The sequence below is a fragment of the Flavobacterium sp. genome (genome assembly GCF_965277525.1).
Taxonomy (GTDB): Bacteria; Bacteroidota; Bacteroidia; order Flavobacteriales; family Flavobacteriaceae; genus Flavobacterium.
Map to the genome: position 1 here is coordinate 288,357 of NZ_CBDIDC010000011.1, position 115,343 is coordinate 403,699.

Genomic DNA, 115,343 nt, shown 5'->3' on the forward strand with positions numbered 1-115,343 from the left:
ATCTGTGGCTAAAGAGTAAAAAGATTCGTTCTCATTCGTGGCAAAAAAAAAATACAATATGAACATAAGAAAAAAAATTGCGGTAATCTATTTGGGAATTTTTTCGTTTGCTGCTACTGCGCAAAACAACAGCGATTTGAAATTATGGTACGATAAACCGGCCGCAATCTGGAACGAAGCTTTGCCTTTGGGAAATGGCCGTTTGGGTGCAATGGTTTTTGGTGATCCTGCGGTCGAACGTTTGCAATTGAACGAAGAAACCATTTGGGCAGGTTCGCCAAACAGCAATGCCCATTCGAAATCATTAAAAGCCTTGCCCATCGTCCGGCAATTGATTTTTGACGGAAAATTTGATGAAGCACAGGAAATGGCTACGCAGGATATTATGTCGCAAACCAATGACGGAATGCCGTATCAGACTTTTGGAAGCGTTTATATTTCGTTTCCCGGACATCAGAAATACTCGAATTATTACAGGGATTTAGATATTGCAAATGCTACAGCCAAAGTAAAATATACTGTTGCCGGAGTAGAATTTACCAGAGAAATACTAACTTCTTTTTCAGATCAGGTCATTGTAGTAAAACTCTCTGCAAGTCAGCCGGGCCAGATTACAGCAAATGTTTTTATGAACAGTCCGCTTGATAAAACGGTTTCGGGAACAGAAGGCAATCAGATTTTACTTTCGGGAATAGGAAGTAATTTTGAAGGTGTAAAAGGGAAAGTCAAATTTCAGGGACGATTAACAGCCAAAAATAAAGGCGGAGAAGTTTCAGCCAGCAACGGAATTATCAGCATCACTAATGCAGATGAAGTAACACTTTATATTTCGATCGCCACTAATTTTAAAAACTATCAGGATATCAGCGGGGATGAAATTGCGACAAGCAAGGATTATTTGGCTAAAGCCGAAACAAAAGATTTCGCAACAATCAAAAAAGATCATGTTGCCTATTATCAAAAATTCTTCAACAGGGTTTCTTTTGATTTAGGAACAAATGAAGCGGCAAAGCAACCAACGAACGAAAGAATCAGGGATTTCCCGAAACAATTTGATCCGCAACTGGCGAGTTTGTATTTTCAGTTTGGTCGTTATCTTTTAATTTCAAGTTCGCAGCCCGGAGGACAGCCTGCCAATTTACAAGGGATTTGGAATGATATGGTAACACCGCCATGGGACAGTAAGTACACCACAAACATCAATGCCGAAATGAATTACTGGCCGGCAGAAGTAACAAATCTTTCTGAGATGCATGAGCCGTTTATTCAAATGGCAAAAGAACTAAGCGTTACGGGTGCAGAAACAGCCAGAATGATGTACAATGCCAGCGGTTGGGTTTTACATCATAATACCGATATCTGGCGTGTAACCGCTCCGGTAGACTCTGCAGCTTCGGGAATGTGGCCAACGGGCGGTGCATGGGTTTGTCAGGATTTATGGGAAAGATATTTGTATACAGGTGATAAAAAATATCTGGAAGAAATTTACCCGATAATGAAAGGTGCAGCAGATTTTTTCCTTGATTTTATGGTTATCGATCCTAATACCAAATATTTGGTGGTTGTACCATCAAGTTCACCTGAAAACACACACGCAGGCGGAACCGGACAAGCGACAATTGCATCCGGAACTACGATGGACAATCAATTGGTTTTTGATTTGTTTACCCATGTCATCGAAGCTTCAAAATTGGTTGCTCAGGATTTGGCGTATACCAATAAAATAAGTGATGCTTTGGCAAAAATGCCTCCAATGAAAGTTGGAAAACACAGTCAGCTACAAGAATGGCAGGACGATTGGGACAATCCTAAAGACAATCACCGACATGTTTCGCACTTGTACGGATTGTATCCGGGTAATCAGATTTCAGCCATTAAAACACCTGAATTATTTGAAGCGGCAAAACAATCTTTGATTTACAGAACAGACGAATCTACAGGGTGGTCAATGGGCTGGAAAGTGAATTTGTGGGCCAGATTATTAGATGGAAATCACGCTTATAAATTAATTCAGGATCAAATGCATTTGGTAACGGCTGACCAAAAAAAAGGCGGCGGAACCTATCCGAATATGCTAGATGCACACCAGCCTTTCCAGATTGATGGTAACTTTGGATGTACAGCCGGAATTGCCGAAATGCTGATGCAGAGCCAGGAAGATGCGATTCAGTTATTGCCGGCTTTACCAAGTGTATGGAAAGACGGAAGTATAAAAGGTTTAGTCGCCAGAGGCGGATTTGTAATCGATATGACCTGGAAAAACAATAAAGTGTCGGAATTAAAAATTTATTCTAAAATTGGCGGAAACTGCAGACTTAAAGTAGAAAATATTTTAAAAGGAAACTCGATTAAAAAGGCAAAAGGGAAAAATCCGAATCAATTGTTTTATGATGTTGAAATAAAGAAACCTATTATATCAAATCAGGCAAATTTGAGGAAAGTGGTTTTGCCAAAGTATAATCAGTATGATGTTCAGACGAAAGCTGGGCAGATGTATACTTTTTATGGGAATTAGGTATAAGATATAAGTGCAGTTTGTCATTTCGAGCAACGAGAAATCTTCGTTGTAAGACCGACAAAGACGGGATATTTTAATTGCGAAAGACGGATAAAAATCCAATATTGTAAGAGTAACCGTTCCTATGGAACTTTACTCTCTTTGTAGAAATTCCGGAGGAATGAATTATATTGTAGCAACGGATTTTAATCCGTTGAACATACGTGATTATCAAAATAGCTACAAGGTTCTATAAACCGTGGAGGTGATGGAGAAACGGATTGTTCTCTTGCGTGAGGGATGGAAGTGGAGCTCTCCCGATTTTTCATCGGGAAGCGGGAACGGACAGCCCGACCCGGAGGGACACGCCTAAATAATAAATTTTATAATTATATTTTAAATATGTTACATCATTTTAAATACAAAATAATCGCTTTCATAATCCTGATATTGGCCTTAAATACAGGTTGTAAATCAGGAGCAAACCATTCTCAAAAAGGAACTTCGGTGGTTTTGAATCCGGCAGATTTCAAACATTATGTGGATTATTTCAACACGATGGAAGATGAGAATTTGAAATTTGCAATTCCGAATGACAGTGCCTGGACCTGGATGGAAAAGAATATTCCGTTGTTTGAATGTCCGCAGCAAAATTTTGAGGAGATTTATTATTTCAGATGGTGGAGTGCAAGAAAACACATCAAGAAAACACCTCAGGGATATGCGATTACAGAATTTTTGGCAGACCGTTCGTACGCCGATAAATACAATATGATTAGCTGTGCTTTAGGACATCACATTAATGAATTCAGATGGCTGCACAATCCGGAGTATATCGAGCAGGATGTACATTTGTGGTTTAGGGGAAATGACGGTAAACCCATGAAAAAGCTCAGAACTTTTAGCAGCTGGACGGCGGATGCATTGTACAATCGCTATTTAGTGAATAAAGACGATCAGTTTTTGCTGGATATGTATCCGGATCTTGTTGCTGAGTACGCAGCCTGGGAAGGCGACAGAAAACGCAAAGACGGTTTGTTCTGGCAGTTTGATGTAAAAGACGGAATGGAAGAATCTTTAAGCGGAGCCAGAAAATTGAGAAATGCGCGCCCAACGATTAACAGTTATATGTTTGGAAATGCAAAAGCCTTGGCTAATATTGCGAAGCTCAAAGGCGATACCAAACAAGAAAATTATTTTGAAGCGAAAGCGGATACACTGCAAAAATTAGTAGAAACTAAACTGTGGAATCCTAAAAGTGAATTCTTTGAAACGTTTACAGAAAAAGATACTTTAGCACAGGTCAGGGAAGCGATTGGATTTATTCCGTGGTATTTTAATTTACCACAAAAAGACAAAGGGTTTGAAAAAGCTTGGGAACAAATTAAGGATGAAAAAGGATTTTCGGCACCGTTTGGATTAACAACGGCGGAACGCAGAAGTCCTCGTTTTAGATCTCACGGAACGGGAACTTGTGAATGGGATGGTGCGATTTGGCCTTTTGCAAGTTCTCAGACGTTAACAGCTTTGGCAAATGTCTTGAATAATTACGATCAGAGTTTTGTGGCTAAGCCGGATTATTTCAAACAAATGAACCTGTATGTAGAATCGCAATATTATCGCGGAAGACCGTATTTGGGAGAATATCTGGATGAAACGACCGGATATTGGTTAATGGGGGACAGAGAAAGAAGCCGTTATTACAATCACTCGACTTTTAACGATTTAATGATTACAGGATTAGTAGGTTTACGACCAGGAACAGATGAAAAAATCGAGGTAAATCCCTTGATTCCGCAGGATAAATGGGATTGGTTTTGTCTGGATAATGTTTTATATCATGGCAATATCATTACGATTCTTTGGGATAAAACAGGAGAGAAATACCATAAAGGAAAAGGTTTCAGGATTTTTAAAAATGGGAAAGAAATTGCGGTTTCGGAGAAATTGGAGCGACTGGTTGCTAATTAATGTAAATTGTAGCAAAATTTAAATCACTAAAATGGCATTAGAAAGTATCATTGGCTATGTAAAATATTCAGATCTTGACTTTGAAGCATCAGAAAAGGTAGAATTACAAACAGAAAAACTATGCAGAGATAATATTGACGAATTAAAACGCTTTTGCGTTGATAAACTGTTCTTAGAAACAGATAAAATTAGTCTTATTTATTATTCTTTGTCTGAATGCGAAAACTATAGCTTTTGGAATGATTTTTTAACTAAAGAGTTTGCAAGGGTTTTTGAAATTGCCATAAATCAAAATAAAATGGCGCAGCTTTACCCGCTTCTGGAGAATATTACAGTTGATGAAACCGATTCTTTAGATGCGGAAAAAGTGAGAGAACTGCTGGTTAAAGAGCTTGACAATCAGATATTGGAAATTCGTTTTAATTCTTTGTCATTATTAGAATACTGGCTGGATTTTGATGGTATAGGAATCAAACAGTCCGTTATTTCAAAACTGAGGGAGAAGACAAAAGATACCAACTGGAAAATTCGCTGGAATGCACACAAGATGCTTAAGGGTAGGAATATTCAAGTTCAGGATTTAAGTTTAATTGATAAAATAAGAGGCAGATATGGCAATATCTATTCTCTGTAAAAATAAAAAGAAGCCTAATGTAATTGATTTCTGAATCAATCATGGGACTCAGCGGGTTTTTAAAACCGGTCGGGTCTAAAGCGCATAAAAAATAATACCATGAAAAAGTTTTTTTTACATCTTACAATAATCATCTCACTTTTCACAGTTACGGCTAAAGCCCAAACTAAAATCAGTGTTACGAATTTGCAATGCGAAATGCTCCACAATCCGGAAGGAATTGATGTGGTTCAGCCACGATTGAGCTGGCAAATAAATGCTGGTGTAAATGCTGTAAAACAAACAGAATATCAAATTATTGTAGCTTCTACTTTAGAGAACCTGAATGCTAATAAAGCAGATTTATGGGATAGCGGAAAAGTAAAAAGCGATGAATCTGTTAATATTATTTACAACGGAAAACGACTGGAAAACCGTCAAAATGCATTTTGGAAAGTAATCGTCTGGACGAATAAAGGGGAAATTCAATCGGTAGAAAAAGCTCATTTTAGTATGGGAATTATGAATTATGCCGATTGGAAATCGACGCGCTGGATTGGTTATGAAAAAGCTGCAGCAGGAGATAGTATTTCTCAATATTCGAAATTATCAGCACGTTATTTAAGAAAAGAAATTAACTTAAAGAAACAAGTAAAAAATGCCAGGGTTTATATCATGGGTATGGGTTTGTATGAATTGTACATTAACGGAAATAAAATTGGCGATCAGGTTTTAGCTCCGGTTCCAACGGATTATACCAAAAATGTAAAATACAATGTTTTTGATGTGACTTCTCAACTAAAAGAAGGTAAAAACATGCTGGGAACGGTTTTAGGAAACGGACGTTTTTTTACAATGCGTCAGGATTTTAAACCTTATAAAATCAAAACTTTCGGTTATCCTAAAATGGCACTTCAATTGTTTATCGAATATACAGATGGAACAAAAGAAGTGATCAGAACAGATGATACCTGGAAAGTAACCACAAACGGACCTATTTTATCCAACAATGAATATGACGGAGAAGAATACGATGCCCGCAAGGAAATGAAAAATTGGAATACGACGAATTTCGATGATAAAAAGTGGTTATTGGCAGAATATGTTCAGGAACCAGGTGGTTTTTATGAAGCACAAATGACGCCGAATATGAAAATAATGGGCGAGGTAAAACCTATTTCTATCAAACAAACGGCTAAAGGAACTTATATCTTAGATATGGGACAGAATATGGTAGGCTGGCTACAATTGAAAGTAAAAGGAAAAAGTGGCGATAAAATTACGTTGAAATTTGCCGAATCATTACAAACAGATGGTTCTTTATATATCGAAAATTTACGTGACGCCAGAACAACTGATGTTTATACCCTGAAAGGTGAAGGTGAAGAAATTTGGGAACCTATTTTCGTTTTTCACGGTTTTAGATTTGTCGAAGTTTCAGGATATACAACCAAGCCAACATTAGATAATTTTACTGGAAAAGTAGTTTATGACGACATTAAAACAACTGGAACTTTTGAATCATCAAATCCTGTGATGAACCAGATTTTCAAAAATGCCTATTGGGGAATCAGAGGGAATTATAAAGGAATGCCAATCGATTGTCCGCAGCGAAACGAGCGCCAGCCTTGGCTGGGAGACAGAACGACAGGAGCGTATGGTGAAAGTTTTTTATTTGATAATCAGACTTTGTATGCCAAATGGCTCGATGATATAAAAAATGCACAAACGGCTGATGGCGGGATTCCGGATGTAGCGCCGGCTTTCTGGCGTTATTATGGCGATAATGTAACCTGGCCCGGAACTTATATTACGGTTGCAGATATGTTGTATCAGCAGTTTGGCGATAAAAAAGTGATCGAAAAACATTATTCCTCCATGAAAAAATGGGTGGTGTATATGGAACAGAATTATTTGGTTAAGGATTTAATGACCAAAGACAAATACGGAGACTGGTGCGTTCCGCCGGAATCCTTAGAATTAATTCACTCGAAAGACTCCGCAAGAACCACCAATGGGGAGTTAATTGCAAGTGCTTTTTATTATCATTTACTGCAAAAAATGAAAAAGTTCGCAGTGATTGACGGAACAAACTCTAATGATATTCAATATTACAATTCACTTTCAGAAAGAGTAAAAACAGCCTTTAATGCGAAATTTTTCAATGCCGGAAAAAACAATTATGCAAACAATACGGTAACGGCAAATTTACTTCCGTTGGCCTTTGGGATGGTTCCTGAAAATCTACAGTCAAAAGTATTTGAAAACATTGTTCATGAAGTAGAAGTAACCTATAAAGGCCATATTAGTACCGGAGTTATTGGAACGCAGTTTTTAATGCGAACCTTATCTGAGTACGGAAGACCGGATTTGAGTTATAAATTAGCTTCAAATGATACCTACCCAAGTTGGGGCTATATGGCTAAAAACGGGGCAACAACCATTTGGGAATTGTGGAATGGAAATACCGCAGATCCTAAAATGAATTCGCAAAACCATGTGATGTTACTAGGTGATTTACTAATTTGGTATTATGAGAATATTGCCGGAATAAAAAGCAATCCCGAAACTCCCGGATTCAGACAAATTATCATGAAACCGGATTTTGAAAGCGGTTTAACGTTTGTAAATGCTTTATATGAATCAATTTACGGAACGATAAAAAGCAACTGGAAAAAAAGTAAAAATACTTTACAATGGAATATTACCATTCCTGCCAATACTTCTGCAATGGTTTATTTACCTGCAACGAATGCTTCAGCTATAATGTTAGATAATAAAAAGTTAGATAAAACTTCGACATCTTATAAAGCCGAAAACAATAAACTTGTTTTGACATTGCCTTCTGGTTCGTATGTTTTGAATGTCAAACAATAGTATTTGAGTTTTAAAAGTAGTGTATTATTATACTATCGTAATTATGTAATTAGATCTTTGTCAAAGTTTAAAACTTTGACAAAGATTTTATGATTTTGCTATTACCGGATTTACTATTGTTAAAAATCACAAAAGACAATACATTTTTATAAAATTCGGGACAGTACAGGATAGATCTTTGTTTTTTTAGTGTCATTTTTACACTTAATAAATAATTTTGTGCGAAAAATTATTAGGAATGCATTAAAAATCAAAAAATTGTAAGTCAAAATAAAAATTAGTGATGAAGATAATAAAAGTAGCATTTGCGTTATTGGGCATTTTACTTTTGGGAAGTTGTAAAGCAACTTTACAAAATAAGACCTGGAAAGAAGGAATTTTAGTAGATGAATTTATATACGATAAAGCACCTTATCCGTCTTGTCACGCTGTTACAATTGTCGAAGCTACAAATGGGGATTTAGTTTCATCCTGGTTTGGAGGAACGCACGAAAGGCATCCGGATGTTTGTATTTATGTAAGCATAAAACCAAAAGGAAGTGATAAATGGGGCGAAGGAGTTAAAGTAGCCGATGGCGTGATGAAAGAGGGCCCGAGACTGCCAACATGGAATCCGGTTTTATATCAAATTCCGGGTGGAGATTTAATGCTTTTCTACAAAATTGGTCCCAAACCATCGGAATGGTGGGGTGTCATCAGAACCTCATCTGATAACGGAAAAACATGGTCTGAAGCTCAAAAAATGCCCGATGGTTTCTTAGGGCCAATCAAAAATAAACCTGTTTTATTAAGTAACGGAACTTTATTATGTCCGTCAAGTATCGAAGGCGATGGCTGGCGACTTCGCATGGAAAGTACACCGGATTTTGGAAAAACATGGATCATGGGAGATACTTTACCACGAGGTAAACAAAAAATCAATGCCATTCAGCCAAGTATTTTATTCCACAATGACGGAAGTATTCAGGCCATTGGAAGAACAAGAAACAGAGCCATTTTCAGTACATTTTCTAAAGACAACGGAAAAACATGGTCAGATGTAGCATTAATTGATCTTCCCAATAATAATTCCGGAACAGATGCCGTAACGCTTAAAGACGGAAGACATTTATTAGTGTACAATCATGTTTTGCCTCCGGGAACAGAAGCAAAAGGTCCAAGAACGCCATTAAATGTTTCGGTTTCTAAAGACGGAATTCACTGGAATGCAGCATTAGTTTTAGAAGATTCCAAAATCAGTCAATATTCGTATCCGTCAATTATCCAGAGTTCAGACGGAATGGTACATATCGTTTATACGTGGAGAAGGGAAAAACTGAAATATGTAAAAATTGATCCGGCTAAATTAAAAACGATTCCAATCAAAAACGGAATCTGGCCTGGAGATGAAAACAAAATTGTAACAGCTGTAAAGGCTGAAGAAGAATAAGAATTTAAATTTAATCATTAAAATATTAAGTTTCATTAAGCTTTATTTTCTTATATCCTGAATTAAGTTGATTAAAGCAGCAGACTTAACTTTCTTAATATCTTAATGGTAAAAAACAAAAATATGAAGTCAATTTATTCTAAAAGAAATGCCACTGTTTTATTTTTTGCTGTTTTGTGCACTAGTTTCAATAGTTGTGCAACGGCTCAGCCATCAAAAAGTAAACAGCGATACAAAGTTGCGGTGTGCGACTGGATGATTTTAAAAAGACAAAAACTAGGATCCTTTGGTTTGGCAGCAGAAATAAAAGCAGACGGAATCGAACTCGATATGGGAGGTTTAGGAAACCGACCAACTTTTGACAGTAAATTAGGCGACCCGATCGAAAGGCAAAAATTTCTGGATAAATCCAAGGAATTGAATGTGGGAATCAGCTCTATTGCCATGTCCGGATTTTATGCGCAGTCTTTTGCCAAAAGAGAAACCATAGTGCCCATGATCGAAGACTGTGTAAAAGCAATGAAAGACATGAACGTAAAAGTCGCTTATCTTCCTCTGGGTACAGAAAGTGATTTAGTTAAAAATCCAGAATTGCGTCCAATAATTATCGAAAGATTAAAATGGGCAGGAAAACAGGTAGGCAAAATAGGAGGCGTAATTGCTATTGAAACCTCATTAGATGCCACCGAAGAAAAAAAATTACTGGAAGAAGTCGATTCAAAATATATTAAAAGTTCTTTCAATTTTGCGAATGCTGTAGATAATGGAAGAGATCTTGTAACCGAATTAAAGATTTTAGGCAAAAAACACCTGGCGCAGATTCATGCCTCAAATACAGACAAAGTGTGGCTGGAAAATGATACTGCGATTGATATGCCAAAAATAAAACAAGCGTTGGACGAAATGAAATGGAGCGGCTGGCTAATCGTAGAACGTTCGAGAGATGTTACACAGGTTCATAATGTAAAAGCGAATTACGGAGCAAACGTTGCGTACTTAAAACGTATTTTCCAGAATTAGAATACAAAGGAATCTGCCAGATCTGTAAAATCTGCGAGAATTAATTTTTTCGCGCATATTTTACAGATCAAGCAGATTTATTCTCGTTTTTTGTCATTTCGACGAAGGAGACATCACACTAGATATTCCGGTATTGTGGTTACGTGTGAGATTTACTGCGTCTATTCGTTGTCGCTCGGGTTTCCTCCGTCGAAATGACAAAACGGTCAAATAAAAATTACAATACAATGAAATATTTTACGTTACTTTTTTTAGGTTTTTACGTCACTTTCGCAACAGCGCAAAATGTCACAATTATTAGTGACGCCAATTCACCCAGAGTAAAGTTTGGTGCCGAAAAACTATCAGAAACGCTTACTGCTAAAGGTTTCAAAATTACTTCTTCAAATAAAATCACTAAATCAAAAGACCAGTTGATTGTTCTTGGTGAAAAAGGAACCGATTTCTGGAAACAAAACGCAAAAAGCGCTAAAATCGACGATAGTAAACTCATCAAAAAAGAAGGCTTTCAGATTCGTACGCAAAAAAATAGCATTTATATCGAAGGAACTGATGCTTCCGGAGCTTTATATGGCGCAATGGAATTGGCAGACCGAATTAAAACTTCGGGTAAAATTCCAACCGAAATGAACATTGAAGACAGTCCCGAAATGGTTTTAAGAGGTGCTTGCATTGGCATGCAAAAAACAACTTATCTTCCGGGCAGAGACGTTTACGAATATCCTTATACGCCGGAAACTTTTCCGTGGTTTTACGACAAAAAATTATGGACCAAGTATCTGGATATGATGGTCGATAACAGAATGAATTCCTTGTATTTATGGAACGGACATCCGTTTGCTTCATTAGTAAAACTCAAAGACTATCCGTTTGCGATGGAAGTAAGTGAAGAAGATTTTAAAAAGAACGAAGAAATCTATAAATTCCTGACCGAAGAAGCCAATAAAAGAGGCATCTGGGTGATTCAGATGTTTTATAATATCATTGTTTCAAAACCTTTTGCAGAACATTATAATATTAAAACACAGGATCGTTCCCGTCCAATTACGCCTTTACTTTCAGATTATACCAGAAAATCAATTGCGGCTTTTATCGAGAAATATCCAAATGTTGGACTATTGGTTTGTTTGGGCGAAGCCATAAACACCATCGATGATGATGTCGAATGGTTTACCAAAACGATTATTCCGGGAGTTCAGGACGGTTTAAAAGCTTTGGGAAGAACAGACGAGCCGCCAATTATCTTGCGTTCGCATGATACAGACGGCCCTTTGGTGATGGAAAAATCACTTCCGTTGTATAAAAACCTGTACACAGAAAGCAAATATACCGGAGAATCCTTAACAACGTATACCCCTGGCGGACCTTGGGGAGAAACCCATAAGCAGCTAAGTGCTTTAAAATCAATTCATATTGAGAATGTACATATCCTGGCCAATTTAGAACCTTTTAGATATGGTTCTCCTGATTTTATCCAGAAAACGGTTAAGGCTATGCACAGTGTTCACGGAGCTAATGCGTTGCATTTATATCCTCAGGCTTCCTACTGGGATTGGCCTTATTCAGCCGATAAAACCAAATCAGGCGAACGAATTCTCGAAATGGACCGCGACTGGATTTGGTACAAAGCATGGGCAAGATATGCGTGGGACAGTAAAAGAGACAGAAAGGAAGAAATTAAATATTGGGATAATGATTTAGCCGCTAAATACGGAACTGATTTAGAAGCCGCGAATAACATCCAAAAAGCCTACGATGAAACCGGAGAAATTGCGCCAAAAACCTTAAGACGTTTCGGAATTACAGAAGGAAACCGTCAGACTTTATTGTTAGGAATGTTCGAAAGTCAATTGGTAAATCCGGCAAAATGGCGGGTGTATCCTGGTTTTCATGAATCGTGCGGACCAGCAGGAGAATTGCTTTTAGAATATGCTAAAAAAGAATGGAACAAAGAACCGCATTCAGGCGAACTTCCAACTCAAATTATTGCCGAAATTACAGAACACGGTAGATTAGCTGTTGAAGCCATCGATAAAGCGGAACCAAAAGTAACGAAAGACAAAGAGGAATTTTTACGTCTTAAAAATGATATGCATGCTTATAAAGCTTTCGCGGATTTCTTTTCAGAGAAAGTAAAAGCAGCGTTATTGGTATTAAGATACAGTTACTCAAATGATATTTCAGATCTTGACAAAGCGCTGCCGCATTTAGAAAAAAGTATCGAATATTATGAATTATTGGTTGAACTTACAAAAGATGCGTATTGGTATGCCAACAGTATGCAAACCGCACAACGCCGTATTCCGATTGGTGGAGATGATGGAAATAATAAAACATGGAAAGAATTATTGCCACATTACGAACGTGAACTGGTTAATTTTAAAAGAAATTTAGGATTATTAAAATCATCAAAAGATGGTAAGATAGCAACCAAAGAAGGTAAACCGTGGCAAACTGCCGAAGTAATTTTATTGAGTGAAAACAAAGGAACTTATGCAATAAAAAACGGAACAAAAGTATACGGAACGCCAATTTCCGAGCTTACAAAAGTAGCGCCGGAATTGCAAAACCTGAAAGGAATTGCATTCGATGAAACGTCTCAGAATGAGAACGGGACACAATTGAAATTCAAAAACACCAAAGCTGTAAAACTCGTTGTAGGTTATTTCAATTCAGACCAGAAGAGATTTTTATTTCCGCCAAGTTTAGAAACGGATGCGGCAGGAAATGCACACGGTCAGGCCGAAGTGATTTTAGCAAGTGCCATGAATCTTAAAGAATTGCCACGTGTAAATATTCATACGTATACTTTTCAGCCCGGAGAAAACAAGCTTGATTTGGGCAAAGGCAGAGTATTGATTTTAGGATTTATAGACGCCAGTCAAACCGTAACACCGCGTGATGTAGGTTATATCGATGCAGGAGAAAAAGGTGCAATAGACTGGTTGTTTTATTAATACTATTTAAAATAAAATGTATAATTTGGGCGTGACCCTTCGGGTCGGGCTGTACGTTCCCGCTTTTTTTGAGGTGATAAAAAATCACCTCAAAAAAGAGCTCCACTGCCATCCCTCACGCAAACCAAACGTTATCCAGACCTGACAGGTTTCAAAAACCTTTCAGGTCTAATTGAAAACAGCAACACAAACTTAAATTGCTTTATATCACTTATATGGTTTAATAAAAATATGAAGAAAATAGTTTTTTTTATTTTTTGTTTTTGCTCAGGTAGTTGCCTTGTTTGGAGTCAGGGCAATAGTTCAGCAAAATTTCGTCAGGAAATTTCGCTGAACTCCGCTTGGGCTACTATTGTTTTAGACCAGCTTCCAAAACAAGAAGAAGCCTTTGTCAGCGATCCAAAAGTCGATGCACAATGGCAACAGGTAAATGTACCGCACAATTGGGATCAATATTACGGATTCAGAAGAACAAAACACGGCAATTTACACGGAACTGCCTGGTACCAAAAATCATTAAAACTGGATAAATCAGCTAAAGGGAAAAGACTTTTTCTGTATTTTGAAGGGGTAAGTTCCTATGCAACCGTTTGGGTAAATGGTAAAAAAGCCGGAGAACACAAAGGCGGCAGAACTACTTTTACAATAGACATAACCCAATTAGTAGTTTTAGGAAAGCAAAATAAGATTTTGGTAAAAGCAGCTCATCCCTCTTTTATTGCTGATTTACCGTGGGTTTGCGGAGGATGTTCCGGCGAATGGGGATTCTCTGAAGGATCTCAGCCTATGGGGATTTTCAGACCGGTTTCTTTGGTCATTACCAATGAAGTCAGAATAGAACCTTTTGGTATTCATATCTGGAATGATGCTTCAACTTCTAAAAAAAGCGCCATTCTTCATACCACAACTGAAATCAAAAATTACGGCAGTTCGAACCGAAATTTAACGATAAAAAATATCCTTTTTGATAAAGACGGAAAAAAAGTAGTTTCGGTAAAAAGTGATATTGCCATTAGTTCTGATGAAACAAAAGAAATAAAACAAACACTTCCTGAAATACCTCAGCCTAAATTATGGTCACCAAATAATCCGTATTTGTATGATTTGATAACGTCTGTTTATGAAAACGGAAAAAAAATAGATGAACTAAAAACACCTTATGGAATTCGCTGGGTAAGCTGGCCGGTAAGCAGAGACGGAAAAGACAATCGGTTTTTTATTAATGATGAACCGTTATTCATCAACGGAACCTGCGAATACGAACATTTAATAGGGAACAGCCATTCATTTTCAGACGAACAGATTCATTCCAGAATCGAACAGATAAAAGCAGCAGGATTTAATGCTTTTAGAGAGGCACATCAACCCCATAATTTATTGTACCAGAAAGAACTGGACGAAAACGGAATCCTGTTTTGGAGTCAGTTTTCAGCACACATTTGGTATGATACTCCTGAATTTAAAGAGAACTTCAAAACCTTATTACGAGAATGGATCAAGGAACGCAGAAACAGTCCTTCAGTAGTCATGTGGGGATTGCAAAACGAAAGCACAATTCCAAAAGAATTTGCTGAGGAATGCACTAAAATCATCCGCGAAATGGATCCTATGTCGGCTTCACAGCGTATTGTCACAACTTGTAACGGAGGAGAAGGAACAGATTGGAATGTTGTACAGAACTGGTCCGGAACCTACGGAGGAGATCCCTTAAAATATCATCTTGAAATGACCACCCAATTATTAAACGGTGAATATGGCGCATGGCGTACAGCAGACTTACATACAGAAGGTGAATTTGACCAAAAAGGAATTCTTAGCGAAAACAGATTCTCCCAATTAATGGAAATTAAAGTTCGCGAAGCAGAGTCAGTAAAAGATAAAATTGCGGGACAATTCAATTGGCTTTTTGCTTCACACGAAAATCCGGGACGCGTTCAGAATGGAGAAGGTTTCAGGGATATAGACAAAGTGGGACCAATAAATTACAAAGGACTTTTTACGATCTGGGGAGAACCTCAGGATGCGTATTATATGTACCGTGCCAATTACGTTTCGAACAAAACCAACCCAATGGTGTATATCGTTTCACACACCTGGCCAAGTCGTTGGGATTCGGTGGGAATTAAAAACGGAATCGATGTTTATTCGAATTGTGATGAAGTCGAATTGTTCAACGACGTGAATAAAGTATCATTAGGCAGATTGAAAAATCCGGGCTTAGGCCAGCATTTTCAATGGAACAATGTCAAGATTCAGTACAACGTTTTATATGCGGTTGGTTATGTAAATGGTGTAGCTGTAGCCAAAGATTATATTGTTTTGAATACACTGCCGAAGGCACCCAATTTAAGTGCATTATATATGGATCAAACTACCATTTTAGAAGCAAAAAAAGGATACAATTATATATACAGGATAAATTGCGGGGGGACAGAAATGACAGACAGTTCCGGAAATACTTGGTTAGCTGATACACACAAAAGTGGCCAAAATACCTGGGGTTCTTTATCCTGGACAGATAAATTCGAGAAGCTTCCGGATTTTTATGCCAGTCAACGCAGTACTTTTGATCCCATAAGCGGTACAAAAGATCAGGCTCTTTTTCAAAGTTTCAGATATGGGGTTGATAAACTGAGTTACGAATTTCCTGCACCGGACGGAGAATATTTAGTCGAGTTGTATTTTACAGAACCTTGGTACGGAACGGGCGGAGGCTTAGATTGCAAAGGCTGGCGTTTGTTTGATGTTGCGATCAATGACAATGTGGTTTTAAAAGATTTTGACATCTGGTCAGAAGCAGGACACGACAAAGCATTGAAGAAAACTTTTGTGATAAAGTGCAAAAACGGAAAAATCACTATTTCATTTCCAAATGTAAAAGCGGGACAAGCGATTCTCTCTGCCATCGCGATTGCAACAAAAGATAAAAACGTAAAGCCGGCAAAGGAATCAGCAAAGAATATTCAAAATCTTGTTTTAGACGTAAAATTAGATTTTAAAATCAGTTCGTGGCTGGATATTAATTCAAAACAATATAGCAATACCGATGCAGTTTTTACAAAAATTCCATCGGAACTTTCCGGGGCAGATTATGTACGATTTTCAGAAGCAAAAAGAAGTAGGGGAAGTTTTAATTTACTTAAGGATTCAAATGTTTATGTATTCCTGCTAAATACGGAAAAAGTACCCGCCTGGATGGAAGGTTATAGTAAAGGAGAAGAAAGTGCCAAAAACAGTTTAGGTTTTACATTCAATGTATATAAGAAGCAATTCAAAGCAAATGAAAAAGTAAATTTTGGAGCATTGAGTTCAGATTTTATAATAGCGGCGGTTCCAGTTTACGATATGGGTGAAAAAGACGATTCAAGACCTGTAGTAGTGATTGAAGCAGAAAAGGCAAAAATAACCGGAAACGGAATAGAAAAAGGAAATTTCAAAAAAGCGGATTATATTGAGTTCACAAAAAAGACTACTAACAACATTGAGTTTGAAGTAAAACCCGGAGTTGCCGGAATTTATTTGATGCGTTTCCGTTTCATAAACCGAAATGAAACGCCACTAAAAGTAAAATTCAAAATGGAAGATGCTTACGGAATTTTGATGCGAAATGATACCATTGAGTTTTTCCCTTCACCGGAAAAATGGAAGGTGTTGAATACAACTTCGGGAGGATATATTAATGCAGGAACGTATAAAATCACTTTAGAAGGAGAGGATTTGAAAGGATTGATGCTGGATAATTTCGAGTTTCAATAGGTTTTGTTGAGGTTCAAAGAGGCAAAGGTGCAAAGGAACAAAGGTTCAAAGAGGCAAAGGTTCAAAGAGGTAAAGGTTCAAAGGTTCAAAGGTGCAAAGGAACAAAGGTTCAAAGGAATAAAGTTGGAGGCTTTGCAATTAAGATTTAGCTTGTCAGGCTGAGCGGAGTCGAAGCCCCGAGGTTCGCGTCATTTTTTGTCATTCCGGGGAACGAAGGATCTTCGTAAGAAACTCGACAAAGATTGCCAAATAAATAATTAGTACATTATCAAGGGTATATTATGATTAAACATAAAAACATTTTGCAAAAAACAGCAATTGCACTACTAATATTGTTCTCAACAATTGGTATCTCACAGACTAAACATGCCAGAATTATCGAAGATTTCAATAAAAACTGGGCCTTCAAATTAGGGGATTATCCAACAGCTCCACAAGCCAATTTTAGTACTACAGATTGGAGAATGCTCCAGTTACCGCACGATTGGAGTATTGAAGGAGCTTTTGATAAAGATAATAAAACAAAACAGGCACAAGGATTTTTACCAGCCGGAAAAGGCTGGTATCGTAAAGTATTTACTGTTCCTGCCAATTGGAAAAATAAATCGGTTACCATAGAATTCGACGGTGTCTTTAAAAATAGTGAAGTATTTATTAACGGGCATTCATTGGGAATGCGTCCTAACGGATATATTTCTTTTGGGTACGATTTATCGAAGTATTTGAATTTTAACAAAAAGCAAAATGTAATTGCTGTAAAAGTCGATAACGATGCACAACCCAATTCAAGATGGTATACCGGTTCCGGAATTTACAGGAATGTACGTTTAGTGACTACCGAAAAACTACACGTAGGGAAATGGGGAACTTTTGTAACAACGCCCGAAGTTGCTGCCGAAAAATCAAAAATACATTTAGAAGTTACGATCGATAATGACAATGCTGCTTCAAAAGAGTTTAAGCTGGTTACTTCAATTTTAAATGCAGACAATAAAGAAGTAGCCAGTTTTACTTCAACAGAAAAAATAACAGCAAAAACATCAGAAAAAAAGATTCATGATTTGGTTTTGAATCAGCTAAAATTGTGGAGTACAGACAGTCCGTATTTGTATAAAGTGGTGACGAAAATTTATGAGAAATCGAAATTAGTTGATAATTACGAAACACCTTTAGGGGTTCGTTACTTTAATTTTGATGCTGAGAAAGGCTTCTCTTTAAACGGAAAACCAACGAAAATATTAGGGGTTTGCCTGCATCATGATAATGGTGCATTGGGCGCTGTAGAAAATATTCATGCGGTTCGCAGAAAATTAACTTTGCTGAAAGAAATGGGAGCGAATGCGATCAGAATGTCACACAATCCGCATTCCCTTGAAATGATGCAATTGTGTGACGAAATGGGATTTATCGTTCAGGATGAAGCTTTTGATGTGTGGAAGAAGAAAAAAGTTACCAACGATTACCATAAAGACTGGGATGCGTGGCACAAACAGGATCTGGAAGATTTTATTAAAAGAGACCGCAACCATCCATCGGTTATGATGTGGAGTATTGGTAATGAAATCAGGGAACAATTTGACAGTACGGGAATTGCGATTACGAGAGAATTAGCTCAGATTGTAAAATCTTTAGATACAACTCGTCCCGTAACCGCAGCTTTGACGGAGAATATAATCGAGAAGAATTTTATTTATCAATCAGGTGCTTTGGATCTTCTGGGTTTCAATTACAAACACGAAGATTACAAAGATTTCCCGCAACGTTTTAAAGGACAGAAAATCTTAGCTTCTGAAAGTGTTTCGGCCTTAGAAACACGTGGACATTATGATCTTCCGGATGGAATTAAAGCGTGGCCAACAAAACATGGTGCTCCGTTTGATGGCAATGCAGATTGGACGGTTTCGGCTTACGATCAGGTAAAATCCTATTGGGGAGCGACACACGAAGAGAACTGGAAAACCATCAGGAAACAGGATTTTATGGCGGGAACTTTTATCTGGACAGGATTCGATTATATTGGAGAACCGGATCCGTACCCGTATCCGGCAAGAAGTTCTTATTTTGGAATCATTGATTTAGCGGGACTTCCAAAAGATGTGTATTATATGTACCAAAGCGAATGGGCAACAAAACCTGTACTGCATATTTTTCCGCACTGGAACTGGAAAATAGGGCAGGAAGTGGAGGTTTGGGCGTATTATAACAATGCTGATGAAGTTGAATTATTCCTTAACGGAAAATCACTTGGAAAGAAAGCCAAACAAAATGATGATTTACATATTTCATGGCGTGTAAAATTCGAACCGGGAACGATAAAAGCAGTTTCCAGAAAGGCTGGAAAAGTAGTTTTAGAAAAGGAAATTCATACAGCCGGAGAAGCTTTCAAAATTGATTTAAAAGCAGATAAAAGGACCATTAGAAATGATACTTACGATTTGGTTTATGTAACGGTTTCTCTTGTAGACAAGGACGGAAATCTGCTTCCAAACGCTAATGATTTAATTGATTTTGAAGTTTTGGGCGGAGGGAAATTAGTTGGAGTTGATAATGGATATCAGGCCAATTTGGATTCTTTTAAAGCCAATTCCTGTAAATTGTTTAACGGTAAATGTATTGTGATCATTCAGTCGAATGAGAAGAAAGAAAATATTCAGTTGAAAGCGAAGTCGGGGAGCTTACAAGCTTCTGTGATTGAAGTTAAAGTGCAGTAAATTTATTGCCGGTAAAGCCGGTAATTTTTTTGAACCATATAAGTATATAAGTGATTTAAGTTTTTTCTTAATGGAGCTTATATATAATTGATATGGTTTGTTTTTTTAATGTTAACTTATCCAGGTTTTGCCAGTTTTGAATTATTTTCCAATTACCATTTATCTTTTTCAAATATATGGCTCTCCCACTTCCGCAAAGACCGGTGCAATGATAATCCAATTGAACGTAGGCGTTTTGTTGATCAAGAGAAAAAACAGGAATTGTCATTTCATAAAATCTAAACATTTCAGATTTTTTTCGTTTTATTAACGCTTTTTCAACTGTTATTGTATTGAGCTTATTAATGAGTTCTTTTTCAATTTTAAGTTTTTCAGGATTTGAATTTTGCTTTAATAGATATAAAGAATCCTTGGATGAAAAGAATGTTTCTCCTTTTATTTTAGTCGTTAGTATTTCCGAAATATATATGTCTCTGGGTGGAAGAGGAGGAATTAATCCGTCACTTCTTTTTTCAGGAATGTATATATTAAGTCTTCTTAGTTCACTGCAAAACATCTTAGAATTTTTATCTTCCGAAAATACATCCAGACTGTCCTGAATTATAATTGTCCTGACAATCTCGTTGATATCCTTAATTTCTTGATTAGCAATAGTAGTCTCTGCTTTTTTGTTTTGACAACTACAAAAAGCAATAATTAGAACTAAAAACAGCGTGATTTTTTTCATGTACTTTATTAAGATTACTCTATTTTACATCAAAGTAAAAGTAGAGATTTAATTTAAAAACGATACAAAGTATTTTCATGATGTCACGATTTTGCTAAGACATTTTATAGAAAAAAACTTATATTAGCAGCTATAAATATTATAAAAGCCGTAAAATGATCTGCACTATTTATTCGCACCAAAGTGGTTTTGAAAACATTAAAGAGACAATCTTATTGAACTTTCCAAAAGGGAATATTTCACTCCGTAAAGAAGATGAATCTGATATCATCGAATTAGAAATTAAAGAAAGTACTTCGAGTCCTTCAAAAAAGGTCAAGATTTTGTATCGTGAAAGAGCTGAACCTTCCTATCAAATCCCTGAAATTAATGATTCTGCCTTAACCGCAAATCTAAAAGGACTTTATGGTTTTGTATATTCACTCCCAACTGTAAATGAAAAAGTAAAAGATTTATTTTTACATAAAATAAAGACTTTAAATTCTGAATTTACTATTATTCAGGAAGAAGGCGAAGTAGATGAATTACAAACGGTAATTGCCAATATTGCAAACGAACTTGATGCTGTTTTATTTGTTCAGCCTGACACGGTTATCAGCAAATCCGCCGGTCAGCATTTTTTAGATAAAAATTTAGAGTTAATCATTGACACGGAAGGAAATTGTGAAATAGAGGATCTCAATGTTACAATCAATTCGGTTTATTTTGATAGAGATCAGAGCGAATTAGAAGAAGATCAAAAGCACAGAAAAGAAAATAGCGAAAAAATTCTCGAGGATCATAATATCAAAATCAACAGACATTTACCATGCATAGAATCTGAAAACGAAACCGTATTAAGAACTCCCAAAGAAATTGCGCAACGCGTTAGTGCTTTGGCGGTAGTAAACCTGGTGGCTTTTAATAGTATTTCTCCGGAGGAAGCAGCAGAATATTTGCAAAACTATAAGCTTTGGGAATTTGTAACTGAAAATGAAAAAGAATTTTTAGCAAACCCAACAGACGATAAAAAAGCAAATGAAAGCTGGAAATGCGAAGGAATCTGGGTTTTAATGTGGGCTTTGAACAAAATTGATACACTTGATTTTCCGGATGAGTTCTGCGATCTGGAAAACATCAATCCGGATGATTATCCGGTGGGTCAGGATAAAGATCCAAACATTTTTATTGATTCCATCGATTCAATACGCTCTAAAAGTGAAATTTTAGATGCTAATGATTTGTATTACAGATTTAATTGGGCTTGTGTTGACGAAAGAATTAATGGCAGGCAGATGGAAGCAATTAATCCCGGAATTGTTTACGAAAGACAATATGCCTTAAACTGGCTTATCAATTACATGGAGCAGGATTGGGATAGTGTTACTTGTGATACCTAAAATTTACTAATTAAGTTTATTGCAATCCCGATAGCGATTTGAAACAGCGAATTGTATCGCAAAGTGCGCAAAGTATATATTAATGCGGTTTTCTAAGAAAATTAAAGTTCGCAAAGCTTGGTATTGAAACAGCTTTGCAAATTTTATTTTTTATTCAATTTACCGAAAAGCGCACAAAGTTATATTAATGTGTTTTCTAAAAAAAATAAAGTTCGCAAACCTTGGTATTGAAACAGCTTTGCGAACTTTTTATTTATCAACTTATATTAGGCAAAAAAAACTTTGCGTTCTTTGCGGTTAATTTTTTATTACGCTATTAAAAACAAACATTCCGCCCCAAAGAATTGAAGCGGAATGTTCTAATTAAAAAAAAAATTCAAGTTATTATTTTTACAGAGTGCATTTCTGCGTTTGTATCTTTTTTAGAATACACCAATATAATGGTTTCCAGGATTGTTGATCAATTTGGCCCCTTTGGTAACCGCTCCGGTAGGAATATCAATAATATAAAGGTTTCCATCTTTTCCAACAGGAGTAACCGCGATGTATAAATCGTTTCCATCAACTACAAAACCTTGGTACTGGCTAAAATCTAATGCAGGGTCATAAGCAATGGCTTCTACTTTTTTAGCAGTTTTTGCATTCAGGTCAATTCTTGCCACAAATCCTTGTTCTCCTGCATCTGCATACGTATAAAGCGCATAAGCAATTCCGTTTCCGGCATATCTCCAGGCATCAATATAAGATCCTTTTATACCAAGAGCAGTATCTAAACTAAAGTTATAAGAGTTGTCATATTGATTGTTTTGGTTGATTCTTAAGATATAAGAACCATTTTTTGTGTCTCTTTGAGTCGCCTGATAAATATTTCCGTCAGTTGCTAAGAAGCTGTTAAAACTACGGAAACCACTTGTATCTCCAAACGCTACCGTAGAAGTAATCACCTGTGGATTCTCTAATGAAGGGTAATCAACCACTACAGATTTAGAACCTAAACGATCAAATGTAGCTTCATTTTGTCCGGTTGTTGGATTTGTTTTGCGCATCCAGGTACCAATGATCAGTTTGTTTCCGGCTTTGTTAAGTGTTGGGGCATCTAAGCGGAAGATGTGATGTCCTTGTGCTTCTTCCTGAGCAGTTAAGGCAATTTCGTATTGTTTAAATGCTGAAATTAAAGTTTGTTGCATATTCAATGACAACACAGTAGCGGTACCTCTTGTGTATTTGTAACTTTTGTCTGTGTTGGTTACGATTACAGGTGCCGTTACATTTACTGCAACACCCGTTTTATCTCCATCAAAAAGTTTGTTCCATCTTGGTGATGTTCCCGCATATTGAGAAATATTAACGGTAGTTCCGGATTGAGCGAAGTTAGCAGCTCCGTTTACTTTATAGGTCATAAATTCGCCACCGTTAGCACCTGTATAAGTAATATTAAAAAGTGTGCTACCATCTACAGACGATTGCAAACGAGCGGTTCTGCTTGACTGAACAGGAGATCCTTTGCCGTAAACATCAATAGAAAAATTAGGGTTTCTCGCATCTTCTTTACTTACCGAAAATACTTTTGTACCTCCGTTTCCGTCTCCGGGTTCTGTTTGCATTAATGCACCCGCAAGAGTAATCCAACGTCCTGGAGTTTCAGGTAATGTAGGTGCGGGATTGTCGTTATTGTCGTTACTGCTGCAACTTGTTGTTAAGGCAAATGTCGTAAAAACCAGACCACATGCAAGTAATTTAAATGTACTTTTTTTCATATTCATGGATTTAAAAAAATTAATTATAGAGAGTATTAGAATTTATTAAGTGTATAGTTTAATTTTAAATAAAAGGCTCTTCCGGGTTTTTGAACAGCAAAATTGTCGTATACCTGCTCGTTTAGAATATTTCGGGCATCAAAACTTACTATTATTTTTTTGTTAGGAAAAGCATAACTCAATCCTAAGTCTTGCGGAAATTGAGTAGTAGTTTTATCTATTTCGAGCCATGAGGTATAAAATTCTCCCACATAACCAAAATTGTAATACAAGTTCAGTTCAGAATTTTTTTGTATCATATCTTTAAAATTGTACTGAACACTTCCGTTTATGGTGAAATAGGGTTCGTTAGGTAATTGTTGATTGTAATACAGTAGTATATTTCCGTTTTTGTCGTATTTACTTTTATATAATGAATTGAATTTTGACATGTTCATGGATACGAACAGTCTCTTATTGTAGACATAATCAAAAGAGGCTTCAAAACCCATGGCCTGTGCTTTTCCTAGATTCGCAAAAGGTGTCGACTGTACCGCTTCATTTACACGAATACTGATGGCACGAACAATTTTATCTGTAGAATTTCTCCAGAACCCTGATCCGGAAAAAGAGATTTTGTGTCGGTCAAAATCATAAGGACCAAATTTTACTCCTGCGTTTACATTTTTACTTTGTTCGGGTTTTAATTCAGAATTGCCAATTATATTTTCTCCCGGTCTCCCGAATACCTCATCTTCAGAAGGTAATCGTATCGCCTTTTCTGCAGATAATGAAACCATTGTTTTAGGTGTAATAAAATAAGAAGTGGCTAAACCATACCCGAAAAATGAATTTGTATTTTGAGTGATTTTTTCAACAATGGTATTCTGACCGTTTTGAGAGAGGATTTCAGGTTTTATTTCATCTAATTTTTGCTCATAGTATTTACCAAAAACATTGGTTCTTAAACGAGAATCAAAAGCTTCCATTTCGTACGCTAATGAAGAAACTGTTTTTTGCAAATCACGTGTTGCTTCAAAATGGTTCTGAAATTCGGGTTTCATCAAGTCATTGTCATTTCTGTCGATCCTATAAAACATATTGCTAAACACAATTCTGTTCTTTTCATTGATAGTATAGTTTAATCCCATTCGTGAGGTAAGAATATTACTTGCAATGGTATTAACGGTTGGACCGGCTTGTTGCGCTCCGTAAGTAGATAGAATGGGTTTGCCATATAATCCCAATGCCTTTTCACCAGACCAATTATAAGTCCATTTTACGGTATCATTTAAGGTCTCATTTCTTTGGCTATAAACTGCGTTTAGGGTAAAGTCTAGTCCTTTTACAAGGAAATCTTTTTTGGCATAATTCAAACTGATTGCGGTTGCATCAGCCTCTGTAAAACGGCCTTTGTAGGGTCTTGTCATATATTGACCATGCTGAATCTGATTGTGGTCTTCAGAAACATTTACGCCTATTAAAAAGTTATCGGCCCACTTAACGTCTGTAAAACCAGCTTCAAATCTTCCTCCATATGATCTGTACCTATTTTCGAAACGTTTGGCCCTAACATAATCGTAACGCCCGTCAGGTAAGATATTGTAAACAAATTTTCCCCAAACCTCATAATCATTATCAGAGTAATTATAGAATCCGGATCCTTTTACCGTAAAACCGGATTTGCCGCGGTATGTAGTATTAAAATTAGACTGAATGGTATTGAAAGAACCATAAGATACAGACGCATTCAAGGTGTTTTTAGCGCCTTTTTTCAGTACTACGTTTATAGCTCCACCCAAGGCATCATCTGCCAAATGAGCAGGAGTAACACCTTTGTAAACTTCTATACGCTCAATTAATGCCGGTGGAATGCTGTTTAGATTGAATGAAGAACCATAAGTAGAAATGGGAATGCCATCAATAAATACTCGTATAGAATTTCCAGTCATTCCGTTTACGTTATAATCAACACTAGATCCTAAACCACCATTTTGCCTGATTCTGACTCCTGCAGAGCGGTCCAGTAAATCATTTGTTTGTAGGTTTCTGTTCGCTGCTTCTTTAGTATCGATGACATTGACAGAGAAACCTTTATCTGTAATCTCTTTTTTTATGGATTTTTTCTGAACGACAACTTCTTTAAGGCTTTTAGGGTCATTTTTTTCTATAGCAATATCAATATGAAATGAAGGACGATTGAGATGAATGTTGACCGTTTTAGTTTTGGCCTCTAAAGAAGAAATTTCTAAAGTATAATGGCCATAAGCCAGTGCTTCGATTTCAAAATGACCTTCATTATCGGCAATAACAAATTTTTGTGTTCCTAAAACCAGTACTGAAGCCCCGGAAGTTCCTTGATGATGAGGAAAGCTTACTTTTCCGGTAATGTTTCCATTTTGGGACCAGGCAGAAAAATTCGCAAGTAAAAGAACAAATAATATAAATTTCATAATTAATTTACGTATCAATAGGAGTGCAAACTTATGAGATTGTTTATATTTAATCTAAATAAATAGATTAGAAGATTGTTAGAATTATATTAGAAATTCTAATGTTGAGATTTTGGGATTAGAGATTATTCTTAGACAATTATTATTATTATTATTATTATTATTATTCAAAAGGTTGCACTTAATTAAAAGAAAAAAAAATAGTGTTTTGCGTTTTTTTGAGAATAGTTATCGTAGTAATTTAACCGCGAAGCACGCTAAGTTTTCGCCAAGTTCGCAAGGGATCAGGAATTGTATGCAAAGTTGCAAGGACGCAGGTTTAGCACATTTTTGAGAATGCTGACAACGGAAGAATCTTCAACGAAACCCCGTAAAGAAAGGTCGTAATTTGGAATGACCAGACTATAGGATTACCTTATACCCGGGCAAACCCGACAGGTTTTTTAAACCTGTCGGGTTTTACGTTTTTTGATTAATTAATCAATGATATGCAATGTTTCTTTTTACAGCTTTGCTTTAAAATTTTTGATGGAGAAGTTTTTTGATTTCACGAGTTTTCCGTTATCCGTAATCATGACGCAGCTGTAATTTGGATATTTTTGAAGTAAAAGGAGTCCTTCTTTTTGCCCTAAAACCATAAGTGAAGTACTCAGGCCATTTGCAGTTTCGGCATTTGGACCAAAAACAGACACGCTGCACAATCCGGTTGCAGGATAACCAGTTGCAGGATTAATGATATGTGAATAACGTTTTCCGTTGAAAACAACAAACTTTTCGTAGCTTCCGGAGGTCGTTACAGCACCGTTGTTTAAAGGAATTACCGCAAATAGTGTGTCAGGATGAAACGGATTTGTCATGCCAATGTTCCAGTCTTTCCCATTGGGTTGTTTGCCCCAGGCTGTCATATCTCCCGATCCGTTTACGATTCCGGCTTTAATGCCTTTTGCCAGCATCATACTCCTGCATTTATCCGTCGCATAGCCTTCGCCTAATGCCCCAAAACCAATTTTCATTCCTTTTAATTTTAGGAATATAGTCGATTGAACAGAGTCTAAAATGATGTTTTTATAGCCCACTTTTGCTACTGATTTTTTTATGGCTTCCGCCGAAGGCATCTCGGTCATCGATCCGTCAAATTTCCAAATACGGTCCATTGCTGCAAAACTCACATCAAAACCACCGTTTGTAGCTTCAGAAAATTGTATGGCTCTTTGGGTTAGTTCAAAGACCTCACGATCTACTTTTACAGGTTTTATTCCTGCATTTTGATTGACTTGTGATACTTGTGAGTCCGGTTTCCAATCTGAAATCAGGTTTTCTATTCTTGTAATTTCAGCAATGACTTCATCAATATTCTGCTCTGCTGAAAGGGAATCTTTGGCAACGATGGTAATATCAAAACGGCCGCCCATAAGCAATGTGGTTCTTTTTCTTAAGACTTGTGCATTGATAGATAAGCTGCATAGGATTATAGAAAAAAACAGAAAGGTATATAAGGTTGATTTATGCATGAAAATCGTTTTAATAATTCATTTTTTTTAATTTAGCACATAGAAATGCAGATCTTGTATACTCAAAAAAAGATGTTTCATTTGTTGCACTAGTGGCAGTGATTTGTTTTTCAGTTCGGTACAAGAAATCACATACCATTACTCATATTATCTAAATATATTTCACCCCGCCGGGGTTCTTTCGATTGAATTTATAATTTTCTATAAACATTTCGTCCCGCTGGGACTTGTACTTTTCAAATTAATAGTACTATTAAAAGCTCCATCGGGGCGATATATTAATTCTAATCGCAAAAATCTTTTGCCCCGCTGAGGGTTGTCGATTTAATATATAATTTTCTATCAATATTTAGTACCTAATGGCACTCTGGTTATGAAATTAACTGTACGTCCGAATTTGTGCAAATTAGTGAAATTCGTGTTTAGTAACAATCACTCAGCAATTGTCCATTTTCTTTATAATGAGCTATATTGTTCGTTCTTCTTTCTGTGCATAATTTGTCCAGAATAGTTTCTACATCTTCTTGCATGGCAAGCGAACCGCAAATCATGATTACACCGCCTTCTTTTAACAAATTGATAAAAAAGTCAGCATCACGTTTAATCAGATTCATGACATAAAAATGTTCTGCTTCGCGTGATAATGCCAGATGAAAACTTTGAAGTTTTTGCTTTTGGATCATTTCGGCCGTAAACTTTTTATATCCTTTTACAGTTTCTGTTTCCATTCGGAATCCGGCATATAAATGCGTTTCTGTTTGGGCTTTATTTTGCTCAATCATTCCAAGGAAAGGGGCGATTCCGGTTCCATTAGAAATTAGTGCTACTTTAGATATTTTTTTAGGAAAATGAAATGCTTTATTATTGATAATTCTCGCTTTGATAACGTTTCCCGGCACCAGACTATTTAAGAATTCAGAACCTAAACCGTGTGGATGTAATTTTACAACCAATTGAATATTTCCGGTATGTTTTCCGATAGAGTAGAGACGTTCTCTGGTATCGTTTGCGGGATAAATAGCCAGTAAATCACCTGAACTGAATTTAGCCCTGAGATTGGCTCTAAGGGTAAGTATAAAAGTTTGTTCCTGTTCAGATACAAGGGTTTTATCTAATATCATTAGCTTTTGCAAACCTTTTGGAACATGGTTGTATAAGGATGGTGTCGTTGATAATGAATTTTCGGTTTTTGCATTCCATAATTTGATCCATTCCACGAATTCCTGAGCAGATTTGTCGTTTACGGTTTGTACATCTACTAAGCGTTCGGCCCAATGTTGATTTTTTAATTGTTGGTCAATTTCAAAAGCAAAAGCACAAAAATCCGGATAGGCTTTCGAACCAAAACCTACTACAGAAAAGTTAATCTTTTGTTGTTGCGGATATTTCTTTAAAAGAGATAAAAATTTATTTCCGTTAGAAGGTGCGTCTCCTAATCCGTGTGTAGAAGAAAAAACAATAATATGTACTGCTTTTGGAAAAGTAGTATAGCTATTCAATTCACAGACAAAAGCCTTTTTTCCATGTGCTGTTAATTGTTTGAGAATGGCGTTGGCAAATCGCAATGAGCTTCCGTTTTCAGAACCAACCAATAAAATAAATTCACTTTCACTGGCTTTGAATTTGTTTTTAATACGACTGGATCTTCTTTTTAAGGTAATAGCAAAACCGGAATAAATGAAGAAAAGGATATTAATACTTGCGACGGCCAATATAAAAGCCCAGATAGCATTGGTTTTTCCGGTATGAAGATTAAGGCTCAAATCAGATAACTGAACGCTCATTGGAGAACGCTTTTCAGTTACAAGAGCACCTGTCACTTGGTTGACCTCAATTTCACGGTCTTTTAATTGAATGATAAAGTATTCTTCAGGATCGTCTGTAAATGGGAATTCGATTTTTTTAATGTCAGCTAAAAGGGTAGTGGTAAATACAGAAACTGTTCTACCTTTTGGAGTTGGAACAATTACAGCTTTCTCCTTTTGATTATTTTCTTTTCCCATGAAAAAGTTAAACCTTTCCAACGATAAATAAGTTCCGGAAAGGGCAATAATTAGAATTGGAATGAGAGCCAATCGACCTAAAACAACATGATAATATTGGGCAAAATATTCTTTGACTACTTTTGAAAAGAAATTGCGAATACCTCTTTGTCTGTTCAAAACAAGAGCGAAACCTGAAATCGAGATTAATACCAATAAAAAGGAAATTACCCCAACAAAAAATCGTCCCGTTTCATGAAGAAACAAAGAACGATGAAAACCGGTGATCCATTGTATAAATTCACTTTTCTTAATTGGCTTGCCTAATTGTTTACCTGTTTTAGGATTAATATAAGCATTAACATCATTACCATCCGGATCGATAGCCTGTAACGTTACAAATTGATTATGATCTACACTTAGTTCTGTAATTTCCGGATAGGACTTTTTTAGTATTGGCAAGGTTTCTCCTAAGGTAATTTTGTCAAAATTTTCTATCCGGTACGGAAGTGTTTTTTCCTGCATGGCATCAACTGCCAGAATGATACCGGTTACTGAAGCTAAAACTAAAAAAAAAGAAGAAAACAAAGCCAGGGCCAAGTGTGTGTAACGCCAAAAAGAAAGAGTCATTGAGTGTAATCTATAGTGTAATCAAATGTAATTGAGAATTGGTTTGCCACAGATTAAAGGGATTTTTTAAGATTTTCTTTTAGGATGGAAAGAAATCAGTATGAATCTTTTTAATTTGTGGCAACTTTATTTTTAAACAATGAAATTAAATTTTGTTTAATCTCACGTACCTAATATAACCTTTTCCTTCTGTTTTGTCAGCTAAACCTTCAGTGGTTAAAGGGATTTCAAGATCACTTACATAGTATTTCTGATCTTCAACAGCTGATTCAAATCTTAATTTATATCCTTTGTTAATTTTAGCATCATCGATTTCTATGGTTGTAATGCTACGATCTCCGCCAGTAACTGATGCTCCGGTTTTTGCACTGATATCGGCAGGTTTTTGAGTTTGAAATTTGTTCCACTCTTTCAACGATTTATACCATTTTTTATCGTCACCCATTACATAAAGTGTTTTTTCATAACCTCCGGCAGGATTAATAAGAGAAACTACGATGTAAGCTCCTTCTCCCATATAATTTGCCATTTGAAGCATGCATTTGTATTTACTAGCTTGTGCATTTGCCTGAAAAGAGATAAGAAAGATTAATGTGCTTGTCAAAGCTATTTTAAGTATTGATTTCATATGTAAATTTGTGAGTTGTGAATTGTGAATTGTGAGCCATGAATTATGAGTTTGATTTTAACTTATAACTCATAATTCATAACTTTTATATTATTTTAGGAATTCAACCGAAACGTTGTTTTTAGTCAATGACTCATTTTCTTTAGCCAGTGCATAAGCGCTTTCGTCAAATTCGGTAGTGATATCTTTTTTAGCACCAAGTGATACCAGGTATTTCAAAATTGTATCGTCTTTGGCTACCATTGCAGCTTTGTGTAAAGCCGTCATTCCATCTTTATTTTTAGTATTGACATCAATGTTTAAAGGCGCTATTTTTTTTAGCAAAGCCAAATCGTTTTTAGCTATGGCAAAATGGTACAAGGTACTCCCGTCTTTTTGTGCAGCAGCAAGATTTAAACCTTTATCCTGAAGTAATTTAATTTTAGCATCAAAAGGATCTTTAGCATTGGCTTCTCCGCGACCCATTGGTCGGTAAGATTGTACCAGATAAACACCTAAATTGTTTCCGTCTTTATCTTTTACATTCACGTCAGCACCTTTATTCAAAAGAAGGCTAACAGCTTCAGGAGTTCCTGATTTTACTGCCATGGTTAAAGCTGATTCTCCTTTTAGATTTTGTAAATTAATATCTTTGGCTACCGGTAATAATTTCTCTAGCCCAGCAGTTTCTCTGGCTCCGGCGGCAATCATCACCGGAGTATTTCCTTCTTTATTTGCTTTGTTGGCATCAACACCTTTTGCTAAAAAATAAGTAATTATTTCCCCTTGGTTTGGTTTATTTGCCAAAATATGAAGTACATTTTCTCCGGATTTGCTGGTAGCGGTTGGTTTTATTTTTACTTCTTCAACCAAATACTTATAAGTTTCAAGCGTATTGGTTTCTCTGCGTGAGCCTTGTGCAGCAATAAGCAGTGCATTATCAGTATATTTTACTTTTTTGTCTAATAACTTTTTTAAAAGCGTGATGTTTCCTGTTCGGGCAGCATAGTCAAAAGCAGTGCTTCCGTTATTATCGACATCTTTAAGAGACAATCCTTTAGTGGTTAAATAGTCTGTTAGGGTAAGATCTTTATCAGCCGGAACAGCGATTAGAAGCAGGTTGGCACCATCGGCATATTTTTTCTTTGGATCTATTCCCGCTTTAAAAAAAGCTTCATATAATTTAGGATCTGCCTGACCATTAGCAGCTGCAAAAGCAAGTGGAGTAGTGCCATGACTGTCTTCGAAATTAATATCAGATCCTTTTCCAATAAGATATTCTACCAATTCAGTATTTCCTCTGTAAGCCGCCCAGTGCAAATAAATACGATTGTCGTGAGTAGGTTTATTTAACGGATTTCCGGGTTGGTCTAACAAGAATTTTATACTTGCCAAAGGAGCATCATTGTTGATAGCGATAACAGTAACATCAAAAGCATTTGGATTGGCCTCTGCCGGATTGTTTCCTTTTGCAATTTCTGCTTTAACAACGCTAACATCTGGTGCTGTTTTCCAAAAAGACTGTTCTAATAAGATGTTCTTTTGTTGAGCACTCACAAATAAAGTAGCGACTAATGCCAAAGAGATAAAAATATTCTTTTTCATGTTTAGGTATTTATTGTTTTGAACTTGTTTAGGTCAATTTTTATTTTACTAAAATTTAATTGTAGCATCAAAGCTATTTAGAACAAATAAAAATAACGCAAATGTAAAAATTAATATTAGTAAATCAATTTATTTAGGAAAGAAACTCCAATTTTAATCGATTCTTAGGTTTTTAGAAAGTCCGGAATTTTTGTTTTTGATAATGATAACGGAGAAAAAAATAAGTGAACAATCAGGTGTTCTGTTTTGCTGTAAGTTATAAGGTATGTCATTACTTAGCCTATTCTAATTTCGATGGCAAAACCGTAACGTATGCTAATGCCATTCATGAAATAAGATTGGGCTATAAAATCTTTGAATAGTTATTTTGAATTGCAATTTATTAGTATTGCAGCCCCTGCTTTTTAATAGGGTTTCTTTTTTATATTTTAAGAAAATGTTCTTTACTTATTTAGGGTTCCAATGATCTTTTCACGATGGTTTAATCCCCAGTTGACTAAGGTTTCGGTTACAGGAAGTACTGATTTTCCGTATTCTGTAATAGCGTAAATAACCGTGACAGGTTTCGTTTGCTGTGCTGTTCTTGAAACCAGTAAATTAGTTTCTAATTCTTTCAGTTCTTTACTTAACATCTTAGCAGAAATGCCTTCGATTTCGCGCTGCATTTTTTTGAAATGAATCACCTGATGCGTTCTGTTGGTCAGGAACCGAAGAATCATTAATTTCCATTTCCCTCCTAATATATCCAGACTGTCACGCATCGCCATTAGTTCTTCTGAACAATTGGCTTCGCGAAGCGTTCCGTTATCATTAATTTTTGCCATAGTAGTTTCTCATTGGTAACCGGTTACCTCGGGTTAACCCATAGCAAAAATAAAGTATTTGTACTTTAATTTTGTATGATAAAACAATAAAAATGAAAGCAATCGTTTTACATCAAAATGGAGAATTTCACCTGGAGGAAATAGAAACACCGCAGCCGGGAGAGCATCAGGTTCAGGTAAAAATAGCAGCATCAGGCTTTAATCCAATCGATTATCAAATGATCGAAAATGCGATGGAACGTAAGTTATTGCATTCACCAATATTAGGTCGGGAGTTTTCAGGGACTGTTTCGGCTGTTGGAGAAAAAGTCAGTGATTTTGAAATTGGTGATTTTGTTTTCTGTGGTTCCGGAAGTATGGGGTCTAATGGAACGTATGCCGAATATATTTGCGTCCCTGCTGAAATCCTGATGCATTTGCCTACGAATATTTCTTTAGAACAAGGCGCTGCAATTCCTTCTGTCGGACTTACAGCTTTACAATCGATTCAGAGAATGAAAGCAAATCTAACTGATACTATTTTGATAACCGGTGCAGCGGGCGGAGTAGGGAATATGCTCCTAAAATTACTTTTGGCAAAAGGATTTCACAATCTTGTTGTAACGGCCGGGAATGAAAAAAGTATTGCCGCATTGCTCAATCTGGGGTTGCAACCAGGTCAGATTATCAATTACAGAAAAGAGGATATTTCTGAAACGGCCTTGATTTTGAACAATAATAACCGTTTTGATTTTGTGGTGGATCTGGTTGGTAATGAAATTGCAGTTACAGCAGCCAAACTTCTAAAAACGAACGGTACTTATGTCGATGTTACCAATTTTTCTACCCCGGATTTCCGTGAAGTTCTTTTTAGTAAGGGGGCAACAATTCTCAATATCTCGAATTATGCCTATGGAATCGAAAAAAGATACGATTATTATAAAGAAGGGTTAAGACAATTGTCTATACAGCTACAAGAAAAGTGGATTACGCCACCAATTATTGAAATACTAGGTGATTTAGAAGTGTCGACAATTTTGAAAGCACATGCAATACTTCGCGAAAATAAAACCAACGGAAAGAAATTAATTATGAAAATAAACCAACTATGAGAACAATTCCACGAAGAATCGTTACAGGCTTACGAAATGGAAAATCAATAATCGAAAAGGATGCAATTGTATCGAATGTTTCAGAACATTTTCCGGGTTTGATTATATCTGATATCTGGTCGACAGATAGTATGCCGGTTAAATTACAGGAAGAAAAAGTTATCGAAAATACTGCTTTTCCCAATACGCCTAAAAACGGAAGTTATTTCAGATACGTCCAGATTCCACCTGACAAAGATCTTGGAATTGTAACACCCGAAGGCCAGCCGCATCCTTTGATGCATCAAACAGATACACTTGATTATATTGTGATTTTGGCTGGAGAAATTTGGCTGATTGTAGATGAAAGCGAAACCCTATTGCAAGCCGGAGATATCGTGGTACAAAGAGGAACGAATCATGCCTGGAGCAATCGATCTGATGTGCCTTGTATTCAATTGGCGATATTATTAGATGCTCGAAATGAGTAATTGTAAGTTTATGGCACACGGATGAAACGGATTCACCATCGTGAAAAAGCAGATTTGCACAGATTTTAATCCGTTGTAACGCAAAAAAAGAAATCCGCGCAACCTTGTTTAAATCCGTGTCATCCCTGTGCCATAAAAAACAAATCCCTCAAAAAAGTCTATTAGATCGATAGGATAAAAAAAGTTTCGCATTTTTGCATTAAAATTCAAATTATCTCTTTAAATTTGCCGCAGCAATGAAAAACGATAACCAGAATACCAATCATTATAGCTGCAACATGTGTTGTGCTGCGATGCAATGGTATGAACTGGCTGATATATAAAAATAAAAAGATTTATTTCTAAAGCCTTTCATAATCAATTGAAAGGCTTTTTGATTTTAAATTTTGCAATTTCAGAAGCACTAAGTATTTATGTCTGTGCATGTAGCAGATTTAACCTGAATTATAAAAATGATTGAATTAAAAAATGTCACCAAGAATTTTCATCAGAAAAACCGAATTGTTTCGGCTTTATCAGATGTTTCGCTTAAGGTTCCTCCAGGAAAAATCTTTGGTGTAATTGGAACTTCGGGAGCTGGAAAAAGTACCCTGATTCGATGTGTGAACTTACTGGAAAGACCCACTTCGGGAGAAATTATAGTTGATGGAAAATCGCTGATACAATTATCGAATGCGCAACTGGCGATTGAAAGAAGACAAATCGGAATGATTTTTCAGCATTTTAATTTACTATCCTCAAGAACGGTTTTTGAAAATGTAGCTTTTCCGCTGGAATTGGTTGGAGCATCAAAAGGAGATATCCAAACCCGTGTTTTAGAATTGTTGGAATTAGTAGGTTTGGCCGAAAAAGCAAACGATTATCCTGCAAGTCTTTCAGGGGGACAGAAACAAAGGGTTGCCATTGCGAGAACACTGGCGAATAACCCAAAAGTGCTTTTATGTGATGAGGCTACAAGTGCGCTTGATCCGGCAACGACAAGATCGATTTTAAATTTACTGAAGGATATTAATCGTCGTCTGAACATCACAATTCTATTGATTACACACCAGATGGAAGTCGTGAAATCGATTTGCGATGAGGTGGCAGTAATCAGCCATGGAAAACTGATTGAGCAGGGAAGTGTTGGTGAAATTTTTGCAGATCCTAAACATGAATTAACCAAAGAATTTATCGCTTCGTCTTTGCATCTTGATATTCCGAGAGTGTATCAGGAAAGATTGCAAAAGGAAGACGGCGAAGGTTTAAGTCCGTTATTGCGACTTGAAATGACTGGTAAATCAGTAAATGAGCCTGTTATTTCTGAAGTTTCAAGATTGTTTGATACTAATTTTAAGATTGTCAGCGCACAAATGGATCAGGCAGGGGATGTGAATTTTGGTGTGATGCTGATTGAATTGTCAGGCAAACGCGAAAATTACGAAGCTGCAATTGAATATTTTATTTCTAAACATATTAAAACAGAAATCATAGGTTATGTCTGATTCTATTATTGACTTATTACTAAAAGGTACCTGGGAAACTATAGTGATGACATTTGTGTCGGGCTTTTTTGGTTTTGTATTAGGACTTCCAACAGGTGTTTTACTTTTTCTTACCCGAAAAAATCAAATCCTGGAGCAACCGGTTTTAAACCGAGTTTTATCGGTTGTGGTGAATATTTTTCGTTCAATTCCGTTCATTATATTGATTGTCTGGATGATTCCGTTTACACGTGCTCTGGTAGGAACTTCTATTGGCGTGAGCGCCGCATTGGTTCCGTTAAGTATTGGTGCAGCTCCATTTATTGCACGACTTGTTGAGAACAGCCTTTTGGGCTTGCCTTCAGGCTTAATTGAAGCTGCCAGAGCCTTAGGAGCAACACCTCTTCAAATCGTATATAAAGTATTACTTCCGGAAGCTTTACCATCCTTAATAAATGCCGCATCGATTACCTTAATCACGCTTGTAGGCTATTCTGCAATGGGTGGTGCTGTTGGTGCCGGAGGTTTAGGACAAGTAGGATATCAGTATGGATATATTGGTTATGATGCCGTAACGATGAATTCGGTTTTGGCATTATTGGTGCTTTTGGTATTCGTGATTCAGTTTGCGGGTGACTTTTTATCAAAACGATTTGATCATAGATAATACTTTGAGATTTTACCGCAAAGCACGCGAAGTTTTTTTTAGAATATCGTGATTTTTGTGAGAAGGTAAAGGCCGCAAAGCTTTGAGATTTTACCACAGAGAATACAAAGTTTTTTTAATATACTAAGTTTAGTAAAACACAAAGTTCGCAAAGTTTTGCGAACTTAAATTGTGGTAACACAGTTTAAAACTTTGCGCACTTTGCGGTTAAAAAACACACAACGAATAAATAATAATTAAAAACTAAAATATGATTAGTAAAAATAATTTTTTAAAAGCAATCGGAATTTTAACCCTGACACTTTCATTGGTTAATTGTGGCAAAGCAAAAAACAACGATCCGCATCACATTAAAGTTGGTGTTGCAACCGGACCGGAATATAAAGTGGCTGAGGCCGCTAAAAAAGTAGCCAAAGAAAAATACGGACTTGAGGTTGAATTGATTTCTTTTAATGATTATGTGATCCCTAACGAAGCTTTGAGTCAGGGCGATATTGATGCGAATGCTTTTCAGCACAAACCGTATCTTGACGAACAATCGAAACAACGCGGATACAAGTTGGCAATCATCGGGAAAACATTTATTTATCCGATTGCTGCTTATTCTAAAAAAATCAAAAACCTTTCGGAATTAAAAGACGAAAGCACGATTATTATTCCAAACGATCCAACAAACGGAGGACGTTCGTTATTGCTTTTAGAGAAAAACGGTTTATTAAAATTGCGGCCAAATGTTGGACTATTGCCTAAAGTAACAGATATAGTAAGTAATCCTAAAAAACTGAAAATATTAGAGTTAGAAGCACCTCAGCTGCCAAGAGCGCTTGACGATGAGAATGTCACTATTGCGATTATCAATAATACTTTTGCTTCTCAGGCAGGATTAGTTCCTTCTCGTGATGCTTTGTTTGTTGAGGATAAAGATTCTCCTTATGTGAATTTAGTGGTAAGTCGTGAAGACAATAAAAACGAAGAAAAAGTAAAACAGTTTTTACAAGCTTTTCAATCTCCGGAAGTTGAAGCAGCAGCTCTTAAAGAATTTAAAGGAGGAGCTGTAAAAGGCTGGTAATAAAAATATCCAGACATTTTAATGCCAATATAAAAAAGTGCTAAGTCAATAGATTTCAGCGCTTTTTTGTTTTTGGGAATATGAAACAAATCATAAGAATTATTTTTATTTGAAAAAAAGCAAAATTAAAGCATTATATTTATTGTACTTATATAAAATTTTTAAAGTCAAATCCGTCAACAAATATGCTGATCAATTGATTTTTCAATCAGAATGTTGACTCCTAAAATTATTTCCATGAAATTTCAAATAAAAAAAATTACAGCTTCAATCCTGCTTTGTTTTGGATTGAGTATTGCACAAGCACAACAAAGTAATGATGCTTCAAAATGCCGTTATGTTAAAACGGCTACAGGATATTTAATGGTTTTAAGAGAAGGTGATAACGTGATTGAATCGATAGAAAAACTGGTTAAAGAAGAAAAAATTCCTTCAGGAAACTTTACAGGAATCGGTTTTGCACAAGAAGTAATTTTTGGTTTTTACGATTTTAATTTAAAGAAATTTAATCCTAAAACTTTTAATAAAGTCGAAATGGGAAGTATCACAGGTTCAATAGCCTGGAATGGAGAAAAACCTTCCTTACACATTCATGGAGTGGCAACCGATGAAAAATTTAATGCATACGGAGGACATATTCTTTCACTGAAAGTAGGTACGGGATCTATGGAAGTTTACATTACACTAAATAATGGAAAACTGGAACGAAAAGTAGAACAACCCTTAAATGCCAACGTATTGCAATTGCCCTGCATAAAATAAGTTTTAAAAAGATTGTTTTTGCAAGAATTAAAAAAGTGAAAGCAGTTTTAATTCTTGCAAAACCATTTATGATTTAATCAATCCGGATACTTTCAATCGCTTTTTCAAAAGCGGTTTCTTTCACTCCCGGTACTTTTAAACCTTCAGCACGAAATGCCGTTAGATCTGTCATGCCCAGAAAACCAAGAAAAGCCTTCAAATAAGGAACAACAAAATCATTTGCTTTTCCCGGTCCTTCAGAATATATACCACCGGAACTCATTGCTACATATACTTTTTTTCCTGTTACCAATCCAATTGGGCCATTTTCTCCATATCCAAAAGTTATTCCGGCCCTGGTAATATGATCAATCCAGGCCTTTAAAGATGAATGTATGGTAAAGTTGTAAAGTGGCGCACCCATAACAATAATATCTGCAGCTAATAGTTGTTTTACAAATAGGTCAGAAAAACGAATAGATTCCTTGTCTTTGTCAGTCAGTTGATCTTCCGGAATAAAAAAGGTGCGAAGAACTTCAGGATGCAGATGCGGAATTTCGATATCAACCAGATTTAATTCTTCAACGGTACTATTGGGATATTTATCCTGAATTTTCTTGACGATAGTTTTACCCAATTTAATGCTGTACGATTCTTTGCCTTGTATGCTTGAGATTAAATGGAGAATGTGTTTCATAACGAAAAATGATTAATGTGATTAATTTTAAGTTTTTATATGAAGCAAAGCTACCATTACCAACTATGCAAAAGTGAGTACTTACCCAAAGGAAAGCGGTTACTTTTAGGAAAGTCTGTATCTTTGCAACATGAAAACAATTGAAGATGAAACACTTCCAACCAGGGAAGAATGTGCAGGATCACTTAAAAATATACTTGATGCGCTTTATGTTTTAAACGGTAAATGGAAAATAGCCTTAATTCTTAGTCTTATACAATCGCCCAAACGCTTTAACGAGATCCAGAAAGAGGTTATGGGAATTTCACCTAAAGTTCTGGCGAATGAACTTAAAGATTTGGAACAGAATGAGTTTATCAAAAGAAATGTTTATCCAACAACTCCGGTTAGTATTATTTACGAAGCGACGGAATATAGCCAAAGTTTAAAAAGCGTAATCCGTGAACTCAGTATTTGGGGCGAACAGCATCGTGAAAGAATTAAGGAAAGCATGCGAAAATAAACGTGATTTATAAAGAAACTTTACCCAATAATAGTTGTTTTATAGCAACCAAATGCGAAAAAACAACAATAGGCACTAAAACTGCCGGAAGCAAAGTAAACGGAAATTCTAAAAGCGCAACATTAGGCTGATCAAAAGCAAATTGCTGAAATTTTGTAGGCAAGGATAACACTGCATTAATAGCAATATTGATTACTAAAGAGAGGCAAATGAAATTCCATAGTAATAAAATTTTGGTACTAAGTTTCCTTTTCACGAAAGTGAAATAATAAATAATGGGCGCTGAAATTCCTGAGAGTATATCAAAATTTCTGCCTTCAAATGTCATCAATTCCGGAATAGCTTTATTCATAAAAAGGCCTAATAAAACCAGTTCTACGGGAATTCTGATGATATGAATAATTGTCAGGGTTTTAATATCTAATCCATTAATAAAGAATCTGCCTTTTTTTGTGATAAAGAGTAAAATAATAGTTAGTAAAGGCGGCATTAATAATAAGGAAAATCGGGGAGGCAATGTGTTTTCAGATTTATAAAAACCGGTAAAGGAGATAATACATTGTGCAATTATCCATAAAAGAAGTATTGCCAAAACCGTTTTAGAGTAATGTGTTGCTTTATAAAAAAGAACAATTGCGGTTAAGAGTGTAAGCCCGAAAACCAAAGTGATGTAAAGTGGTAAAGTTTCCATTTTGTTTATTTTTTAGTTAAACAAAGGAATATATTTTACGCTGGAAAAAACTTAGCAAATGGCAAGAAACAAGATCATTAATGTTTTTTTGAAAGCTCTTTTCTAATTCTGCTTAAAGAAGTATCTGTAATGCCCAGAAAAGATGCAATGTTTTTTAAAGAAGCTTGCTGAAAAATTTCGGGATTGGTTTTTAATAAAGAGATATAACGCTCTTCGGCCGTTTCGGTAATCATAGAAAGCATTCTGGTTTTTAGTCCGGAAAATCCCTTGACGAGTATAGATCTTCCAAATTCCCTGAATTCAGGCAAAGCGTGAAATAAATTGTTTAATTGCTCATAAGTAATGTACCAGGTTACACAATCTGTTAGCGCCTGAATATTTTCTTTTGACTTGGTCCGATTAAAAAAGGAAGCAACTTCAAAAATCACATCTCCGGGAGAATAGAAATTTGTAGTTACTTCATTTCCATCAGTATCATGAGCAAATGAGCGCATAAATCCTTTTTCGAGAAACAGATATTCATCAGAAACAGTTCCTTCTTCCAGTATTTTTTGATTTCTTAAAACAAGTTTGCTTTCAAAATGATTCGCAATTTCTGCTGCCACTTCTAAAGAAATCAAATTGGTACTTTTAAGATATAGAATTATAACTTCTTTGCTCATGTGCATTCTTCTTTAATTAAATTCCGTAAAGTTTAGGCGCCGCATTCAGCATAGGAAACTGACGTCGATGCCAATACAGATAAGTTGGTAGTACTTCGCTTGGCTGATCAGGCAGTAATTCCCGTTCGAAATCACGGTCAAGCAAATAATAATAGGCCTGATGTGCCATAAACTTAGACCAGCCATAATGTTCTGATGTAGAAAGAGATTTCATTAAATGCCAGCCTGAGTAATTAGAACAGGTGATGTAACCTATTTTTCCGGATTGTATCAAATTATCAAAAGCTTTAAGAGTTTGTCATAAGTCATATTTATGATTTAAAGGTACTAAAAAGTAAATTGTCCATGAAAAATATACTCCATCATATTCTAATTATATTAGGTTTTGCAGTTGTATTGAATATGGCGGCAGTTGTTAACTATAGAAAAAAATATAGTTTTGGTTCTTTAATTTAAAAAATAGTACATCCGATTTTAATACAAACAAAAAGCGCTGAATCCATAAATTCAGCGCTTTTTTATATAATAATTCGAATTAGTAAAAAACAATTTAATCTTTTTGTAGGCAATTATTTTTGCGATTTTTTACTTCCTTCAATATTCGGAAGCAAGCTTGTTAAGATCCCTATCAAAGGCAAAAATGCACAAACTTTAAAAACATATTCAATACTGGTCGCATCCGCTAGTTTTCCTAAAATAGCAGAACCCAATCCACCCATACCAAAAGCCAACCCGAAGAAAAGACCTGCGATCAAGCCTACTTTTCCGGGAACAAGTTCAGTTGCATAAACCAAAATAGCCGAGAAAGCAGATGAGATAATTAAACCAATAATTACCGATAAGATTCCTGTCCAGAAAAGAGAAACATAAGGCAATAGTAAAGTAAATGGCGCAACACCTAATATCGAGATCCAGATGATATATTTTCTGCCAAAACGATCCCCTAACGGTCCGCCAAATAAAGTTCCGGCGGCTACTGCTCCCATAAATGCAAAAAGGTAGATTTGAGATTCCTGTACAGACAAATGAAATTTATCAATTAGATAAAAAGTGTAATAACTGGTCATACTGGCCATGTAGAAGTATTTTGAAAAAATCAGTACCAATAAAATGCCCAATGAAAAAATCACTTTTTTCTTTGAAAGGGAATGATGAACCTCTTCTTTTACGACAGACTTGTTTAGCGCTTTTAGATTTAAATGTTCCTGATACCATTTGGCAATACCGGAAAGAATGATGATTCCTAAAACAGCAGCAATACAAAACCAGATAATATTAGATTGTCCGTAAGGAACGACAATTATTGCAGCAAGTAATGGTCCGATAGCACTTCCTGCATTACCTCCTAATTGAAAAATAGACTGTGCCAAACCTCTTTTTCCTCCGGATGCCATGTGGGCAACCCTTGAAGCTTCAGGATGAAATATAGAAGACCCGATACCAATTAAACTAACGGCAAGCAAAATATTAACGAAACTCGAAGCCAAAGCCACGGCTGCCAGACCAACCATGGTAAAAACCATTGAAATGGCTAACGAATAAGGACGTGGTTTTCTGTCTGTATAAAAACCAACAAAAGGTTGTAAAATCGATGCTGTAAGCTGGTACGTTAAGGTGATTAAACCAATATCGGTAAAATTCAAATGAAATTTTTCTTTAATGACCGGATAAACGGCAGGAACGACTGCCTGCAACAAGTCGTTTATAAAGTGGGTAAAGCTAATGGTAAATAAAACGGAAAAAACAGTCTGTTGCACTAACTGCTTTGAATCGGTAATGGTGTTTGTTTTCATAATTTAAATCAGATGATCTGATGAATTTTTGTAAAAATTAGTAATTAATATGTCCTATTATTTTGGCTACGGTGTTCCATGCTTTTTTGGGATCCTGATCAATAATACCGTTTAAAAGTTGTTCGTGTATGGTGTAAGTTTCCTCAAATATTTTGGTGTCCGGATATAAAGTAAGAAATTCTTTTTTTAAGTGTTTAGAAATAGATTTATACAAATCAGCCAGAATCTCATTTTTGGATGCTTCGGCAATGGCAATATGAAATTGTATGTCAGCTTCAACACATTCTTCCAGTAAACCTTGTTTGGCCGTTTTCATTCTCTCAGCCAAATGTTGTTTCATGGCAATTATATCATCATCAGTTCTGTTTATTGCAGCCTTTTCAGCAATTTTCAATTCTACTAATTGTCTTACTTCATCTAAATCCTGAAGACTTGCCCGTTTTAAGCGTTGATCCATTGGTTCACGCGTACTGTTTACTTCCTGTACAAATGTACCAACGCCTTGCTGTATTCGTAGTAATCCTGAATTGGCGAGTAATTTCATTGCTTCTCTGATAGAAGAACGACCAACACCAAAACTTTTCATGAGCTCTGCTTCAATAGGCAATTTCTCATTGATCTTATAGTGACCCAGAGAAATTTGTTCCTGCAATTTAGAAGCAACTTCTTCTGCTAAAGATTTTTTATTAATTAGTGTCATATTTTATTTGTCATATCATCTGATGATTGCAAATGTAAAAAAATATTTTAATTTAAAAAACTTAACCAGCAAGTACTTAAAAGAATTACGCAAAATTGGTAACGTTTTTTTTGCTGTGCTGAAGGAAAAAATGCAAATTTTACAAAGCTTCATGTGAAGATTAGCAAATTAAAAATTCGTGATAATTTGTGAAATGCGTGGCTAAATAAATGACCACAAAGTTAAGTAAGGTACCCCCAAAGCACATAAGGTTTATATGTTTTGCTCCTAAGAGCTATCAGGATTATGAGAAATGGTTACATTCTCTGCGATTAAGAATAATTTCCGGGTTAAAGAGCTTTGAAGGTAATAATTATAATTGTATAATTTTTCTCATAAATTATATAACTGTTTTTATTTTTAATTTAAGATTTTTGTTTGGTTCTAAATTAGAGCTACTACCATTTATAACTTTTTTTAATCATTAAAATCCCAAAACTATGAGAAAAATTAACCAAATTGCTATTGTTTCGAGTATGCTAATAACTTTGTTGAGCTGCTCTAATGATAAAGACGTAGATGCTAATCCAGGTAGTACTACAAATCCTGTAGAAGGAAATGCAGCCAATACAACTTATAAACCTGCATTCGAAGGACAAACCCGTGTAAGTGGCGTTCAGACCAACACACCTTATGAAGGAGTGGTTATTGCTACAACATTAAGCAGTCCCTGGGGAATAAAAACGCTTCCGGATGGCAGATTGTTAATTACAGAAAAAACAGGAACCATGCGTATTGCTACAACAGCCGGAGTTTTGAGTACTCCAATTACGGGTTTACCTGTTGTTAATGCTGCTGGACAAGGTGGTTTATTAGGTTTAGCGATTGATCCTGAATTTGCTACAAATCGTATGATATACTGGGTTTATGCAGAAGCTACGACAGGTGGAAACAACACTGCTGTAGCCAAAGGAAAACTTTCAGCTGATGAAAAAACGATAGAAGGCGCAACGGTTATTTACAGAGCAAAACCTGCTAATGCAAGTACACTTCATTACGGTGGACGTATTCTTTTTGATAAAGCTGGTTTCCTTGTTGTGAGTACCGGAGAACGTTCTGTACTTGAAACAAGACCATTGGCACAATCTGTTGCGTCAGGTTTAGGAAAAGTAGTTCGAATCACAAAAGAGGGGCAACCCGCAACCGGAAATCCTACTTTTACAGGAACGGGAGCTTTACCGGAATTATATACTATTGGACATAGAAATCCGCAAGGTTTAGCGCTTAATCCCAATACCGGAGAAGTCTGGCTGGCTGAGCATGGACCAAGAGGAGGTGACGAAATTAACAGACTTAAAGCAGGCTCAAATTACGGATGGCCAACAATTACTTATGGTATTGAATATAGTGGAGAAAAAGTGGGTGCCGGAATTCAGCAACAGGATGGTTTAGAACAACCGGTTTATTATTGGGATCCTGTAGTTTCACCAAGCGGAATGACTTTCTACACAGGTAATCGCGTTCCGGAATGGCAAAATAATCTGTTCATAGGAGCTTTAAGCGGAATGCATATTATTCGTCTTGCCATAAAAGACAATAAAGTAATCGGGGAAGAAAGACTTCTTGCTTCAGAAAACCAACGTTTTAGAGATGTTACACAAGGAAATGACGGAGCTTTGTATGCTGTTACCGACGGTGGAAGACTTTATAAAATTGATAAAAAATAAAAATCAATTTCAACATATGTTCTTTATAGAATTAAAGAATATAAAAATGGCACTCTATAGTGCCATTTTTTTTGTTATGCCAAAATGGGTTGACTATATTTGGTGTGGATTAAAACAAAAATATTGAAGAATAAGATCACGACATATTCGCTGGCACATCATAAGAGTTTGTTTGCTAATGCCAACAATGATAAAGAGTACTTTTATATTCAGGCAGAGGACCATCCTTATATCAGTGAACCTTACAGAGCAGAGAGTTATGCTATAGAATTTCTGAGAAAAGGCAGTATAGTGATGCAAACCAAACTGAAAAAAGTGGTCATTCACGCTCCGGCCATTATTACATTAGGACCATCAGTAATCAGAAGTTTTGCAAAAGACAGTGAGGAAATTTTAATTGACATTATTTTTTTTAAATCACAATTTTTTCTTCACAATCAGGCTAATGTTTTTTTTCTGTCGCAATATGAGTTCTTCGAGAATAGTGATATGCATGTGTTTCATCTGGAGAAAAAAAACAAAACTAAATTTGAGCAAATTTTTTCGCTGCTAAAACAATCACTAGACAATAATTCTAATCATCAACCCTCTATTTTAAGAGGTTATCTTTATATTTTGATTTATGAACTTGATTTTATAAAGCAAATAACCCCTAACGAAACAATACAAAATCCGATATTCGAAAAATTCAAAGAAATCCTTTCTAAAGAATTTTTAAATCAAAGATCAGTTCAGTATTATGCTGATGCTTTGAATGTAACGCGTAAATATTTATCGGAAATTATTAAAAACAATAGCGGTAAAACAGCAAGTGACTGGATAGAAGAGATTATTGTTTTAGAAGCCAAAGTATTGCTTCAAAATAAAGAGGTAACAATCAATCAAATTAGTGATACCTTAAACTTCCCGAATCAATCCGGTTTTGGAAGATTCTTTAAAAATGCGACAGGAATTTCACCTTTGGAATATCGTAGAAAGACTATTTAACATATAGAAGAATATTTGCAATTTTGTCATCCCGAAAAAATACGGCAAAGCAAATGCTATACGTGTTATTTAAAGTGAAACGCCTTTTTTTAAGCTATGTTTTGATGTGTTTAAAATTAAACTCAACCGACAATTCGAACAAAACACAAGACATTTAGCTCTTTTCTAATGCATCAAAACTGCGCAACTTTGCTTTCTGATTAACTAATGGTTTTTACTAAAATTTATCACTCACAAATTAAAATATAAAGTAGTATGTCTAAAGTAGCAAAATTTGTCGTAATCATAAATGATAATGTAATTTGGATGGAAGAGAAGGCACTGAAATTTTATTCAGATTTATTTGGTTCTGCTAAAGAAACAGGAGAGAAGTATGCACAGGAAAATTTATCCAGTCAGAAGTTGTTCAAAATACAGAATGATTTTTCAATCGAAGTATTGATGGCTTATGAAGCAGAAAATCCTTTGTCTTTTATGAAACTGAATTCATCCCGGTTAACTAATCAAAATTTGGGCGCCAATAAAGCCATTGGCGTATATCATATTGTTTATTTTAATCCAGAAGATTTAATAGCGCTTTTTAAGCGTGCTGAAGAAGTAGCTTTGCAAAGAAAACACGATTTAATTTGGGTAAAAGCTTTTGAGATAGATACCGCTTTAATAGCAACTTTGAAATCGTTAGGCTATCAGGAATTCAATTATGAAAATGATAGTACGCTCGATACGGATCAAAAGCAACTTTATTTTAAGAAATCAGTTTAGCTTTATTTTAATAACCTCATCATTTGCAATGGCATAAACAATGTCATTTTGTTGAGGTTTTAAAATGTATTTTCCGGTAAATTCACCAAATGCAGCCAGGATCATTTGATTTTCTTTCTGAAAAAAACAAGGTAATTTTAAAGATTGCGCACCAAATCCGCGAAGAATAATTCCGGGATGAATATGACCTGAAAAGTTAAAAAAACCTTCTTTGATTGTGGGATGATGAGTCAATAAAAAGTCACCAATTTCAAGAGATTCCACCACATCAATATCAAGTTGGATATAATGTTTTTTATCAATAATATCATGATTTCCCGCAATTAGGATAATTTCGTTAGTACAGCAAGCGACCCAATTTTCGAATAAATCCCATTCTGTATTTTTTGCACTATGAAATAAATCTCCCAGAAAAATAATTTTTTCAGGTTTAAAATAGGTCACGATATCCGTCAAGCGTTTAAAATTTTCCGAAACCACATTGTTGGGAATTGCAACGCCGTGTTTTCTAAAGTGAGATACTTTTCCCAAATGCACATCAGAGATCAGAAGCAATTTTCGGGTTTCCCAAAATAAAGCCCCACTTGGATGCAATGTAAATGTTTGATTTTGAATTGTAATCGTCATAAATATTTACTTCATATACGAAGCTGTCATTTTTTTAATTCGTTCTGCTAAAGTCTCACTCGACAATTTTTCGCGTAATCGATCCGTAATTAACGGAAAGCTAAAAGGTGTTGGTTTTAAGCATTGTTTCCAGATGATTTTCTGGTGCTGAATGCGTTCCAAAGCCATAATCAAGCGTCCTTCCTCCAACTGGTGTTCAAAGGTTTCGCGATAGGCTTGCTGAAACAATAAGTTATCAGGTTCATAATCCCTAAAAACCTCAAACAACAATTGAGAACCACTTTGCAAATGTTTTGTTTTGACCATTTTACCCGGAAAACCTGTAAAAACCAAACCTGCAATTACGGCAATATCCCTGAATTTTCGTCTGGCCATTTCAGTGGCATTCAGACTTTTTTGCAAATCATGATGCACATATTCAGTTGAAAATAGATTATTATCTAAGACATTTTGCATATCAATTTCCTGATCAGATAATAATTCGAATCCATAATCATTATAGGCCAATGAAAAACTAATAGGTAATAGCAAACTAATTCTGTATGCTAATAAACTGGCCAGGGCTTCGTGAACAAATCGTCCTTCAAAAGGATAAAATATCGCGTGATAACCTTCTCTCGTTTTAAAGGTTTCGATTAAAAACTGATCATCCCCCGGCACAATAGATTCTTTTCTTTGTCTTGTAAATAAGGGCTTCAAGGCTTTTAATTCGGGAGAAAGATTATCGGTATTCGCACGGTACAATTCATGACGCAGCAATTCGCTCATTTGTGCCGAAAGTGCCATTCGCCCACCCATCCAGCTTACTACTTTTGATTTCTTTTTAGGGTCTGCCTTTCGAACTAAAACCTGCATATTTCTGATCCGGAACAATTCGAGTTGTTTACCGGCAAAGATAAAAGTATCACCTGGTTTTAGTTTTGATACGAACCATTCCTCAATAGTTCCGATGTAACCACCGCTCATATATTTTACGTTTACGACCGCATCACCCACAATAGTCCCAATTTGCATGCGGTGATGCATGGCGATCAATCGACTGCTGATTTTAAAACGTCCGTCTTCCTCAATTTCTACTTTTTTATATTCGTCATAAGCCTGTAAACTTTGACTTCCGTGAGAAATAAAATTCAGAATCCAGTTCCAGTTTTCTTCGGTCATGGCCTGATAGCAAAATGTCCCTTTTACTTCTTTGTAAATTTCATCCGGAAGAAATCCATCCGAAACTGCTAAAGTATTAAGGTATTGCACCAAAACATCCCAGCTGTTCAAATACGGAACACGATCTTCGATAACATTATTTTCAACCGCTTTTTTTAGTGCTGATGCTTCGATCAATTCAATCGCATGAGTCGCGAGAAAATAAATAACACTTTCTTTTCCGGGCTGATGACCACTTCTTCCGGCCCTTTGCAAAAAACGCGCTACGCCTTTAGGTCCGCCAACCTGAATAATTGTTTCTACAGGAGCAAAATCAACCCCAAGATCCAGACTTGAAGTGCAAACAACGACTTTTAATTCCTCATTTCTGATGGCTTGCTCGACCCAAAGTCTTGTTTCGCGATTAATGCTTCCGTGATGCATGGCCATTTCTCCGGCGAATTCAGGATATTTTTCGAGTAATCGCTGAAACCATATTTCGCAGGCCGAACGTACATTGGTAAAGATCAAAGTTGTTTTACTCGCTTTTACAATTTTGGCAACCTCATCAATAAGATGTAAACCCATATGTCCGCGCCAGGGATAGGTTTCCATTTTATCCGGAATAATCGAAATGACTTTTATTTTTTTATGAATCTGAGCTTTAATCAAAACCGAATTATGATACGCTTCAGAATCCACTCCGAGTAAAACTTCCTGCGCTTGTTGTAGATTCCCAATCGTTGCCGAGATTCCCCAAATGCGCATTTTGGGTGCAATTGCTTTTAGTCGGGACAAACCAAGTTCCGTTTGAACACCGCGTTTTGTACCTAATAATTCATGCCATTCATCTATGACAATTGCCGTACAATTGCAAAAGATTTTATCATAGCCTTTTGTTGCCAAAAGCAATTGTAAACTTTCCGGAGTTGTCACCAATAAATCCGGCATTTTCCCCTTTTGTTTGGCTCTCTCGCTTGCGGATGTATCTCCGGAACGAATTCCCACGGTCATTTTGGTTCCCAAATCATTGACTACTCTTTCTGCAGCTTGTTTGATTTCGACCGAAAGTGAGCGTAAAGGTGTAATCCAGATCGCTTTAAGTCCGGGAGTATGTTTTGGTTTTATAATCAGGATTATCTTTGATGTAATTTAAAATAATAGGCAACCAGAGTGCATAAGTTTTCCCGCTTCCGGTTGGAGCGTTGAGTAAACCGTTTTTTCCCTGCAAAAAAGCAGTCCACGTTTGTGTCTGAAACGGAAACGGTTTCCAACCCTGATTGTGGAACCAGTCATTTGCTACCGCAAAAAGTTGCTCTCTGTTCATTGTTTTTGCTATTATTTTTTTACCATTAAGATATTAAGTTTCATTAAGGTTTTCCTATTAGAAGAATATTAAGAAATCGTTTTTTAGTTAAGTCCCAGCGAGACGTCATATTTATAGATATTTATAAATTTATTTAGCGGAACCCCATCGGGGGTGACATATAGAATGATGTTAATTTTGACCAATTATATATCGCTCCGCTGGAGCTCTTTTCCTGATGCTTTTTTAATTTCTATAAATATATTGCTCCGATAGAGCTGTCCATATCTAATAAAAATAAAAAATCCGCGCCCATCCGTGTTTTCGCTTTAGCGAATCCGTGTCATGCGCGTGCCATTTATCCGCCACTACAAAATCATACTTTTTAAGTCCTCAATAGAATTCGCCTCATCTATTTTTTTATCGTGTCGCCATCTTAAAATCCGGGGAAATCGTGTTGCAATGCCGCTTTTGTGTCGTTTGGAAAGTGCAATTCCTTCAAAACCTATTTCAAAAACCAATTGTGGCGTAACACTCCGAACGGGGCCAAATCTTTCCAGTGTATTTTTCTTAATCCAGTCATCTACCATTCTGAATTCGGCATCAGTTAAACCCGAATACGCTTTGGCAAAAGTCACTAGTTCACGTTCGTTATTTTCGTTATTGTGCCATAAGGCAAAAGTATAATCGGTAAATAAATTAGAGCGTCTTCCGTGACCTCGCATGGCATACGTGAGAACAGCATCAATCACTAAAGGTTCAATTTTCCATTTCCACCAATCGCCTTTTTTCCTTCCAACCAGATATTGCGAATCTTTTCTTTTGATCATCAAACCTTCACTTTTCATTTCGCGGGAACGCAATCTTTCTTCCGTTAATTGTTCCCAGCTTGAAAATTTTATCCTTTCAGAAAGCTGTAACGGAATATCATAGTGTTTGATGTCTTCATACAATCGCTCCAACAAAATACGTCTTTCTTCAAAAGGAAGATTTCTGATATCCTGCCCTTTCCATTCTAATAAATCGTAGGCTTTTATAATTACAGGAGATTTTTTCAGGATGGCAGCCGAAACTGTTTTTCGTCCAATTCTGGTTTGGAGATCATTAAAAGTTCCAATTTCATTTTCGATGTACGGAAGAATCTCTCCGTCGATTACGGTTCCGTCCGGAATAATACCCAGAAAAGAAGCAAATTCAGGATATTTATCGGTTACCAATTCTTCTCCACGACTCCAGATAAAAATTTCATTATCGCGTATGATGGTTTGTGACCGTATTCCGTCCCATTTGTGTTCAGCGCTCCAATCGTTAGGATCTCCAAGATTTGATGGTTCGCCTTCGATGGGATAAGCGAGATAAAACGGAAAAGGTTTGGATAAATAATCGCTGTTTTTTTCGTCTAAAATTAATTCCTGAAATGTGATCGTATTCGGATTCCAGTCGCCCATTAATTTGTGTGCAATTGAATCTTCATCAATGTTTTCGGCTTTCGAAAGTGCGCGTGTCATTAATTTTTGGCTTACGCCGATTCTGAAGCTTCCGGTAATTAATTTGGTAAAAACAAAGCGTTCGTAGTAATTTAAAGCCAGCCAGTTGTCATGCAGATATTCTTTTTTCTCGATATCCGTTTTCTTTTTCAGGGCGATAATTTCCTGAAGATATTCAGTTAAACTTTTGTCTGAATGTTCTTTTGTAGTGGGGATTACCAATGCAATGGTTTCAGCCAGATCGCCCACAATATGATAGCTTTCCTCGAACAGCCAAAGCGGAATATTAGCGAGTTCGTTCGCCCATAATCGCAATAATGTGGTGTTGACAGGTCGGGGAGGACGACGATGTGAAAGTATGGCAATTGTCCAGACTTTATCTTCATTACTGGCATTGATGAAATATTTGGTTAAAGCATCTACTTTTACCGACGTTTTATTAGAACTGTCAAGCGCTTTTATAAGTTCGGCAAAGTTTTTCATTTTTCATTTTTTTTTTTTAAGAGTAAAGAAGCAAGAAGCAAGATTGAAGAGACAAGATTGAAGAAGCAAGAGAATAGATGAAAGAGACAAGATTAAAGACACAAGATGAAGGTTTGAAAGGAGTAATGTTTTCTCTTTCTTCTAGCTTCTTGATTCTTTACTCTTGCTTCTTTACTCTTGCTTCTTTACTCTTGCTTCTTTACTCTTGCTTCTTTACTCTTTCATCTATTTTCTTTCATCTATTCTCTTTCATCTATTCTCTTGTCTCTTGCTTCTTTACTCTTGCTTCTATAATCTATTCTCTTTGTTCTATTTTCTCTATTTCTTCTTCATCTTTCTTCGAATCCATTTCACCTAATTCCCCTTCGTATTGTGTGTGAGCAGTTCGTGCATCGTAACCAATTTCCTGTAGGTATTTCGAGAAAATATCTGAGTATCCGTGCGTACAAATTATCTTTTCGGCTCCGGTGGCTTTGATACTTTCGAGTAAAGCTGTCCAGTCGCAATGATCGCTTAAAACGAAACCTCTGTCTACGGCACGGCGACGTCTGGCACCTCTAAAAGTCATCCATCCGCTGGCGGAACCGGTAACAAAAGGCGTCATTTTGCGAATCCATGTACTTCCGTGCGCACTTGGCGGAGCAAGAACAATACTTCCCAATAAATCTTCTTTTTTAGTTTCAGGCGTTACCCTGGTTGTGAGTGGAAAATCGACTAATGGCCGCAAAACTTCGGTCATATTTTTCGATGGCTCCATGCGTGTATATTTTTCCAATATTGGGATCAAGGTATTTTAAGAGACGTTGTGCTTTTCCTAACGAATATCCAAAAAGGACAGACGTTTTTCCTTCTGAGCGATTTTCTGCCCACCAATTGTTGATATCCGTCATGACTTCGGCCTGAGGAATCCATTTAAAGGCGGGTAAACCAAAAGTACATTCAGTGATAAAAGAATTACATTTTACCACTTCATAAGGTACAGAGATCCCGTCATCTTCGGTTTTATAATCTCCGGTAAAAACCCAGACTTCACCCTTATATTCTACGCGTATTTGCGCAGAACCAATAACGTGACCGGCAGGGTGCAGGGAAAATTTTACACCATTTATGGTAAAGCTTTCATTCCAGTCTTTTCCGGTAACATTGATCTCGCCCAAACGGTGTTTTATGATAGGCACGTTGTCATAATGCGTAATGTAATTTTTGTGTCCCCAACGTGCATGATCTGCATGTCCGTGCGTAATGATAGCGTTTGTTACCGGACGCCACGGATCAAGATATACATCAGCCTGCTGGCAATATATTCCTTTATCGTTGAATGCTAATAATGGGATTTTCATAACTTTAATTAAGCTATTTGAGCAATTCTCGCACTTTTATATAAGGGATGAGCACTCATAAAGTGAGACACTTCAGTTTTCATTTTCTCAAAAGATTGTCCGTAGAAATATAATCCTGTAGTCGAATTTCCTTTCCAGTATCGTTCAGCAGATTGTGTGGTATTGGTACGTTTTGAAATTTCGGACAGAACGAAATCAATTTTCTCTCCAGGATTATTTCCATCCAGATAAATGGCAATTCCTTCCTTTTTACCAAACGGAATTTCCTGATGTGTATTTTCTATAATAATTTTTGAGCCTTTTGGAGCACCACAATTTTCAAGAAAACCCATGATATCTTTTAATAGGTTTTCAGAGATTTGCTCGTCATAAAGTTTGACATGAATATCACAAAAAATAATTTCGCCCGGTTCTTCCTTTAGAATTCCGCCGCCTGAAATTTCGCCATAATTCTTTTTAGATAATAGATCATTTAACGGAAGTAAATAGAGATTTCTTTTGTCCAGAGGAGCAACTTTATCATTAATCTGAATCACAATATCGTATTGATTACGATCAGATTCGTCGCTTTCGAATAATTTTGAGATAAACTGTAGTAGCATAACAATTAAGGTATTAGTGGTCCAATTACTTTCTCAAAGTTAACTATTGACTAAAGTTTCTGATTTACACTTTTTTCCTTAAATGTTACATTATTACTTAATTATAATTCAAAATAAAAAGAAAAGAAAACTAAAGTATAGTATCTAAAGTCGAAACCAGTTCGTTGAAATTATTTGGTTTTGTAAAGATCTGAACCGATTCAAATTCTTTGGTTAAATTCTGAAGGACTTCATGTGAATGGGAAGAATACACCACTACCTGAATTTTACTTAATTCAGGAACTTTACGAACTTCATTTATAAATTCAGCACCACTCAAATAAGGCATCTGCATATCCAGGAATATAAAATCAGGCAACACTGTTGCCACTTTCAAATTATTTAAAGCTTCAAGGGAATTATTTGAAATAGTGGTGATAATATTTTTGTTCAAAGAAGCAATCGCTGCTACAAAAAGTTCGCAGTCGTCGTCGTCGTCATCCACTAATAAAATTACTGTATTTTTCATTTTATGAAATTATTTTAAAATCCGAACATGGCAGTTATATAATTTTGTTCAGATGTTATATAATTACATCTATTAAGAATGAAATTTTTATGTAAAGCAATCAATTCTCAATCAAAGCAATCTCAAATGCAGTTTTTCGTTCGTCACTTTTGTATGTGATATAACCACCATGAGATTCAATAATGTTTTTTGACAAAGTCAATCCAATACCTGCTCCTTCAGTTCTGGTGGTAAAAAAAGGCAGGAATATTTTGTCCTCAATTTCTTTTTCAATTCCGTTTCCGTTATCGGTAATTTTAATGAAGATTCGGTTGTCTCTGGCTTCTGCCGAAATTAAAATCTGTTTTTCTAAGGTATCTTTCAAAGCATGCATAGCATTCGTCAGCAGGTTGATTAATACCTGTTCTATTTGTTGTGGATCGATATGAATCGAACGCTTCAACGAAATAGTATTTACGATTTTAATTTCTTTCTCTTTGAATAACGGATTCATGATTTGAAGACAATTTTCGATCAATTGCTGTAATGCTATTTTTTGCTTTTTAGGAGAAGGCAACATTGCCAGTTTTCGATAGCCTTCGACAAATTTCTGCAAATGATCACTTCGTCTCAGCATGGTTTCGACGCTGTTTTTTACATCTTCTAAATCTTCTGCCGACATTGAGTCCTGCGCTACCAAATCCTGTAAATTCTGGCAAATAGAACGAATAGGCGTGATCGAGTTTAAAAGTTCATGCGAAATCACTTTCATCAAATTTACCCAGGCTTCTTTCTCTTTTTTCTCTACCACATTCTGAATAGAGTCTAATAAAACGATAAAATAATCCTGTTCGAAAATTTCTGTTCTTGAAGCCTGCAAAACAAATGTTTGCCTGTTTTGTTCGTTGACACTAATTTCTATAGCTGTTTTTACTTCCTGAAAACCATCTTCTTCAATAATTTCGCATAACGAAGGCAATTGATTTTTCAGGTATTTCCATTTGGATACTTTCGGAACATTAAAATGCGTTGAAAAGTAATCGTTCATTAAAAAGATATTCCAGTCTTTATCGTGTTTTTGCAAAATAATAATTCCGGTTTCAATATTGTTCAGAATAGAACGGTAGATAATATCTTTTGAAACCTGCTCGTTTTGCTTGTTTTTTAAGGTATCGTATAAATGAAATAAATCATTATAATTTGTATTGAATTTATGCTTAGAAAAATCAGAACTAAAATCATTCTGCAATATCGAAGCGATCGTTTTATTATAAAGCAAAACAAAATTCCGGACATAAAAATACATTTCTCTTAGGAGCAGAAATACAATAAAAAGTCCAAACACTCCGGTAAAGATTAAATCTTTCCTGAAGAAAAAGATTGATATTTCAATTCCTGCAACAATCAGAATTAATCTTAAAAAAAGAATTTTGTAGGTTTTGATGGATTGAAACATATTTTAATAAATTAAAAATTGAGAATTAAAAATTAAGAATTTTGAAGCCATAATTTTTCTCATAGTTATGCGATTTATTTTAAGCGAAATGGCTTTTAATATCATAACTATTTGTTTTATAATAATTTAAAGATCATCAGTTTTGATGTTAATATTATATTTTTCTAAACGTCGGTACAGGGATCCACGTGATAATCCCAGTTCTTCAGCGGTTTTACTGATATTATTGTTGTTTTTGAGTAACGCTTTTTCAACAGTAGCTTTCTCGACAGTAGAGAGCTGAATATCATCCGGCTGATTGTCATAGGTGGTAATGGTTTCTAAATCTAAATCAGCAACTGTAATTCTATTGTTTTCACACAGAATAACGGCACGTTCTATCTTGTTTTCCATTTCCCTGATATTTCCGTTCCAGGCATGCCTTTCTATTTGTTCCAGTACTTTTTTATCAAAAGTAATTTCGTCTCTTCCATATTTTTCCATCATTTTTTCCAAAAGATATTCGGCTAGTGGAATTTTATCTTCGTCACGTTCTCTCAAAGGCGGTAATACGATTTCCATCGTATTGATACGGTAATATAAATCTTCTCTGAAGTTTTTATCAGCTACTTCCCGTTTCAGGTTTAAATTAGTTGCAGTAATAATTCGAACATTCAAAGGCCTTGCTTTTGTTTCTCCTAATCGGGTTACGGTTTTAGTCTGTATAACCTGCAATAATTTAGATTGTAAATGCAACGGAACATTTCCTATTTCATCTAAAAAAATAGTTCCGTTTTGCGCCATTTCAAAACGTCCCGGAGTATCCGTTTTAGCATCTGTAAACGCACCCTTTGCATAACCAAACAATTCGCTTTCGAAAATATTCGAATTCAAAGCACCCAAATCAACAGCTACAAAAGGAGTGTTTTTTCTTTCGGACTGAGTGTATATATGATGTGCCAAAACAAACTTTCCGGTTCCGTTTTCGCCAAGAATCAAAACATTTGCATCTGTTTTGGCTACTTTATCGGCAAGAGAATAGGCTTTTTTGATAATTTCAGAGGTGCCCATAAAAAAGTCATTCTCCATTTCAATCTTCTTTTCCTTTTTTTGCTCTTTACGGGCTTTATCAACGGCCTGGTTTTACAGATTCAAGCAATTTTTTATTTTCCCACGGCTTTAGTATATAGTCGAATGCACCTGATTTTAAACCTTCAACAGCAGTTTCTACTTTACCAAAAGCAGTCATTAGAATCACAACGGTTTTTGGCGAAAGTGTCTTTATTTCTTTCAATAGATACAAACCTTCTTTTCCGTCTTCGAAACCTATTCTGTAATTCATATCGAGCAAAACGACATCAATGTTTTTTTTAGACAATAATTCGACAATATTTTTTGGATTGTTGAGTGTATAAATGTCTTCAAAATACTTTTTCAGGAATACTTTCGACGCAAAAAGGATGTCTTCCTGATCATCGATAATTAAAATTGAGGCATTTGTCTTTTTCATTTTTGTTCGGTTTTGGACGAAAGCTGTCCAATAATGGACAGTGTTTTATTTTTCAAATTAATAAAAATTTAAAAATTAAGCAGTTACGATCTTTAAATTTTTGGCACGAAAATCACATTAAGATTAGCAAATCATCAATTATAAGAATCGTTATTGCTGGTAAATGTAACAAAAATAGATATTCATTAATTATGTTATCAATTATCTTAATTTAGGATCTGTTTTTTGCTTCAGCACTAAAATTCTTAGAAAGAAAAACAAACATCAAAAACACATTATTATGATCAGGATTACAAAGCTTTCAAAAATTTTCAGGACCGAAGAAGTAGAAACAAAAGCATTAAGTGATGTTTCATTAACGATTAACCAGGGCGATTTTGTTTCTATCATGGGGCCATCCGGAAGCGGAAAATCGACTTTACTGAATATCATCGGCTTACTGGATAGTGCCTCAGGTGGAAGTTATGAATTGTTGGGACGGGAAATGACTGGTCTGAAAGAGAAATTTAAATCAAAAGCGAGAAAAGAAAACATTGGGTTCATTTTTCAGAATTTTAATTTAATTGATGAATTATCGGTTTACGATAATATCGAATTGCCGCTGATTTACAATAATGTTCCGGTATCGGAAAGAAAGAAAAAAGTACAGGAGATGGCTACGATACTAGGAATTTCGCATCGTTTGAAACATTATCCGCAGCAACTTTCCGGAGGACAACAACAGCGTGTTGCCGTAGCAAGAGCATTAATCAATGATCCGGCGATTATTCTTGCCGATGAACCTACTGGAAATCTGGATAGTAAAAATGGTAATGAAGTGATGGAGTTACTAACGGACCTTCATGCTAGTGGTGCTACAATTTTGATGGTAACACATTCTGATTACGACGCTTCGTTTTCGCAAAGAACAATTGTAATGAAGGATGGAATTATCCTCTCAGAGAAAACGAACAATAGAAATATTGATGTTTTTGCAGCCAATTTAAACAACTAAAAATCATGCTGAAAAACTGGATCAACATATTTATTTACCACATCAAAAACAATAAGTTTTTTACGGCTTTGAATGTTTTGGGTTTGAGTATTGGAATTGCAAGTGTGATTTTTGCCATTTTGTACTGGAACGACGAGCATTCTTATGATCAGTGGAATCCTGAAAAGGATACAATTTATGCTGTATTAAACGATCTTGGAGGTGGTAATATCTGGGCAGTGAATTCTCCTGTACCAGGTCCAATATTAAAATCATCTACTTCAGATTTACAGGATTATTGTTATTTTTTGACTGATTATGCTAAAGAAACCATACAATACAATCGAAAAATAGAGGTAGTCGATAAGATTTTTACCGCACAAAGTAATTTCTTCTCTTTTTTTCCTTTTGAATTTATTCATGGCAATAGAAAAGATGCCCTTCATGATCGTAATAGTATTGCCTTTTCTGAGGAGACTGCCTCTCGTTTGTTTAAGAATGAAAATCCAATGGGAAAACAGGTCAAATATGCTGAAAAAATATTTGTAGTTCGTGGTGTTTATCGATTGTCTGAAAAATCTTCAGTAATGCCTGCTGCAGTTACCACCATAATTGAGGATGATCTGGAAAAAAAGAAAGAAAACTGGGGGCTTAATTTTGGATTAATGCTAAAGATAAAAAAACAAAGGGATACGACTGCAATACTCAAAAAAATAAACGAAATCTACGTAGAGAATAATTATAAAAAACAAGCAAAATCAGAGGGGATCACATACGAAGCTTATTTAAAACTATACGGTGAACAAACAAAAGCAAAGTTGCTGCCTTTTACCAAATCAAGGCTCTTGCAGGGCAATTGTCCTTTCCCGGAAGGCACTGCAAATCTTCAATTCTTAAAAATATTGATGGGTTTATCGATCCTTATTTTGCTATTGTCGATTGTAAATTATATCAATCTTGCTACTGCAAACTCTATAAAACGCGCCAAAGAGGTTGGTGTAAGAAAGATTACAGGGGCTACAAGGCAGCAGATTGTTGCTCAGTTTGTATTTGAAACTACATTAATTACGCTTTTTTCACTTTTACTGGCATTGGTGATCGTAGAACTTTCATTACCTTTTTATAATTCACTTTTAAACAAAAATCTTATTCTTGAAGGGGCTCAGCTTTATCTGCAATTAATCTTCATTTTGATAATTGTCATTTTAGTTTCAGGAGTTTTGCCCGCCCTGTATGTTTCGAATTTTGAACCTTTGAAAGTTTTGAAAGGAAACTTTTCCCGCAGTAAAAACGGAATTTGGCTTAGAAACGGGATGCTGGTTTTGCAATTTGCGATAGCAACCTTTTTTATCATTGGTTCTTTTATAGTCTATCAGCAAGTAAATTATATGACTGAGAAAGATTTAGGTTTTAAAGGAGCACAGGTAATTGATATATCTTTTAAATCGAAGAAAGATAAAAACCAATTTGAGAGATATAAAATAATAAAACAAGAACTTTTAAAAATAAATGGCGTTCAGGCTGTTTCTGCAGGAGTATTTTCTATTGGAACAGATATAAATTCGTGGTCCGGGATGCATTATAAAGCAAATAAGGAAGTTATAACGCAACAAATGGCTATTGATTTTGGGATGCTCCATGTTTTGGGAATTCCAATAGTAAAAGGAAGAGATTTATCAGGGCAACTTGCTTCAGACAGTATTTCTAATGTTTTGCTGAATGAAACTGCTGCTAAAACGTTGCTGGAAAAAGATCCCCTGAACAAGGAAATTTTCTGGGAAAACAGAAAATTTAAGGTAGTGGGGGTCGTAAAGGATTTTAATTACTTTGGATTGGATAGCAGGATTTCGCCAATGATTTTCATTCATATCTCGACATACGACTGGATGCAAAAAGACTTACATAACATTTGTGTTAAAATTGCGCCACAGGAAATGTCTAAAACAATTGCTGCTATTGATCGATTCTGGGGAACAAAAGTCGATACAGAATATCCTTTTGAATATAATTTTGTTGATAGCAACTTTGCAAGAACGTATAAAAAATATGAAAATCAGAGTCGATTGTTTTCTCTTTTAAATGGTGTTGTGATTTTAATTGCCGTTTTCGGATTGTTTGCTTTGGCTTCGTTCTCGATGGAAAGAAGATTGCGGGAAATTGCTATTCGAAAAACGTTGGGAGCAGATACCACTGTTTTGCTTAAGAATTTGTCCCAACAATATGTGCTTTTCTGTGCCATTGGTTTTTTAATCGGAATCCTTCCAGCTTATTTTTTATTGCTAAAATGGCTTGAAAATTTCGCTTACAGAATTGATGTCCCAATATTGCCTTTTGTCTTTGCTTTGTTTCTTTTGCTGTTTCTGACCTTAACGATTGTGTTAGGAAAAGCCTATCAGGTGACTAAAATTGATGTTTTGAAATACCTGAAATATGAATAAAAAGGAACCCAAATCATTTTATAACTAATTCATAATTAAACGATGATACTAAATTATTTCAACATATTTATTTACCATATAAAAAACAATAAAATCTTTACGGGCTTGAATGTTCTGGGGCTGAGTATTGGAATTGCAGGCCTGATTTTCTCTACTTTGTATTGGAATGACGAACATTCTTATGATCAGTGGAATCCAAATAAGGATAACGTATTTTTAGTAGCGAACCAAATGGATCCTACCACATACTGGTCTTCAAGTTCTGCAGCGGTTGGATCTGCGATAAAAGAAATAAGCCCTGAAATCGAATCATATTGTTATTTAAGCGGTGAATACGATGATGATATCATTCATTTTAAGAGTAAAAAAGTGCAGTCTGACAGGATTGTTGTTGCTCAAAGCAACTTTTTTGAGTATTTCCCTTACCCGTTTGTTGAAGGCAACCCTAAAAAAGCGTTACCGGATGTAAATAGTATTTGTTTGTCGCAAGATTTGGCTTTTCAGTTTTTTGGAAATGAAAGCGCTTTAGGCAAACAGCTTGTTTTACAAGGGAAAAACCTGATTGTGAGAGGTGTTTATAAACTTGACAAAAAATCAGTTTACAATCCTTCCTGCGTAGTCAATTTTATGGATAATATGATCAGTCATAATATAGAATTCTGGGGAAATTTTCAATTTGTTTTAATGGTAAAATTAAAAAATCCAGACGATCAAAAACAAGTTGAAAAAAAACTTCAGAAACTATACTCTTATAATCTGGTGACCCGCCGGGCAAAAGATCAGGGTATGACCACTAAGGAATATATTAAGAAATTTGGTGAAGTAAAACCCGGTTTAGAGCCATTATCATCACTTCGGTTACATTCAAAAACCGGTAGTCTGATTGAAGCAAAAGGTAATTTTCAGTTTTTAGTGATCATGGTTGGATTATCACTTTTAATTTTAATCCTGTCTATTGTAAATTATGTTAATTCTGCTACGGCAAATGCAGTGAAGAGAGCCAAAGAAGTTGGGGTCCGAAAAATTTTAGGAGCTTCAAAATCAGCTATAATTCAGCAATTTATTTTCGAAACTGCCATAATTTCATTGTTTTCGATCTTGCTTGCACTCGTTATTGTAGAGCTTTCTTTACCTTATTACAATTCTTTTTTAGAAAAAACACTGGTATTACAAAGTAGCCAGTTTTATGTACAATTAGTGGCTATATTTATTATAACTGTTTTATTGGCAGGAATATTTCCGGCTGTTTATGTTTCGAATTTTGAAACTTTAAAAGTATTAAAGGGGAATTTTGGCAGAAGCAAAAGTGGTGTCTGGCTTAGAAACGGGATGCTGATATTTCAATTTGCAATTGCTGCTTTCTTTATTGTGGGATCTTATATTGTATACGAGCAGATAAACCTTATGAATTCTAAAGATTTAGGTTTTAACGGAAAACAAGTTATAGACATTTCGTATCGCAATATTTATGGTGAAAAAGTTACCGAGAAAGACCGATTCGACAGATATACCAATATCAAAAATCAATTACTGCACATCAAAGGCGTGAAAGAAGTTTCAGGAGGTGGTTTTGTTTTTGGGAATGGGGCAAAATCGGTTATATCCTATCAATATAAGGATGTAAATGTTGATGGCAATAATATCCCTGTTGACTTTGGTTTGCTGGAGATGTTGAAAATAAAAATGGTAAAAGGCCGATATCTGAGTCCAAAATTTGCTCAGGACACTATTAATGCCATGCTGGTTAATGAAACGGCGTTGAAATTATTGAATGAAAAAGATCCGATAGGTAAAAAAGTAGACTGGAACGGACAAGAAGCTATTATTGTTGGAGTTGTAAAAGATTTTAATTTAGGCAATCCGGGAGAACCGATACCACCAATGTCTTTTTTGCATTTTAAAACAGTACCCTGGTTTACCGGACTTTTAAACAATATTTATATTACAGCTGATCCCGAAAACATGGAGCAAACTTTAAGTGATATAAAAGATTTGTGGATAAAAAAAGTCGATTCAGAATATCCGTTTTCCTATGATTTTGTCGATAAAGAATACAAAAGGTCTTACAGCAGTTATGTAAAACAAAAAAATCTTTTTTCTCTCTTGAATATCATTGTAATTACCATTGCGCTTTTCGGGTTATTTGCACTGGCTTCTTACTCTATAGAAAGAAGAATGAAAGAAATCGCTATCCGAAAAACACTGGGTGCTGAAACGCATGTTTTATTAAAAGAACTGTGCAGGCAATATGTCTTTTTCAGTATAATCGGATTTTTAATGGCTTTGTTTCCGGCGTACTATTTACTGAACAAATGGTTAGAGAATTTTGCGTACAGAATTACGATTTCTATTTATCCGTTTTTAATTGGATTTATCGCTTTACTTTTCTTAACCCTGCTAGTTGTGCTCACCAGAGCTTATCAGGCAACAAAAGTTGATATTTTGAGATATCTGAAATATGAATAGATTGTAAAATTTGAAACCTCCATAACGAAAAGTTTTGGAGGTTTTGTTTTTTAAATAATGTTTATTTCAGATCACCCATGAGCTGCTACAGCAACATCAGCCCATTCTTCCCAGGTGGCTAATTTTTGCTCGTAGGTTTGTTTGGCAAATGGTAATGCTACTTTGCCCGGGATTATACGTAGGCGAGAGGTTTTTCAATTTTATTTAGTAAATAATAAGATTTCCGAAGAACTTTTTCTTTTACGTATTGTATTTAAAAAGGCTTTCAATCTTTCATAGATGCCAGATAAAAGTAATACTATAACAGTAGTAATTAAACAAAAAAAAATACCAGTTAAGAACAATACTGAAAACCCAAGTATTATGGTAACGATAAAAATAGTTATAAGTGTTTTTTTCATTGTTGTAGATTCATTATTATCAATTCTATAATACCATTTGTCCTATTGTTGTAGAAGTTTTTATTTAAAATTTCAGGATTATTTTCGGTTGTTTTTCTTGAGGGCTATTTGTATTGTTTTTTTAAATAGCTAGTTCTATGTATTTTAATTGACTGACATCTGAATTTTTTAAATAAACGGCTACTTCTAAATTGTTAGAAAATGTAGTAGTATTGCTAACTGTAGATATAAGAATATCCGCATTGTGATAACTAGCGGTTACGATATTTCCAATTTTTTTTAATTCAAAAAATTTACTTCGATCTGTTGTAAAATATCCTATTTGTCTACCATTTATCCCATAATAGATTCTATTAAGATCTCCTTCTCCTCTTCCATAATCTTCAAAGTAAAATTTATTTTCTCCAGTTACGATGTCATTGAAAGCAATAAAGCTATCAATATTAGAATTAGACATTGGTGATAAGGGAAGATTAAACCTGATTGAAAAATTTTTATTTACGTCAATTATTCTTGTCCATTTAGCGCTTGCATTAAGATTGTCAGCTATACATTTAGCACTTCCAATTTCGCTAACATCTATATTTGTTTTATTGACCCATTCTGATTCAATTGAATTATAAACAGTTCCTAAAACAATTAAAATGGCATCTGTAAATGTTGCGATTCGTCCATTATTTAGAATAACATCAAAATTTCCTTGTGCTGACCCTGTTGTGACATTCACTTTTATTAAATTATCGGTAATAAAAGTGATATAATTTACAGTTTGGCCAACTATTAGTAATGTCATATCCGGCGTAAAAAAGGCGCCTTCAAATGTTAAATTTTGAGTAGAATTTGGTAAAATACTAATGGGAGAAACATCTCTTAAAAAAGGAGCGGGATATACAGAAAATGTTGGTAAAGAATATAATTTTAAATTTCCACTTGCATCTGTACTTAAAACTTTATTTGTTGACAATTGACCATCATTACGTGTCAAGGGATAATTAGTTAATTTTATATCCTTATTAAGGAATTCCGTTATCTCCGTAACATCGCTATCATTAATAGGAGATTGCCCTGCACCAAAGCTTCGGCCTCTTAGATTTAATTCGTAAATTCTTCCGGTTTCTGCGATTGTATATTTTACAATTTCATTGGCTCCAACTGTGAGATTAGGATTAAGTCCGTTAATATAATTTACAAATCCTGCTAGATTTTGAGAGACTAAAGCTGTTGAAAATATCGACTTAACGATAGTGGTAACATTTGTCAAACTTGAAATTTTGTTAATTTCAGCTGTATTTATCAATCGTTCACCTGCTACCTTGTCAACTTTAGTATCATTTAAAATTTTACCCTGTCTGGCATCTAATGCTTTACCAGATGCAGTATAATCTAATGCATTATAGCGGTCAATTTGTATGCTGCCAACTTCGGTAAACTCTATTTCTCCATTTATATTAGTGATTAGGATTTTATTGGGCTGATTTTTTTCTAAATCAGCTACTTTTATTCTGTTGTGTTGGATGCTCATTTTAGGGGTGTTTTTTATGGTTAAAAATATCTCATATGTTCATCATATTCTATTAGATCTGCTTATAAGCTTTAAATGTAGCAACAAGCGTTTTTGATAGAAATGGATCTTCAAATACTCTATTTTCAAATTAATTGTTATTGAGTAAGGTATACCACATTATTTGCATATTTGAGTAATGCTCCCAAGCTTAATTTGATAGCTTTTATAATCATTATTATTACCATTTTTTGTAGAAGATATTTTGTGACGGGAGCATTATCAAATAATTTCAATTGAACTTTTTTTGTTTTAAATCACTAAATTTTGATATTGTTTAGTTTAGTAACTCATTTATTGATTTGTAATATTCTGGATATATAATTTTTACATGTTCATTAAAATTGTTTGCGATTTCTTCATTGTACTTATCAGTCAATAAATGTCTGTATCCGGATTCAGTTGGTGATTTATAATCAGGATCTATTATTGTACCTATTGATAAGCCCATTTTATCTGCAATAACAGCACAAAAATATTGTTCCCATATCACACATAATTTATCTAGAGGAACACAAGTTTTAAAGTGTTTTTCGTTTTGATTAATAAATGTAAATACAGATTCGCAGAATAAAGTGTTAAAATACAGATTGTTACAGCCATAAATGCCTAAGTTGAATGCATGTTTTGTATCATGAAAACCAGTAGGTAAATTCTTTTCATTCTTTTTTAATAAATCAATATAAGGTAAGTAGGTTTTACTATAAGGATCTGTAGTAAAAGGTTCAAGATTTTGAACATACAATTCGTTATTTATAAGTTTATCGGACAATGCTTCAAATAGAATAACATCTAAATCGACATGCATGAAAGGTTCCTTCTGAATACTGTATGCTTTTACCTTGCCTAATGCCCATGAGTTCTTATCATATTGATTTAATTCATCAAGGTCAGTTTTAATGGATTCAAAGGGTAAGCCTAATTTTTCAATCCATAACTTACTACGGCTATCCGTAACCATTTCGACTCTGCCATAATGTCTATGGCTATTTAAAACAGATATAACCATCGATGATAACATAAATCTGGAATTGAACCAATTACCAGGTTTTTTTAATCCATTGCCTGTGTCCCAATAACTATAAACGACTTTCATTTGTTTATTTTATATATATTATAATAGTGTATTGCGGTCCTGAAGATGTAACAGTACCCCTTAAACTACTTCCGGTATTTGAAAAATATCCATTAGTACTGTTTGAACCGGCAGTCATGTAAAAATAATTTGATGAGTTTAAGCCGACTGTAGGTGTGTATAAATCGACAACAAATGTTCCGTTGTAAAATATTAGATTAGTGTATGAAGTACTAAACTTAAAACTATCTCCATTGGCTAATGTAGGTAAGGTAATATAAGCTACATTCGTTCCATTAGCTTTAATTGCCATGTATGTTGCGCTAATTGTATGACCGGTATTATTCCATATTACACCAGTGTTAACAGTACCGGTGCCACCTCCGGAGGAAACGGCTGTATGATTATAATTATAAAACTTAGTTATATTATGTGGTGCAATTCCATTAGGTTTTGAACTACTGAGAGAGTTAATATTAGTCGTAGATAATGTTGTTAGCGATATATTCGTTAATTCTGTAATTTTTTTTTCGCCACAAATGTCACTTATTGATATTTTGCCAGATGAATTTAAAGCCATTGCTATTGTAAGTTTAGTTTTTGTAGAATAATTTTTATTTGTTCGCTTTGTTTCTCATTAATCAATAGCTGTTTTTCAATTTGTGTTTGTTGCTCCTTAATAGCTTCAAATAATACTGCGACAGCATTTTGATATTTAACAGCCTTCGTTCCATCTTCCTGCGTAATTACTAATTCCGGGAAAGTTTTTTCAAGTTCCTGAGCTATAAATCCGATATTATTTTTTTGTTTAGTATCAATTCGATCATATACAATTCCTCTTGAGGCCTGAATTCTCTTAATTGAATTTTTAATTGGCCTAATATTTTCTTTAACTCTTGCATCAGAAAAAGCAGTAACATCTCCGGTTACTGTTAATGAAGCTCCGGTAATTGCACCTGAAAATGCTGAATATGAATTGTAATTACCAGAATGCAAGATATCATACCAACCTCCCCAGGCACTATCAATTCCCTTTCGTAATCTAAGCCCAGGTAATCCAGAGCCATTAACCCCAGATTCGTTTCTAAAGGCTAATTGATAAGAAGAATCTCCTGTAGAAGTAGTAAGGCCATCCCATGGCGCAAACGTCATTACTCCACCATAGTTTCCAGATCCCCCTACAGTTGCGGCATTAACAAAATCGAAATTAACAGTTCTTGCAAAAGAGTTAGGCAAACGATCGTTAAGTGTTCTTGGACCATCACTAAATGATATTCTTGTTGTTGAATTAGAAGTATTTGCATTTCCTCCAATATTTAAACTACTTGCAGTTCCAGTTAACCCAGAACCAGAACCACTGAAATTATTGGCTATTACTGTTCCTGTACTGGATTGAATTTTTACTGCATCACATGAAAATGCGTAAGTAGATGCGTTGCCAGTAACCGGATTTGTAGCTTGATTTACACCCCACAATATGGGATAAGCAGCAACATCTGTTCTGTTAGGTAATAAATCAATATATCGTGCTGAACCATTCGAACTCCCGCTAATATTTATTCCCCATGTACCACTTGCACCTGTTCCTGTTAAGGTGGGAGAATATGAATTATAATTACCATCAGTTAAAAACCTTCCCCATGAGCCCCATGTGCTATTATCTCCATTGTGTGCTCTAAATCTAACATCGGCTATACCTGATCCATAATTAGAATTTAGCTGTAAACTATACCCTCCCGAACCAAAATGTATTAATTGCCCACTTAAAGGACAATTATTTGAATAAGAAAATCCAGATTTGTTTTCAGCGATTGTATTTGCATCGTAACCTGGTGCGGTAACCCATCCGTCGTACCATCTGTTTGTTGCTGTTGTCGCCAGACCTAAAGTACTAATAAAATTTGCCGGAGTATAGTATCTTAGATATTGATCATTTGATGCATAAATTCTACTAATAGTATTAGAGCCATTATCACCTGAAACTGTATTGATCCATCCTGCCTGGATATAACCGTTGCTGTCTGTCCTTACAATTTTATTTGGCTCATTATTAGTTGCCGAATGAACAAGGAGCCCACCTGTAGTATTTGCATTTCCGGTTACATTAATAGGCCAGGTACCGGATGCACCGGAACCCGTTGTAGAAGCTTTAGAATTTAATTGCGTCTGGATGCTTGACGTAGCATCATTAAAAGTTTGTTGATTGGCAGATTGAAATTTTCTATTTGCTGTTTCAGAGATTTGATCAGCGTTATAATCCCCTGTTTGAGAGGTAATAGCGCCATTGCGTCCAAAAACGGTTGTTACAGCACTTGTTGGGGTTAATAATTCCTGCCAGTCTGCTAAAACTGCCGGATTTGTACCTTTTAAAATAAATGATTTACTTAAATCGGTTCTTATTGCGAGATCTCCAGTTTGTACTTGTAATGCTAACATAGCTGCTTGTGAAGCAATTACAAAAGTATCGTTAAGGGTTATGGAAGGAAGTTGGGAAGAAATTAATTTTCCATCAGTACCAAGTCCTGCGTAACCACTTGCTACATTTTTATTAGCTGCATTTTCAGGAACAAAAGCCAATGAAGATTGTTTGGCATTCCAGCTTGCTTTTTCGGCATCCGTTACAAATCTATTAGTAGAATCCTGAGTAATAATTGTCGCGGGATGATTTGCGGGATGTGTATAATTCGAAAGCGTTCCCAGACGTGTAATTTCAGTATCTGAAAGTAAATTTTTGCCTGCCATTTTATCCACTTTGTTATTCTGCAAAGCTTTTCCCATTTCAGCTGTCAGGGCTTTTGTAGTGCCACCTGAAGTCAGGTCATTTACTAAGATAGTATTTAAAGCACTCTGTACAGTTTTGATTGCATTGCCTAATTCCTGTAGTGTATTTAAGTCAGGGTTGTCAGAAGCGATTACTGTATTGATGTTATCAATTAAATCCTTTAAAACTTTACCTTGTCTGGCATCTAGTGCTTTACCGATAACTGTGTAATCAAGTGCATTGTAACTATCGATTTTAATATTGTTAATGTCGCTAAATTCTAATTCTCCACTATCATTTGTGGTCAATATTTTATTTCGCTGATTTTTTTCTAAGTCTGCGACTTTTATTCTGTTATGATCTGTGCTCATTTTATATTTTATTTATTTTAGATACTAAATTATCTATTTGTAATTGCTGCTCTTTAATAGCTTCAATTAACAGAGGAACGACTTTTGCATAATTTAGGGTCAAATAATTTTCTCCCGATTTAGAAACTTCTGTTCCATCTTCCAGAATTTCTCTGTCGAAAGGTGCTCTTGTAACAATTTCAGGCAAAACGGCCTGAACTTCCTGAGCAGATAGTCCTAATTGTAAGTCATCAGACTTGTAGCCAAAACTTTTTGCTAAATCATTATTCTGATAATAAAATCCGTTTAATTTTTTGACTTTATCCAAAGCATTCGGTATGCTGCCTTTGTTCGTTTTTAATCTTTCATCAGAATAATAGGCTATTACATCACCTGTAGCCATTATGGTATTATTGACTAAAAGCTGTTTGTTTCCGTAAATTTCAACGTTAGTAGCATTCTGCATCCAAATACCACCTCCGTATGTGGCATTGTACCAACCTGAAGAACCACCAGATCTAAACCATCCATCACAAGAAAAAGAGTTAGCAACTCCGGCATCGTATCCCGCTGCGAATCTTGATCCAGTAATAGCTCCCGATGTCCAGATACCTGTACCAATTGCTGTTTTAGTAGTACCGGCTTCCATTACCAACAATTGGTGACTTAATCCGGCAATAGACTGACCGCCAACGTTAGGATGTGTCCAGGCTAATCCGTAACAATTGTTAGTCGCTGTACCATCAGCGGCTAATTTATAAGCATCACCCATGGCGAAAATTCCCTGATATCTGGTTGATGAGTAGACACCTACAACTCCATTACCATAATTATCATCAATGTATAAATTTCCGTTTGCTCTTGATGCTCTATCTGCAATTCTGGCAGAGTCAACCCTTAAACCATAAGTATTGGCACCATTCCATCCCATAAGAGACGGGTAAGTTGAAGACCAGGCTATTTCTGAATTGGTATTGTTTACTCCTTTACCACTAGGTGATAAAGAAGATGAGGCGTCAAAAATAGTATGCCCATTTCCGTAATTAGTCCATCTAAGTTGGCTGGACAAAGTTGAACTGTCAGCATTTCCTGATAAGGGCCCAACAAAGCCAGAACCGGTAAATACACCTGTGGCACTAATACTTGCCACATTGGAACTGGTTGAACGAAAGATCCAACCTCTGTTTGTTGCACCAGCCATTGTAAAGTAGGTAGCCCAATCTCCATTTACTGATCCATATCCGCCATAATTTGATGTTGTTGCAAACATCAATCCATAAGACGGCATACCATTTACTGCACCGGCATATAGAGATATTCCCTGACCGGAGCCGTTTGTTTGGGCTATCCCCAAAGCAGAGCTTGTAGTGACTCCAGTTGTATTTAAATCACCATTACTGGCGAAGATAAATTTTGAACCGGCATTTGTAGCTGTACCAAAATGAATTCCGATTGAATCTGTACTATATTGACCTGAAGTTCCCTGAAAATAACTTAAACCATGTGCGTCTGCATCCCCGAATGACCAAATTCTATTTCTTGTGTTAGCAGCATAATTAGCGGTTTGAAATCCAGTACCAGAACTAACAATTCCTGAAAATGAAGAGTAGTTTTTATAGCTATTAGTATTCAATGAGGGATAAACAGTTGTATTTAATACCTGGTTGGGCACAGATGCATCATTTGTGATCGTCCATCCTGTATTCCAATCTGCAGTATTGTATCCGCCAACAACATCAAAAACAGCTGCTCCTGAATAACTTCCGCCAGACAGCCATACATAAGCTTTACCATCAGAATCTTTACCCATAATTGCATTGATAGAGTTAGTACCACAAATCATTACTGCTTTGGGCGAATACCAATTGTCAATATTACCATATAAGTAGCCAGAAAATTGAACATCATAGGTTTCATAAGACTGATATAACCTAACGGTAAAAGATACCATTTTTTCAGAACTTGTAGAGAATGGAAGTTTAACTTTTATACCACTTACACCAGCACTAGTTATAAAATATGTGGCAACAGGAGTACCACTATATACATTTGACGGAATTGTGGATGCTGTCGTTGCAAGACCTAAAGTATTAATAAAATTTGCCGGAGTATAATATCTTAGATATTGATCATTTGACGCATAAATTCTACTAATAGTATTAGAGCCATTATCACCTGAAACTGTATTGATCCATCCTGCCTGGATATAACCGTTGCTGTCTGTCCTTACAATTTTATTTGGCTCATTATTAGTTGCCGAATGAACAAGGAGCCCACCTGTAGTATTAGCATTTCCGGTTACATTAATAGGCCAGGTACCGGATGCACCGGAACCCGTTGTAGAAGCTTTAGAATTTAATTGCGTCTGGATGCTTGACGTAGCATCATTAAACGTTTGTTGATTGGCAGATTGAAATTTTCTATTTGCTGTTTCAGAGATTTGATCAGCGTTATAATCCCCTGTTTGAGAGGTAATAGCGCCATTGCGTCCAAAAACGGTTGTTACAGCACTTGTTGGGGTTAATAATTCCTGCCAGTCTGCTAAAACTGCCGGATTTGTACCTTTTAAAATAAATGATTTACTTAAATCGGTTCTTATTGCGAGATCTCCAGTTTGTACTTGTAATGCTAACATAGCTGCTTGTGAAGCAATTACAAAAGTATCGTTAAGGGTTATGGAAGGAAGTTGGGAAGAAATTAATTTTCCATCAGTACCAAGTCCTGCGTAACCACTTGCTACATTTTTATTAGCTGCATTTTCAGGAACAAAAGCCAATGAAGATTGTTTGGCATTCCAGCTTGCTTTTTCGGCATCCGTTACAAATCTATTAGTAGAATCCTGAGTAATAATTGTCGCGGGATGATTTGTGGGATGTGTATAATTCGAAAGCGTTCCCAGACGTGTAATTTCAGTATCTGAAAGTAAATTTTTGCCTGCCATTTTATCCACTTTGTTATTCTGCAAAGCTTTTCCCATTTCAGCTGTCAGGGCTTTTGTAGTGCCACCTGAAGTCAGGTCATTTACTAAGATAGTATTTAAAGCACTCTGTACAGTTTTGATTGCATTGCCTAATTCCTGTAGTGTATTTAAGTCAGGGTTGTCAGAAGCGATTACTGTATTGATGTTATCAATTAAATCCTTTAAAACTTTACCTTGTCTGGCATCTAGTGCTTTACCGATAACTGTGTAATCAAGTGCATTGTAACTATCGATTTTAATATTGTTAATGTCGCTAAATTCTAATTCTCCACTATCATTTGTGGTCAATATTTTATTTCGCTGATTTTTTTCTAAGTCTGCGACTTTTATTCTGTTATGATCTGTGCTCATTTTATGTTTTGGTTTTTAAAATTTATTGTTGGAATGTATCCTGTGTAGTTTGTAATTTTTCGGTAATCAACTAGTATTTCTTCACCGTATTCTATTTTTCTATTTGCTTTTAGTATCAATTGATTTTCCTGAAAGACAACTGTTGTATTAGGAGTTAATGAATGATTGCAATATCTGCCCAGGTCATCTGTTTCCCACCAAATTTTAGACATATGCTTTTGAAATAAGTATCTTGATTTGTCACTCGTGGCTTTGGCCGTCACCCAAGTACCAATTAATTCTTTATTTAGAATTTTGCAGGTGACGGTTATTTTAATATTATTCAAGTTGTCTTTGTTAATTTTATAATTCACTTAGACGGGATCCGTAGGTTTAACATTGTGTGTTAATATTCCGTTTGCAAAATAAGTATGAGATGGACTCAATGACATAGGATAGATGTTTCTTTTTTCTAAATTGACAGATACAGAAGTAACAGGTATAATTTCTTTATTGATTCCATATAAATTATCTCCCACAATAATTTCTCCTATTGGAATGAATCTCCAAATTCGATCACGCTGAATTAATTGAGAGTGAGTTGGAGTCGTTTCTAATAAACCACCATTGATAATTATTGTTTTATAGGCGACTTCTTTCGTTATTTGAGTTATTGGAGTAGTAATTCTAGTTTCTGATAAATAGTCAGAAGACCACTGGTAAAGTTCATTTACCTGATTAGAATCATTTAATGTTTTAATTTCGGCAGAAGCCAGCAATTGATAAAGATGTAATTCTTCGATTGCTTTTTTGGAACCATCAGGTAATGTGATTAATGTTCCTTCAACAAAACAATTACCACCTGTTGATATCGTTTGGCTTGTTGTATTACTATAAACTGACCAGTTTCCTGCGGCATCTCTGGCCCTTATTTTATAATATCTTTTGCCAGAGGATAATCCATCAATCGTATAGGAGGTAACTGATCCGGAATTTGTGCTATAAACTAAGTACCAGTCAAACAAATTGCCTGATGAATATATCTCATAGCCTGTAATTCTAACATTATCATATGGAATAGTCCAGGATAAAATTATACTATTTGAACCTCCCAGACTACTTGAAAGAATTGGATCGTTGGGAGGAGTGGTATCAATAGATGTTGCAAAATGATTATAACTATAGAACTCAGTTAGACTATGTGGCGCAACACCATTAGGTTTTGCAATACTGGCGGTATTAATATTAGTAGTAGATAATGTTGTTAGAGATGAATTGGCTGTAGGTATGCGTTTTTCGCCACAGATATCACTTATGGATATTTGACCAGATGGATTTAAAGCCATTATGATTTTAAGTTTAAATGTTCGAGAATATGTTTTATTTTTTCGTTTAGAGTTTCAATAGTTTGTTGTTGTTCTTGAATTTGTGTTTGTTGGGTTTTTGTAACTTCAATCAATAAAGGAACAAGCTTGTCATATTTTACCGCTTTATAACCATTTTCACGAGTAGTAACAATTTCCGGAATAATAGATTCTATTTCCTGAGCAATAACTCCAATATCGTGACCGGTATGTGTATTTTGATTCGCATTCCAATCAAACATATAGCCATTAATTTTGGCTAATTTTTCAATTGGATTTGAAATTTTCTTAATATTATCTTTTAGCCTTTCATCTGAAGAAGAAAATGCGATGATATCATTTGAAGCTCTAACACCATTTTCATGAATAGCAAGCAGAGGGGTATTAATTGAATTTCTAAAAATAAAACCACGATTAACTCCTTGGGCCATTGAAAAATACATGTTATAGTCAGATGTAGTTTCACCAGCAATTCTACCACCGTAATTTCCATTTCCAGAGTCCGACATTAAGATACCATACGTACTTGAATGACCTCCCCAAAATCCATAACCGTTACCATGAGCAGGAGCAGTATTAAAATATTGAGCAGCTGATATTGTAGTTGATGATGTTATGGCTGCAGCTGTTACGTTTGCATAAGATGAAGCTCCCTGGGCATAAAATCTAAAATCACTTGGCCCCCTTAATTGCAAACTCGAGGCCGCTACTCCAGGCTGATGAAAACCAATCGATGGGAATACAGAATTTACAGGACCATTTCCTCTAACTTCTAAACCACTTGATGAGTAATCATTTCCTGTGCCGACAACACTAATTTGCCTTGCCTCCATTTTAAGGGAATTATTTATTGTTACTGCCGCTGTACCGTCTCTGCCTATTGCAAATACATCCGTTCCAACAGAACAAACACCCACGCCTAAATCCCAGTTAGCGTTAACGGCTGGATTTGATGCAAATCGTATTGTCGATCCTGTCATAGAACCTGTATAACCATTGCTACCATTTTCAGTATAACAGATATGTGGATTAGCATGCATAATCCATTTTTCTGCCGATGAACTGAATAGGGTAGGATATTGTGCTCCTGCCCATAAATTTGAAGCTCCAAAATTACCCAGAGCAGATGAAGCTTGTCCGGTAGATATTACACCAGATGTCCAAAGACCTGTGCCTATAGCCGTTTTCGCAATACCGGCTTCCATGACTAATAATTGATGGCTTAAACCCATTTTAGATTGGCCACCAATATTAGAATGTGTCCAGGCTAATCCGTAACAGTTGCCAGTGGTAGAGCCGTCACCAGATAATTTATAGGCGTCACCCATGGCATAAATGCCTTGGTATCTTGTATCTGAATATTTTCCAACAATTCCACAGCCATAATTATCATCAATATAAAGATTGCCACTTGCTCCTGCTGTTCGATCCGAAATTCTTGCAGAATCAACTCTCAAACCAAAAGTATTAGCACCATTCCAACCCATTAGAGACGGATATGTTGGTGTCCAGGCTACTTCAGAATTAGTATTGTTAATTGATGTACCATCTGGTGAAGAAGCAGAAGAAGCATCAAAAATAGTATGACCATTTCCGTAATTATTCCAACTCAATTGACCTACAACTGCACTTTTTGTACCATTGGTATTCCAATTGTTTCGGTTTGATGAAAGATTAGTTGCTGTTACTGCATTAGCATTAATACCTAAATATTTATTGGATAATGAAGTATTGTTTTCGAATAATGTAACACCATAAATAGAGTTAAAATTCCAATCTGCTGTTCCAATGTTTCCTGAATTTCCTGATTGATACGGTAGTAAACCATTTAGAGTGGTTCTAATCCAATCTGTTGTATCACCATTAGAATTTGCCATTCCATAAAAACCATTGCTGTTTTCAGATCTCATGAATGAACCCGCAGTTAGTCCTCCAATAGTATTTGCATTTCCTGTTATATTAATTGGCCAGTTACCGTATGCACCAGAACCCGTTGTAGAAACTTTAGAATTTAATTGCGTCTGGATGCTTGAAGTAGCATCATTAAAAGTTTGTTGATTGGCAGATTGAAATTTTCTATTTGCTGTTTCAGAGATTTGATCGGCGTTATAATCCCCTGTTTGAGAGGTAATAGCACCATTACGCCCAAAAACGTTTGTTACAGCGCTAGTTGGGGTTAATAATTCCTGCCAGTCTGCTAGAACTGACGGATTTGTACCTTTTAAAATAAATGATTTACTTAAATCGGTTCTAACGGCAATGTCTCCAGTTTCTACGTTTAATGCTAACATTGCTGCCTGAGAAGCAATAACAAATGTGTCGTTTACAGTAATAGAAGGAAGTTGGGAAGAAATTAATTTTCCGTCAGTGCCAAGTCCTGCATAACCGCTAGCTACATTTTTATTAGCTGCATTTTCAGGAACAAACCCCAAGGAAGCTTGTTTAGTGTTCCAGGTTGCTTTTTCGGCATCCGTTACAAATCTATTATCAGGATCCTGAGTAATAATACCTGGAGTATGACTGGAAGGATGAGTATAATTCGAAAGTGTCCCCAGACGTGTAATTTCAGTATCTGAAAGTAAATTTTTGCCTGCAGCTTTATCCACTTTATTATTCTGCAAAGCTTTTCCCATTTCAGCTGTCAGGGCTTTTTTAGTGCCACCTGAAGTCAGGTCATTAATAAAAATGATATTTGGGTCACTAAATTCCAATTCCCCATTATCATTTGTACATAATATTTTATTGGACTTATTTTTTTCTAAATCGGCAACTTTTATTCTGTTATGATCGATACTCATCTTATTTTTTTATTAAATAGTAATTTTATTTTAGATACTAATCTGGAAAACCCAAATCCTGCATTAGACTAAACTGTAAGAGAAAAAAGAGACTCATTTATTAATGAAGAGATGCTTTTTTTGTTTCTGGTTTAAAAAAATCTAATGCTGAATTTGGGTGGAATCTTGAATACTTTAAGCAGATGAATTACTTTTTTAGTAAATCAAATTTTAGTATGCTTGTTTATAATTGTGAGTTAAAATCCCGTTGGCAAAATAGGTGTGAAATGGATTTAATGTCAACGGATAGATCTTACGTTCTTCTAAATTGATAGTAACAGATGTAACCGAAATAATTTCCTTATCGATGGTGTATAAATTGTCTCCAACCTGAATATCTCCTAAAGAAATGAATTTCCAAAAACCATCTCGCTGAATGAGTTGCAGGTGGGTGGGGGTAGCCTCAAATAAACCATCATTAACGATCATTGTTTTAGATGCCAGCTTCTCTGATATTTGGGTTATTGGTGATACAATTCTCGTTTCTGATAAATGTTCAGCAGACCATTTGTACAACTCATTAGCATCATTGGTATCAATTAAGGTTTCAATTTCAGCAGAAAGCAACATTTGATCACGCTGTAATTCTTCGATAGGTTTTCTTGAACCATCAGGTAATGAAATTAAGGTACCTTCTACAAAACATCCACCGCTACCTCCACCGCCAGAAGGCGGAATGTAAGTAACTTCACACGTTCCTGAATTATTTGCGTAAGACTGCACATTTGCAGCTAACCAGGCGTCTGCTTTCGCGTTAGCATCAGCTATATTAACAGTAGAAAAAAATAGATTTGAAGGCGCTACAAGCGTTGCAGTACTCCCACTATACCCTCTGGGACAGTCATTTTTTTTAGCACTTAATTTTCTTTCTGTATTATAAAATCTTATACTAGGTGCACAAGTGACAGTATCTAAAACCGGTGCAATATAATCAGGATCAGTGACTACATTTGGTTTTGGTTGTACGCCTGCCGAGCTGCCATCATCTGTGTAGTATAATTCTAATGAGGCGAAAGATTTATATCCTGTATTTCCCATACTTTAAATTTTTAATATTGTATTACGATTAGTCCTGTAGAGGAATCTTTGATGTATGTGATATATCCAAGATTAGTTACAGCTTCAATGTTTTTAGACAAACCTGTGCCTTGTATTGGTACTCTTTTCGAGAAAATTTTTCGATCTACCAGAATTCCGGATTTGTTTATCATGTCGTATCCTGATTTTTCCATTCTGCCCCCAAGATAAGTTACGATTTCAACATCAATATTTCCGGTACCTACTCTTGTATACCAGGATCCTGCCATTCTGACCTGTATAGTATTTAGAGCAGGGTAGTCGGCTGCTATTTTATTAAAATTGACCAGGCAGCTTTCGACACCATTTGCCTGTTGATTATCACCTGCCCACATAATATAGGAGTTTTCGGCTAAAGCATTTTGAGGGATTTCATTATTAAATCCGTGGTTCCAGCCCATCCATTTATTATCCAGGGGAGTTCCTGTGTTTACGATTCCGGTATAGGTATCAAAATCTTGTCCGGCTCCTAATGCCCATTTATACCTAACAACCATGTAGTCGAAAGGAGATAATGTAGTTGTAGGTTCAATAACGCAAGAAGGATTTATTCCTCTCCAGGCTGTAGTTCTGCACGCTCCTAAATTATTAGCATTTGCCTGAACATTTGCAGCCAACCATGCATCTGCTTTTGCATTTGCATCTTCGACACTTATGGTCGATACAAACTGATTTGCATTGGCTGTAAGCGTGACAGAAGTCCCGACAACTCCGGAGTCGCAATCATTTTTTGTCGCAGCCAGTGACTTTACTGTATTATAATATTCCATACTTTGTTTATAAGTGATTATGATTTGTCTAACTTATTACAAATGATAGGTTTCGATCAAATGTCTAAGTTTGATAAGTAATGTTGTATCGATTTTATTCGACTTTGATGTTACTTTTGTAGTTACTATTACATTATTTTCTGGCTGTAAAACTAAATTTTACGAAAAGCAATGCCAATTCATTACTCATAAAGCCAATGGAAGAAGCCAGCCAGATACTTGGTTCTATTTTTAAGACCAGATTAGAGTATCTAAAAAAAGTTAAAGCGATAAAAAAGCCAATAGTTAAATTAAGCAGATTGTCCTGAAGCAAGAACGTCCAGGACCAGCGATAGGGGGTGTCGTGGCTGTATTTGTACTTGAATTTTGCCCGAATGAGGATCGCTGTAAAAGCTCCGATGAAAGTTAAGAGGAACCACGCCAAATAGGCTGATAAATTTGTGGTTCCTAATAACTGTTCTAAAATTGTTTTCAAGAATTTATTCTTGTTCTTGTTTTACAATTTCGCCTGTCTCAATGTTTACACGAATATCTCCGTGCTCTTCTTTAATTGCTTTTTCCAGTTCATTGAAGTTTTGCTGCTGTACGGCAATCTGGCTTAAGATATCAGCTTTCTGAAATTCATATTGAATAGACAATTCTCCTAATGATAATCTGGCTTTATCCATGAATACATTAAATTCTTGTAACTTCTTTAATTGTTCTGTACTGATTGCTTTTGTTTGTTCTTTATTGATTTCTTGTGTTTTCATTTTTATTATTTTAATGTGTTTTTTTATTTAAATTTTTGTTGAATAATGTTGATTTTACTATTTTTATTAACTGCAAAAATTAATAGTATTGTATATTTTTAAAGTAATCAATCTGCCATCTTATTTTGTAATGTCATACTGACAGCTAAAAGTTACATTTCGTGGTCCAAATCCTGTTTCAGAAGTGAACAAAAATCTAATATAACCTTGATTATTTGACAGAAAATAAGCTTGTCCAGGTATTCCTTGTGGTAATCCTGTAGAATATACTGTGCCTTGTCCAATATAATAGCTCATAGTAACTCCTGCTCTAAAGAAAGGTGCTTCTACCTCAAAAAAAGAATTAGTATTACTAGCAACAATATTTAGATTTACGGCATATTGAAGAGTGACGATATTTCCTATTTTAGTATAATTTGCAGTGGTAATAGTAACCCCACTTACATTATTTTGATACCCTGTGAGTACACCTGTAAATGATCCTGAACTGCTATTACTAGCACTTGTATTTGCTAAGACAAATGCCGTAGTGGCGATCTGAGTAGAATTATCCCCTAATGTGGCAGTAGGAGCAGTTGGTTTACCTGTTAAAGTAGGAGAAAATGTCTTTATATAAGATGATAAATCAACATCAGAAGCTTTTAAATAAGGAACATCTTCTAAGTATGTTGATTTTATTACTAATCCTGTACTATTCGTTTTAAGTACTTTTGAAGATTGTAATGATGTTTTTTGAATAATACCAGTTGAACTAATTGAGTAAAAAGTATCATCAGATTCTACTACAATGGTGTTTGAATACATTAATCCTGTAGCAGCAATAGTAGTAACAACTCCAGTATTACTTATTTTAAAAATATTATTATTTGTATTGGATATAAAAGACCCATCAGATAATTTTTCTATAGGAAATACCGTTCCAAGACTTCCTGAAATATTAGTTGCAAATGTAGTAACTACTCCAGCTAAGGTAACTTTATATAAAATACCTCCTGGAGAATTTGCATTCATTATATATAAGTTTCCATCGATTCCATTACAAATCCCATACGCGTTAGCTACTGTTGATAAGATAGTTAGATCTCCTGATAAAGTCAGTCTATATATAGTACCATGTAATTCGACTACATATAAATTACCATCTACTCCTTGTACTATGCCATAAAGATTTCCAGCTAGTCCTGTTTTAAATAAAACGGCTATTCCACTAGAATCAACTTTATATATATTTCCGCCAATTCTAGTAACGTAAAGATTACCATCATCTGCTGGACATAAATGTACTAGAGCACCACCTATTGTAGAGAAAATAGTAGTAACACCTGTTGCTTTAGATGTCTTATATACATTCCCATCCTGATTTGCTGAATAATAATATCCAGCTTTATATGTCAAACATGTAGCTTTTCCACTTGTACCTACTCCAGTAGCAAACGTAGATACTCCAGTTGACGCTGATGAAGTAAGTTTGCTCAGTATTAATCCACTATTATCACTTGTGCCACTATCAATTGTAGTAGGTTTACTTATAGTAACCAAACTATCATTATCAGTGATATTTGAATCGGTAACATTATTACCAGTACTATTAAACTTAACGAGTTTATTAACAGTTCCAGTAATTGTAGTACCTCCACCAGCACCAATTTTCTTCTCAACACCATCACTACCCATTACATACATATCAGTAGTACCGTTAGTTTTGGCGTATAATTTTGCGTGACCTTCAGTTGCAGTTGGAGAAACAGAATCAGCTAAAGTTAAAAACCCGTCTGTAATATCAGCTTTTTCATTTAATGTTGTAAATGAGGTTCCGCTAACATTCCCATCGTGTGTAATAAATGCCTTTTCTATTCCTATTTTTTGAACACTGATTGCTCTTCTATTATTATCGGCAGTAGAGGTATCAAAAGTAGAAGTAGTAGCGTTAGAATTAGAGTTTTGTACCAGTTTTAAACAGTTAGCACTATTATTTTTAGTGATGGTTAAAACATCTTCTGCAGGAGAACTATTATGCGTTAACTTTAAAGCCCCATCTCTATCTTCATTTCCTGAGGTATGAATTACTTTAGTATCTTCTGCATAAGCTGTAGGATCAGGAAAACCATCTCCTTTGATAAATTGTGATCTTAATCCGCCAGCAGTAACAAATTTAGTTGCAGTTATATTACCCTCGCTATCGATTTTTGTTTGTACAACATTATTTTTTGCTACTTGCAAAATATCTCCGGTTGATCCGGTCGCTGAGTTTACATTTATTGCAGCTCCGGCTCCTGTATTTGATACTTTAACTCCCGTACCCGTTGATGAGTTTTGCAAAGAAATTCCGTTCCCTGGACCACTATTAGTGACATCAAGTGATGTTGCAGCTGAACCAGCACCACTGTTTTTTAATATAATACCATTAGTTGAGGTAGTAGTTGTATTATTAAAAGTTAATAGTCCCGTTTTGCTTTCATTTCCTGACGTATGCAAAAAACTTGTAAAATCAATTGCTTCACCTGATTGGCCCCCAGGATTAGGACCTAAATTTTTGTACCAATAATTTACTTCTAAATTTCTGTCACTTACCGTTCCTGAAAATGTAATTACTGCCGTGTCATAATTTACAATATAATCATATTCTTGTACTTCTTGCCCTTCTTGTCCTTCTTGTAACAATTGTCCGTTTTTATATACTTTAACGCTGTATCGAATAGGCAATTTTTGTAAAGATAAGGTAGTACCGTTAAATGAATTTTCAAAGTTTTCTTTGTGTGGCATATAACAGTTACCTGTGACGATGCCAATGTTTTTTAAACCCGTATACAAAAGGGCTGGAGTTACATAATGGTCATTATCGGTACCCCCTTCAACCATTTGAAAGTCGGCTTTGTCTTCGTCTTTATGAACGAAACTGTCAAAAATCTCCTTGAAATCATTCTCAGACGGAATATCAGTATTTTGAAATTTGCTGCCAATGTTAGTTCTGTTTGTTGCCATGTTATTTGAAATTTATTTTCTTTCTGTAAATATTTGTTTGATTAACTTGATTTTGAATCCCAATGAATAATTTCATCGGGATTCATTTAGAATTTAAAGGGTTAGGATTTTTTCTTCGCTGCTGAACATTCCTGAAGAGTTTACGGAAAGGACTTTGAAGTGATGGTAAATTCTTTCCTCATCAGCGTTCTTAATCACTAATTCATCAGTGTATAACAGAATATCATCCAGAGGCAGAATTACGGTACTTTCGTTAGAAACAATCTCATGAATTTTCTCCCAGTTTCCTTGGTTATTCATTTTGTAAAGAATATAGGTACCATTATGAACTGTTTTTTCCCAATTGAAAACAACTGGTTTCAATAAAGATCCATTTGTTCCTGTTGCAACCCCTGTGGCTTCTAACACTGGTGATTCAGGCGAAACATTATCAGCAATGACTGTAGCCGTAATTTTTGATGGCTGAGACGGTGTATAATCAATATTGACGATCGGATTAAGTTCTGTCGAACTTGGATCAGCATATTCAATTTCTCTTGAAACCGTGATTCTGTAAAAAAGACCATCTCCAAAAGGAATATGTTGCAGATCTTCAAATTCATCATAAACGGTCCAAACGCTATCAAAATCACTAGATAAAGTATTCTCATCAATTAAAATTTCTTTGACAGCGGTCATCGTTCTAATCGATTGTGCATCAAGTACATTTTTTGCACGATAGATATTTATTTTTCTGATGTTGTATTCTGGTTTGTAAGCGTTTAATTCTATTTGAATAGCAGGTTTGATTCCTAAAACCTTATTTTCTAAAATAGGCATGATTCGCTTGATTTCCGGTGTCTGTGGCGGATTTGAAGGCACTAGTTTTACAGGTCCTAAAAAAGTACTAAATTCACTAAAGTTCATTTTAACATCCATTTCACGAACTCCGTAGAAGTAAATGTTTTGTGAATTTCCATCTAGATTAAAATCAGTAAATTGTGTTCTAAATTGGGTTGCATCTGTGATTTTCATCATTGGTGCAATGTCCAATTCAGGATTAGGATATTTTAAAATATTGCCATTCTTGTCTTTAATCGTTTGTTTTTTATTGACCGGCACATAATCGTTATCCTTAATATATTCGTAAACTATTGGTACCTCAGTAAGTGGCACAAAAACAGCATGAATGGCTTGTTCTATAAAGTGAATGGCTAACAGATTTCTTTCAATTCCATATTTTGTCGAAATGATTACATCATTAATAGAAGTAAGGGCAGTAATATTAGGAGCCTGTATTTCTGTTGGTCGTGATTGATTGTGCCAATTAATAAATTCATTGATAGCAGCAAGGAATAGAACACTATCCGGTGTGGGAAAACGGTACTTAAATACTGCGTCATTCTTAATCGGATATTCTGCATAGTTCAATGGTACCCTCGGAGGCAATGGATCTGGCTGTTCATCAGGCCCTAATAAATCAACTGGATTCAAAAGGTTACTCTGTTTTATGATTTCTTCAAAATTTAAGAAATCCTGCCATCTGTTCGCAAAATAAGTCTCATTATTTCCGCCAAGCTTATTTAGATTTTCACGAATTTTTGCAATTGTTGCTGTTTCGTATAAAACATTTAATAAAGCATCATCATTTGCCCTGTAATGTAGCATACCATAAGGTTGATGCGTGTATCGGGTTGTAAATGTGTATGTCGATCTATTAAAGAAATCGGGTCTTGTAGCATACAAAGCTCCTTTTACCTCTTCAGGTTTAATTGGTTTTTTAATTCTGACCGCATACATTGGGTTTGGCACACTAATTTTAGAATCATAGTCTGGATAATTAGAATGGCTGCTAATTCCAAAAATGGAATAGTGCGTACTTTCTCCGGCTCTTGGCTGAATGTTTGCTGCCGTAATTCCGTTTGCAGGATCAGCAAAAAGATATACTTTATAACTTGGATAATAATTTACTTCCTGCTCTTTTGGTTTCTGCTCTTCATTTTTTTCAATGATAATATGATCATATTTTGGATCCATTTCCTGGGTTCCGTCTTTTTTTATTTTAAAATTAGGATCATTAATAATTAATACTAAATCCTTATCTGTTCCGATATTGTCAGCTCGTACAACTTTAAACTCTTTTCTGGATTTTACAGGAATAGGGTTGGTACCATCAAAACAACTTTTAGTAAATAAACGAACAGCACCATTCATCCATTCAACCGAATTTCCGTTGTTATCATTATATTGCGGATGTTGAGCTAATTTAAGTCCTTTGAAAGTAAGCTGATACAAACCAAAATGTTTTTGTTCTGTATCAGGTAATGGAATTGCATTGTTATTTGCGTCTAATATATATTCACCATTTTGATCTACCTGAAAAGCTTCTTCCAGAACCTCTTCGATGATGACTCTTTTGTTCCAGATTCCTCGCGTTTTTTCTACTTGTAAAGTGTCATTTCCCTGACTGTCTTTTTGTAAAACAATTTCTCTATGAACAGTTTTCAGAGCCTGTGGTAACTGAACCTGAAAATTAATTGGGCTAGGTGTATTCCAGTTTTCAGGGGTTAACATATTTTCAACCAAAGAACACAATTGGTTTACCGGGCTCTTAATTTCTTTGATTTGCTCAGAATTTATTGTAGCATCACCATCTGAAAGAAGGCTTTCGCTTACTTCTTTTTTCAGTACTTCAATAGTAGCATATTCAAATTTTCCTACAGTAGGAACAACGGTAATATTCTGAACGATATAGTTTTCGTCCCCAACCGTTAAAATACCTCCAATAAATCTTTTTTTATTGTCGTTAGTTAAGTTAATTTTAATTTGTTCACCGCTGCTAAGAATTTTATACTCTTTAATTTTAATGATTGAAGTAAGTTCATTTGTGGGGCTATTGGTAATGTCATCGATTTTGGCATGCTCAATTTGAGGAAGACTATCCCTGTAATATACCTTAAAATAATCGGCAAATAGTTCTTTATTATCAGGATAAATTTTATCCTCAAGTAGAGCATCAGTATTACTCATCCCATCAGGAATAGGATAACTTAGTAATTCCTGAATAGCATAATATTCAAAAAGAAGTCGAATGTAAGTTTTATCTTTTACCGAGTCATCATCGAAAAGTGCTTTAAATTTGATTTGTTCGCTTATTGAGGTAAACATTAACGGATTTTCTTCTGTAATCAACAGTGAATTAATTCCGGTTGGCGGCAATAAGGTATTCTTTGGTTTAATCTCAGAAGTAATCTCCAATTGTCTTCCGGATGTTGCTCTTGAAAAAATGTTAATACCATATCCTTGATAAACATAGGTATGCAAACCTGTTTGTTCCTGACGAACATTTAAAAATGATTTTCCGGATTCTGGAATAATAATCGGAGCAGGTTCATAGGCGCCAGGAGTTAATGCTGCAGTAATATTAGAGTATTCAGTATCACAAGCTAATTCAGGTTTTACCCAAGTGGTATCTAAGTCCTTGATTTTGTAATCAACACCGGCATAGATAGGGAATGTAAAGGAGCTTCCGTCGTATTCTGTTGTAGAACTAAAAAAAGCAGTATTTACACTATAATCCGTGATATCATTCATATACAAACTCACATATCTTTTCTTACCATCAAAACTATAACCATCAGGATCTGTAATTTTTGACGTCTGTTCATCTTCATCTGAACCTGCATTAAGGCCAGGTAAAAATTTACTCAATTGTACAGGAAGAGGCAAACGTTCTGTATTTACAGAAGTTGGAATACTCATAGAAAGGTGCTGCACTTCTTTAGGAGTCGAACCTCCTTCTAAATTTTTAAGTGTAATATACTCTGTTAGATAAATGTATTCTCCGGAAAGAACAGTTTCATCAATATCAATACATCCTAAACCTAACATTCTGGCAATATGATAATCATTTGCAGCAATGTTTAATAAATCGAGATTAGATATTTCAGTTGAATTTTCTGCAAATTCGGCTGCTTGGCCTTCTTTAGGTTCGTTGGTAGGAACACTATCCTTAAATTTAATAGTTTCTAAAGCAGTAGGATTCTTAGCAACAAGACTTAACTCTAAGTAACTCTCAACAACTTCTTTAATGTTTTTATCATCATCATCGGTTGCACGTCGCCATTTATCTTTATAGTTGTTTACGTTTACGTATTGACCATCATTAAATTTTAACCATTTTCCGTTAACAGCATTTAGTTTTGGCTCTAATTGTTCAAATGCTTTATTATCATCAGTAGTCAAAGCATATTTTCCTTTTAGATCCCAATCTCCATTTTCATTTGCATGTAGGATAAAATCAGCATAAAATTCAAAATTGATTTCGTTTAATAAACAACTGCTTGCTTTAAATCGGATGCTTCTTCCATTTTCTGCAACGACACGTATTGTATTTACTTGTGTTGAAGAATAGGATTTACGATTACTAAGTCTTTTTGATGCAACAATGCTATTTTCAGCAACAGATAATGTTTCTAATTTTACAATGCCTGAGTTGTTTGCTGAACTAAATTTTAGCTCTGCAGCAAAAAATAATTCACTTTTATTTTCAATCTCAATAATCTCATTTCCATAAGCCTGAATAAAGCCCGACGGATTGAGCATAGGATCAATACTAGCTGTTGTTAACAGATACTTTGCTTTGTTTTTAAAATTGATATAGATCGACCTTAATCCCGTTTTATAAACCCATAATGCATTACGGCTATCTGTAGTCTGAGGATTTTTTGTTAAGTCTAATTTATGTGCAACTTTAGTATAAGCCGCTCTGTATACTTTTACGAAATCATCAGGTTTGTTAAAATTAAAATTTGTTCCTGTAAACGAATTACCTTTAGGAAGATGGTTTGCTCCTAATTCTCCAGCCAAAATCCAACGAAGATGAATTCCTTTTGTACTGTCAATTCCTCTTGAACCCGCAGCAGCAATTTGCAAAAGAGTTGATTGTAAAGCTGTTTTGCCAGAATCGATATCAACAATGTATAATTCTTTTGTAACAGTAAAGTTGATGTTTATTCCCAAGGGATTACTCACTTTGGTAACCACAACAGGTGCTGCAAAATTCCCGATAAGTAAAGGTGTTCCATCAACTCTGATGGCAACTTCAAGTTGAGATGATCCGGCAATAGTAACGGCATTTTCAAGTTTAAAAACGAGTCCATTAATATTACTGGCATTATGAATTCTTGTTCCGGCTGGCAAAGTTAGTGCAACGCGGCTTTTATTTTTAAGTACCAAAGCTCCCGCGGCCTTATGTACCGCCAAACCTCTTCTTAAAACCGGATAGACTAATTTGTTTTGAATAATACTTACATTGGCTACACAACCAATTTGCGCACTTGATAAATCAGTATTAAGCTTGTTTAACTCGGTTCCTAAAGTACTAAAATTAGGAACTCTTATGTAATCTGAATTTAGGATAGAAATACTGCCACTTTTTAATACCGGTGTCTTTCCCAGAAAAGAGGTAAGGGGAGTAACTAATTCGCTGGCATTGTCTACAGTACTTGTTACGCCGTATACAAAAATTTGCGATTTTAGATTTAAATCTCTGTATAAATCTTTTACTGCATCAGAATTGTTTACCTGCATACCATCCGTAACGATAACAATAACATCCGGGATTACAGATAAATTGTTTACCGCTTTTAAACCAGATGCCCAGTGATCAGATTGTTTGTTAGCCCTGCCTGAACCAAATGAATTGGTCCAGGTTAAAAATTCAGCTTTATTACTCGAAATTCTTTTTTGAATAACATTATCAGATCTTAAAGTAGCATCGTTATCAGACATTCCGATTAATGAAAGTGTTATGTTACTCTGAGCTTGAGAATTGATAAATGAAGTTAGCCCGCTTCGTATATGCTGCGCTTCGGTAGCGTTTATCGAACCCGATTCATCGACGACGATAGCGATATACGTTTCGCAGCCTGAGGATTGGCTTTCTTGTAGATTTATAGAACTCATTTTTATTGTTTTTTAAAGATTTATATTTTCTAATGCTAATGCTATTGGCAATATTTGTTTATCAACTGAAACGGTCAAAGGACTGCTAGATTCAGTATTCCACATTCTGTAATCAAACTGAATGTCCAGATTAGCCTCTGTGATTTTTTTACTAGTATGCATAATTAAGGCCTGAGAATAATCTTTAGAATGCAGCACAGTATACCCAGTACCACCAACTATCGAAATAGAATCCTTGATTTCTTCTATCGGAATTTTAGGAATATTAAAAGGCTCCGGATTACGAATTAAAAGTGCTACGACATCACCGGTAGTTGTATCGATAATACGATTGACTTCAGTTCTTTGAGCAGGATCAAGCGGAGATAATTTTAAGACTCCCTCGATTACACGATCAAATCGATGTTGATATTTTAATACCATCGCATCACTTAATGCGTTTGGTAATCCGGCAACAACATCAGATAAAGCCTGAATTTGATCCGGAACTAAATTAAGTTTAACATCAAATAATGCTTTTCTGGAATTAATTACAGCACCCAATTCATCTTTCTCTTCAATTGCATAACTGTGTATTTGTTCTGCAAAGTTTTTGTAACGTGATGTTTGAAATCCAAATTGATGTACTAAAACATTTTCGTTATCGGTTGGAGATTTATCCGGATTATCATGAAAAAAGTTTTTAACTAAAACGGTATATAGTTTTGAAGGTTTTAGATCTGTCAACGTTACTTTAAAAAAGCTTGATTTTGGTTTTAAAGCAGCTCCAATTTTAATTTCACATTTCAGGTCAGGACTTCCTTTAATCATGTTTTGCAACATTTGAATATTTAAAGGAATTCTTGGATCCTTATCATCATCCCATGATGCATTATCTTTTTCTGCTCTAGGGTATGTTGTTGGTTTTGTTGTTGATTGTACCGGCAATGGATATGGAATAAGAACATCATTTAAAGGATCTTTGATAATCAGATTCAACACACCTTCAACTTTTGGTTTACCGGCATAAGCTGTCCAGTCTTTTAGCATATGATACACATATGGACTTGAAAAAAACAACGACACTTTACATTGTTCATTCCCGTAGAAAGAAGGTTTAGATAATAATAAACTTCCGTCAGCATTAGGGTAAGAGCGGTTGTAATCTAAATATTGTCTTAACGAAGTCAGGGGTGATTTTGATAATTCTGTTAATTCATTTTTAGCAGGTGCTTTTTGACCCACTGGAACTACAGGATCAGGAACAGGATAATGCCCTACAGGTCCTAATGTTTTGAAACCATAATAGTAATTAAACTTAGTGGTATCTTTATTATCTACTCTATCTGTTAAGGTAAAATCTAAGCAATAAGTAGTGTTTGGTCTCCAAATAGGCTGAACGGTATTATTAATGGCAGCTTCCATTGCTTTATTATCTTCAATAACAGCTTCACGACCAGGTATGGTTAAATTGTGCATAGCACTTTCCTTCGTTAACCAGTCAATTTGTTGAATATAAGTAGTGTAATCTACTTCATTGTCATCGTCTGGATTTCCTCCGGCTGAACAAATAATACTATTGATCGTTAATAATTTTGAAGGTTTTATTGCTCCTTTATATTGATATTTAATAATAGTGTCTAATCCTGTAAGATTCGCAGTAGCAGTTGTCAGAGCAGATGCAGACGACACAACAGAAACAGTTGTTGCCGTATGTAAAGAACAATTATCAAACTGATCATTAAATAGAGAGAAATAAATTCCCTTCTCATTTTGTTTCGAAGAAAGCATTAAAATTTCATTCTCTGTAGGTTTGTTTTGAATGATAACAATAGATGCTTTATCATCTTCACTTCCTCTTTCTATAAGTCTTGTAAGTTCTAATGAAGTATTAAATACGAATAGATATTTTGCATTGTATGCAATAACAGAATTGTCAGCCAGGGTGCTATCAGATAAATAAACCGCAGAATCAAAAATGGTATCATTTTTAACAATGGTAATAGTAGTTCCGTTAATTTGAGCTAATCCAAATTTTTCGTTTGTCATTTTAACGGTAAGTAAGATTTTGCCATTTGCGATTACAGCAGCTGTAATTTCAGAAATTGATGGTTCAGAAACTAATTTTGTCTCCGTCACTGTGATTGCTTTCGTACTTGCATTAATACTAAAACGAATGATTTTTTTATTTTTTGTAATAAGGCTAAAATCAGTAGTACTATGCTGAAGAACCTCAATAGCTACTTCATCGATTTTTATGCGACTCACAATAGAACGATCAGTACCGTTAACCCAGTTGATTTGAGTTTCATTTGCCAGCGTATTGATCCAAAGCAATTCATTATTCAACAATGGAAGCAATTTGTTGAAACCTGTCGAATAGGTATTCATATACTGCATTCCGAAGCTTTTGTTTAATTCGGAATCAAGCTCAATAATGGCAGTTGTTACGGCAGGGTTTATACAGCCAACTACAAAAGTATCATCGATAATGGCTTGTCCAATTCCTTTGCACTGAGTAGTATCTAATGCCTGAGTAAGTAATAAGTTATCATTTACAACTTGCATCGATGTTACTAAACCATTCAATAAACGCTCTCTCAACAGATTTCCTTTAGCATCAATTTGCGCTATAACAGTCGTGTTTGGAGTTGGATGAAATGAAATTAAGTAGGTGTCATTGTATTTGAAAATTTTATCAAACGAATAAAGAGCTTTTCCAGTGTATCCATAAAAACGAGTAAAAGTCAATGGCTCAGAAGTTCCAGTTGGATTATCGTTACCAGCATCAGCTTTTAATTTTGCTAATTGCGTTAACAATTTATTATACGCATCCAAATTACTAGGTTTAGACATAATGAATTCGCCATTAGTTGAAGCATAACTATTATTAAATAATGCAGCAATTTTATTACGGACGTCCAAAATAGCCTCAGCATTTGCGGCTACAGGACTAATTACAATTTTATCGATTTTATTTTTTGATAAAACATCGCTCTTATTGTCAAATAAAGTGATAGCTGTCCTTAATTCAGCTTTAGTATAAATCAACTCGTCAGAAACTGCTATGCTGCTGTTTTTACTTATTTGAACTAATTTATATTCAGCTAGTTTAGCACCTTCTTCAAAAACAGAAGTATAAGCGCTTATTTTTACGAGTTTGGCTTGAGTGGTAAGTCTTAAAGTGGGTTCAATCGCAGACTCAGGAAAAATAATTTCCAGTTTATCATAGTTTTTGAATGAAAGAGATCTTCTAAAGCCAAAAGGATTACTTTCTGCAGAAATACTCATAAAATCTCCATCTATAAGTTCGCCGTCTACAATTTCAGGAACCTCGCCAACGAGCTTAAAGTACAAACCATTAATCTTATCTGCCTCATATTGAGTTGGGACATAAAAACGTTTTCCAATTTTTTTGTTTAAGAAATTGGTGAATTCCGGCTCAATCTGATCAGATATACAGAATAACTTAGAAGGCGTGATTCCAAATTGTTCCGGAACATGCCAGCCAGGTTCTCCACCACTTAAAAATGAAAAAGGATTAGTAGCCAATACACGAATACTATCATATTGATCAATTACTTTTTGCCATTGCGCCCAAGGTAAATCTTTTACAAGATCTAATGACGAACCTTTTGGTAAAACAGCTTCAAAAGGATGATAAGGCACCCAGGAATTTCCATTCCAGGATTTTAATCGAATTGATTCAATAGCATATTCGTGTTTTACCTGACGAAGTTTTCTACCTGCTTTTGATGTTGCTTCAGGGGGCATTAAATCTGTATAATTTTTTGCATCGGCTGTATATCCACCAATTATTTTAGAAAGGCTACTATTAGGCAACACTCCTTTTGCCATTTTAATATCGATGTACGTATCTAAAGGGATTATTTGAGAAATTGCAGTCGCATCCGGCATTTCATCGAAATAATTAAGTAAAAAAGCCTGATTGGTAAGCATGTGTACACCTTTTACAGCATCTGCCGTTCTGTTGTCCTTAGCGTCTCCATAAGTTCCTTTAGGAAGCGGGCTGTATGGCGTACGGTCTACAATTCTGTTAATATCCCATTGAAGTTCAATTAAGAAGTTTTTACGTACCCTTACAAAAGCAATTTTTACACGAACACTTAATTCAATTTTTGCATAAATCAAGAAAGGTTTAAATGATTCTACAGAGAATATGGTATCTAAAACAATTTCAACATTGATGATCCAGATTTTAATCTGAATTCCTCCTCCGGCAGCAATATAACCACCCATCTGAGGACGTTTGAATGAAATTTTACCGCCCATTTCTAAATAAGCCCACAATTTGACTTTTGCAGGTCCAAAACTTTTCTCCAGTTTAAAGTCTAATCTGGCACCGGCTTCAATTCCCTGAGCCGATAGCATAATAAACGCTTTAGCCGTAAACAAGGTTAAGATCCTTGCTGTAATCGGGTCTTTTTTAGATCCGATATTGATGTACCACGGTTTCTGATTTTTAAAGAAAAACCCAGCTTCTAATAAAGCATGTAACTGGATGATTTCTCCACCAGCCGCAGGCATTTGAAAATCTGCTCCTGCTGCCATTTCCAACGAATCATCTCCAAAGGCAACCATTGCAAAAAACGGAGGTGTACTTTGATCTTTCTCAATAGGGCCTAATCGGTCACCAAGAACACTTAATCCTGCCTCAATATAAAATAAGGTAGGCAATGAAAGTAATAACATAGCTCGAAGTGTCAATATACTTCCACCTGTAGTTTCAAAAGTTGCACCAGCTCCAATAGAAAATGGTGAATCATATTGTAAAGAGTCTGGCGGACCGCTGAATTTTCTAATATTAATACCCGCTTTTGGGTGTTTATAATATTCGTACCAGGAATTATCTGTTGTTAATCCGGCAGCTTTTTTGGTAGCCACATATCTAAACCCTAATAAACCTCTGAAACCGGTGATCGAAATAAATCCAAGCGGAATACCGGTAGGCAATTCAATACTTGCATCAACTAAAAAGGCAGGATATTTAGGCGCAAAACGCATTCCGACACTTCCGGTAATTTTAGCTTTTGGTAATTTTAAAGAAACCTCTCCGATAAATTCCTTTGACACACCTGGCTCCGGAAGCGAAATCATACCATGAATAATAGCCATAGCTGATTCTTGTGTAGCTGTTCCGGGAATCATCAAATCGACTTCGATAGTCTGAATTCTTAAGAAAGAATCTGCTTTTTTACCGTTTTCAGGATCGTTATCTGTTGAATAGTAATATTTAATACCTTCACCACGAGCATCTAATCCTAATGGATTAACGCTGATAGCACCATCAAACCCCCAAAAATTATATTTACGACCATTGATTTGAGTTGAACCAAAACTGATATTGGTTACCGACATTTGAACTGGTCCAAGATCCAGCGGAGGTAATCTAATAGGAATTGGAATAGAACCTCCTTCTACTTCAATACTTCCATCACTGTAAATACGAAGTTTTTCAATATCAAAACCTTGACCTTTGATTAAAGTGTTCATTAATCCTTCAGGGAAAGATACATAGCAAGAAGTTCCTACGTAATAATCATCATCTTCTTTTCCTAGCTCAAAACTATGAAAATCGAAGTTTACAAAATTAAATAAAGTAGCTCTAGGTTCACTTGCTTTATCAAAAGAGGCAGTAAGATTAAAGTCGCCATCATCATAGAGATGTCCTTCAAGTGATGCATGGAAAGAACTACCGTCTGGGTTTTTTAATTTGTTTATAATTAATTGCCCTTTAATGTTTGAGCCAATGACCTTGTTTTGTTTGAAAGAAATATCAAATTTATTGAAACCAATTTCGAAACCACGGCTAGGAGAACCAATTTTTTTCCAGAGTGTATTCTTATTTTCAAGTTTTGATAAAAATGCCTGATAATCTTTAGCATTATTAAAAGTATAAATAGTCGACGGGGTAACCGATGAAGATACTAATGTTGACTTAGTTGTTAGTTTTAAAGGATAATTAAAAGGATATGGCAAACTGCTTGTAGCACTTAATTCTTGTAAATAAACAAGTAATTCATCATAATCTGCAATTTGTTTTATTTCTACAACATCAGTTTCTTCGTTCGTTTCAAACATTGTAAGTGGGTAAACAAAATCAAATTTGTCACCAAAATAACTAAAAACTCCAGTAGTTACCGGAACTGTTTCCAGATAGATATCTCCAGAAAGTCCGCCAGTTCCAATCAATAGATCTGATGCACCAATTTTTAATGTCGTGGTTGTACTTCCTTGTCCTTCTTTCTCATAATCATGAAACCATTTTGAAGGTAAAGTAACAGAAATTGCACGAGCGTAAACTCCAATAAAATCATTAGGACGCCCATCTGCATCTGCTTCCGGAATATTGGTTTTCTTGCTTAAATCGACTTTTAAAGTGTCTAATTCAAGAATTAATCCTGTGTTGCCAATCATGGCATGAGGCGGTGTCAATGTACCTGCTAATTCTACCTGATAACCAATGCCAGCTTCTGTATCTGCATACAATTGTGCTTTGGCAAATACAAATATTGATTTTGCAGCAGGATTTTCATAAGCAGAACCATCTGCACCAACAGGTCTTAAAATAGTTTGAGGAAACTCAATACCGGCACTTAGCTCAAGAGTAGCTTTAGCCTTTGGCATGATAATTCTTCTAATATGAGCTTCGATACCATCTGGAGCGATAATATGGTAAAATTGCTGTAGTCGTATTTTGCTATCCTTTAAATCTGATTTTAGAATATAAGTTGCATATAAAAGCAATGAAATTGATTTTTTGATTGCAGGATTATTATTTATAAGTGCTATTACGCTTGCAATAGATTGCTCAACGCCCACCGGGAATTTTAACTCTTGGTAAGATGGATCATTTGCAATGGCTTGTAAATCATTAATGTCTTTTAAAAGCTGTTCATATTTTGTAATTCCTTCGGCAGCTTCAACAAAAATATTAAGCATGTGTGCAATTACTTGTTCTTCGCTAATGCGGAAAACTTGCAGACCTACTGCATAAAAATCTTCTAATGAAAACGAAAAGCTACTTGAACTAAATGTTTTAATAAACGCCAGGATTTCCCATTGGTATTCAAGCGTGATAGGGAATGATGAGATATCTGAATCGCCATCTTTTAAGTCAGGATTAAGGACAAGACCTAAACCAAACGGTAATGGAAGAGCCAATTTTTTGCTCGTTACGATATCAAGACTATAAAAGGCCGAGTCACCACGGTACCCTTTTGAGTATTGTAAGTTTTTATAATGTATTTTATCAAAAATGGCATTTAAACCATTTTCAACAAATGACAAAAATTCGGGTAAATCATCTACAGTGACTATCTCAGATAATCGAGGATAGTATCTTGCTGTAGCTGTAGGAATTGGAACCGCTGGAATTGGATTAGTTGGCATATGCTAATTTTTTTTGACTTTAATTTTTGTTCGTATTTTGCATGATTAAATTCTGGTTGTTACAACCAATTTGTGCAATCAAATCATTAATTCCTTTATTCAGGTTATGAGGTTTGCCGAAATTTTCCGGGCTTAAATAATACTTACAAAAAGTTGCTAATTTTTAATTGTTTTCAGCGTTTTTTCCTTTTGATACTGTAAAAGTCAGCCTAAATTTGATGTTTAAAAAATTTGTGCTTAGTGGTTTAACAGGGATGTTCTATGACTTTACAGGGTTGTAAAGTAAACGGATAATGTTTAGGTTTGGCTTTTGGGAAAAGTCAATAAAAGACTAGGAGAACTTGTAGGGTAAGTTCCTGAGTGTAATAGAAATGTTTTTGAGTTTAGTTATCTCACTATTTTTTACCTAGTTTGATACTCTATTCCCGTTGTATCAACATTAATTTTTACTATATTATGTTTGCTGATGGGGCTATATTTAGGTATTGAGTTTTTTGAGGTAAATTTTTTTAAACAAAAGCCCAAGGAACTTGTCTTTACAAGTTCCTTTATTGAGGCTAAACGTTGAAGTTCATAACTTAGAAAGTAAATAATTTACACTTGAACATCTGAATTTTGTAACTAATTTAAAAAGAAGTAGGTGGTAAAAATTCGTCATTTAAAAACCAATCTATAATATTTTGAGAATAATTGCTTAAATGCGCAATAGTTTCATCTCTATCAAATAATTCTATATCTTGATCATCATCACTTAGCCCTGGATCAAATCTAGCTTCTTCGAATGGATTTCCGTATCCAACATAGCTTGTTGCTAAGGAAGGAATTTCATTAATATAATCATCATCGTTATCACCAAAATAAAATATTTTTCCAACACCTCTGTACTCAGGATCTGTTGATGATAATTCACGATTAAACCCTTCCCATGCACCTATGCGTCCTGAAGAATCAATGAGTTGTTTTGTTGTCACCAATTGGTCAACAAAAGATTCTCCATCTCTCCAAAAAGTTTCTTCGGTCTCTATAATGTAAGGAGGGCGGGTTTCATAATCTCTAGTTTTTATAAATATAGCAGTAATGGTTAGAATATTTTTATATTTATTAAAAATTTCTTCGTTATTTTCTGAAGAATCTTTGTAATAAGTAATCCATTGTATTTCAGAAAATAGTTTTTTCTCTATTATTTTTACTTTACCATTTTCTAAGTATTCTTTGTTATGAAGACCTTCAAGTTCTGCTTGTTGTGTAGTGATTATTTTATCTGATAGGTTCTTATATTGTATATTCATTTTAATTTATTTTAATGGTTAAATCAGGCTGCAAACGTCTCCCATTTTCACCTTTAACAAAGATATTGAAATCTATTTTGAATTTTCCTCCTTGGTTTAAATTTGGTTTTATAGCATTATTATGTTTAATCTGAAAAAGTTCGTCAGATAGCATGTGGAATTTTATATTGTTACCCGATCCTTCCAGTCTAATTATGTTATTTGAGCTTATTTTATCTAAAGGGATACTATTTATTTTGTTTAGATTACCTTTTGCTTCTTCTAAAGGTTTGTAAAACTTTTCCAATCTTAAAAAAGTGTTCTGAGCAGCTTTTGGATCTGCACTCAAAGAATATTTTCTTTTTAATAATCTCGCTATCAATTCTTTGTTTTCTATAAATGTATTACCGGATTCTAGATAGATTTTTTTTAATTTGTCTGCAAAGGTATAACCTCCTAAATCTAAATCAGGAACAATATCTTGATACAAAGCAGAGCCGGAAATTTGAAACTCATCAAGGTTCTCTTCTAACTTATATTTTTTTAATAAGTTTATTAAATAAGAATTAAAACTACTTAAATGCGTTGCAGAGCCAAAACAAAATGGTACGGAGCCTCTAGTTGTTGAAAACTCATTATATTTCTCCATAAAGCCTATTACTTGCTCATATGTTTTAGGTTTTGCAACTCTATAACTTTTTAAAACAAAACTTGTAATTAATTCATCTTTGAGACCTAAAGCTTTTCCTTTTCTGATAATCTCACAAAATTCCTGCTCAGTATGAACAAGTTGATTTGTTCTAGTATAGAAAGTCATATCATAACCTTTAACTTTTCTAACAATTTTATCATATTTGAATAGAGAAAATCTTGGGGGCCTAGTTGTTTCAGTACCAACAGCTATATCTTCTAAAATTCCATATAATTTATTTTGCTGTTTGATTAATATAAGACTAATTTTGTCAAATATAATTTTGGCAAATTTATATATGCCGAAAGTTAAATTTAATACTGGACCAAGGGGATTAGAATATATATTAGCACCACGTCTATATAAAGAATATAGATTTTCTACAAAACCATCAACTATTTGAGCTGGAGCATTTGCATAAGATAATAGTAATCTAGCTCTAATATTCGCTTTAATAAGATTTTCTGTTGTAGCTCCTGCTCTTACACTTTCTACTAATAAAAAAGATTGTTTCGTTAGTGCAATACTAGCAACGCCAACCATTCTTCCTGCATTAAGAGATAAACAAAGTAGATTTAATGCATTTGAAAAGTTTTTGAAACCTTTACAAAAATCATCATTCTCATCACAATCACCAGCAATTATACTTATATAATTCAAAATTTGAGAAGTAAATGTAAGTGTATCAATAACAAGATTTAAACCTTCTATACTGATTAAACCAATACTTTCTCCTCCAACAGCCGCCCATCTAAGATGTCTCAATTTAGATAGATTGCCTACTGCTGTAAATGTTAGTGCAATATCTACCGCATACCCAATCATAGTTTCAATATCACTTCTGTCACCTTCCTCATCGATATGAGCTAAAACAAATGCGGGAATAAAGGAATTCACATTTTTACCATTTTCAATGATGCTATCTCCATTAACAGTAGCGATTGCCGTTTTTGTTTCTAAATTTGTATTCAATAAACTAACTGGTTGGAAAAGATTGTATGTTCCATAAAGAACATTGATTTTTCTTACGCTCTTATAGAATACGTCGCATAGATCAGAATGATTGTTAATCCATTTGTCATAATCCGGAGAGGTTAGATTTGGAGCGCCACTGGTACTACATCCCCATGTTTCAAATTCTTGATATGCTTTAATTTTATTTTCATTGATTACAAAACTAAAGTTGTCAAAGAAAATTCCATATTCTTTTTCAGACTCATATGGTATCACCATTGGAGATGCGTCCTCATGAATAACCTTATATGTATAAAATTCCTGATCAATAAGTTCATCAGGTAAAGAAGTTATTTGTTCTGCGGAATAAGCTGTATTATGTGAATAAAGGAAAAGAAAGTTTTTGTAATCTTCTTCATTTGAAAAATTAGAATTACCATTAACATTTTTAAATCCAATAGTATTAGCCTTTATTGTACCATCATCATTATAGGGATAATATTTACTAAACTGCCATAATGCATATAGGATTTGTACAAATTGAGATCTTGTTGATGTAGGTTTAAAATTAGTTCCTAGTACCCAATTTGATAAACCTAATAATCCTTCTTTAAAATTAGTGCTTTTACTCATTTTAAGATAGAGTACTTCATAAAGGGTCTGATGTGTATCACTATCATACTCTATTAGAAATTTTTCTAGAAAAGAGTCGATTTCATTTATGTTTGTCGCGTTAAACGAAGCGACAATATTAACAACCAATTCTTCGTCATGTAGCCTTTCAAAATTATCACTTAATTTATTTTTTATCAAATATTTTAGTATTTTGATTTTATCGTCAACAGACAATACCGAAAGTGATTGTGAGCTAAGTCCAATTGCTAACCAATATAATTTTTCATCTCTTGAGGCTTCTAATATTTTTAATTGATTTATATATGCAACTTTATAATAGTCTGATATATTTTCGTAAAACTCATTAAGAACATCCAAACTAGGGATATTAAGAATGTCTCCAGAAAGCCATTCATTTATTTGTGTATTTACGTAAGAATCTAAATTACCGTTGCCTAATATTGTAAACAATGGAAAAATCTCAGAGCTAATCATGTTAATCATCAAAGATATTTTAGTGATTAGCAGTGCTGATGAATCTTTTGCATCATCATTGAAAGAATTAACAATAGGAATTCTATTTGTGTAAAATAGGTGGGCATTATGCATAACCTCCTTGTTAATATCTATTACCGTTGGTATTTTATCTACAGGAATAATGATATTTTCATTGTAGTCTAAAATGCTTACTTTTTCTTTATAGTCAATAATAAATTTTTCTAATTTGTAGAAATAATTGTATGGAGATTTTATATGTAATCTTATCACTTCAATTTGATCACCATCTTTTGCAAAAAGAAGATCGCTATCTTTTAATGCAAATTCCTTTAATTTATCACTAGTGATAATGTTTGCTAAATATTTTAAAAATTCACTTTGTAAATAATAACCTGCTGAAATTTGCTTGTCAATTCCATCCAAATCTTCAAGGTTATACTTAGCTTTATTAACATGTTTATAAATATTTTCAGGTTTTCCAATTGCAAATTGAATAACGAATCCATCTAAATCAAATTTTAATGATTTTGGAATAAAATTAGATTTTTTAACTACTTTTCCGGGTTTTAATACTACTGCGTTTTCCATTTATGTTATTCCATTTCTAATTTAATATTTAAATCTAATCTCAGTTTTGATAATGTTAGATCAGGCATATGTTCACTATATCCTTTACTGAAATGATATTTCCTATCTATTGAATAAACCAAAACACTAGTATCGGGTTCTAATAGCTTTTTCTTTCCTTCTTCATCCTCAGCTACTATGGCTAGTTTATATTTTTGATATTTTATATTTTCAGGAGATAATAATTCATTACCATCTTTAAATAAATCAATCAAAAACAAGCGAGGGTTTTTTAAACCATTAGAAATTTTTGCTTTTATTATGTCATTTTCAGATTTGGTTAATCCTAGAATAATTTTACCAGGTGTAGTGCCATCAAGAGTTTTTAATTCTAGTCCAGTAATAGTTTGTGTTTTATCTGTGAATAATTTTAAATTATAATAATATGGATCCGGTAACTCGTAGGTTTTATTTTTAGATACTGTTCCACTTGCAGAGGCACTAGTTTTTGTATCAGGTGTAGTGCTTCCGGTTGCGGATACAGCATTGTTCATAACATCACCGGCTTCAGTAAGATAGGTTACACGAGCAACAGCAGGAGTTTCTTCAATTCCGGTTTCTATAACGTCGTTTACGGTTAGAGTTTGTGCAATCGAAATTCCTTGCTGTTTATTATCATAAAATTCATTGATAAGATTCAGTTTCTCACAAGTCATTTTTGAAAAACTACTATCACCACTTAATTTTAATAAAGGCTGTGCATCAATTAAACTAAATACATCATCAAAAAAATTAGCTTCTCCGGTTAATGTAATTTCCTGCCCGTTTGCATCTGTTATTTTTTCACCATCATATGTATTTGTCATACCCTGATAAAGTAATATACTTAGTGTTGCAATATTTTGACCTGCAATGGCAGGAGTTGTAAGCTGTACATTTGAGGTTAAAAGCTGATAATTGCCATCGGCATCTGGCGGGATTCGCAACGCATCAGCATTGATAAAATTATCTTTCTGTGCGTTAGCTATTTTTCCAATTTGACCGTATAGTGCAGTATTTTTGTTATTATCTGTTGTTAATTGCAAATACAAGTTATTTGTAATAACTGAACTTGCTTGTTCCTGTTTATTTATCAAAACAGGCCAATCAAAAGTTCCGTATTGCGTTTCGGTCATTGGAACAACTTTCGTTGTTGGATTTTCAAGTAATCCCGTTTTTAGATTATTAGCACCAGTTTCATTTATTTTGTAGTTACCATAAAAATCATAACTACGGGTACGATCACTCTGGATATAAACGTACCAGTTGTTTTTTGTGGCAAATTTGCTAATAATGGTATTGTAGATTTCAAATCCTTTTTTTTCAGTTAAGGTTCCGGCAGTCATAACACCTACACTATCTTTAGGTACAAATAAACCATAGAAAGCTGCAATGTCAATAAATTGAGTACTTTGTTCACGTAATAATTTTTTATTAATGTCAGTACCGCTTAGGATAATTTTAGCTTCAGCTTTACGGGCATATTCTAGATTAAAGAGAAATTCACTGTTGTCAAAATTGTGTTTATAATCACCGTAGTTTAATACAACATCAATTCCGCATTCTCCTTCGGCAAAACTTCCTAATGATTTACCAATGTCGATAATAGGCAATTCAAAAGCATCATTTTCCTTAAAAGTCCCATTGGCGGAAACAAATTCTGATTCTTTAAAAAAGAAAGCAGATAACGGAATTGTTAAGTCTGTAATACTTTCATCACAGCCAATAAATTTGGCTGCAAAGGAAGGTGGTGCTAAATCAGTAACGCCATCTGCTGCTTTTCGGCCTCCATGAAAAGCATCAAAATCAATATTTATTTTAGTTATAAAATCTGAGACTACGCCATCAGTTTTAATTAAAGGATCAACAGTTGCATTCGTAAAGAAGTCACTTCTTTGTAAACCTCTGTAAATAAAATATTTTACATTCAATCCCGGAAAAGGTTGCTTGTACGGACGAAGGATCAGGTTTACTTTATCTGAATTACCTGTTTGGGGTTGTACTAAAACAACTCCTTTACAGATGGAATAAGCCTTTTGGGGAGTAGCGACACTAAATTTTGAAGTCAAATTAAATTCAGTAGTGTTAACGGGTCCAAAAGATTGAGCAGGGCTTTGCGTAAAACCTCCTGACTCTGTGAAAAAATGAGACGTTGTAGCCATATATGGATGTATGAAATTATTATTTTATGATATTCTGAGGTTTATAGCAGCCTGTAGAATTTAAGTATGGGTCTGCTGATATAATACATCAGGACGAGAAGAAGAATCCTCCCCAACCAAATCTGCACTTTTTGCCAAAAGGTTAATTGGTTGACAAATTTTGTGGTACTAATGGTTTTTACTTCGACATCTTTTACTTGCTGCGATTTCCAGAAAGCATAGAGTTCCTGTTTTTTCAATTCGCAGTCTACTATGAGTTTATTGTTCTCAAGGCGAACCTTTGGGCTTTTTAAGCTACGCCCTGGTTCGACCTGAGTAACATTCTTAAAAACTACTTTTCCGTTTTGACATTCGAGTAAGGCCCTGAAAGAACTACTGTCTTTTTCGATCTTAAAAATAGTATCGTGTAAAGTTTCTTTGATGGTAGTGGTTTTTACTTTTTCTTCACTTAGAACCGGTTTCGGGCTTCTGCAGGAAACCAGTATTAAGGCTGAAAAAAGCAAAAAAATACTTCGGTTTACGTTTTGGGTCATATAATATAAATTTGATTTTTAGAGCAGGCGGATTGTAATACTTGTATAATCTTTTACAGTATTTTTCTTTTGTGAGGGCAAAGATTAGCCTAAAGTTGTTGTTAAAAAAATAGATGCAAGGAAGTTGAACTACTGTGTTCTAAGATCGTACAGAAGTGTAAAGTGATTGAACTGCAGCTTACAGCGATAATGATTAAAAACAACGTATGAAAAAGAAAGACAGAAAGGAATTTTGAATCAAAGCTTTGCTTGTTTGCTGATCGCTTCTTCTATTTTCTTCAGCTCTATAGTTACCGACGTACATAAAATTTCATATAAAGTCGTACGCGAAATAGGGTAGACCGGACAAATATATTTACGCCAAACAACAGTAGTAGGAATATCTTCTGTTTTGTGTTTGTAATAAAGGTCTTTGATGAGTTTATAACGTAATAACTTATTTCTTTGCGTGCCCAGACTTCTGTTTGTTGATAAAGACATATTTGGTTGAGGTTTAGTGGAATAGATGAGATTAATGTTTTAGATTTTTAGCATGGCGATTTACTCATTTTAAAGAGTCTTTAAAATAATTTCAATTATTGGCATGATTGCGCTACATTCAAAATGAAGTAAGCAAGATCAGATTTGTGTATAAGCAACTTAAAGGAGAGGATACTGCTATTAAAATCTATTGGTTTTACTTTTACCAAAAACAGTATTTTCAAAGCTTTGAAAATATAACGATTCTATAAATTCGGTTGAAGTTGTTTTTCCTTAACCCTTATAAATCGCTTGGGTATGGGTTTTAAATCGTGGATTTTGGATAACTAGTATTGTATATTTAGCGAAAACATAAAGTTCCTTGCGTGACAACTTTCCTTTATAAATCCAATTTCCTTGAAGGTCTTTCGAGATAGTATGACCATTTATTTCATAACTTTTATGATCTGTAATCGGTTTTATCCTTACGCTCATTCTTGTATTGTTTAAAAGTTGTGTTTATTTTAAAGTTTAACCATTCGCGAAATAATACGATAGGTTTAAGATTTGTAATGATTAGCAAGAAAGCCAATAATAATATTGTACTGATATTGTTGTTTGGTTCCATATTAAAAATCTATTTCAGGTTGTAAGTAGTCAAAGGGATCTTGATTAGTGGGTTTATAGTTGTAAAAATCAATTAGTTTAGAAGTTTCTTCTAATTTGGTTTCTATGATAAGTGACACTGGCCTTGGTTCTGCTTCCGGATTCGATAGTATATGCAACCATTGAAACCTTTCCTGATTAATGCAAATTCTTTCCCCGACAGTAAACATTCGCATTTGTTCCGTGCAAAATTGAAGGGATAAGTAGAGTAGGGCAATTCGATTGTTTATCTCAGTTCTATTCATGGCTTCTCTCTAATAACACAGTTCTTAATTTTTTGAGGTCTGATGCAATCAAATAGCGTTCAGAACTATTCGGATTTTCAATTAGCCAGGTTTCCAGTTCCTGAATTTTGGTTTCTATTTGAGAATTTGTCATTTTTTAGTTTTTTTGTTTATGGTTAGGTTTCCTTTAGGTAATTATTTTTTCTTTCTAATTTCAATTTTGTAGCTATAATATTATTGATCTGATAGGGGACTGAAATTGTTTTTTGACCTCCTGTTTTTATCTTTTATCGAATAGAGCAATTCCTGACATTTCAATGTTGCTGTCACTTCATCTATTCAGGATGACCATTATACAGGTATCAGGATAGTCCTTTTTATTTTGCTTAAACAGGATTGTTAACTTTTTTTTCATTGTTGTTTGATTATTTGCTCCATTAATTTTTATTAACTTTGTTTTTAACTCGAAAACAAATATCGAAACTTTTTTCGAATATAAAAATAAAAACGAAACTTTTTTCGATACTATTTTATAATACGTTATATATGAGCACGATAAATGAAAAGATTAACGAAATAGCCATCAAAGAATACAATGGTAATAATAGTAGCTTTGCTAAAGCCATGGGAACAAGTGAGGCAAATATTCGAAATTACAGAAAAGCAACAATGCCTAAATTGGATTTCGTGGTCAAACTTCATGAGACTTTCGAAATAAGTTTCGATTTTCTTTTGTCTGAAAAAGGTATAGACCATCGTTCGAAAAGGAAAGATACTAAAGATTCATTTGAGGAAGAAACGATTGCGTGTAAAATGGTAATAGCAGAAAATGCTTTGTTGAAAGAAAAACTAAAGTTTCAACAGGAACAAATAGAATTTTATAAAAATAATATTGATTTTCTAACTTCACAAATTCCTGTAAAAAAAGCCCTGAGCGCAAAAGAAATTGAGGAGGGACTCAATATTATCGATGAGATTGAGAGTATTTCGCTAAAGAAATCAACTAAATCAGTTAAATGATTCCTTTTCACAAATAAGTAAAGCTTCTAATAGTTCAATAGAAATCTTTCCTTCTAAAAATAATTTACGAAGTAATTTGATATATTCTAATTTTCTTGGAGGCATTGTGTATCTTTAAATTAATAAAATTTTATGGCTATAAACGGTTGATGTTTTCGATGAGTAGAAACATCTTCCATCTTTTAAACTTTCAAAAAAGATATTCATTTCGAAATCTCGATTATATTGTTTTTTCTTTTTTATAATTGGTAATCTTTTGAGCTTCATGTCTATATTATTTAGTTTTTAAAAATAGTAAAATCTGTTTTTATCTTAATTTCTTTCGTTTTATTTAATATTAAAAAAAGGGCTAAACTTTAATTAAAAAGTAAAACCCTGAAATGCCTTTATGTTTTTTTTGAAATGATATGATTCGAGAACATTTTTATTGCATTGTAAATTAGCTTTCATAATAAATCGTTTGATTAACATACCATTAAATTCAATATTTTCTTGTTGGTTTTTGTTCCTGAGGTAACAATTGCTACAATACCTGCAGGAACAAATAAACCACAATAAGTTTCAAAAATTATAACAAAATCGATGCCGCAAAATCAATAAGAGTAAAACTCCCCAATGATTTACTTATATCGATCAGCAGCAATTCGATATTGTTTTTTTTTGATTTTTCCAAAATCTTATTTTTAAATTCACATTTAAAAAATGAGATTCATAATTTTATATTCGATAATTTCCCTGATGATTACCGGAGCGGAATCGATGGTGTTTTTTATAACTTCGACCTATATAGATGTTATAGTTAGTTCATGGAAATAAGATTTGCAGGAACAAAAGAATGAAGTGTATTGTGCCATCTTTTCCACTCCTTTTTTGTGGCCACAATTAATCATCTCTTGGCAGAGTTTTTTTTAGATTTAATACTATTGATTGCTATTTTTGCTTCTAAGTTCAAAGTTTTTTCTTGTTTTTTTGTTCTCAAGACGAACCTTTAGGCTTTTTAATCTACACCCTGGTTCGCTTGAGCAATACTTTAAAAACTTTATTTTGAGTTCGTATTACAATAAAACCTCTAAAACAATATTCTTTTTATTTTAAACTATTTTGTATATAATTGTTATCGTAAGCGTATCGATTTTACTTAGCTTAGAACTGGTTTGTACTAATGCACAAAACCAGCACTAAGACTAAAAAAAACAAAAAAACAATTCATTTTATTTTGTCATTTGATAAGACAAGATCTTAAGAAGGATAAAATGTTATAGTCTCAAAAAACCTTTTATAGCTTTGATTTCTCTTTTTCGTCTACAGACTTTATAGCCTTCGCGGCTTCCGTTATCATTAGTATTTCCTTCAATAGTGTGAATGATATTACCTGTTATTTTTTCAATTAATCCTGTGTGCCCAAGACCTTTTCCTAAATCCAGGATAAAGATATCACCAACCTGAGGCATAGTTTGTTTTAAAAGCGGACTGGAATTGTATTGATCCAGTACACCTCCGGTTTTTTTTAGCGGATTTTTAAGCTTGGTTTGCAGAGCGGCATTTTGTGCACACCAATAAATAAAAGCCATGCACCAGGAATATCCTTTTGTGAGCCCTACGCTTTTTAAATAAATTTCGACTTCGGGACCTGAGTTGCTGTATTTTGGGATTTCTTCAACACCAATTTGAGCGATAGCAATTTCTAATGTTTTTTGAGCAAGTGTCATTGTTGTTTTCCGTTTAATTGTTTGAATTTTTGTAACTCATCAACTAACTGTTGGTTAATAACCATTAGTTCTCTGTGTTGTATTTCCATTTTTTTAATGGTTTCGGTAGCTGCCGTTAATCGTGCAGTAATATCGTCAAGCAGGTCGCGATAATATTTTACTGCATTAACTGCATTGTCAAGTTCTGCAGCTCGATCCTGAGCTAAGGATTTTCTCATAGAGAATATCCAGGTAATAAAGGCGGCAAAAAATGCGGTAAGAGTTGGGTAGATAAATTGTTCCATTCAATGTTTATTATAAGACTTCGATATTTTTTATTAATGAAAAAATGACTGCAATTTTAAAAGAAATGGTAGCTTTTTAATCTTTCATTTAAGTTGTTATTTCCTTTTGAGATTACAAAGATTGGCTTAAAATGGCTGTAAAAAAAATAGATGTATGAGCTTTGCACAGTTATGTTCCAGTACTTTACAAGGTTGTAAAGCAAGTGAACTGTATTATTTTTATCAGGAGTTCTTACAGATAATTTTAAGGATATTATGTAAGTCATTTGTAAGTCAGAGAAAGATTTGAAAATTAAAAAAAATGTAACGGGATATTACTTAATTTAAATTCGTATAAGATGAAAAAAAGCCCGGAACGCAAAAGAAATTGAACTTCGGGCTAAATATTATTGAGGTGATTTATGCTATTTAAAAAAAATCAGTTTAAAGATTCTTTTTCACAAATTAATAATGCTTCCAATAGTTTAATACATATCTTTCCTTCAAGAAATAATTTTCGGATGAGTCTAATGTATTCTAATTTTCTAGTGATCATGATTATGTTTTTATGGTTAAGCTGTAAAATTCGCAATACAGATAATCCGATATTTGAGGTTTCACGTAAAAGACCTTAATCATGATGTAGTTAATATTTAACTTTATCTTAAAAATTAACATTTTGCCAATAAATCAAATTTTATTTTTTTTTATTTTGTAGCATATTAGTTAATGAATCTTTCGTTTAAAGCGCTAAATCATTTTTTTTAATTAAAAACAGATAAAGTACTACTTTTTAAAAATGGGATAAAAAGTATTCCTTTATTTCGATTTAGTCTTTTTTTGTGTTTTTTTTAACTTATAAGATCTAGAAATATAGATTGCTGTAATCACTAAATAAATTGTACTTTTTTAATAATGTAATTTTTTCAGCTTTAAATGTTGTTTTTTCAGGCATGCAATTTTTAAATAAAAAAAGGGTAAAAGTCTAAAACAGACTTTTACCCTTTTTTTATTTAAAAATTAAAAATCACCCATGAGCTGCTACAGCAACGTCAGCCCATTCTTCCCAGGTGGCTAATTTTTGCTCGTAGGTTTGTTTGGCAAATGGTAATGCTACTTTGCCTAAAAACAGACGTAAAGGAGGATTTTCAGCCTCAACCAATTTGATAATTGCCGGAACCGTAGCACTAATTTTCCCGAAAGAATCAGAACGATCTGTTTCCGCAATAGCTTTTTTAATTCCGTCATAAGCGTCAATGCTTGTGCTATTGAATCCATTACCCCAAATATCAGTGATGTAACCGTTTGGTTCTAGTAAAGTGACATTGATCCCAAATTGTTTTACTTCTTGCGCAAGGGTTTCCGTAAGACCTTCCACAGCGAATTTAGATGCATTATATAATCCTAAATTGGGTAAAGTAGCTATTCCTAAAATAGAAGAAACCTGAATGATATGACCGCTTTTTTGATTTCTCATGATTGGTAAAACAGCTTGTGTTAACCACAAACTTCCAAAGAAATTAGTTTCAAATTGCGCTCTTGCTTCTGCTTCGCTTGCTTCTTCAACAGCTCCGTTTAAGGCATAACCCGCATTATTAATCAGGATATCAATTTTCCCGAAGTGCTGATATACTTGTTCTGCCACAGCAAATGAATCTTCGCGTTTGTTTACATCTAATGCGACAGGAAATAGCGCATCACCATATTTTTCTTTTAAATCCTTAAGTGTATCTGTGTTTCTGGCTGTTGCAGCTACTTGATATCCTTTTTCTAAAAATGCTTCTGTCCAGGCTCTTCCAAATCCTTTTGATGCTCCTGTAATTAAAATTGTTTTTGACATGATGTTTAAATATTAATTGTTGATTATAAATTGTGAATGGTTAAATGTGAATTGATGTTTTCTGTAATTATTAGTTGTTTAAAATTGATATTGACTTTTACAATTGATTTTGACTTTTTGAAATGACTGATCGGTCATTTTTGTGGCAAAAAAAAATTAAATAGAATTTTCCTTTATCATAGATTTGAGCGTGTTGGTGATTATTTTCATTTTATTGTTATTCCCGGACATTCTGGCGATTAAGTGCCCGCCCTCCATCATGGCAAACATAACGACTGCAAACTCTTCAGCATTCCATTCGGGTTTAAATTCTCCGTTCGCAATTCCTTTGTGAACACTACTAGCCAGTAATTGTTGACTGGCGTTACAACCTTTGTTTATCTTTTCTTTTATAACAGGATTGGTATCATCAGCTTCTGTTCCAAAATTTAATAACGGACAACCGCCGGTAAGGGGAGGATTAACCGGATTGCTATAGAAATCGATATAAATGAACAATTCGTCTTTTGCCGTTTTGGCTTTGCTTAGTTTTGCTTTAAGCTTATCTCCCAGTATTTTCATGTTATGATCAACTGCGGCGCAGGCAAGGACTTCTTTATTTTCAAAATGCACGTACATGCTGCCTTTAGACAATTTGGTAGCCTCCATTATATCACTCATAGCAGTTGCCGCAATTCCTTTAGTATTAAAAATCGGGGCTGCTTTTTCTATGATGAATTGTCTGGTTTCTTCTCCCTTTGTCATGGTAGTTTTCATTTTACGAGTACAAATATATGACCGATTGGTCATTTGTGCTAATGGTTTTGGTTTTTTGTGATAACTTTAATATTTAAGATCTCGTTTTATAATCAAAGAATCTCACTATAGGAGTAAAGTTTGTTTCACGGAGATTTAAAAATATTGAAGCAGATACATAAAGATTTTTTTTAATGAAAATCTGCATAGAGCAAAATTTAGTGATTTTTGAATAAATATTTTTATTTATGTATTTAACTACGTAGTTTTGTTAAATAAATATTTTGACATATGAAACCGGTAATTGTTCCAATAGAAAATAAATACGCAAATGAGGTTATAGATTTAATCCTGAACATTCAGCAAAAAGAATTTAATGTACCCATTACCATAGAAGACCAACCGGATTTACTGAATATCACTAACTTTTATTACACAGGAGGTGGTTGTTTTTGGGGGGCTTTCATAGCAGATGAATTGGTAGGTACAATTGCTTTAATAAAGTTTAGTGATCAGGAAGCCGCAATACGCAAAATGTTTGTAAAAAAGGAATACCGCGGAAAAGAGTTTTCTATTGCTCAGAAATTATTAGACACTTTACTCCATTATGGTGAGGAAAATGGAATTGATGATTTATATTTGGGAACAGTATCAATATTAGAAGCGGCTTTGCGTTTTTATGAGCGAAACCATTTTATTCGTATAGAGAAAGAATCGCTTCCGGCCGCATTTCCGGTAATGAATGCAGACAATGTATTTTGTCATTTAAAATTAAAAAAATAACGATGAATATAATTGATGAGTCGGGTATTCTGGCCCTTTCGACACGATTGCAACGTCTAAGCGAACAATTGCGAAAAGACGGCGCTTTATTTTATAAATCTTACGGAATTGACTTTGAACCAAAGTGGTTTCCGGTAATTTATACCCTGTATCATAAAGAGGTTCTCAGCGTTGTAGAAATTGCAAACGAAATTGGATATACACACCCTTCGACCATTAGTTTGCTAAAAGAACTGGAAAAGCAGAAATTAATCCGCTCTAAAAAAGATAAAGTAGACGAGCGTAAACGACTTATAGTACTGACGCCAAAAGGGCAGGAGCTTATTTTAAAAATGCAACCCGTCTGGGATGTTATGTCAAAGGTTCTTACTGAAATTGCAGATAACCAGAATAATTTACTTCAGGCGATTAATGAAGCCGAAAGTAAAATAAGAAACCAAAGCTTTTTGCAAAGGGCTTTACAATTAAAAGTAGAGAACGAGAAATAATAACAAGAATTGATAGTGGGTAATTTATAAAGTGATAAATTTATTATGGTGGATACTCATTAATTTATAATTGTATAGCCAAATTATTTTAAAGGAGTCCTAATTGCTTTACTTTATTTATTAGTTCTATATCTCCTCCCTTTTCTAACAAAAAATGGTTTTTAATGCTGGCTTTTCGCTTTTCTATTGAACTTAATGAGAGAGGGATATGATTTGAAATGTCAATTGTCTTAACTCCCTGAGAAATTAGAATTAAAATTTGACTATCATATTCCCCCCAATCAAAATTCCTTTGTATTAATTTTTTTTGAGATTTTAGTATTTCATCACTATAAATGATTTCTTCTGATAGAATTTTTTTGCAAATAGCAGGAAATGATTCAAAATTGACTTCGCTCTTAGAAATAAATCCGTCAGGTTTTATTTCTTCTATGACCCTTTTTACAATAAATGCCTCCGTGTGCATGGTCAATAATAAAATTTTGCATGTTGGATGAGTCTTTCTGATTAAAGTCGACAAATCAATTCCGTTAGAAATGTTTTCCTGATCATAAGGAGGTAAACTAACGTCAATTATTGCAAAATCAAGACTTTTATTTTGCTTCTTAAATTGAAGTATTTTTTTATAGGCAGTTTCACAATTGTAACTTGTATTAAAAAAAGGTTCAACGGTAGTAAAGTACTCATCAGATAATAGATTAACGTAACTATCTACCGTCATCGGATGATCATCAACAATCAGAATATTAAGAGGCATTAGGCTAAGATTTATTTAAAAGTAAACATTACAATGTAAAAATACTAGAAATTAAAGTTTTACAAATGATTTTTTTTACAAAAAGCAAATTTAGAAAAATCTGATATCAAAACATTTTTTTGGTTCTGTACAGATCTGTAATACTGTTCTTTAATTTATACATTTGGAAAGAATTAATAATTAATCATTTTGAAATTTAACCTTAAACTTTTTCTTCCGATAATAGTTTTAGTACTACTCGTTTTATTCTTTTTTTGGGAGAGAAAACAACTGATCCCTCCACCCAGTGCAACTATCCGTTTTAATCAGAAGTATTTTGATACCATTTCAGGTACTGAAAAAATAAAATATCTCGATTCTGTAGTGATACTGTTAAAAGGAAAGAAGAACGATTCAATTCTTAGGGATTTGTATTTAAAAACGGGAGAAGAATACTACTATTTAAATAGTTTAAAAAAATCCTTTGCCTCCAGTGTAATTGCTTTACGATTATCTCAAAAAGAAAATGATAGTTTAAGGATTGCAGAATCACTGTACTATATTGGTGATTGCCATACAACAAAAAGTGACAGTGCCTATTTTTATTATTTGCAGGCTCAAAAAATTTATGCAAAAATTCATGATTATGATCAGTTAGGGCGTATGTATTTTTATAAGGCATGCCTGCTATTTTATGATGGTAAGTTTGTTGAATGTGAAGTAGAGATTACAAATGCACTAAAATATTTAAAGAATTCAAAGAGTGCAAAACTTTTGTATTCATGTAATACGTTAATGGGTAATTGTTTAGAGAAACTTTTGATGTATGATCAGGCGTTAAAATATCATCACTTAGCATTAGGTAATTTAAAAGTGCTAAAGAGAGTTGGTAAAGACACAGATGTAGTCAATAACTACAACATAACCTCTGTTATTAATATATGTAATTTATACGATGTAAAAGGTGACTTCAAAAGATCTGTCAAAGAATTAAGCCCTTTGATAAGCCCGGAATTAGAAAAAAAATGGCCCGCTTTATACGCTGCCGTATTGTCTAATTTAGCCTATTCAAAGATGAAAAATAAAGAGTACAAAAACGTTGAATCAATGTTTTTAAAATCTTTAAAAATTGTAGATAGCCTGGCAGATACTCCTAATTCGATCTATAAAAAGATTCATTTGGGAGAATTCTATCTGACTCAAAAGGATACGTTACATTCTCTGAAATTTTTAAAAGAAGCGTATGACGTTTCTGTTAAAATGAAACATACAAATCAGGTTTTAAATACGCTAAAACTACTAAAAATAGCAGACAGTAAGAAAAAAATGTTTTACGCGAATCGATATATTGAGGTCAGTGATAGTATCAACAGCCTTCAAAGCAGAACCAGTAATAAATATGCCCGGATAGAATATGAGACAGCAAGTCTTGAAGATCAGAATAAAGTTTTGACAAAGAAGAACTTCTATATTTTGATTTTTTCTTTTGCTCTTTTTTTATTGTTGTCTGCCATCTTTGTTTTGATTTATTTAAAATATAAAAACAAAGAACTCAAGTTCGTAAAACAGCAGCAAAATGACAGCGATGAGATCTACCAATTGTTAAACGAGCAACAGGAAAAGATAAATGCGGCAAAGGATGACGAGAAGAATAAAATAGCCAAAGAATTACATGATGGGGTCATGAACAGGATTTATGGAGTGCGTATGAACCTGGGGTTCTTTAATTCTAAAGTAGATGAAAAGACAATTGAAAAAAGAAAGGAGTATATTTTTGAATTAGCAAATATTGAGAATGAAATAAGAACAATTTCTCATGATCTAAGTCAGGATTCTTTTTTAGAAAGTAATGATTTTAATATTTTAGTTTCTAATTTAATTAAAGACCAAAAAGGTGTGAGTAAGACAGTATTTCACTATACAATTGAAGAAGAATTTAATTGGGACGATATTGAGAATATTTATAAAATAAACTTTTATCGCATAATTCAGGAGGCCCTTTTAAATATTCACAAGCATTCTAATGCCAAAAAAGTAGAGGTTAAAGTTCAATTAATTGATAATCATGTTTTAAGATTGTCGATTATTGATGACGGAATTGGATTGGATATTAATTCTGTGAAAAAAGGAATTGGTCTTTCGAACATTAAAGAAAGAACGGTCTCCTTAAAAGGCCATTTTGAGATAAAATCCAGAATGGGGGAAGGCACAGAAATTACAGCAACATTTGTTATTTAAATTTATTAAAAGAGTGATGTGCTTATTATTGAACTAATGTTTTTTCTTTTTTTTCTTTTTCCCCAACCAAATTAATAATCCTGTAATGGGCAATGTTGCTGCAAAAAGAGCAACCAAAAAGGCGACTATTTTAGTGGGAAGACCGTAAATACTTCCGGTGTGCACAGGATAATTAAGGCGTTTTATTTTATCTCCGACAGAAAAGGATTCGTAAGGTCTTGCTTCAATTTCTTCTGCAGTATATTTATCAAAATAAGCAGCGCTGGATTGATTTGGAATCGTTTTTTCTATGTTTTCTTTGAGTACCGTAATACTGTTGATCGTATCAATCGGCATCCTGATTTGAATGTTTCCTGTATAGGGAAAAATGCTGTCGGCTTTATTGTAGATGCTTTGATAAAAAGCGGTATTGTTGAGCTTTGGATCAATTTTTGTTGGATTTTTTACTTTTGCAGAAGGCCTCTTTGTGGTGCCATCAGCCAGAAAATAAACTCCATTCTGAAACCAGTCAAAAGCAAAGGATAATCCGGTTAGGGAAATAACCAATAAAATCAGGAAACTGTAAAAGCCAAAAGTCGAATGAAAATCCCAATTGACTCTTTTAAAAGAAGCATCCCATTTTACTGTTAATCTTTGTTTTAAGTTTTTTATCTTTTTTGGCCACCACAATACGATACCGGAAACAAGCATAAAAGCA

72 protein-coding genes and 4 pseudogenes (1 of these 76 only partly in view) are annotated in these 115,343 nt (G+C 34.7%); 27 read left to right on the forward strand and 49 right to left on the reverse strand.

Features of this window, described 5'->3' with window-relative positions:
• The first annotated feature begins 58 nt into the window (after nucleotides 1-58).
• The 9 genes from ACQY44_RS22060 (at nucleotide 59) to ACQY44_RS22100 (ending at nucleotide 19,831) form a co-directional block, all read left to right on the forward strand.
• Nucleotides 59-2,515, forward strand: a complete 2,457-nt coding sequence (locus tag ACQY44_RS22060) for a glycoside hydrolase family 95 protein (protein ID WP_428232432.1) — start codon at nucleotides 59-61, stop codon at nucleotides 2,513-2,515.
• Between the two features lie 384 nt (nucleotides 2,516-2,899).
• The gene (locus ACQY44_RS22065; RefSeq protein ID WP_428232433.1) at nucleotides 2,900-4,468 is read left to right on the forward strand and encodes an MGH1-like glycoside hydrolase domain-containing protein; all 1,569 of its coding nucleotides are present in this window, start codon (nucleotides 2,900-2,902) and stop codon (nucleotides 4,466-4,468) included.
• A 31-nt stretch (nucleotides 4,469-4,499) separates the two neighbouring features.
• A complete protein-coding gene (locus tag ACQY44_RS22070; RefSeq protein ID WP_428232434.1) occupies nucleotides 4,500-5,102 on the forward strand; it encodes a hypothetical protein in 603 nt (200 codons plus the stop codon).
• 99 nt (nucleotides 5,103-5,201) lie between these two features.
• Complete coding sequence (locus ACQY44_RS22075) at nucleotides 5,202-7,958, forward strand: glycoside hydrolase family 78 protein (protein WP_428232435.1); 2,757 nt, start codon at nucleotides 5,202-5,204, stop codon at nucleotides 7,956-7,958.
• Nucleotides 7,959-8,241: 283 nt separating this feature from the next.
• Nucleotides 8,242-9,387, forward strand: a complete 1,146-nt coding sequence (locus ACQY44_RS22080) for a sialidase family protein (protein WP_428232436.1) — start codon at nucleotides 8,242-8,244, stop codon at nucleotides 9,385-9,387.
• A 123-nt stretch (nucleotides 9,388-9,510) separates the two neighbouring features.
• A complete protein-coding gene (locus ACQY44_RS22085) occupies nucleotides 9,511-10,407 on the forward strand; it encodes a sugar phosphate isomerase/epimerase family protein (RefSeq protein WP_428232437.1) in 897 nt (298 codons plus the stop codon).
• 227 nt (nucleotides 10,408-10,634) lie between these two features.
• Nucleotides 10,635-13,364, forward strand: a complete 2,730-nt coding sequence (locus ACQY44_RS22090) for an alpha-d-galacturonidase (RefSeq protein WP_428232438.1) — start codon at nucleotides 10,635-10,637, stop codon at nucleotides 13,362-13,364.
• 231 nt (nucleotides 13,365-13,595) lie between these two features.
• On the forward strand, nucleotides 13,596-17,120 hold the full coding sequence (locus ACQY44_RS22095; RefSeq protein WP_428232439.1) for a malectin domain-containing carbohydrate-binding protein: 3,525 nt from the start codon (nucleotides 13,596-13,598) through the stop codon (nucleotides 17,118-17,120).
• A 281-nt stretch (nucleotides 17,121-17,401) separates the two neighbouring features.
• Entirely contained in the window at nucleotides 17,402-19,831 is a 2,430-nt protein-coding gene (locus ACQY44_RS22100; RefSeq protein ID WP_428232440.1) for a sugar-binding domain-containing protein, read from the forward strand.
• Nucleotides 19,832-19,898: 67 nt separating this feature from the next.
• On the opposite strand, the gene ACQY44_RS22105 is transcribed toward ACQY44_RS22100, so the two are convergent.
• A complete protein-coding gene (locus ACQY44_RS22105; RefSeq protein ID WP_428232441.1) occupies nucleotides 19,899-20,558 on the reverse strand; it encodes a hypothetical protein in 660 nt (219 codons plus the stop codon).
• A gap of 155 nt (nucleotides 20,559-20,713) precedes the next feature.
• Here ACQY44_RS22105 and ACQY44_RS22110 point away from each other — a divergent pair, with 155 nt between their 5' ends.
• Entirely contained in the window at nucleotides 20,714-21,937 is a 1,224-nt protein-coding gene (locus tag ACQY44_RS22110) for a DUF4272 domain-containing protein (RefSeq protein ID WP_428232442.1), read from the forward strand.
• 422 nt (nucleotides 21,938-22,359) lie between these two features.
• On the opposite strand, the gene ACQY44_RS22115 is transcribed toward ACQY44_RS22110, so the two are convergent.
• The 7 genes from ACQY44_RS22115 to ACQY44_RS22145 form a co-directional block, all read right to left on the reverse strand.
• A complete protein-coding gene (locus tag ACQY44_RS22115) occupies nucleotides 22,360-23,694 on the reverse strand; it encodes a hypothetical protein (RefSeq protein WP_428232443.1) in 1,335 nt (444 codons plus the stop codon).
• 35 nt (nucleotides 23,695-23,729) lie between these two features.
• Nucleotides 23,730-26,126, reverse strand: a complete 2,397-nt coding sequence (locus ACQY44_RS22120) for a TonB-dependent receptor (protein ID WP_428232444.1) — start codon at nucleotides 26,124-26,126, stop codon at nucleotides 23,730-23,732.
• A gap of 503 nt (nucleotides 26,127-26,629) precedes the next feature.
• Nucleotides 26,630-27,637 carry an FAD:protein FMN transferase gene (locus ACQY44_RS22125; protein ID WP_428232445.1) on the reverse strand — a complete coding sequence of 336 codons (1,008 nt, stop codon included), beginning with the start codon at nucleotides 27,635-27,637 and terminating at the stop codon, nucleotides 26,630-26,632.
• 422 nt (nucleotides 27,638-28,059) lie between these two features.
• Entirely contained in the window at nucleotides 28,060-30,249 is a 2,190-nt protein-coding gene (locus tag ACQY44_RS22130; RefSeq protein WP_428232446.1) for a PepSY domain-containing protein, read from the reverse strand.
• A 145-nt stretch (nucleotides 30,250-30,394) separates the two neighbouring features.
• Entirely contained in the window at nucleotides 30,395-30,877 is a 483-nt protein-coding gene (locus ACQY44_RS22135; protein WP_428232447.1) for a DUF2271 domain-containing protein, read from the reverse strand.
• 90 nt (nucleotides 30,878-30,967) lie between these two features.
• On the reverse strand, nucleotides 30,968-32,461 hold the full coding sequence (locus ACQY44_RS22140; protein WP_428232448.1) for an ankyrin repeat domain-containing protein: 1,494 nt from the start codon (nucleotides 32,459-32,461) through the stop codon (nucleotides 30,968-30,970).
• A 443-nt stretch (nucleotides 32,462-32,904) separates the two neighbouring features.
• On the reverse strand, nucleotides 32,905-33,285 hold the full coding sequence (locus ACQY44_RS22145; RefSeq protein WP_428232449.1) for a winged helix-turn-helix transcriptional regulator: 381 nt from the start codon (nucleotides 33,283-33,285) through the stop codon (nucleotides 32,905-32,907).
• 92 nt (nucleotides 33,286-33,377) lie between these two features.
• Here ACQY44_RS22145 and ACQY44_RS22150 point away from each other — a divergent pair, with 92 nt between their 5' ends.
• From ACQY44_RS22150 to ACQY44_RS22175, 6 genes are all read left to right on the forward strand, one after another.
• Complete coding sequence (locus tag ACQY44_RS22150) at nucleotides 33,378-34,376, forward strand: quinone oxidoreductase family protein (protein ID WP_428232450.1); 999 nt, start codon at nucleotides 33,378-33,380, stop codon at nucleotides 34,374-34,376.
• Nucleotides 34,373-34,846: a cupin domain-containing protein gene (locus ACQY44_RS22155; RefSeq protein ID WP_428232451.1), complete on the forward strand. Its 474-nt coding sequence runs from the start codon at nucleotides 34,373-34,375 to the stop codon at nucleotides 34,844-34,846. Before ACQY44_RS22150 ends, ACQY44_RS22155 begins: the two co-directional genes overlap by 4 nt.
• 452 nt (nucleotides 34,847-35,298) lie before the next feature.
• On the forward strand, nucleotides 35,299-36,330 hold the full coding sequence (gene metN, locus ACQY44_RS22160) for a methionine ABC transporter ATP-binding protein MetN (RefSeq protein ID WP_428232452.1): 1,032 nt from the start codon (nucleotides 35,299-35,301) through the stop codon (nucleotides 36,328-36,330).
• Nucleotides 36,323-36,976, forward strand: coding sequence for a methionine ABC transporter permease MetI (gene metI, locus ACQY44_RS22165; RefSeq protein ID WP_428232453.1), 654 nt, complete (start codon nucleotides 36,323-36,325; stop codon nucleotides 36,974-36,976). The genes metN and metI overlap by 8 nt, the downstream gene beginning before the upstream one ends.
• A gap of 250 nt (nucleotides 36,977-37,226) precedes the next feature.
• Nucleotides 37,227-38,045, forward strand: coding sequence for a methionine ABC transporter substrate-binding lipoprotein MetQ (gene metQ, locus ACQY44_RS22170; protein ID WP_428232454.1), 819 nt, complete (start codon nucleotides 37,227-37,229; stop codon nucleotides 38,043-38,045).
• Nucleotides 38,046-38,282: 237 nt separating this feature from the next.
• Entirely contained in the window at nucleotides 38,283-38,807 is a 525-nt protein-coding gene (locus tag ACQY44_RS22175; protein WP_428232455.1) for a PPC domain-containing DNA-binding protein, read from the forward strand.
• 73 nt (nucleotides 38,808-38,880) lie between these two features.
• Here ACQY44_RS22175 and ACQY44_RS22180 read toward each other — a convergent pair whose 3' ends face one another.
• Nucleotides 38,881-39,483: an FMN-dependent NADH-azoreductase gene (locus tag ACQY44_RS22180; protein ID WP_428232456.1), complete on the reverse strand. Its 603-nt coding sequence runs from the start codon at nucleotides 39,481-39,483 to the stop codon at nucleotides 38,881-38,883.
• Nucleotides 39,484-39,613: 130 nt separating this feature from the next.
• Between ACQY44_RS22180 and ACQY44_RS22185 the strand changes: the two genes are divergently transcribed.
• Nucleotides 39,614-39,985: a winged helix-turn-helix transcriptional regulator gene (locus ACQY44_RS22185; RefSeq protein WP_428232457.1), complete on the forward strand. Its 372-nt coding sequence runs from the start codon at nucleotides 39,614-39,616 to the stop codon at nucleotides 39,983-39,985.
• A 7-nt stretch (nucleotides 39,986-39,992) separates the two neighbouring features.
• Here the strand turns inward: ACQY44_RS22185 and ACQY44_RS22190 are convergent, their stop codons facing one another.
• From ACQY44_RS22190 to ACQY44_RS22210, 5 genes and pseudogenes are all read right to left on the reverse strand, one after another.
• Nucleotides 39,993-40,676, reverse strand: a complete 684-nt coding sequence (locus tag ACQY44_RS22190; RefSeq protein WP_428232458.1) for a hypothetical protein — start codon at nucleotides 40,674-40,676, stop codon at nucleotides 39,993-39,995.
• Nucleotides 40,677-40,753: 77 nt separating this feature from the next.
• Complete coding sequence (locus tag ACQY44_RS22195) at nucleotides 40,754-41,338, reverse strand: Crp/Fnr family transcriptional regulator (protein ID WP_428232459.1); 585 nt, start codon at nucleotides 41,336-41,338, stop codon at nucleotides 40,754-40,756.
• A 16-nt stretch (nucleotides 41,339-41,354) separates the two neighbouring features.
• Nucleotides 41,355-41,621 (reverse strand): annotated as a pseudogene (locus tag ACQY44_RS22200) (hypothetical protein); the annotation flags it as partial.
• A 286-nt stretch (nucleotides 41,622-41,907) separates the two neighbouring features.
• Complete coding sequence (locus ACQY44_RS22205) at nucleotides 41,908-43,131, reverse strand: MFS transporter (RefSeq protein ID WP_428232460.1); 1,224 nt, start codon at nucleotides 43,129-43,131, stop codon at nucleotides 41,908-41,910.
• A 37-nt stretch (nucleotides 43,132-43,168) separates the two neighbouring features.
• Nucleotides 43,169-43,831 (reverse strand): FadR/GntR family transcriptional regulator, encoded by a 663-nt coding sequence (locus ACQY44_RS22210; RefSeq protein ID WP_428232461.1) that lies wholly within the window; start codon nucleotides 43,829-43,831, stop codon nucleotides 43,169-43,171.
• 479 nt (nucleotides 43,832-44,310) lie between these two features.
• Here ACQY44_RS22210 and ACQY44_RS22215 point away from each other — a divergent pair, with 479 nt between their 5' ends.
• The 3 genes from ACQY44_RS22215 (at nucleotide 44,311) to ACQY44_RS22225 (ending at nucleotide 47,286) form a co-directional block, all read left to right on the forward strand.
• Nucleotides 44,311-45,537, forward strand: coding sequence for a PQQ-dependent sugar dehydrogenase (locus ACQY44_RS22215; RefSeq protein ID WP_428232462.1), 1,227 nt, complete (start codon nucleotides 44,311-44,313; stop codon nucleotides 45,535-45,537).
• 123 nt (nucleotides 45,538-45,660) lie between these two features.
• Nucleotides 45,661-46,524 (forward strand): helix-turn-helix domain-containing protein, encoded by an 864-nt coding sequence (locus tag ACQY44_RS22220; protein WP_428232463.1) that lies wholly within the window; start codon nucleotides 45,661-45,663, stop codon nucleotides 46,522-46,524.
• Nucleotides 46,525-46,779: 255 nt separating this feature from the next.
• Nucleotides 46,780-47,286, forward strand: coding sequence for a hypothetical protein (locus tag ACQY44_RS22225; RefSeq protein ID WP_428232464.1), 507 nt, complete (start codon nucleotides 46,780-46,782; stop codon nucleotides 47,284-47,286).
• Here ACQY44_RS22225 and pdeM read toward each other — a convergent pair.
• The 8 genes and pseudogenes from pdeM to ACQY44_RS22265 form a co-directional block, all read right to left on the reverse strand.
• Nucleotides 47,278-47,913: a ligase-associated DNA damage response endonuclease PdeM gene (gene pdeM / locus ACQY44_RS22230; protein WP_428232465.1), complete on the reverse strand. Its 636-nt coding sequence runs from the start codon at nucleotides 47,911-47,913 to the stop codon at nucleotides 47,278-47,280. The genes ACQY44_RS22225 and pdeM overlap by 9 nt on opposite strands.
• Nucleotides 47,914-47,919: 6 nt before the next feature.
• A pseudogene (locus ACQY44_RS22235) lies at nucleotides 47,920-50,380 on the reverse strand (ligase-associated DNA damage response DEXH box helicase).
• A gap of 347 nt (nucleotides 50,381-50,727) precedes the next feature.
• On the reverse strand, nucleotides 50,728-52,329 hold the full coding sequence (locus tag ACQY44_RS22240) for an ATP-dependent DNA ligase (protein WP_428232466.1): 1,602 nt from the start codon (nucleotides 52,327-52,329) through the stop codon (nucleotides 50,728-50,730).
• 295 nt (nucleotides 52,330-52,624) lie between these two features.
• Nucleotides 52,625-53,669 (reverse strand): annotated as a pseudogene (locus ACQY44_RS22245) (ligase-associated DNA damage response exonuclease).
• 8 nt (nucleotides 53,670-53,677) lie between these two features.
• Nucleotides 53,678-54,271 (reverse strand): hypothetical protein, encoded by a 594-nt coding sequence (locus ACQY44_RS22250; protein ID WP_428232467.1) that lies wholly within the window; start codon nucleotides 54,269-54,271, stop codon nucleotides 53,678-53,680.
• A 130-nt stretch (nucleotides 54,272-54,401) separates the two neighbouring features.
• The gene (locus tag ACQY44_RS22255; protein ID WP_428232468.1) at nucleotides 54,402-54,779 is read right to left on the reverse strand and encodes a response regulator; all 378 of its coding nucleotides are present in this window, start codon (nucleotides 54,777-54,779) and stop codon (nucleotides 54,402-54,404) included.
• A gap of 100 nt (nucleotides 54,780-54,879) precedes the next feature.
• Nucleotides 54,880-56,214 carry a sensor histidine kinase gene (locus ACQY44_RS22260; protein WP_428232469.1) on the reverse strand — a complete coding sequence of 445 codons (1,335 nt, stop codon included), beginning with the start codon at nucleotides 56,212-56,214 and terminating at the stop codon, nucleotides 54,880-54,882.
• A gap of 126 nt (nucleotides 56,215-56,340) precedes the next feature.
• Nucleotides 56,341-57,703 (reverse strand): annotated as a pseudogene (locus ACQY44_RS22265) (sigma-54-dependent transcriptional regulator).
• Between the two features lie 280 nt (nucleotides 57,704-57,983).
• Between ACQY44_RS22265 and ACQY44_RS22270 the strand changes: the two are divergent.
• Genes ACQY44_RS22270 through ACQY44_RS22280 form a run of 3 tightly spaced genes read left to right on the forward strand, consistent with a single transcriptional unit; the run spans nucleotide 57,984 to nucleotide 63,580 of the window.
• A complete protein-coding gene (locus tag ACQY44_RS22270; RefSeq protein ID WP_428232470.1) occupies nucleotides 57,984-58,697 on the forward strand; it encodes an ABC transporter ATP-binding protein in 714 nt (237 codons plus the stop codon).
• 5 nt (nucleotides 58,698-58,702) lie between these two features.
• Complete coding sequence (locus ACQY44_RS22275; RefSeq protein ID WP_428232471.1) at nucleotides 58,703-61,114, forward strand: ABC transporter permease; 2,412 nt, start codon at nucleotides 58,703-58,705, stop codon at nucleotides 61,112-61,114.
• 42 nt (nucleotides 61,115-61,156) lie between these two features.
• On the forward strand, nucleotides 61,157-63,580 hold the full coding sequence (locus ACQY44_RS22280) for an ABC transporter permease (RefSeq protein WP_428232472.1): 2,424 nt from the start codon (nucleotides 61,157-61,159) through the stop codon (nucleotides 63,578-63,580).
• A 522-nt stretch (nucleotides 63,581-64,102) separates the two neighbouring features.
• Here the strand turns inward: ACQY44_RS22280 and ACQY44_RS22285 are convergent.
• The 21 genes from ACQY44_RS22285 to ACQY44_RS22385 form a co-directional block, all read right to left on the reverse strand.
• A complete protein-coding gene (locus ACQY44_RS22285) occupies nucleotides 64,103-65,503 on the reverse strand; it encodes an IPT/TIG domain-containing protein (RefSeq protein ID WP_428232473.1) in 1,401 nt (466 codons plus the stop codon).
• A 316-nt stretch (nucleotides 65,504-65,819) separates the two neighbouring features.
• Complete coding sequence (locus ACQY44_RS22290) at nucleotides 65,820-66,638, reverse strand: DUF6734 family protein (RefSeq protein ID WP_428232474.1); 819 nt, start codon at nucleotides 66,636-66,638, stop codon at nucleotides 65,820-65,822.
• Between the two features lie 4 nt (nucleotides 66,639-66,642).
• Entirely contained in the window at nucleotides 66,643-67,197 is a 555-nt protein-coding gene (locus ACQY44_RS22295; RefSeq protein WP_428232475.1) for a hypothetical protein, read from the reverse strand.
• A 2-nt stretch (nucleotides 67,198-67,199) separates the two neighbouring features.
• Entirely contained in the window at nucleotides 67,200-69,749 is a 2,550-nt protein-coding gene (locus tag ACQY44_RS22300; RefSeq protein WP_428232476.1) for a tail fiber domain-containing protein, read from the reverse strand.
• 1 nt (nucleotide 69,750) lies between these two features.
• Nucleotides 69,751-73,059 carry a tail fiber domain-containing protein gene (locus ACQY44_RS22305; RefSeq protein ID WP_428232477.1) on the reverse strand — a complete coding sequence of 1,103 codons (3,309 nt, stop codon included), beginning with the start codon at nucleotides 73,057-73,059 and terminating at the stop codon, nucleotides 69,751-69,753.
• Nucleotides 73,056-73,385, reverse strand: coding sequence for an SET domain-containing protein-lysine N-methyltransferase (locus ACQY44_RS22310; RefSeq protein WP_428232478.1), 330 nt, complete (start codon nucleotides 73,383-73,385; stop codon nucleotides 73,056-73,058). The genes ACQY44_RS22305 and ACQY44_RS22310 overlap by 4 nt, the downstream gene beginning before the upstream one ends.
• Before the next feature lie 27 nt (nucleotides 73,386-73,412).
• A complete protein-coding gene (locus tag ACQY44_RS22315) occupies nucleotides 73,413-74,384 on the reverse strand; it encodes a fibronectin type III domain-containing protein (RefSeq protein ID WP_428232479.1) in 972 nt (323 codons plus the stop codon).
• A complete protein-coding gene (locus ACQY44_RS22320) occupies nucleotides 74,384-77,200 on the reverse strand; it encodes a tail fiber domain-containing protein (RefSeq protein WP_428232480.1) in 2,817 nt (938 codons plus the stop codon). Before ACQY44_RS22320 ends, ACQY44_RS22315 begins: the two co-directional genes overlap by 1 nt.
• A 210-nt stretch (nucleotides 77,201-77,410) precedes the next feature.
• On the reverse strand, nucleotides 77,411-78,277 hold the full coding sequence (locus tag ACQY44_RS22325; RefSeq protein WP_428232481.1) for a DUF5977 domain-containing protein: 867 nt from the start codon (nucleotides 78,275-78,277) through the stop codon (nucleotides 77,411-77,413).
• 11 nt (nucleotides 78,278-78,288) lie between these two features.
• Nucleotides 78,289-79,086 (reverse strand): DUF5977 domain-containing protein, encoded by a 798-nt coding sequence (locus ACQY44_RS22330; RefSeq protein WP_428232482.1) that lies wholly within the window; start codon nucleotides 79,084-79,086, stop codon nucleotides 78,289-78,291.
• Nucleotides 79,087-79,219: 133 nt separating this feature from the next.
• Complete coding sequence (locus tag ACQY44_RS22335) at nucleotides 79,220-79,561, reverse strand: hypothetical protein (RefSeq protein ID WP_428232483.1); 342 nt, start codon at nucleotides 79,559-79,561, stop codon at nucleotides 79,220-79,222.
• 4 nt (nucleotides 79,562-79,565) lie between these two features.
• Nucleotides 79,566-79,838 (reverse strand): hypothetical protein, encoded by a 273-nt coding sequence (locus ACQY44_RS22340; RefSeq protein ID WP_428232484.1) that lies wholly within the window; start codon nucleotides 79,836-79,838, stop codon nucleotides 79,566-79,568.
• Between the two features lie 120 nt (nucleotides 79,839-79,958).
• The gene (locus ACQY44_RS22345; RefSeq protein WP_428232485.1) at nucleotides 79,959-82,820 is read right to left on the reverse strand and encodes a hypothetical protein; all 2,862 of its coding nucleotides are present in this window, start codon (nucleotides 82,818-82,820) and stop codon (nucleotides 79,959-79,961) included.
• Between the two features lie 93 nt (nucleotides 82,821-82,913).
• Nucleotides 82,914-88,766 (reverse strand): hypothetical protein, encoded by a 5,853-nt coding sequence (locus tag ACQY44_RS22350; RefSeq protein ID WP_428232486.1) that lies wholly within the window; start codon nucleotides 88,764-88,766, stop codon nucleotides 82,914-82,916.
• Between the two features lie 12 nt (nucleotides 88,767-88,778).
• The gene (locus ACQY44_RS22355; protein WP_428232487.1) at nucleotides 88,779-96,158 is read right to left on the reverse strand and encodes a hypothetical protein; all 7,380 of its coding nucleotides are present in this window, start codon (nucleotides 96,156-96,158) and stop codon (nucleotides 88,779-88,781) included.
• 626 nt (nucleotides 96,159-96,784) lie between these two features.
• On the reverse strand, nucleotides 96,785-97,447 hold the full coding sequence (locus ACQY44_RS22360; RefSeq protein ID WP_428232488.1) for a hypothetical protein: 663 nt from the start codon (nucleotides 97,445-97,447) through the stop codon (nucleotides 96,785-96,787).
• A gap of 1 nt (nucleotide 97,448) precedes the next feature.
• The gene (locus ACQY44_RS22365) at nucleotides 97,449-100,772 is read right to left on the reverse strand and encodes a hypothetical protein (RefSeq protein ID WP_428232489.1); all 3,324 of its coding nucleotides are present in this window, start codon (nucleotides 100,770-100,772) and stop codon (nucleotides 97,449-97,451) included.
• A 5-nt stretch (nucleotides 100,773-100,777) separates the two neighbouring features.
• Complete coding sequence (locus tag ACQY44_RS22370) at nucleotides 100,778-102,952, reverse strand: hypothetical protein (RefSeq protein WP_428232490.1); 2,175 nt, start codon at nucleotides 102,950-102,952, stop codon at nucleotides 100,778-100,780.
• Between the two features lie 41 nt (nucleotides 102,953-102,993).
• Nucleotides 102,994-103,485, reverse strand: a complete 492-nt coding sequence (locus ACQY44_RS22375) for a hypothetical protein (RefSeq protein ID WP_428232491.1) — start codon at nucleotides 103,483-103,485, stop codon at nucleotides 102,994-102,996.
• A gap of 237 nt (nucleotides 103,486-103,722) precedes the next feature.
• Nucleotides 103,723-103,965: a hypothetical protein gene (locus tag ACQY44_RS22380; protein ID WP_428232492.1), complete on the reverse strand. Its 243-nt coding sequence runs from the start codon at nucleotides 103,963-103,965 to the stop codon at nucleotides 103,723-103,725.
• 882 nt (nucleotides 103,966-104,847) lie between these two features.
• Nucleotides 104,848-104,988 (reverse strand): hypothetical protein, encoded by a 141-nt coding sequence (locus ACQY44_RS22385; protein ID WP_428232493.1) that lies wholly within the window; start codon nucleotides 104,986-104,988, stop codon nucleotides 104,848-104,850.
• 392 nt (nucleotides 104,989-105,380) lie between these two features.
• Here ACQY44_RS22385 and ACQY44_RS22390 point away from each other — a divergent pair, with 392 nt between their 5' ends.
• The gene (locus ACQY44_RS22390) at nucleotides 105,381-105,854 is read left to right on the forward strand and encodes a hypothetical protein (protein ID WP_428232494.1); all 474 of its coding nucleotides are present in this window, start codon (nucleotides 105,381-105,383) and stop codon (nucleotides 105,852-105,854) included.
• Between the two features lie 1,256 nt (nucleotides 105,855-107,110).
• Here the strand turns inward: ACQY44_RS22390 and ACQY44_RS22395 are convergent.
• The 4 genes from ACQY44_RS22395 to ACQY44_RS22410 all read right to left on the reverse strand — a co-directional run bounded on the left by ACQY44_RS22395 (nucleotide 107,111) and on the right by ACQY44_RS22410 (nucleotide 110,410).
• Nucleotides 107,111-107,563 (reverse strand): CHAP domain-containing protein, encoded by a 453-nt coding sequence (locus ACQY44_RS22395; RefSeq protein WP_428232495.1) that lies wholly within the window; start codon nucleotides 107,561-107,563, stop codon nucleotides 107,111-107,113.
• Nucleotides 107,560-107,847, reverse strand: coding sequence for a hypothetical protein (locus ACQY44_RS22400; RefSeq protein ID WP_428232496.1), 288 nt, complete (start codon nucleotides 107,845-107,847; stop codon nucleotides 107,560-107,562). The genes ACQY44_RS22395 and ACQY44_RS22400 overlap by 4 nt, the downstream gene beginning before the upstream one ends.
• Before the next feature lie 1,006 nt (nucleotides 107,848-108,853).
• A complete protein-coding gene (locus ACQY44_RS22405; protein ID WP_428232497.1) occupies nucleotides 108,854-109,666 on the reverse strand; it encodes an SDR family NAD(P)-dependent oxidoreductase in 813 nt (270 codons plus the stop codon).
• A 156-nt stretch (nucleotides 109,667-109,822) separates the two neighbouring features.
• Nucleotides 109,823-110,410 carry a TetR/AcrR family transcriptional regulator gene (locus tag ACQY44_RS22410; protein WP_428232498.1) on the reverse strand — a complete coding sequence of 196 codons (588 nt, stop codon included), beginning with the start codon at nucleotides 110,408-110,410 and terminating at the stop codon, nucleotides 109,823-109,825.
• A gap of 282 nt (nucleotides 110,411-110,692) precedes the next feature.
• Here ACQY44_RS22410 and ACQY44_RS22415 point away from each other — a divergent pair, with 282 nt between their 5' ends.
• Entirely contained in the window at nucleotides 110,693-111,184 is a 492-nt protein-coding gene (locus tag ACQY44_RS22415; protein ID WP_428232499.1) for a GNAT family N-acetyltransferase, read from the forward strand.
• A 2-nt stretch (nucleotides 111,185-111,186) separates the two neighbouring features.
• Nucleotides 111,187-111,672, forward strand: a complete 486-nt coding sequence (locus tag ACQY44_RS22420) for a MarR family winged helix-turn-helix transcriptional regulator (protein ID WP_428232500.1) — start codon at nucleotides 111,187-111,189, stop codon at nucleotides 111,670-111,672.
• A gap of 88 nt (nucleotides 111,673-111,760) precedes the next feature.
• Here the strand turns inward: ACQY44_RS22420 and ACQY44_RS22425 are convergent, their stop codons facing one another.
• Nucleotides 111,761-112,429 (reverse strand): response regulator, encoded by a 669-nt coding sequence (locus tag ACQY44_RS22425; protein WP_428232501.1) that lies wholly within the window; start codon nucleotides 112,427-112,429, stop codon nucleotides 111,761-111,763.
• Nucleotides 112,430-112,618: 189 nt separating this feature from the next.
• Here ACQY44_RS22425 and ACQY44_RS22430 point away from each other — a divergent pair, with 189 nt between their 5' ends.
• Nucleotides 112,619-114,646, forward strand: a complete 2,028-nt coding sequence (locus ACQY44_RS22430; protein ID WP_428232502.1) for a sensor histidine kinase — start codon at nucleotides 112,619-112,621, stop codon at nucleotides 114,644-114,646.
• A 33-nt stretch (nucleotides 114,647-114,679) separates the two neighbouring features.
• Here ACQY44_RS22430 and ACQY44_RS22435 read toward each other — a convergent pair whose 3' ends face one another.
• A protein-coding gene (locus ACQY44_RS22435) for a PepSY-associated TM helix domain-containing protein (protein WP_428232503.1) crosses the window boundary here: on the reverse strand, nucleotides 114,680-115,343 show its 3' portion. 452 nt of this gene lie beyond the right edge of the window; only the last 664 of its 1,116 coding nucleotides appear in the window; its start codon lies beyond the right edge, outside the window; it ends in the stop codon at nucleotides 114,680-114,682.

Bases quoted from the DNA above. Each gene is read 5' to 3' on its own strand.
- ACQY44_RS22405 (WP_428232497.1), bottom strand. From the start codon at position 109,666: ATGTCAAAAACAATTTTAATTACAGGAGCATCAAAAGGATTTGGAAGA.
- ACQY44_RS22325 (WP_428232481.1), bottom strand. From the start codon at position 78,277: ATGGGAAATACAGGATATAAATCTTTCGCCTCATTAGAATTATACTAC.
- ACQY44_RS22060 (WP_428232432.1), top strand. From the start codon at position 59: ATGAACATAAGAAAAAAAATTGCGGTAATCTATTTGGGAATTTTTTCG.
- ACQY44_RS22195 (WP_428232459.1), bottom strand. From the start codon at position 41,338: ATGAGCAAAGAAGTTATAATTCTATATCTTAAAAGTACCAATTTGATT.
- ACQY44_RS22065 (WP_428232433.1), top strand. From the start codon at position 2,900: ATGTTACATCATTTTAAATACAAAATAATCGCTTTCATAATCCTGATA.
- ACQY44_RS22275 (WP_428232471.1), top strand. From the start codon at position 58,703: ATGCTGAAAAACTGGATCAACATATTTATTTACCACATCAAAAACAAT.
- ACQY44_RS22385 (WP_428232493.1), bottom strand. From the start codon at position 104,988: ATGACAAATTCTCAAATAGAAACCAAAATTCAGGAACTGGAAACCTGG.
- pdeM (WP_428232465.1), bottom strand. From the start codon at position 47,913: ATGACGATTACAATTCAAAATCAAACATTTACATTGCATCCAAGTGGG.
- ACQY44_RS22215 (WP_428232462.1), top strand. From the start codon at position 44,311: ATGAGAAAAATTAACCAAATTGCTATTGTTTCGAGTATGCTAATAACT.
- ACQY44_RS22175 (WP_428232455.1), top strand. From the start codon at position 38,283: ATGAAATTTCAAATAAAAAAAATTACAGCTTCAATCCTGCTTTGTTTT.
- ACQY44_RS22255 (WP_428232468.1), bottom strand. From the start codon at position 54,779: ATGAAAAATACAGTAATTTTATTAGTGGATGACGACGACGACGACTGC.
- ACQY44_RS22210 (WP_428232461.1), bottom strand. From the start codon at position 43,831: ATGACACTAATTAATAAAAAATCTTTAGCAGAAGAAGTTGCTTCTAAA.
- ACQY44_RS22375 (WP_428232491.1), bottom strand. From the start codon at position 103,485: ATGACCCAAAACGTAAACCGAAGTATTTTTTTGCTTTTTTCAGCCTTA.
- ACQY44_RS22420 (WP_428232500.1), top strand. From the start codon at position 111,187: ATGAATATAATTGATGAGTCGGGTATTCTGGCCCTTTCGACACGATTG.
- ACQY44_RS22410 (WP_428232498.1), bottom strand. From the start codon at position 110,410: ATGACAAAGGGAGAAGAAACCAGACAATTCATCATAGAAAAAGCAGCC.
- ACQY44_RS22095 (WP_428232439.1), top strand. From the start codon at position 13,596: ATGAAGAAAATAGTTTTTTTTATTTTTTGTTTTTGCTCAGGTAGTTGC.
- ACQY44_RS22145 (WP_428232449.1), bottom strand. From the start codon at position 33,285: ATGGCAAAAATTAATGATAACGGAACGCTTCGCGAAGCCAATTGTTCA.
- ACQY44_RS22315 (WP_428232479.1), bottom strand. From the start codon at position 74,384: ATGGCTTTAAATCCATCTGGTCAAATATCCATAAGTGATATCTGTGGC.
- ACQY44_RS22285 (WP_428232473.1), bottom strand. From the start codon at position 65,503: ATGAGCATCCAACACAACAGAATAAAAGTAGCTGATTTAGAAAAAAAT.
- ACQY44_RS22190 (WP_428232458.1), bottom strand. From the start codon at position 40,676: ATGGAAACTTTACCACTTTACATCACTTTGGTTTTCGGGCTTACACTC.
- ACQY44_RS22355 (WP_428232487.1), bottom strand. From the start codon at position 96,158: ATGCCAACTAATCCAATTCCAGCGGTTCCAATTCCTACAGCTACAGCA.
- ACQY44_RS22180 (WP_428232456.1), bottom strand. From the start codon at position 39,483: ATGAAACACATTCTCCATTTAATCTCAAGCATACAAGGCAAAGAATCG.
- ACQY44_RS22400 (WP_428232496.1), bottom strand. From the start codon at position 107,847: ATGGAACAATTTATCTACCCAACTCTTACCGCATTTTTTGCCGCCTTT.
- ACQY44_RS22395 (WP_428232495.1), bottom strand. From the start codon at position 107,563: ATGACACTTGCTCAAAAAACATTAGAAATTGCTATCGCTCAAATTGGT.
- ACQY44_RS22320 (WP_428232480.1), bottom strand. From the start codon at position 77,200: ATGAGTATCGATCATAACAGAATAAAAGTTGCCGATTTAGAAAAAAAT.
- ACQY44_RS22380 (WP_428232492.1), bottom strand. From the start codon at position 103,965: ATGTCTTTATCAACAAACAGAAGTCTGGGCACGCAAAGAAATAAGTTA.
- ACQY44_RS22295 (WP_428232475.1), bottom strand. From the start codon at position 67,197: ATGGCTTTAAATTCATCTGGCAAAATATCAATAAGTGACATTTGTGGC.
- ACQY44_RS22300 (WP_428232476.1), bottom strand. From the start codon at position 69,749: ATGAGCACAGATCATAACAGAATAAAAGTCGCAGACTTAGAAAAAAAT.
- ACQY44_RS22415 (WP_428232499.1), top strand. From the start codon at position 110,693: ATGAAACCGGTAATTGTTCCAATAGAAAATAAATACGCAAATGAGGTT.
- ACQY44_RS22390 (WP_428232494.1), top strand. From the start codon at position 105,381: ATGAGCACGATAAATGAAAAGATTAACGAAATAGCCATCAAAGAATAC.
- metN (WP_428232452.1), top strand. From the start codon at position 35,299: ATGATTGAATTAAAAAATGTCACCAAGAATTTTCATCAGAAAAACCGA.
- ACQY44_RS22070 (WP_428232434.1), top strand. From the start codon at position 4,500: ATGGCATTAGAAAGTATCATTGGCTATGTAAAATATTCAGATCTTGAC.
- ACQY44_RS22205 (WP_428232460.1), bottom strand. From the start codon at position 43,131: ATGAAAACAAACACCATTACCGATTCAAAGCAGTTAGTGCAACAGACT.
- ACQY44_RS22100 (WP_428232440.1), top strand. From the start codon at position 17,402: ATGATTAAACATAAAAACATTTTGCAAAAAACAGCAATTGCACTACTA.
- ACQY44_RS22280 (WP_428232472.1), top strand. From the start codon at position 61,157: ATGATACTAAATTATTTCAACATATTTATTTACCATATAAAAAACAAT.
- ACQY44_RS22225 (WP_428232464.1), top strand. From the start codon at position 46,780: ATGTCTAAAGTAGCAAAATTTGTCGTAATCATAAATGATAATGTAATT.
- ACQY44_RS22260 (WP_428232469.1), bottom strand. From the start codon at position 56,214: ATGTTTCAATCCATCAAAACCTACAAAATTCTTTTTTTAAGATTAATT.
- ACQY44_RS22250 (WP_428232467.1), bottom strand. From the start codon at position 54,271: ATGCTACTACAGTTTATCTCAAAATTATTCGAAAGCGACGAATCTGAT.
- ACQY44_RS22290 (WP_428232474.1), bottom strand. From the start codon at position 66,638: ATGAAAGTCGTTTATAGTTATTGGGACACAGGCAATGGATTAAAAAAA.
- ACQY44_RS22340 (WP_428232484.1), bottom strand. From the start codon at position 79,838: ATGAAAACACAAGAAATCAATAAAGAACAAACAAAAGCAATCAGTACA.
- ACQY44_RS22350 (WP_428232486.1), bottom strand. From the start codon at position 88,766: ATGAGTTCTATAAATCTACAAGAAAGCCAATCCTCAGGCTGCGAAACG.
- ACQY44_RS22120 (WP_428232444.1), bottom strand. From the start codon at position 26,126: ATGAAATTTATATTATTTGTTCTTTTACTTGCGAATTTTTCTGCCTGG.
- ACQY44_RS22240 (WP_428232466.1), bottom strand. From the start codon at position 52,329: ATGAAAAACTTTGCCGAACTTATAAAAGCGCTTGACAGTTCTAATAAA.
- ACQY44_RS22135 (WP_428232447.1), bottom strand. From the start codon at position 30,877: ATGAAATCAATACTTAAAATAGCTTTGACAAGCACATTAATCTTTCTT.
- ACQY44_RS22270 (WP_428232470.1), top strand. From the start codon at position 57,984: ATGATCAGGATTACAAAGCTTTCAAAAATTTTCAGGACCGAAGAAGTA.
- ACQY44_RS22085 (WP_428232437.1), top strand. From the start codon at position 9,511: ATGAAGTCAATTTATTCTAAAAGAAATGCCACTGTTTTATTTTTTGCT.
- metI (WP_428232453.1), top strand. From the start codon at position 36,323: ATGTCTGATTCTATTATTGACTTATTACTAAAAGGTACCTGGGAAACT.
- ACQY44_RS22365 (WP_428232489.1), bottom strand. From the start codon at position 100,772: ATGGAAAACGCAGTAGTATTAAAACCCGGAAAAGTAGTTAAAAAATCT.
- ACQY44_RS22125 (WP_428232445.1), bottom strand. From the start codon at position 27,637: ATGCATAAATCAACCTTATATACCTTTCTGTTTTTTTCTATAATCCTA.
- ACQY44_RS22150 (WP_428232450.1), top strand. From the start codon at position 33,378: ATGAAAGCAATCGTTTTACATCAAAATGGAGAATTTCACCTGGAGGAA.
- ACQY44_RS22185 (WP_428232457.1), top strand. From the start codon at position 39,614: ATGAAAACAATTGAAGATGAAACACTTCCAACCAGGGAAGAATGTGCA.
- ACQY44_RS22080 (WP_428232436.1), top strand. From the start codon at position 8,242: ATGAAGATAATAAAAGTAGCATTTGCGTTATTGGGCATTTTACTTTTG.
- ACQY44_RS22305 (WP_428232477.1), bottom strand. From the start codon at position 73,059: ATGAGCACAGATCATAACAGAATAAAAGTCGCAGACTTAGAAAAAAAT.
- ACQY44_RS22115 (WP_428232443.1), bottom strand. From the start codon at position 23,694: ATGAAAAAAAGTACATTTAAATTACTTGCATGTGGTCTGGTTTTTACG.
- ACQY44_RS22075 (WP_428232435.1), top strand. From the start codon at position 5,202: ATGAAAAAGTTTTTTTTACATCTTACAATAATCATCTCACTTTTCACA.
- ACQY44_RS22360 (WP_428232488.1), bottom strand. From the start codon at position 97,447: ATGAATATACAATATAAGAACCTATCAGATAAAATAATCACTACACAA.
- ACQY44_RS22130 (WP_428232446.1), bottom strand. From the start codon at position 30,249: ATGACTCTTTCTTTTTGGCGTTACACACACTTGGCCCTGGCTTTGTTT.
- ACQY44_RS22155 (WP_428232451.1), top strand. From the start codon at position 34,373: ATGAGAACAATTCCACGAAGAATCGTTACAGGCTTACGAAATGGAAAA.
- ACQY44_RS22425 (WP_428232501.1), bottom strand. From the start codon at position 112,429: ATGCCTCTTAATATTCTGATTGTTGATGATCATCCGATGACGGTAGAT.
- ACQY44_RS22330 (WP_428232482.1), bottom strand. From the start codon at position 79,086: ATGGAATATTATAATACAGTAAAGTCACTGGCTGCGACAAAAAATGAT.
- ACQY44_RS22110 (WP_428232442.1), top strand. From the start codon at position 20,714: ATGATCTGCACTATTTATTCGCACCAAAGTGGTTTTGAAAACATTAAA.
- metQ (WP_428232454.1), top strand. From the start codon at position 37,227: ATGATTAGTAAAAATAATTTTTTAAAAGCAATCGGAATTTTAACCCTG.
- ACQY44_RS22105 (WP_428232441.1), bottom strand. From the start codon at position 20,558: ATGAAAAAAATCACGCTGTTTTTAGTTCTAATTATTGCTTTTTGTAGT.
- ACQY44_RS22140 (WP_428232448.1), bottom strand. From the start codon at position 32,461: ATGAAAAAGAATATTTTTATCTCTTTGGCATTAGTCGCTACTTTATTT.
- ACQY44_RS22345 (WP_428232485.1), bottom strand. From the start codon at position 82,820: ATGGCAACAAACAGAACTAACATTGGCAGCAAATTTCAAAATACTGAT.
- ACQY44_RS22090 (WP_428232438.1), top strand. From the start codon at position 10,635: ATGAAATATTTTACGTTACTTTTTTTAGGTTTTTACGTCACTTTCGCA.
- ACQY44_RS22370 (WP_428232490.1), bottom strand. From the start codon at position 102,952: ATGGCTACAACGTCTCATTTTTTCACAGAGTCAGGAGGTTTTACGCAA.